A 115,343-nucleotide genomic window follows, 5' to 3' on the forward strand; every position below is an offset into this window, starting at 1 on the left:
ACATTAAATCTTTTCCATCAATCGAGGTGATTATATCTTTAGTTTTTACGTCAACGGTCTTGTTTAGTGATGAATCTGTAACAGAACCTATCATAAACGGAATTCTACGTTCGAATAAATCTCTACTTTTTGCGGAAGTAAATTGACCTAGAAAATCTTCAGGAAGTGAAATGACTTTTTCTTCACCATTACGTCTTATAGTAAAGGTTTCAGCACCAATAATATTAGAGCGCACATCATAATCATTAACCACCTTAAAATCGTTGACCTTTATTATTTTATCTCCAGTTTTAAAACCAATATCTTGAAGTAATTCGTTTTCTATCCAATACCCACCTTTCATGCTTTCCACTGTGGTGGTTTTATCACCATAAATAAAAGCCACAAATACGTAGATTAAATAAGCGAGTATAAAGTTGACGGTAACACCGCCTAGCATAATAATTAAACGCTGCCAAGCTGGTTTTGAACGAAACTCCCAAGGTTGAGGTGGTAAGGCCATTTGCTCTTTATCCATACTCTCATCAATCATTCCAGCAATTTTTACATAACCACCAAGCGGAAGCCACCCAATGCCGTAGACCGTTTCTCCTATTTTCTTTTTAAATAATGAATATTTAATGTCAAAAAAGAGGTAAAACTTTTCAACTCTGGTTTTAAATAATTTTGCTGGTATAAAATGACCTAATTCGTGTAATACGATTAGTAATGAAAGACTCAGTAAAAATTGAGATATTCTTATTACAAACTCCATGTATCGTTAATCATATAAAATTATAGTCGACAAAAGTAGTGTTTTAGCAGCATTTAGAAAACTTTAATCCATTTAATGCTTATTTTTTTAACACCGATTTAGTAATGACTCCGTTCATAGTTTCGAATTGAATAAAGACCAATCCACTAGACCAAGAAGCTGTGTCTATTTTGGAATTCCATGGCAATTGAGTAATTAATTGCCCTAAAGGACTATAAACGCGTATTTCTGAAATGGATAAGGATATAGGTTTTTCAATATGTAACACGTCAGAAGTTGGATTAGGATACAATAATAATGGGTTGTCGATTTCAAAATTTTCGGCGCCCAATAGTATACTATTGTCTCTTGAAATGATATCAGATTCTGGATCAAAAAGTATATCTTGAACAGTAAAATTTACTGTTTCAATAAAGTTTTGTTGATTAGTAGTATTGTCTAATACAATATCTAATGTTTCTCCCATTGTTCCAAGAATACGCAATGGCACAGGTGCTTCAAAGAAAGACACCGAAGCATCACTTTGTAACTGGTTTAGGGTTATAGACACTTGATTTGTATTGGGTTGATTCCAAATGACGTTATAAGTGGGATATCCTTGATTGTAGAGCCAATCGTTAAAAAATTCGGTCAAATCTTCACCAGATGAGGTTTCAACAATAGTAATAAAATCTTCTGTTTTGGCATAATCAAAAGCGTGGGTAGCTGTTCCAAGATAATCTTGTAAAGCTTGAAAAAACATAGGGTCTCCTAGTTTTTTCCGAAGCATATGCAAGACCATTGCGCCTTTATTATAGCTTAATCTACCATTAAAAATCCGACTAACATTGAGCGTATCAGTATCACTTAAATATACCGCACCGTTTGATGCAGAAGTAATAGAGTTATTGCGTTGTTGTTTCCACGTGGTAAATGCAGCATTATCATCTAAGTTTTCAATCACTAAACCAGAGAGATATGTTGCGAAGCCTTCATTAAGCCAGATGTCTTTCCAACTCCCACATGTAATTTTATTTCCAAACCATTGATGTGCCAATTCATGAGCAATGAGGTTACGATTAAAACTGCCCATAAAAGATACGGTAGTATGCTCCATACCACCTCCCCAACCAAACTGTGCATGTCCATATTTTTCACTTGCAAAAGGATATTCTTCAAATAGAGCACTAAATAGATTTATAATATCTACCGTAACAGGTGTGCTACTTTGAGCTGTTTCAAGACTTTCTGGATAGACGTAATTTACAATGTTAAAAGGATTACCATTATTTGGAACGTTATGTGAATACACTTCATAATTAGTTGCGGCAATAGCAATCAAGTAAGCTGGAATAGGATAACGATGTTTAAAATGCGTTGTTTTTTGAACTCCATTAATACTCTGACTTTGCTCAACCCCATTTGAAACTGAAACATAAGCTTCATTTGAAGCATTAAACACAGGGGTTGTCATGTATACATCAATAGAGTCGATTTTATCAATAAGATCTTGTTTGCAAGGCCACCAAGCTTTTGCACCATATGGCTCAGATAAGGTCCAAATAACTGGATCACCATTATGGGTTGTTTGTTCAAAAGAACCAAACCCTGAACTCACTGGATTGCCCGAATAACTCACTGAAAGTGAATCTAAAATACCTGCTGCTTGAGTGCTCGGAAGCGTAATGATTAATTCATCTTCGGTATTATGAGTAAAGGTGAGTGGGTTGCCGTCCTGTAAGACTTGTGATACAGTCATATTTGAAGCTAGGTCAAACGTAATAGTCGTCATGTTGCTTTTTGCCTCAAAATATGAGGTAATCGTACCCGAAATAAAGGCAACACTAGGATCGATATCTAATTCCAATCTGTGATATTTTAAATCATAATTTCCTGTATTCAAATTAGCACGATGCATAATACGTTGTAGTGCCGATTTTGCTTCAGCCTCTCGAATATTGTTGAGCGTTGTATTATAATCTTGTGAAAATGACACTGTAGAAAACAGTCCCAATACTAGGAGTAGTCGTAATTTGATAATGGTCATTTTTTCTTTTTTTTAACAATATAGCTAGATAAAAGTAGTCATTTTGTTGCTATTGTGTCGTATTTTTGCACTCGAAACTTACAATTCTAAAATAGTCAAAGACTTAATTATCAGTTTATGTTGAGATATTTAAAACAACTCAAGATATTTTTCACGGTCTTAGCAATAGTGTCTGGGATTATCATTTTTCTGATTTATTCAGTCTTAGATGTTGAGAAACCATTGCCAATATATCAGCCTAATCGCCTTGATGCGTCTCTAGTGGATAGTACTATTCAGCATAAAAAGAAATATCATACTATTGCCGATTTCAAATTGCTTAATCAAAATGGAGATACCATTACTCAAGAGGATTACAAAGATAAAATCTATGTAGCCGATTTCTTTTTTACCACATGCCAAACCATTTGTCCCATAATGACCGATCAGATGCATCGCATACAAGATGAAATTTTAGAGGATGACGAGGTGTTGTTATTATCGCATTCGGTCACACCTGAAATTGATTCTGTGGCCCAATTAAAACGATATGCTATTGAAAAAGGGGTTAATGATAAGAAGTGGAACCTGGTTACGGGAGATAGAAAACAAATCTATGACCTTGCAAGAAAATCATATTTGGTCGTTAAAGATGACAACACGGAAGACTACGGAATGGTGCATACCGAAAACTTTGCTCTCATAGATAAAAATAAGCAGATTAGAGGGTTATACAATGGGATTAGTCCAACATCAGTCGACTCATTATTACAAGATATAAAACGCTTGAAAAAGGAATATCAATAGTTTTGGTGCAACAATTTTTTTAGGCTGAATATTTCCTTTATTTTTGCTTCTTTAAAATCAATCTAAATAAGCTTGCAAGTCACTTTAGCAGATATAAAACGAGGGCAACAGGGGATCATCATAGATGTATCCTCCATTCATATTCCACTTAAACTCCTAGAAATGGGTTGTTTGCCTGGGAACAAAGTAGAACTTGTACAAATGGCTCCTTTTGCCGACCCTATGTATCTTAACATTAATGGCACCCATCTCGCCATCCGAAAAGAAACAGCCATTCACATTTTAATAGATATTTCTAATGAGTAAACAAATTAACGTTGCGCTTATTGGAAATCCGAATACGGGCAAAACGTCTGTCTTCAATGCATTAACGGGCTTGAATCAAAAAGTAGGTAATTACCCTGGTATTACTGTAGAGAAAAAGGAAGGCATATGTAAACTTCCTAGAGGTGTAAAAGCGCATATCATTGATTTGCCTGGCACCTACAGTTTAAATGCCTCCTCTTTAGACGAGAATGTCGTTATCGAACTTTTATTAAATAAAAAAGATAAAGATTTTCCTGATGTAGCTGTTGTGGTTAGTGATGTAGAAAACTTAAAACGAAATCTATTACTATTTACACAAATAAAAGACTTAGAGATTCCAGCGATATTGGTAATCAATATGTCTGATCGAATGAAATATAAGGGCATTCAGTTAGATATGCCATATTTAGAGCAACAGTTACAAACTAAAATTGCCTTAATCAGCACCAGAAAAAATAATGGTATTGACCAGCTTAAAGAGTTAATAATGAGCTATAAGGAACTATCAGTAACACCTTGTTTAAAAGCCTCTGAAATTGATGCAGATTATTTTGATAAACTGCGTAAGGCATTTCCAAACCAGTTACTTTATAAGCTGTGGTTGGTCATTACTCAAGATGTCAACTTCGGAAAAATTGATCGAAATCAAGTAGATGCAATAGATAGTTTTAAAACCAAAAGCAAAGCAGATCTCAAGCGTTTGCAGCAAAAAGAAACCATTAAACGGTATCAATTTATTAATAATACGCTTAAAAAAGGCCAAACCATTGATTTAAAAAGTGCCAAAGATTTGCGTATACGGTTAGATAGAATTCTAACACATAAGGTTTGGGGTTATTTAATTTTTGGAATTATTTTGTTAACCATTTTTCAAGCCATTTACGTTTGGTCAAGTGTTCCAATGGACTTCATAGACACTACATTTGCTTCCTTAAGTGAATGGGCTAAAAACATCATGCCTGAAGGTGCTTTTACCAATTTAATTGCAGAAGGTATTATTCCAGGGCTTGGTGGCATTGTTATATTCATTCCGCAAATTGCATTTTTGTTTCTATTCATTTCTATTTTGGAAGAAAGTGGTTATATGAGTCGTGTGGTCTTTTTAATGGACCGCATTATGCGTCGTTTTGGGTTGAGTGGCAAAAGTGTAGTGCCCTTAATTTCTGGAACCGCTTGCGCTATTCCCGCAATTATGGCTACTAGAAATATTGAAAGTTGGAAAGAACGCTTAATCACTATTTTAGTAACGCCTTTTACAACCTGTTCTGCGCGATTGCCAGTATATTTAATTATCATTTCGTTAGTCATTCCAGAAGGCTATTTTATCGGGTTGAGTTATCAAGCACTAACCTTAATGTTACTCTATCTCATTGGGTTTGGAACCGCTATTATTTCGGCTTGGATCTTAAACAAAATAATGAAGATAAAAAGCAAGACCTTTTTTGTTGTTGAAATGCCAAACTATAAAGTTCCATTGTTTAAGAATGTGGTCTTAGCCGTTTTAGAGAAAACTAAATCCTTCGTATTTGGAGCAGGTAAAATCATACTAGCTATATCTATTGTGCTTTGGTTCTTGGCATCTTACGGACCTGGAGAAGAGTTTAATAATGCAGAAGAAATTGTAAGAACAGCCTCAGCTTCCGAGAATTTATCTTCGGAAGAATTAAACCAAAAAATCGCATCTCATAAATTGGAACATTCATTTATAGGTATTGCCGGACATGCTATTGAACCGGCAATAAGACCGCTAGGATACGATTGGAAAATAGGAATTGCGATTGTCAGTTCATTTGCCGCTCGTGAAGTTTTTGTTGGAACTTTAGCCACTATTTATAGCGTTGGTAGTGATGAACAAGAGACCATAAAAAATCGAATGGCTGGAGAGGTGAATCCTATTCTTGGCGGACCATTATTTAACTTTGCAAGTGGAATATCCCTATTATTGTTTTATGCGTTTGCCATGCAATGTATGAGCACGTTGGCCATAGTTAAACGTGAAACAAATACATGGAAGTGGCCAATGCTACAGTTGACTATTATGAGCGCTTTTGCGTATATTGTAGCATTAATCGCCTACCAATTTTTAAAATAAATGAACACAGTTATCCAAAACATATTAGTAATTCTAGCGCTAGGAATAGCCGTTTGGTTCCTCTTACAAAAGTTCGGACTGCTTCCAAAAAAGAAGGCAGCACCTTCAAAGACCTGTGGACAAGATGACTGCGGGTGTCACTAAGATTATTTGGGATGAAATACGATTTCTAAATTATAGTCTTTTTCAGGGATTGGATTTCCGTTTTGAGGATATGGCGTTAAGTTTATTCCAAATATTTTAAAATCCTGAGCAACAAATATTAAGTTGTTCTCTTCAGTTACATACCCACTGGCATGAATAACCACTTCTTTGTCGGTCAGAAAAATATCGTTTTTATACACTGAAATGAGAACTTTTGCCTCACCTGCTCTGATGCACATCACATCTTTTGGACATCGAGAATCTGAAATAAGCTTTTCGAAGCTTACCTTATGCGACAGATATTCAACTTTCCCTTGAAATTTAATTATTTTGATGATGCTCAATGAATCTTTAATAAAACTTGATTGAGATGACACTTGATGTATCATTACTAAAAAGAGTAAGAACATAGTATATTTCATGAATGTGCTTTCTTATAAATATGACCGATTTTTTCAAGTGTTATATTTTCCGAATATAAGTATAAACGAATAGATTACTTAGGTATAATTACCATAGCATCAAATTTTTTTTAACTTTGTTAAGATGAGTAAATTATTTGCCATACTATTAACGTCTTTAATTCTTGTGCAAAGTCTGCATATAGATTACGATGATATTGTGCAGTTTGATGAGTTAATTGAGCATGCACAATTTCATAAAGCAGAGTATGGGGATAATTTTTTTGTGTTCATCTCTAAACACTACGGAGAGTTGAAAGCTGATCATAATCAAAAACACCAAGAAGAGGAGCAGGAGCACAAGCAGCTGCCATTTCAGTGTTCTGATCATATGCTACTTATTACGGCATTCGTTATGCAAGATTTATTTTCAGAATTAGAGGTTATAGAAATTATGGAAATAAATACGGCAAATTTTCATTACCATTCGTCGTTTTCATCACTGCATAAGAAAGGATTACTACAACCTCCCAAGCACGCATAATTTATTGAATTATTTAATGTTTTTTGTCAACTTATTTTGAAATGAGTTGTCACACAATTTATCAATGAATTATGTTATCTCATATTATAAAATTTAGCCTAAGGAATAAATTTATTATTCTGTTATTTACTCTATTTGTCATCGGTTTCGGATTGTATTCGCTATCAAAAATTCCTATTGGTGCTGTTCCAGATGTTACCAATAATCAAGTTCAGGTAATTACCACATCACGTAACCTTTCAACACAGGATATGGAACAGTTTATTACCTATCCTGTAGAATTAGAGATGGCGAATCTTCCTGGAGTGGAAGAAATTCGTTCGGTGTCTAAATTTGGATTATCGGTAGTGACTATAGTATTCAATGATGATATTGGGACTTACTTACCACGACAACTTATTGCAGAAAAAATTAAATCGGCTTCAGAGAACATACCAGATGGTTTTGGAACTCCAGAAATGGGGCCAATCACTACGGGTCTTGGAGAAATTTACCAATACATTCTAGATGTAGAACCAGAATATAAAAATGAATATACAGCACAAGATCTGCGTACGATTCAAGATTGGATTGTAAAACGTCAATTATCAGGAATTCCTGGAGTGGTAGAAGTCAATACTTGGGGTGGTTTCTTAAAACAATATGAAGTCGCAATAAATACCCAAAAGCTTAATGCGATGCACATTTCTGCCCATGACGTTTTTAACGCACTTGAGACTAATAATAGTATCACAGGTGGTGGTTACATAGAAAAGGTGAACCAAGCCTATTTTATAAGAGGAGATGGCTTAGTCACTAGCTTGGAAGATATTGAAAATATTGTTGTAAAAAACACTTCGGGTATTCCTATTTATATCAAAGATGTAGCTAAGGTAGGTTTCGGTAATGCACTGCGATTTGGAGCAATCACAGGAAATGGGGAAGGTGAAAAAGTGTTGGGTCAGGTGATGATGCTGAAAGGCGCAAATTCAAAAGAAGTTATTGATGCCGTAAAAGATCGGGTTGCCACAATTTCAAAATCATTGCCTAAAGGGGTTTACATTAATGCCTTTCTAGATCGTAGTGAGTTAATAGGAAGAACAACGTTTACAGTAACTGAAAATCTTGTTTTAGGATGTCTTATAGTGGTCTTTGTTGTGGTATTACTGTTAGGTAATTGGCGTTCGGGTTTAGTGGTGGCATCTGTGATTCCTTTGTGTTTGTTGTTTGCATTGTCCTTGATGTACATCTTTGGAGTGGATGCGAACCTTATGAGTTTAGGCGCAATTGATTTCGGAATAATTATCGATGGTGCTGTTATTATTGTTGAATTTATAGCATTTAGAATCACAGAGAAACAAGGAGAGTTTTCTAAATTGAAGGCCAATGAAATCCAATCTGTTAAAGATGAAATTACTTTCCTTGGTGCTTCAAAAATGATGAATTCAGCTATTTTTGGTCAGCTTATTATTCTTATTGTCTTTATCCCTATTCTTTCATTAAGTGGTGTTGAGGGTAAAATGTTTAAACCGATGGCCCTAACCTTCAGTTTTGCGTTGATTGGAGCCATGATTTTTTGTTTTACTTATGTTCCAGTGGCAGCTTCTTTATTTCTTAAACCATCAAAGGCCTCAAAAAATAATATTTCTATACGTTTAATGCGTTGGCTTAATAGATTGTACGAACCAACAATTCATTGGGCACTACAAAGTAAAAAGTTGGTATTGAGTGTCGCTATCGCACTACTAGCTGTGTCAGCCTATTTGTTTGCAAATATGGGAGGAGAGTTTGTCCCCACTTTAGATGAAGGCGATTTTGTAATCCAACCCGTCCTCAGAACAGGAACTTCCTTGAGTGAAACTGTAGAGATTACCACAAAAATAGAAAGGATCTTATTGGATAACTTCCCAGAAGTAAAACAGGTAGTTACCAGAATAGGTGCAGCAGAAGTACCTACAGACCCGATGTCTATGGAAGAGAGTGATGTTATTATCGTATTGAAGCCGAAAAAAGAGTGGGTTTCGGCTTCTACTAAAGATGAATTAGCAGATAAATTTAAGGAGGCATTGACAATAATACCAGGGATGGAAGTAGAGTTTACTCAACCTATTGAGATGCGTTTTAATGAACTAATTACAGGAGTTAGAGCAGATATTGCAATCAAAATATTTGGAGAAAATCTAGACATACTTTCTAAAAAGGGATCTGAAATAAAAGCGTTGATTCAAAATGTTGAAGGAGCCGCAGATATTTCTGTAGAAAAAATTGATGGTTTACCCCAAATGAGCGTAAAGTATAATCGAGCGAAGGTAGCTCGTTATGGATTAAATATTGAAGACCTCAACAATATGTTGTCTATGGGGTTTGCTGGACGAACCGTGGGTAGCGTTTTTGAAGGGGAAAAGCGTTTCGATTTGGTTGTAAGATTAGATGCGTCCAAACGACGGGATATTAATAATATTAAAAACCTCTATGTGGATCTACCAAATGGAGGTAAGGTTCCTTTGAGCGAATTAGCAGAAATTACTTACCAAAAAGGCGCTGCTAAAATTTCACGAGATGATACAAGAAGACGTATTGTCGTTGGAATTAACGTAAGAAATCGAGATTTAGAATCTGTTGTTGCTGATGTTCAAAACCTTATCGATACTAATGTTAAATTACCTGTTGGGTATACCATTACGTATGGAGGACAATTTGAGAACCTACAAAATGCGAAATCACGCTTATTAATTGCTGTGCCAATTGCTCTCATTCTCATATTTTTAATGCTCTACTTTGCATTTAATTCCATTAAAGACGCCCTTTTAATTTACTCTGCAATTCCGTTAGCTGCAGTAGGAGGGATATTATTTCTTTGGATACGCGACATGCCTTTTAGTATTTCAGCAGGAGTTGGTTTTATTGCACTTTTTGGGATTGCCGTACTCAATGGTATTGTGCTTATTGAACATTTTAAAGAATTAAAACAAGAAGGAATTGAAGACATGGAAACGCTTATTAAACAAGGGACTAAAGATAGATTACGTGCCGTCTTATTAACTGCAGCGGCAGCAGCTCTTGGTTTTCTGCCAATGGCTATCTCGACGAATGCAGGAGCAGAGGTTCAAAGGCCATTGGCTACAGTGGTTATAGGTGGTTTGGTTACGGCTACTTTACTGACTTTGATTGTACTCCCTGTATTGTATTCCTACTTCAATAGTACTAAAAAGAAATCCTTCAAATTTAGGAAAAATACACGTTTTGGCATTATCGTATTGATGAGTTTATATTCGTCAATCTCTTTTAGTCAGGAGAAATCAGTAATACTTGGCGAATTAATAACAATAGCCGTCGACAACAACGCTGGGCTTAAGGCGAATAAATTGAAGGTTAATCAATCTGATGTGTTAATTAATACGGCTTTTGATTTTGATAAAACCGAAGTTTATTATTCTTATGATGAGAATAATTTAGCCTTCAATAATCAACCTATTCGTGTTTTTGGAATACAACAAGATTTTAAATTTCCAACGGTTTATTTTGCTGGTAAAAGGTTGAATTCCGCAAACTATGATCTAGAATTATCAAACTATGCAATAAAAGAAAAAGTATTAAAAAGAAAGGTGACCTCCAATTATTATGAATACTTGCATGCCCTAGAAAAAGAATACATTTATAAACGTTTAGATAGTTTATATCAAAATTTTGCAACAATTGCTAAAAGACGTTTTGAATTAGGAGAAACTAATTATTTGGAGAAAATCACTGCGCAGTCGAAACAAAAACAAATAAATCTCAATTTATCAAAAGCGCAACAAGAGCTTGATGTGGCTTTTACACAATTGATGGCTGTCGTTCAAAGTGAAGATACACTAATCATTGAAAAAGAGCCGCTGACAAAGATTCCTTTAGAATCAATTAGTATAAATAGTAGCCCTGAAATACAATATTTTAAGAATAAAATGTCCCTATTCCAAGCTAAACGTAAGTTTGAGAAACAACAATTATTACCAGACATTAGTCTTAATTATTTCCAAGGGACTAATTCAGGACTCAACACAAATTTGACTGGTTATCAATTTGGATTGAAGATTCCATTACTTTTTAATGCACAGTCCTCTCGCATCAAAGCTTCAAGAATTGCGCAAGATATTGCTGAAGAGGAATCACATAATTTTGAAATTATTTTAAATACTAAATATCAAGAACTACAATCTGAATTAATACAATATGAAGAAGCTTTAGCATATTTTGAAAACGAAGGTGCTTCGCTCGCTGATGAAATTCTAAAAACAGCTAATAGCAGTTTTAAAAATGGAGAAATTGATTTCTACCAATATATTATAAGTGTTGAAAATGCTTATGAAATACAACTCGACCATCTTCAACATCTCAATAGTTACAATCAAACTATTATTAAACTTAATTATTTAACCTTTTAAACTAAACTAATGATACGTACCAAGCATACAGTCTATACAGTCTTTTTATTCATCTTATTTTCAGGCTGCGCAAATACTGATAAAGAAACTCAAAAGATCGGTTCACAAAACAAAGATGATCGTATAAGTATATCTAAAGCCCAATTTGATCAAAATGAAATGGCTTTAGGAATGACAGAAGAAATGGCGTTTCCAATAAGTGTGTCTGTGAATGGGATGATTGATGTTCCTCCTGAAAATAAGGCAGTCGTAAATTCTACAATGGGAGGTTATATAAAAACAACATTACTTTTAGAGGGTGATACCGTTACAAAAGGGCAACCGTTGGTAACACTTGAAAATCCTGAATATATAGCCTTGCAGCAGAAGTATATGGAAGTGAAAGAGCAATTGAATTACTTAAAAGCTGAATATGACCGCCAAAAAACTATGTGGGAAGAAAATATAACCTCCCAAAAGAGTTTTTTAAAAGCAGAAAGCACTTATAAAACGGCAATGGCTCAATACAATGGCCTAAGAAAACAACTAGCAATGCTTAATATATCACCAGCAAATGTTGAAAAGGGCAATATCACTTCTATTATTACATTGTATGCTCCTATAAGTGGGAGTATTACTAAAGTGAATGTCTCTAAAGGGACCTATGTGTCTCCAGCCACATCTGTTATGGAGATTATCGATAATGCACATATTCACTTAGAATTATCTGCTTTTGAAAAGGATATTATGAAGATCAAAAAGGGGCAGAAAATCCTCTTTACTATTCCTGAGGCATCCAAAGAGACCTATGATGCAGAAGTATATTTGGTTGGAACGTCGTTAGATGCCAATAGAACAATAAAAATTCATGGGCATCCAATAGATGAATCTAATAAATTCTTAACAGGAATGTTTGTGAATGCTCATATTATCACCGCTGAAAAAATTACAAGCGTGGTAAACGAATCTGCCCTTGTAGAGGTTGATGGCGAATACTATGTTTTGGTTTTAGATGAACGCAATGAATTCGATTATTACTTTAAAAAAGTGAAAGTCAATATTGGAAATACGATCAACGGATATACAGAGTTAATAGATGACAACGCTCTTTCAATTAAGGACCATCTATTGGTAAAAGGTAGTTTTGGCCTGTTAGGTGAGGAATAAATAATAGTGAATAAGCGTGTCTATTGTTGTACCAAATGAAAATTTTAGCTATTTTTGAAATATATTTAAGTATACTTAAAAAATAATTAAAGTCTCTATAAATGTCAGTAGCTATTGAAAACTTTGTAAAAGCAATTTATAACAACGATAAACATGATATTAAAGACACCAAACCTGGCAATATTGCGAAACAACTTGGTATTTCTAATGCAGCGGCCACTGATATGGCTAAAAAGTTGGCTCTAAAAGAACTGTTGCATTATGAAAAATATCAAAAATTGCAGCTTACCGAAAAAGGGACTAAGATGGCACTCAATGTTGTAAGAAAGCATCGACTTTGGGAAGCTTTTTTATTCAAAATGTTTGATATGTCGTTGCATGATATTCATCGTGAAGCGGAACTTTTAGAACATCAAACCTCAGACTTATTAGCAGAAAAGATAAGTAATTATTTAGGTCATCCAAAGTTTGATCCTCATGGAGACCCTATTCCCAATGCTTACGGTGAAATTACGACTATAGATACCTCAATATCACTTTCCGAAGCAAAAGAAGGAAAAACCTATATCATTGCTCGATTAATGAGTAATGATAAAGAGTTCTTTGATTTCTGTGCACAAAATGGAATTAAATACAGAAATGCATTAAAGGTTTCAAAGCAATTTACCGCAAATAAAATGACTCAAATAACTATTGGAACGAATACAATTGTATTGAATGAAGATTTCACTAAAATCATTTATGTTGATGAAAACTAAAAACCTCAATCTACTGAGTTTCTTTTTTCTCTTCTGCTCAACAGCATTATTTGCCCAGAATGATAATAACCAAGAAACTCCGTCTGAACCATTGGTTACAGATAGGCCTGATGCCACCGAGTCGCCAACAACAATAGTACCCGGTTTTATTCAGGTGGAAACAGGAGGGGCTTATGAGAGCTTTAAGGATAATATTATTAAGTTTGAAACTTATACTTATAACACTACTTTGGTGCGATTAGGACTACTTGATAATCTCGAATTACGTTTGGGATGGAATTTTACTGAAGGCAGAAATTCGATAAATAGCAATCTATGGAGTGATGTCACAAGTGGCTTCAGTCCATTATTGCTCGGGACTAAAATTGCAGTTACTGAAGAAAAAGGATGGCGACCACAAATAGGAGTATTAGGACATGTCTATCTACCGTTTACTGCAGGTGAAGACTATAAGCCAGAAACGACAGGCGTTGATTTTATTTTTGCATTTGCACATACCTTAAGTGAACGATCAAGTCTAGGATATAACCTTGGAGCCAGATGGCAAGATGATTCTCCTGAAGCATCATATATATACTCAATGTCTTACGGATATAGTCTTACAGATACATTGGGAACATATATAGAGATTTACGGAAATGTGCCTGAAAATAGTAAAGCCAATCACCTGTGGGATGCTGGCCTTACCTACTTAATATCTAATAATGTGCAATTAGATGCCACAGTTGGTTCTGGTATTACAGCAGATCAAGATTTATTACTTAGTGCAGGTGTGAGCTTTAGATTACCAACTAAATAAAAACAGAATGAAAACTATAAAACAAATAATATTAGTACTAATCATAACCACTCTTTTTGGCTGTAAAACAGACCAACAAACCAATGGCAAATTAAACGTTGTTACGACCACCACTATGATTAGTGATTTGGTTGAAAATATTGGTGGAGATTATATTAATATCAATGGCTTGATGGGTAGTGGTGTCGATCCACATTTATACAAAGCTAGTGAAGGTGATGTGTCCAAATTAGTAAATGCAGATATCATTTTCTATAATGGTTTGCACCTTGAAGGAAAACTTGTTGAGGTTTTTGAAAAGATGGGAAGTAAAACTAAAACCCAAATAGCCTTAGGTGAAGAACTAGATAAATCTACTTTAATAGGTTCTGATTATTTTGCATCTAACTATGATCCGCACGTATGGTTTGATATCAATTATTACAGACAATTTGCAACTAAGGTAACCAAAGTACTTGCTGAAAAAGATCCTAAAAATAAAGAAGCCTACTATGCTAACGAGAGGGAATACATTGCAAAATTATTTCTATTAGAAAGTGACATTAAGGCGGTTATTGAAACGCTCCCAAAAGAAAAACGCATCTTGGTTACAGCTCACGATGCATTTAATTACTTCGGAAAAGCATATGATTTTGAGGTCTTAGGATTACAAGGATTATCCACAGCCACTGAGGCAGGAGTTCAGGATGTGCAAAAACTCTCAGCCTTTATTATTGAAAGAGACATTAAAGCTATTTTTGTTGAAAGTTCTGTGCCTAAACGAACCATAGAAGCTTTGCAGGCGGCAGTAAAATCAAAAGGCCACAACGTCAGTATTGGTGGTACCTTATATTCAGATGCGCTTGGAACATTAGGAACCGAAGAAGGCACCTATATTGGTATGTTTGAATATAATGTCAATACTATTGTAAACGCGTTAAAATGATGAAAAACAAAATAGCAGTTCAAGTTGACGATTTAACAGTAGCTTATAATTATAAGCCAGTATTATGGGATATTGATCTTGAAATTCCAGAAGGTGTTCTGATGGCCATTGTTGGCCCTAATGGCGCCGGTAAATCCACACTTATTAAATCTATTTTGGGAATTTTAAAACCTATAGCAGGTAGTGTTTCTATCTACGGAAAGTCCTACGAAAAACAACGTTCTTTAGTGGCTTATGTTCCGCAAAAAGGAAGTGTTGATTGGGATTTCCCTACCACAGCTCTTGATGTTGTAACAATGGGTACCTATGGAAGTTTAGGATGGATTAAACGCCCTAGACAAAAACAAAAGAAAGCGGCTTTAGAGGCCTTAGAAAAAGTAGGAATGCTTCCATTTAAACATCGACAAATTAGTCAATTGTCAGGAGGTCAACAACAACGCATCTTTTTGGCTAGAGCACTGGTGCAAGAGGCTGCGATATATTTTATGGATGAGCCATTTCAAGGGGTTGATGCGACTACTGAAATTGCCATTATCAATATTTTAAAAGAACTGCGAAAGGCAGGAAAAACTGTTGTAGTAGTGCATCATGATTTACAAACGGTGCCAGAATACTTTGATTGGGTCACCTTTTTGAATGTCAAAAAAATTGCAACAGGTCCAGTTAAGGATATCTTTAATGATGATAACCTGACGAAAACCTATGGTATTAATTATAAAGTAAGTATTCAGGAATAATGGGTATTCAAGAGTATTTTTCTTTGGTGTTTTCAGATTATACCTTACGCACCATCACACTAGGTACTGCTATTCTAGGAGCTGTAACAGGCATGCTGGGTAGTTTCGCTGTATTGCGAAAACAAAGCCTCCTTGGTGATGCCATCTCTCATGCCGCACTACCAGGCATAGCTATTGCTTTCTTAATTACAGGAGCAAAAGACAGTAATACCTTGCTTGTTGGTGCGCTAGTAAGTGGATTGATTGGTACGTTCTGGATTAGAGGCATTGTTTCTAAAACACACTTAAAATCGGATACCGCATTAGGGTTAATTTTGTCCTTGTTTTTTGGCTTCGGAATGCTCTTGCTTACTTTTATTCAAAAACAACCTAATGCTAATCAGGCTGGATTGGATAAATATTTGTTCGGACAAGCAGCTACGTTAGTAGAACGTGATGTATGGATGATGGCCATTGTAACTGGGATGTGCTTGTTTGTATTACTCTTATTTTGGAAAGAATTTAAAATTCTATTGTTCGATAAAGACTATGCCAAAACCCTTGGGTTTAACACCAAAGCTATTGACGTTTTAATCACTAGTTTTATAGTTTTGGCTATCGTATTAGGACTGCAAACTGTTGGTGTTGTACTTATGAGCGCTATGCTATTAGCGCCTGCAGCTGCGGCAAGACAATGGACCAATAGTTTGGCTAAAATGGTTTTTTTAGCTGCTGTTTTTGGTGCCTTTTCGGGGGTTTTTGGAACAGCAATTAGTGCGAGCCAGAATAATTTATCTACAGGACCAGTAATTGTGATTGTCGCTGCTGTTTTTGTAGTGTTTTCATTTGTCTTTTCACCAAGCCGAGGTTTATTATTTAAACAGATTCGATTTATTAAAAATAGACGCGACCTAGAGTTACATAAAACCTTAGCTTTTATGTATCATATTGCAAAGACTCACGAAAATATTTCACATCCACATGAGATCAAAATTTTGAATAATTTTCAAGGATTCACTAGAGGGACACTTAAAAAACTGGTAGAGAATAACTTCGTCACACTAAAAGGAACGACTTGGAGTTTAACTCAAGAAGGATTTAATTCGGCTTCAAATTTATATAATCAACTAACAAAGAACGATGAGTAACACACAACTTGAAATACAACTTATTGCAAGTATGGTTGCTATAGCTTGTGCCATTCCTGGAACATTTTTAGTACTTCGAAAAATGGCTATGATTAGTGATGCTATTAGCCATTCCATTTTGCCTGGTATTGTTGTTGGATTTTTTATTACTCAAGATTTAAATTCACCACTATTGATTGTATTGGCTGCAATTACTGGAGTCATTACGGTAGTTTTAGTGGAGTATATTCAGAAAACGGGATTAGTAAAAGAAGATACTGCAATAGGCTTGGTGTTTCCTGTGCTCTTTAGTATAGGTGTTATTATGATTGCAAAAAATGCCAATGATGTTCATTTAGATATTGATGCTGTGCTGCTTGGTGAATTAGCATTTGCACCTTTTGATCGTTTGCTTATTTGGGGAGTCGACATTGGTCCGAAATCACTTTGGATTATTGGCAGTATTCTGATGATTACAATCATTTTACTGATTGCCTTTTTTAAGGAATTAAAACTGAGTACTTTCGATAAAGGGCTTGCAGCCTCTTTAGGGTTTTCACCAACATTGATTCATTATGGGCTCATGAGCGTTTCATCTATAACAACAGTTGGAGCATTTGATGCCGTTGGCGCTATTCTTGTTGTTGCCCTTATGATTGCACCTGCCGCTGCCGCTTATTTGTTAACTACAGATTTAAAGAAAATGCTATTGCTTTCCATTCTTTTTGGGGTGTTTAGCGCTATTTCTGGATATTGGCTCGCGCATTGGTTAGATGCCTCCATTGCTGGTTCTATAACTACCATGCTGGGTTTATTGTTTTTAGTGGTGTATTTATTTGCGCCTAGTAAAGGAATTATAGCTGTGATGTATAGAGAGAGACAACAACGTACCGAAGTATCACTGCTTACATTTTTATTACATCTTAAAAACCATGATGACGAAAGTGAACGTCATGTCAATCATTTAAATGAGCATATCAATTGGCAAAAAGTACGTTCAAAAACAGTTCTAGATTTAGCTCTAAAAAACAACATGATTCATATTGATCACGACGTTGTTTCATTAACTCAAAAAGGAGATGAATTTACCTCAAAAGCTATTGATTATATTATAACTAATGAAGATACTCAAATAGAAGACATGAAAGATGATTTCTTCTTATTTAGAGGTTAATCAATTCCTCAGTTTTTATCTCGCACAGTTGACACAAAACAAGCTTTCTGGCCTAATAAGTATTCTGCCTAACGGAATCACTTGTTTGCATTTTAAACAGATACCGAAGTCGTCATCATTAATTTTAGAGAGCACAATTTTTAACGTGTTGAGTTTGCTTTCTGCTTGCCGTAAAGAGGCTTCATTTATAGTTTTATTATTGATGGCATCCATTCTGCTCACGCGACCAATAGCATCATTAGGAGCAATGGGTTTGCTAAGCTCTTTGTAATGTTCTATAGATGTTTCGGTTTTTAATATTTCATCTAGAATCGTAATTTTTATTTGTGCTTTGTCCATAACGTTTAATCGAATTCATGATGTAATTCATCTAAAATAAGCGATTTAAACGAAAGTTTTACTTTTATTAGCGACAACAGCACTCTTAATCTACGACTATGGAAATCATCGAATATATGATTGGTAAAGGCGGAATAATGATTCTAGGCCTTATTGTCGTTGTTATATTTGTCTACAGAAAATATAAAGAAAAACGCTATTTTAAAGACATTGAGAGACGAATAAACAAAAGAGATAAGTAAGGCGATTGCTGATTAAAACCCACGTTCTTTTTGTAATTGTTCATAGGCTTTTTGGACGTGTCTAAACTTCTCTTCAGCACCTTTTTGGTGTTCCTTTCCTAGATGAATGACCTTATCAGGATGGTATTTTTTAGCCATTTTCCGATATGCTTTTTTAACTTCATTATCAGTAGCTTCTTTAGTGATTTCTAAAATTTTATAGGCATTGTCACTGCTATTATAAAACATGGCTTTTATACTTCCGTAGTCTCGAGAGCTGATACCTAAATACCCAGAAATCATATAGATTTGCGAGACTTCGTTATCGGTTACCATGCCATCAGCTTTTGCTATTCCGAAGAGAAAATGTAGCAGTTGAAGTCTAGCGGCATGATCCATCATTTCTTTAATCTGTAAACAAACTTTTCGCGTTGGAATTTGTTGTTTATTGATATTCTTAAACAAACGAAATGCATGGTTTGCGCGCTCTTTTCCGTACATATTTACAAACTGCTGACGCACATAATCCAGTTCACGCTGGTCTTGAATACCATCAGCCTTAATCACTACAGAGGCTAACACTAATAGGCTTACTTCAAAATCACCAGATTGGGTTGTAGGTCGTGTTCGATTGCGAGTTCGTGATCGGGAACTATTTTGTCGCGATGATCTTCGCTGTTGCTTAGAATTACCTTCACCCAGCAGAAATCCTCCTTGTTCTGTAGCGCCATCGATTAAACTCCCAATGGCAAGACCAATGATAGCTCCAATAGGTCCTCCAAACGACCATCCGAGCGCACCACCTATCCATTTTGCAAAACTCATATACTATAGTTTTTATTTATATTCAAATATACTATTTGTTAGTAGAAACACTCTAGACTTTGTTACACAATTGGTATCTTTGCAGTCTAAATAATAATTTTAAAAATAAAAATATATGTATCCAGCAGAATTAGTAAAACCAATGCGTGAAGATTTGACCAACGTAGGTTTTGAGGAATTACAAACAGCAGACGCTGTTGAAGCTGCATTAGCAAAAGAGGGCACAACTTTAGTTGTAGTCAATTCGGTTTGTGGATGTGCTGCTGCCAACGCTCGTCCTGGAGCGAGACAAAGTTTACAAAACGCAAAACGTCCAGATCATATTGCAACTGTATTTGCAGGTGTTGATAAAGAGGCTGTTGATGCTGCCAGAGCACACATGGTACCATTTCCCCCAAGCTCACCTTGCATGGCCTTGTTTAAAAATGGTGAATTGGTTCACATGTTAGAACGTCATCATATTGAAGGTCGTCCCGCTGAATTAATTGCCGAAAACCTTATGGATGCTTATAATGAGCATTGTTAGACACTATAACTCTTAAATAGATGATAGAAGCCACGAATTAGTCGTGGCTTTTTTTGTGTATACAGGACATTGAATTATTTTTGCCACATGAGAAAACTTTTAGCATATCCTTTAACAGTCATTTATTTTATGGTATTTGGTATGACATTGCTGTTTTTTCATCCAATCCAGTGGCTTTGTTTTAATGTATTTGGCTATAAAGTTCATAAACTAAGTGTTGATGCGCTTCAGTTTAGTTTAATGCGGTGTTTAAATGTCTTAGGGACTCGTTTTACGTGGGATAATCAATTCGAAATTCCTAAAAACCAGCCGTTATTGATTGTGTCAAATCATCAAAGCATGTATGATATTTCACCAATTATGTGGTATATGCGCAAGCATCATGTGAAGTTTGTGGCTAAACAAGAATTAGGAAAAGGCATACCGAGTGTGTCTTATAATTTGCGCCATGGTGGTTCAGTTTTGATTGATCGTAAAAACCCAAGACAAGCCTTACCTGCTATGATTACGTTTGGTGAGTATCTCGAAGACACTAAGCGCGCTGGAGTCATTTTTCCTGAAGGAACTAGAAGTAAAGATGGTCATCCTAGGCCATTTAAAACTAGAGGACTAGATATTTTAATCAAAAAAACGCCTTCTGCTTGGATTGTTCCAGTAACGGTAAATAATTCATGGAAAATGTTACGCTATGGCAAATTCCCGTTGGGAATAGGAAATCATATTAAGTTTACCGTTCACAAGCCTATAGAAATTGCTACCTTTACGGATAAGAAGGCGTTAGTTACTACTGTCGAAAATAGTATTATTAACGCTATTCGTGTAAACCATTAAATTACAATAACATGTCGTTGAAAAATATACGATTAGAAGTGATGCAACATCTTGAAAAGGACGTTAATCAACTTATCGAAAAATACCTTATTCCTATTGAAAAGATATGGCAACCAACAGATTTTTTACCGAATTCTGAAAGCGAAAATTTTTACGAAGAGGTAAGAGAAATTCGTGAACTTTCAAAAGAATTACCTTATGATTTTTGGGTTGTTTTAGTTGGAGATATGATTACAGAAGAAGCTTTACCATCTTACGAATCTTGGTTGATGGATGTTGAAGGTGTTGATCAAGTAGAACGTAATGGTTGGTCAAAATGGGTGAGTCATTGGACAGCTGAAGAAAATCGTCATGGCGATGTGCTGAATAAATATCTATATTTATCTGGTCGTGTTAATATGCGAGAAATTGAGAGAACCACACAATATTTAATAGCTGATGGTTTTGATATCGGTACAGATCGAGATCCATATAAAAATTTTGTATATACAAGTTTTCAGGAGTTAGCAACTTACATTTCTCATAATAGAGTTGCAAAAATAGCTAAGGAGAAAGGGAACAAACAACTGGCAAAAATGTGTAAAATTATTTCTGGAGATGAAATGAGACACCATCATGCGTACTCAGAGTTTGTAGAACGTATTTTCGCCGTTGACCCAAACCAAATGATGGTGGCATTTCATTATATGATGAAACGAAAAATTGCGATGCCAGCACATTTCTTGAGAGAATCTGGAGATAAAATGGGGACTGCATTTGAAGAGTTTTCAAATACAGCACAACGCATTGGTGTTTACACATCGGCCGATTACGTAGATATTCTTCAAAAACTAATTGATCGATGGGATATTGGTGGTATGACCAATCTATCCGATGAGGCTGAAAAAGCACGTGACTATTTAATGAAATTGCCTTCAAGAATGATTCGTTTAGCTGATCGTATCACAATCCCAGAAAATTCATTTCAGTTTAAATGGGTAGAGCCGGCAAGGTTGAAATAATTCAAATAAAAAGAGATAAAAAACCTATCAGTTACTGATAGGTTTTTTAATTTTAGCTCATGCATACTTCCGAAGACATCATAGAAAAAACAAAGCAATTTGTTAGAAGTGAACTTGAAAACGCCGAAGGTGGACATGACTGGTTTCACATCGAGAGGGTTTACAATAACGCCTTGCATATGGCCAAAGATGAAAATGTAAATACGTTTATTGTCGCGCTTGGAGCCTTACTGCATGATATTGCTGATAGTAAGTTTCATAAAGGAGATGAAACCATAGGGCCACAAAAAGCTAGGGAGTTTTTATTTGCACTTAATGTGGATTCTGTAGCCATAGAACATGTAGTGAATATTATAGAAAATATATCATTTAAAGGAGGTAATCAAGATCAACAATTTAAATCTCCTGAACTGGATGTCATTCAAGATGCAGATCGCTTGGATGCACTAGGAGCCATTGGGATTGCAAGAACGTTTAATTATGGCGGTTATAAAAACCGGAAAATATTTGATCCATCCATTCCTCCTAATTTGCAGATGACTAAGGAGGAATATGAAGCATCTCAAGCCCCTACTATAAATCACTTTTATGAAAAGCTATTGCTTCTTAAAGATCGCATGAATACCGAATCAGGGAAGCGAATTGCATTAAAGCGTCATCAGTTTATGGAAACCTTTCTTGAGGAGTTTTATAAAGAATGGGATGGAGAGAAATAATAAAAAAGGCTCACCATATGGCAAGCCTTCTTCATATGATAAAAATAACATTTAGTTTGATGCTTGGTAAGTAAATGTCAATGAGTAGATACTTGTAGTTTCTCCATCAAATTCGTCAAAATCAGTCGCTGTAATTGTCCCAGAAGTCGGATAATTATCTGAGTTATAGACGAAGTCGGCAGTGACTTCAGATAATACATTTCCTTCTAAATCTCTATAGATGATTTTCTTGATGTTTTTAGATGGAAATAACATTCTTGCTTGTACAATTTGTGGTGCATCTGGATTTGCACTAAAGTTGAGATCTACATTATCCATAACTTCAATTCCGCCTGCGGCTTGAATTGTATAAAAGTAAGGGTTTGGCTGGTTATCATATTGGATTTCAGCTCTGTATTCTTCAGTGATGTCACTATTGGTATTCCAATCGTATTCACTTTCAAAAAACCTTAGATTTACTGGGTTACCATCATTATTATAATTAATGACTTCGCCTGTGTCAAAAGCATCATATGGCGATTCATATAATTCTTCGATTGCGAAAGTATCGCCACTGCTGGCAACATTTGCTAAATCACCATTATTATAAGCTAATATTCCTGAATCGATACCGTCAGAAATACTGGTTACTCGATTAGCATCATCATAATTTACTGTGATTGTTGTATTATCACTCGCATCTTGAGCAGATACAACCGTAATGCTTGTAATATATCTTGCAACGGCATCTGGATTTCCGTCCAAAAACCCATCAGAAGTGGAGTCATCGCTACAAGATGTGCATAACGTTAAAGCTAAAGTAATTATTGATAAAAATTTAAGTTTCATAAAATTTGAATTTAGGTGTATAATTTAATTTTGCCGAAAACAGTAAAACGGATGATTAATAGACAGAAAATTCTTAATATTTTTTATATCAGTTATTAGCCCCACGATATTTTCTACTTATCAATTTTCTTTTGCAACTTCTAAAGCTGTAATTTTAAATTCAATGGCGGCCATGTCTTGACCATATTCAATAATTTGATCTGCCGTTAAATTCTTGCTAGAATTGACAGCATTGAGGATTAGTTGGCCTTTCTTATGGTAATATTCTAAAGCAATATCTATTTTATTTTTCATTGTTTTATATTAGAATTACCGTACAACTAGTTTTAATTCCCCTCTATATTTAGAGGCGCTTTTGCCAGTAATTTCTTTGAATAATTTATTAAAATGTGAAAAATTATTAAATCCACATTCAAAGGCCACATCGGTGACACTCATTTGACTTTCAGACAGTAATTTTGTTGCGTGAACCACGCGATATTCATTTACAAGTTTAGTAAAAGTCTTGCCAGTAGATTTTTTAAAATATCTACAAAAGGCAGGAACCGTCATACTTGCAACGTGAGCAATTTCATTTAATGAAATGTGATTTTTAAAATTAGTATTAATATGATTATAGATTAAATCAATTTTAAAACTGTCTTGTAAATTGGTTTCAAAAGCAAACCCATCTGCATTTAATAGCTCATAGTCCTTAGCTTCAGCCAAATCAAATAGTATTTCTAAGAGTAATATTATGCGTCTAAAACCTTTAACATCGTCAAGCTTTTGGATTTTTAATCCAACTTTTTGCTTAGTTTCTACCTTAAAAAGAATGCCATTTTTTGCACGTTCAAATAAACCTTTAATGCTCGACATTTCTGGGATATTAAAAAATTGGTCACCAAGAAATTCTGGTTGAAATTGTACCAATACCTCAGAACCTTCTTCAGTGAGTCGATCTGTAAAACCATGGTGAGGTAAATTAGAACCTAATAAAATTAATTGACTGTTATTAAAATAAGATAAGTGATTTCCAATATGACGTTTACCACGGCCTTTATCAACATAAACCAATTCGATTTCTGGATGAAAATGCCAAAACGCTTTATTGTCAGTATATTGGGCCATATGCTTATATACAAACACTGAACTTCCAAACTCTGGTTTTATCTTTTCTAAAGTAGGTTTGTTCTGATTCATGGCCTGCTATGAAAAAACAAAGATATTATATATAATATGAAAAATATATAGAGAATTAGCCTAAAAGTATGCTATTTTAACTTTAATGCTTTTTAAATTCTTTATTAGAGATAATATAGTAAATAAAATGAGCTGAGTTGTGGTTTCCAAATAGGACCTATTGCTAGTTTCAACGGAACTAATTCAGTTCTAAGAAATTAAGAGATTTTTTCAGAGGTAGCATATTTTTCACGAAGTTTGCTAATCATCTCGCTAGTCATTTTTTCAAGATCATAGTTGTGCTCCCAGCTCCAGTCGGCTCTAGCCGAAGAGTCATCAATAGACTTTGGCCAAGAATCAGCAATATGTTGTCTAAAATCTGGTTCATAAGTGATTTCAAAATCGGGAATGTGCTTTTTTATAGCTTTGGAAATTTCTAAAGGTGTAAAACTCATGGCTGCTAAATTATATGATGACCTAATTTTAATTTGATCAGATGGCGCTTGCATAATGTTTACAGTCGCATTGATGGCATCATCCATATACATCATAGGTAGTTCAGTGTGCTGCGCTAAAAAGCACTCATACTTTTTGTGCTTTATAGCGTCGTGATAAATTTCTACGGCATAATCTGTAGTCCCTCCACCTGGTAAGGTTTTCCAACTAATCAATCCGGGATAACGTATGCTTCTCACATCTACACCATATTTTTTATGATAATATTCGCACCAACGCTCACCAACTTGTTTGGTAATACCATAAACTGTAGTAGGTTCCATGGTTGTATGCTGGGGTGTATCGGTTGCTGGTGTAGATGGCCCAAATACCGCGATGCTTGAAGGCCAAAAGACATGTTTTATAAAACCATCTTTAGCAAGATTGAGAACATGAAATAAAGAGTTCATGTTTAAATCCCAGGCTTTCATAGGATACTTTTCTCCTGTCGCACTTAGTATAGCGGCCATTAAATAAATGGTGTCAATATTGTACTTTTCAACACAAGTTCTTACTGAATTATAATCTTGAGCATCGACAATTTCAAAGATGCCCGAATTTACCACATCTAGATTATTATAGCTAATATCGCTGGCAACAACGTTTTCTGTGCCATGAATATCCTTAAGTTTAAAAGTTAATTCAGAGCCAATTTGGCCGCAGGCACCAATAATCAATACTTTAGGCATAGCTATAAGGTGTTATATTGTTACCTCAAAAATAACAAGAATAAAGCCTACAAAAAATTTAAAATCGTAAAATTAACAACTCTTTAATTTTTGTTAATTGCCTATGAGATATTTGTGCTTTCAGTATATTTACCTCAAATTGAATTGTCCACACTTATGCGTATTTATTTGTTGTATTATATCGGTTTAAGTTTGTTCCTATCCAACTGTAAAGACACTGGTGTTTCCGAAGTTGTTGAGGAAACACAAGAACAAATTCAGGCACGTACTATTAGTGAAAGAGATATTGACGATCTGCGCTATTCTGATTTTGGGTTGAGTGCAGATTCAAAAAAAGCAGTCAAGGATTGGCAGAAATTTCAAGAGCTTATTAATCAAACGGAATTCTTAAAAAACGGGGATTTAAGTTTTTTTAATGGTGAGCGTTTATTACTCAATACATTTTTACAAGAAATGAGTGTTGAAATGCCAAAACCGTTGCAAACCAACGAAATAATGGCAAGAATAGTGGCACTAGATACAAAAATGCAAAAACTGAATAGTTTGTTAACATTGGGTAATATTGATAAAGAAGAACAACTGCAAGCAATCAAGGAATACCTCATTACATTATCAAATCTTATTCTTCAAATCAATAAGAAATTTGAATTTGAAAAGAATAATGTTTTAAAGCCGCAATAATTTCCTGTTTCATCAGTTATTTTCTTAATATTTTGTTAATATGTAACAAATTTATCTTTAAAGGGTCTAATAAATAACTAATTTTAGTCAAATTAAATTTCCACAAACATTATGAAAACCAATATTAAAAGTATTTTGGTGGTTTCTGTATTGGGTCTTGTTGCATTTTTAGGATGTAAGGAAGAGTCTAAAGACGAAACTGCTATGATTGAGAAGATTCCTGGAATTAATCTCGAAAACATGGACACAACGGTGAGCCCAAAAGATGATTTTTATAGTTACGTTAATGGTAATTGGGTAAAAGCCACAACCATTCCAGAAGATGAAACGCGCTGGGGCGGCTTTGGTGTTTTACGTAAAGCTACCAGAGCTGATGTATTAGATATTATGAATACATCAAAAGAGCTTGGTAAATATGAAGAAGGCACAGACCAAAAAAAGGCACTTCATATTTTTGAAACAGCTTTAGATACAGTAGCTAGAGATAAAGCTGGTATCAAACCTATCCAACCATTATTAGATGCAATAGATAGTATCAACACTCTTGAAGACATGCAAACTATTTATGCCACAACAATTGGAGTTTCTGCTCCATTTGCAGGAATAGGAGCTAACGCAGATCTTAATAACAGTAGTATGAATGTGGCTTGGGTTTTTCCAGGAGGTACAGGATTACAGCGTGATTATTATTTAGATCAAGATACGAAGTCACAAGAAATTAGAGAACAATACGTTGCTCATGTTTCTAGAATGTTACAATATATTGATTATAGTAAAGAAGATGCTGATGCAGCGGCTGAGAAAATCTTAGCAATGGAAACCCAATTGGTTGAGCCAAGATTAGATAAAGTGGCTATGCGAGACGCTCGTAACTATAACAATCCAACATCTTTAGAAGATTTACAAAACATGTGTCCAGCAATAGACTGGAATAAGTTGATTACAGATATGGGTATCACAAAGGAGATGGAAAAACTTAATGTGATGCAACCGACATATATGTCTGCCATGAGTGACTTTTTAAAGTCAACTTCAATTGAAGATATTAAAATCTTAATGGACTGGAGTACTCTTGATAATGCTGCAGGATATTTAAGTACTGAAATTGAAAAAGCAAATTGGGAGTTTTATGGAAAGACTCTGAATGGAGCAAAAAAGATGCGTCCAGCTGATGAACGTGCACTTGGTACCGTTGATGGGACCGTAGGTGAGGCTATTGGTAAATTATATGTAGATGCAAAATTTCCACCTGAAGCTAAGGAAAAAGCAGAAAAGATGATTGCTAACGTAATTAAAGCTTTCCAAAATAGAATCCAAGATTTAGATTGGATGACAGATTCTACAAAAATAAAAGCTGTTGAAAAGTTAGACAAATTTACAGTGAAAATTGCGTATCCAGATGAATGGGAAGATTATTCAAAAATGATGGTGAAAGAAGGTAATTCTTATGCTGAAAATATGTTAGCTGTAGGACAATGGCAAATGGAGAAAAACTTATCTGAAATAGGTGAGCCAGTTGATAAATCAGAATGGGGAATGCCACCACAAATGGTTAACGCATATTTTAACCCTTTAAACAACGAGATTGTTTTTCCAGCAGCAATTTTACAACCACCTTTTTATAATTATACGGCTGATGAAGCTGTAAATTATGGAGGTATTGGAGCAGTTATTGGTCATGAAATTTCACATGCATTTGATGATTCAGGAGCGCGTTTTGATGGCGACGGAAATTTAAAAAACTGGTGGACAGATACAGATCTTGAAGAGTTTACAAAACGTGGAGATGCTTTAGCAGAACAGTATAGTGCTATTGAGGTTATGGATAGCGTCTATATCAACGGTAAATTTACCTTAGGTGAAAATATTGGAGATCTTGGCGGTGTGCTTGGAGCTTATGACGGATTACAATTATATTTTGCGGAAAATGGAAGACCAGAAAACATTGATGGGTTTACTCCAGAACAGCGCTTCTTCATGTCTTGGGCAACCGTTTGGCGAACCTTAACTAGAGATGATGCATTAAGAACTCAGGTTAAAACAGATCCACATTCGCCAGGAATTCAAAGAGCAATACAACCGTTAAAAAACATTGATGCTTTTTATGAAGCATTTGATATTAAAGATGGGGATAAAATGTGGCTAGCACCTAAAGATCGCGTTAGAATTTGGTAAACAAGCCTAGTTATTATTAAAAAAAAGCGACCATTTGGTCGCTTTTTTTGTTTTGTAAAAAAGGCTATTAGTCTTTATTAGCTCCTGTTTTTCGTGCTTCAAGCGCATCTTTACTAAGTTTTGCCAAATTAAAATTAGCATCCATTGTAATAACTTCATTCAGTAAATTGATAGCTTGGTCTAAATTATCAGTTTGATTCATGTTAAATACCACCAGTGCTTTCATGTAGGTTAGAGCACCTTTTAGAGAGACTTCATAAGGTCTTTGCGATTCATAATAACCACGCTTCATGTCAGGTTTCACATTTGCCAAACCATAATCAACACTGGCTTTTGCTCCTGATAAATCTTGAAGCTGTGTTTTTAAATCTGCTATTTCGTAAGCGATATAAGGATTTGCATTTCTTTTAAATAACTCTTCGTAGAATACAACTGCGCGTTTTGGTTGGTTAACCGCTTTTAGTGCTATTGCTTTAACTTCAGTATTAATGTCTGAGTCATTAGGATTTTGTTCAATACCAATGGTATTTAATGCTTCCACGTTACGACCTTCAGAAACATAAACATACGCTAAGGTATCTAGCCTTGCCTGAGATGGTTGAAGTGCTTGTAAATGTGTCATGGCATTTATAACACCTTGAGCATCACCTTGTACTTGCATTTGTTTATAATAGGTTTCAAAGTGTTTTAAAAGTTCAGATTTTGTTTGAGCCGTTGCTCCAATGGTTGTCATTACCGCTAGAAGTAATATGATTTTTTTCATGATATTGATAATTTACTTGCGCCAAAACTAAAAAAATTAATAAGATTAATTCTTAAAAGTCTGCTAATTATTAGAGTTTTACTTTGAACTTGTAATTCAAAAGGCGTACCAACTTTTCAGAATTAATAATTTTCCCTTCACTTTTCTGCTTAAACTCAAAATGAGGAATGGGTATTTGCAAGCTTTCACACACTGTTGTGTAGTAGTTTTTTCTAGTTGGGTGAGGTGTGGTAGACGCATTAAAAACCGTATTCCAAGTCTGATGCTTAAGTATAGAGACTATGATTCCAATACAATCCTTACGATGAATAAGATTTACTGGTGCATCTGGATTTTTTAAATCTGTTTTACAAGATAAGAATTTGGCGGGATGACGGTCTTCAGCAAAGAGACCACCAAAACGTAAAATGGTTGTTTTGAAGTTTTTGTTCTTCTGAAACAGTGCCTCTACAGCAACGAGCTGCTTTGCATTTATAGACCTTGCTGTAGGACTGGTTTCGTTGATAATTGGAATTGATGTAGCGTCTGCGAAAACTGAAGTTGAACCAATAAATAGTACCTGTTTTATTTCAGAGGATTCAATATGAGTAATGAGATGTTCTATCTTCTGAACATAATTACCCTTTGGATCTTTGCGAAGACCGGGAGGAATATTAAGAATGAGTGTTTTACAATGCGCGAGACAGGACGTAATAGACCCTACAACACCTTCCGAAGTTAATTGAACGATAAATGGCGAAACTCCTTCAGTCTCAAGCATCACAATTTTTGATGCACTCGTTGTGGATCCATTTACATGATACCCATTTTCAATGAGATGTTTAGCCAACGGAAGGCCCAACCAACCGCAGCCTATGACGCAAATATTTTGTTTCAAGTTTCAAGTTTTAAGTGATTTGAAATGTACAAATAATTGCACGAATCTAGGTTTTAGTATAATTGACTATTTTTCAGTAACTTTAAGTTCAACACAAAAATTAAATTGGTTATGGGCATTAAAAGTTTTCAAGGAGCAAGGAAGCTGCAAGGGACAGCAGGCACCACAGTGGCAATTACAGTAAGTGATTTTATGACTCGTGATCTCATCACGTTTAAACCAGAACAATCGGTAGAAGAAGTCATTCAAACTTTAATTAAGTACAAGATTTCTGGAGGACCAGTAGTTAATAATAACAATGAATTGGTTGGTATTATTTCTGAAGGCGATTGCTTAAAACAAATTAGTGAAAGTAGGTATTACAATATGCCAATGGAACAACATACGGTTGAGAATAGAATGGCACGAAATGTTGAAACTATTGATGGTAATATGAATGTGTTTGATGCTGCCAACGTATTCTTAGAGTCTAAAATTCGTCGTTTTCCAATTGTTGAAAATGGTAAATTGGTAGGACAAATTAGTCAGAAAGATATTCTCAAAGCGGCTTTAGAGCTAAAAGGTCAAAACTGGAAATAGCCTTATCGTCTTCTAGTATTTGGCAATACTTCAGGGAGGTCAGTGATGATTAGCTTGGTCTTACCTTCACTTTCTAATTCGGCAATTTTAGAATATGGGTATTCAGGTAAGGGCTCATTGAGCGTCTTCCATTTAACAATGCCCGCTGCAGTGATTTGCTCTCCAATTTCAATAACACCTTCGGTAACCCGTAAACTCTTATTAAAACCAAAATAAGTCTCACTTTTGATATTGAATTGTCGAAGTAAAGCTTCAAATTCTGGTGTTGGGTCATTAAAAGTTCCTGATTTCTGTTTGCGGTCTTTTACAAGATGACAAATATAGTTTTTTGGATTGTTTGATGGTTTCACGATGACAAAGTCATTGTTGGTGTTTATAAAGAACTCTTGAAACTTTTCTTCAGATGTGATGGTTTTCCAATGTGAACTTTTTCCAGTACTTACTAGTTGTTCAATTTTTATTTGATAGAAAACACATTGACGTTTTGAGTAAGGGGCAATTAATGGTTCTTTAACATGCAGTGCTTTACCAGTAACTTTGGACAATTCATTGGTTCGTAAACTAGAAGCAGGCTTCACTGGAATTTTTGAGAGCGTTCTAATAATCACATTTTTACCGTTATAATAATAGGCGAGGAGTGCGATAATTCCGATTGCAAGAATAACGATTGAAATAAGTATTGGAACGTTCATAATGTGGTTAACTTGTTTATATAGGTACTGAAATATATTAAAATGTTACAGCCTTAACTTTCTCGTTTTACTAATGCGTAATAATCACCTTCTAAAGGCAAATAGCCTTGATCGTAAACAAAATAATATATCGTTCCAACTTTCGTGGTATAGATACTTGTAAAATAATTAAAATCGAATCCCTTTTCAATGAGTTTGGCTCTAGATACCTTTTTCTTTTGGTCTGGATTGAGGGTTTCTAAAATACGGTAGTTTTTTCTCAAACGATTATTCGTATTTCTAATGAGGTTTTTACTGTCTTTATTAATCGCATTATTATAGGCGTTGCGACAGGCATCACTGCAGAATTTTTTATCAATTCTACCTACTATTTTATTGCCGCATTCAGGACATTGTTTTTGCATAATCTTGGTTTTTTAGTTCATACCAATTAATTAGTTCTCCTTCATAAGTAAATTGTTCATGGTACTGTAATCCTATGTTTTGTAATATTTTGTTTGAGGCGATATTGCCTATTTCGGCAGCACCACAAATGAGATCTAGTTTCAAATTGTCAAAACCAAAATCTAATACTGCTTGAGCCGATTCTTTGGCATAACCTTTTCCCCAATATTTTGGAATTAATCTATACCCTATGTCATAGAAATCGCGTTTACTTCCCAAAGTCTCTTTATCACCAGTGTTAAATTTTAAACCAGACCAACCAATAAAATTTCCAGATGATTTTTCAATAGCAGCGAAACGGCCAATTCCACGTTCATTATATTGTTCAATAATGAAATTAATGATAGTTTCGGCTTGTGTTTTGGTGGTGATAGGATTCTTGCCAAGATATTGATGAACCTTGGGATTGGAGTCTAACTCAAATATGCCGTCCATATCAGTGGGTAATATATCACGCAAAATAAGATGTTCTGTTTCTAAGTAAAAGGTCATAGGTAAAGATACAAAATATCCGTTTGCAAATGACTACAAACATTTACAAACGATTTTAAATAAGTAACTACCGACTAACATTTGCAAGCTGTCCCATATTTGTAGTGTTGAATCAATGAAGGTTCAATAGCATTAACTGTTTAACATTAAAATTTAAAATTATGAACACACTTAGAAACAAAGTACAGTTGATTGGAAGATTAGGACAAGATCCAGAAATTGTAAACTTCGAAGACGGAAACAAAATGGCAAAATTCTCTTTAGCTACAGATGATAGCTACAAAGACAAAGAGGGAAACAAAGTAGAACGTGCTTACTGGCATAATGTGATTGTGCGTGGCGGACTTGTAAAGGTAGTTGAAGAGTACGTCACTAAGGGCAAAGAAATAGCCATTGAAGGAAAGTTAACCAATCGGTCTTGGGACGACAAGGAGGGTAACAAGCGTTATACGACCGAAATTATTTGTAATGAATTATTAATGCTAGGGAAATAACAATCGGTAATCAATGTATTTTAAAAAGGCTTCCATCATGGAAGCCTTTTTTGTTTTTTAAATCACTTGAGGATTACATACCATTCATCATAACTAATTTCTCTTCAGAAATCAATTTACCTTCATTAGTAGTTCCTTCAATAAATATTTTTAATTCTTCTGAACCCGTATCTTTAAATTTAAGATTCATGATATTAGAACTGTTTATTTCTACATTAGGAATCCAATCAATAACGCCATAATCTTTAAAAAACTTTGTATCATAATACACATATTTCGGTGCGTAAAACTTCTTTTCTGATGTAAAAGTTAATGGAAGGTTTATTCTTTGATTAAATAATTTACGTTTATCATTCTTAAACTTCAAGTTTGGATTTGTATATAAATGTATTGTACCAGCCAAACTGATTGGCCCTCCATTAGGGTATTGTCTTTGAGTTCTGTCAAAAACAATATAATCCATATCACTCATGTCCCAACGATTTAAAATACTAAGATCGAATAAACGTTGTCCATTTAAGAAAATACCTGGAGAGCCTAATGCTCGACTTCTGACAATGGAAACTCGACCACCAATATCTTGAAAAGCAGTATATCCTTGAAAATTTAAATATGTGACTAAATCTATTGTATTATATCGTTTTTCATCATCAAACATATCAATTCTACCCGTAGGAAATCGTTTAGAGATCTTATCTGCTCTTTGTTTTTTCACATAAGCCTCTAATTGCACTTCGTCTAACAGTTCATATTCATCCCACGTTCTGTTAAATAATATATCTGAAGTGTTTGCTTCAAAGGTCGTCTCATCTTCAATAGTTAGTGCGTTTATGAAATTATCCATTTTAGGAACACTTGATGGTGAGAATTGCACATATAGATTTGCTTTTTTGATCTTTTTATCATTAATGACTTCTGTAAATTCGAGATACTCTCTATCTTCAATAAAGAATCCGCTTTCGCTGAAGCTTTGTTCACCATCTTTTAGGATGTAAGACTGTGCATCATGATTTGTCGTTGTATGTAAAACAAATTTGCCTTCGTCTTTAGTTGCATTATTGTTAGCTTTAAATGAGATGCCATTTTCGAAATCGAATAATTGTTGCGGTGGATTGTTGAAAATATCATTCCAAGAATAGCTACTCCAACCTTGAGTGATTAATAATTTATCAAGTTCAAATTTTTTCTTATCCGTTATATCTGTAAAATAGTATTTAGCATTTTCTATGTACCCTTTAACAAATGGTTGCAGCATGGTATAAGACAACATATTGTGATGTGTATTGTATGACTTAGTAGTTGCTGGTAGAATAGATACACTTAAATTTGCTATTTCATTAGGATTTAAACCTTTAAGTGGGATTTGTACAGTAAGAAAATTATCCTCTTTCCGAGTCGTTGCATCACTTGTTTTAAATGTTTCAACACCTTCATAATTAAAGTATAATCGCTCTAATATAGGTTGATTGTTTTCATTGAACAATGTGAAAATATTAATACCAGGATAGAGATCATTCTTGTCAATCGCTTTTGTCAATTTAGTGGCATCTGTAAACGTGATGGCACTTGTCTTTGATTTAAAACCATTATGAATAAATAAAGAATATGCCTTATTCTTCAACATTGGTAGTGTTTTTTTATTCGTATTAAAACTTAATAATACTTTTGATCCCAACTCTTTTAAGATGACATTGATACCTTTTTGTTCACTGAAGTTCAAGTCGAATGTTTGAACATCGTTATTAAATTCTAATTCTACAGTGTATGTGTTTTTAATATCATGTAATAATGGAAATTTACCAATACCCATAGCATTTGTTTGAAAATGAGTAACTATCGTCCCATATTGATCTAGGATATTTCCTGTAACACTAGAAACACCAAATCCGTTTACGTCTTTAATTACAACACCAATACTGTTTTCGGTATTAGCCACAATATGACCACCTTCGGGTAAAAACTGTGCATCAAGTTTTGCAGATATTACCTGAGGATCATTTTGAACGTCATTAGGATTGATGATTTTTATACTTTGTGTGTAGTAATTTTGTTCATCAAAATTTTTCATCCAATTGGTAAAAGTTTTGAATGTGTAATTCCCACTTGCAAGAAGGCTATCGACATAAAATACCCCAGACGTTTTGCCGCCTTTGGCCCATATTAATTGTTCTTTAACTGTATTATTTTTATCATCAGAAAGAACGACATAAACATTAGTTGTTTTTGATGATGGTTTTTTAGTGTTCTTGTCAAAAACGTAAACACTAAAACCGATTGTTTCACCATGCACGTACAGAGATTTGTTAAGATGTGCATATGCAACTTCTCTAGGTAAATTTACATAGTTATCATATGAGGATCTGAGGTCTACATTATTTTGTGCTGAAATAGTGTGCATAACAAATAAGCAAAAAATAAAAACGATTAATTTAGTGGGATTAGTTTTTAACGAGTGATACTTTTTTTTCATAGTAGAGGATGAATTAAAGAGTTAAACTAATTTATTGTGATTATCTTTTCATTTACAAGAAACGTGCCGAAATTTCCTACACCTTCAATAAACAGTTTGAATTGATTGTTTTTTGTATTCTTGACTTTAAGGGTTAAGTTGCCATTATCATCTGCTTTAAGATTTGGAAACCAATCAATGACACCATAGTTTTGAAAAAAAGTACTTTTATAATAGGTATAAGCGGGTGTGTAGAATTTTTTTTGTGTCGCGAAGGCTAAGGGTGGTTTAACTTTTAGACCAGCTTCTGGATTGTTATTATAACGTTCAGTTCTTAATTGTGGATCGGTAACAATCCTAATTACGCCTCCAGCCCCTCGAATACCTTCACCTAAACCTGATTTGTCTATTTGTACATAATCTACAATTGACATGTCTAAATTGAGCAGTATACCATTATCGAAAAGAAGTAGACCATCGAGATAGATAATTGGAGAACTTGATCCTAATGTTGTTCTTCTGGTATTCGTGATAGTTAAGGTTGTTGCATTTTGAAAGACATTAAATCCTTTGGTACTAATGTAGTTGCCAAAAGTGGTATAAGAATCGCGTTGCACATCAGTGAGAAAATCGATTTGTCCTATTGTATTACTCTTTATTTTTTCAATACGCTCTTCATCTCTTTTAGATACTATTAAGACCTCACCGAGTTCTTCAATATCTTTCCATGAACTATCTAAAATAGGTTCCTCTGGATTATAACGAAAAACAGTAGTCTCATTATAATCTAAAGTTGAAAATGAACGATTTAAATTCGGAACTTTTGAGGGCGTAAATTGTGCGTATAGACTTGGTTTTAGAACACGATTCTTTTTTTCTACGGCACCAATAGTAATCATTTCATCTTCGAAAGGTCGGAGGCCTTTAACGTTAAAAGACGATTCGCCATCTGGCACATTCATGGTTATGGTGGAGGAGTTATTTAATGGGTAAATAATAAACTGTTTTGCCTTGGTATTATTGAGGTTTGCCGTAAGACTAATCCCGTTTTCAAAGGCATAATTAGCTTTAGTATCGTAATTAAAAATCGTATTCCAATCATAACTACTCCAACCTTGTGTTAATAATAAATTGTCTAATTCTAATGTCTTTTTTCGATCGACTTTGGTAAAATAATATTTGGCATTTTCGACATAACCGTTAAGGTAGGGTTGAAGATATGTATAGGATATAATATTGTGATGGCCTCGATATGATTTGGTATTTGCAGGTAACACGGAAACACTAAAATTGTGCGGTTTGGTTTTGTCGATACCACTTACTGGAATTGTAATGACTAACGAATCGGTTTCTTGTTTTATAGTTTCCTTTCCGGTAAAAAGACGTTCTATACCATCGTGTTTGAAGAATAAACGTTCTAATACCGGCTTGTTAGTCTCATCAAATAAGGTGATAATGTTGATTCCTGGATACAAATCGGAATAATTAATCAATCTCGCAATTTCAGTTTTATCATTAAAAACCAAATCAATGACTTTTAACTGGCTTCCATTACTAAAGGATAGTTTGAATTTTTTGTTTGATATATCTGATAGTGTGCTCGCGTTTGTTCTAAACACTAGAGCAACTCGCTTACCTAAATCAGTTACGCTCATATTAATTCCCCGATTTTCGGCAGGTTGCAAAACAATAGGTGTAGAGTCTTCAGAATTTAATATCACCGAATACGTCTTTCCAGTTTCTGGAATGATATTGAATTTACTAATTCCAAAATCATTAGTTTTAAAATTTGTGATTTCGCTTCCTGTATTGTCCAATACAATTCCTTCTAAATTGCGAATTCCAAAGCCTTGTTCATTTTTGATAACAACACCCATTGTGTTTTGGGTATTCAAAATTAAATGACCACCTTCAGGTAAAAATTGAGCATCAATACCCGAATCTGACATCTTATTTGGAGCATTGTAGTCATTGGGATTTATGATTTTAATATTTTGAACATAGAAGTTTTGTTCGTCAAAGTTTTTCATCCAATTGGTATACCCCTTAAAGATGTAGTTACCAGATGCAAATGTGCTATCTATATTAAAGAGTCCAGAAGCAACGCCTTCCGTAGCTAATATTAATTTACTTTTTAGCACCTTACCAGTCTCAGTTTCAATTGAGCAATAGACGTTCGAGGTTACCTCAGAAGGTTTCTTAGTATACTTGTCAAAAATGTATATTGAGAACCCTAAACTTTCTCCGTTGAGTAAGGTTGTTTTGTTTAAATGTCCATATGCCGTTTCTCGAGGAAGCTTAGAGTAATTCTTATAGGCTTCAAAAAGATAAGTATCATCCTCTGCTTGTGCCATCACAGTATTTGAAAACAGGAAACAACACCCTAATACTATTAACTTAATTGTGTAGTCTTGATAATCAACAGGTTTAATCATAGTGAAAGTGTAAAGCTTTATAAGCAGATTTAGTTAGTTAGAGTTTATTAGTTTTTCTTCTGAAATAAAAGAACCATCGTTAGCGATACCTTCTATAAATAGCTTGAGTTGCTTATTTTTAGTATCCTTTATTTTGAATTTGATATAGCCGTCTTTATCAACCGTGCAATGACTAAACCAATCAATCACTCCGTAGTTCTCAAAGAAATCAGTACTATAGCTGGAATAGGTAGGTGCATAGAATTTCTTTCTTGCTGAAAATGCTAACGGCACTTTAATTTCTTGACCAGCATCTCGTGTGATGTTGTACTCTCTGGTTCTTAATTCAGAATTCGTAAAGATTTTTATCACACCATTAGCGCCGCGCATCCCCTCACCAAGGCCTTGTTTATCAATAATAACATAATCAAGTGTACTCATGTCTAAATCCATTAAAAACCGATGATCTTCTTGATCGATAAGCAGATTATTCAAATAAATTAATGGACGCATTTGAGAACTATTATCTTGAAACGTTGTTCGTCTGGGTAGTTGTATAATTAATGATCTAGGATCACGTGGGTCTTGAAACACACGAAATCCTTTGGTCGCTATGTAAGAGGCAAAATCCGTTGTGTTTTTGCGTTGTGAGTCTGTGAACACATCAACTCTTCCTTTATTAAATCGTTTAATCTTTTCAAAGCGTTCTTCTTCCTTTTTAGCAGTTAATACAACTTCATCTAATTCTTGAATATTTTTCCAAGATTCATCTAAAATAGGTCGGTCAGAGTTGAATGAATAGCCGGAATTATTACTGTATTTTAAGGAAGCGAAAGCTCCTGAAAGTTGGGGAATTTCAGTAGGTGAAAACTGCACATAAAGGTTAGGCCTTTCAACGCGATCATTTTTATCGACTACACCAATTTTTAATGTTTCACCTTCCATTGGGAGTAACCCTTTGGTAATGAAATTGCGCTGACCATCTTTTAATTCTAATGTAATTGTTGGTGTGTTCTGCTGTGGGTAAATAACAAACTTGTTGCCTTTTGTATTGTTTAAACTGGCATTAATGGTCAGTCCGTCCTCAAATTCAAAGCGTTTTACAGGTGGATTATTAAAAATAGTAGTCCAATCATAACTACTCCAGCCTTGTGTTAGTAGGAGATTATCTAACTCTAATATTTTCTTTTTATTAATAGCTGTGAAGTAGTATTTGGCATTTTCAATTCGACCTTTTACATAAGGTTTCAGAAAGGTATAAGAGACGATATTATGGTGATGATTATAGGATTTAGTCCCTTCAGGTAATACCGAAATGCTCAAATTATGAATCTCTTGGTTATTGATATTTTTTGCAGCAATTGATATCTCTAAAGAGTCTTTTGATGCTATCACATTTACCGCTTGTGTTTTAAGATGGCTAATACCATTGTGTTTAAAATATAAGCGCTCTAACATAGGTTGATTAGTGGCGTCAAATAAGGTGATAATGTTTATTCCAGTGAATAAATCATCGTGACTAATCAATGTGGTTATTTCCGAATTATCTCCGAATTTGATGTCAGTAGCATTGAGTTGATTTCCGTTACTGAATGTAAGTTTAAACGTTTGATTTGCAATAGTTGGTAAGGTTGAGGCGTTGGTTCTGAATACTAATGCTAATTTATTGTCAAGATCTTTAAGACTCATAGCTATTCCTCTTGCTTTACCTGAATCTAAAGTAACAACCGTTTCTTCCTCATCATCAAATTCTACCTTGTAAATACGACGACTCTTAGGTGTGAATTCAAATTTAGCGATACCAAAAGCATTAGTAATAAAATTAGTGAGCTCTAAGTCATAACCATCTGTTAATGTGCCTCTTAAATTGGGCACACCAAAACCGTAATCATCTTTTACAACTACACCAACCGTGTTTTTAATATCTAAGACTAAGTGACCACCTTCAGGCAAAAACTGAGCTTCAATATCAAAATAATCCTCTTCCTCTTCATTATTATTGTTGTCTTCCGGATTAATTACTTTTATGTGTTGTACATAAAAGTTCTGCTCTTCAAAGTTTTTCATCCAGTTAGTAAAAGCCTTAAAAATGTAGTTGCCGGAAGCGAATACACTATCAATTTCTATACTTCCTGAAGCGACACCATTAGTCGCTAGTATCAGTTTCTTTTTTAGAATCTTGCCAGCACTATTCTCTATGGTACAATAGACATTTCGCGTCACAATGGAAGATCGTTTGGTATATTTGTCGAATAAATACACCGTAAACCCGAGACTTTCACCATTAATTAGAGTAGATTTATTTAAATGACCATAAGCCGTCTCTCTCGGAAGTTTTCCATAGTCTTGGTACGTGTTAAAAAGATAAGCATCATCATTGATTTGCGCGCTTCCGAAGAACGCACACATCCCGAGCGTTATGCATAAGAATGACTGTAAGGATATGAAAGAGGAGTGGGAAGTTTTCATAGCATAAAGCGTTGATTCAATGAGGTAAAGTTAGCGCAAAACGTCATATTTTCTTACATATAAACTATTAATTTCTAGTTAAAATTTGATTTTATTGACAGATTAGTAACGACCTTATTTTAAAACTGAATATTCTGTAAAAAGAACTAACAAATTATCTAAATTACTAAAGCTTTACTACTTTTATCTAAATGATTTTGAACATGTCTACACCAACAAAACTTACAAGATTCAAGCAAAACGTAATGTCGAAATACCAGATTTATAATAGTATTTTTATGACCTTACCCTTTGACACTATAACTAAAACAGTTGTATTACTTCCTTTATTCCATGAAACTTGTAAAAAAGGATTTGAGTCTGGAGACGATCCTACAACTATTGTGGAGACCTTCTTTAAAAAATATCAAGGGAGAAGAAATAAAGAAAGTCAAATTAATCTGCTGTTTCGTTTTATTCAATACATAGAACGACAAGTCGTATTATTTGATGCCGTTGAAGATGCTGCATTTTCTGTAGTACATAATATGGAGGGTATTGGTACGCTTCGAAGTTTAAAAGAAAATGCAGAAGCTGAGAATAAGAAGCAGCTCTTGCAAGATTATCTCGAAGCGTTTAAAGTTCGGATAGTTTTGACGGCGCACCCAACTCAATTTTATCCTGGAACGGTATTGGGAATAATTACAGACTTAGCTGAAGCTATTAAATCTGATAATCTAATTGAGATTAATAGTCTGTTAGCCCAATTAGGAAAAACACCATTTTTCAAGGATAAAAAACCGACTCCTTATGATGAAGCAGTGAACCTTATTTGGTATTTAAAAAATGTATTTTACCATTCGTTTGGGTCAATTTATGACTATGTTCAAGATAATATTTTTGAGGGAAAAGAAATAGAGAATTCTATCATTAATATAGGGTTTTGGCCAGGTGGAGATCGTGATGGCAACCCATTTGTAACACCTCAAATCACACTAGATGTTGCTAAAAAATTAAAGGAATCAATCATTAAAAACTATATAAAAGATGTTAAGTACTTAAGAAGGCGTTTAACGTTTAAAGGAATCAGAGAACGTGTTATTGATCTTAATCATAAGTTACACAATACCTTATTGCATCGCAATGATAACTTCCAAGTCACGCTTGATGAATTTAGAAATGAGCTTAAAGAGATAAGAGATCAATTAATTACCGAACATCAGTCTTTGTTTGTTGAAAAGTTAACCACATTAATCAACCGGACCACTCTTTTCGGCTATCATTTTGCGAGCTTAGACATTCGTCAAGATAGTCGTGTTCACGATAGTATGTTTACAGCTTTGGTTACTGAACTTATTGACAGTGATAGTGAGCTATTCCCTAAAAATTATTTTGAACTCCCTTTAGACCAACAATTGAAACTGCTTTCTGAAGTTAAGGGATCTGTTAGAGACATAACATTTAAGGATGAGTTAGCTATAAATATTAGTGAAACTATCAAAGCAATGAAAACCATTCAAGAAGAAAATGGAGAGATTGCCTGTAACCGTTATATCATTAGTAATAATCAAACAACTTTAAACGTATTACAATTATTTGCCATGTTAAAAATTGTGGCGTTTCACGAATCTTTGACGGCTGATATCGTGCCATTATTTGAAACCGTAACCGATTTAGAAGCATCGCCAAAAGTGATGGAAGAGCTATATACTAATCCAAACTATAGAGCTCATTTAGAAGAACGGGATAACAAACAAACCATTATGTTAGGTTTTAGTGATGGTACCAAAGATGGTGGATATTTAATGGCTAATTGGGCAATTTTTAAGGCCAAGGAAGCCTTAACCGAATTGTCGCGCCGCTATGGTATTGGTGTTATTTTCTTTGATGGTAGAGGAGGACCACCTGCAAGAGGCGGAGGAAAGACGCATCAGTTTTATGCATCACTTGGGCCAACAATTGAAGACAAAGAAATTCAGTTGACCATTCAGGGACAAACTATAAGTTCTAATTTCGGAACCGTAGATTCGTCACAATATAATATGGAACAACTCATTAGTTCTGGGATTTCTAACCGGCTAAATGACAAAAATATAGCCATGTTACCTGATGATAAGTCTGTAATGGATAATTTGGCTAATATTAGTTACCAAACTTATGTTGATTTTAAAAATCACCCCATGTTCTTGCCTTATTTGGAGCGCATGAGTACTTTAAAATACTATGCAAAAACAAATATTGGGAGTCGGCCATCTAAACGAGGCAAATCAAGTAAACTTGTTTTTGAAGATTTAAGAGCGATTCCTTTTGTGGGAAGCTGGAGTCAGTTAAAACAAAATGTTCCTGGATTTTTTGGTGTTGGAACCGCGCTAAAGCATTATGAGGATAAAGACGAATTTGACAAGGTTAAAACATTATATCACAATTCAAGTTTCTTTAAAACTTTGGTAGAAAACAGTATGATGTCCTTATCTAAATCCTTTTTTGACCTTACGAAATATATGGCCGAAGATGAAGAGTTTGGTGCTTTTTGGACGGTTATTTATAAGGAATACGAAACTTCTAAACGATTATTACTAAAGCTCACTGGATATGGGGAATTGATGGAAAATGAACCTGTTGGTAAAGCATCAATTAATGTTAGAGAGTCTATCGTGTTACCTTTATTAACCATTCAGCAGTATGCATTAAAAAAGATTCAGGAATTAGAAAAGGCTGAGGTCAGAGATTTGAAACAAATTGAAATCTATGAGAAGATTGTGATGCGTTCTCTTTTCGGAAATATTAATGCAAGTCGAAATTCGGCCTAATCATTTGAGGATATTAAAAGAAAATCTCTTGTGCTAATCGGAAGGTGTTAGCATGAGCTTCAACAATAGTTTTAATGTCTGGAGAGTACCCACCTCCCATACTGCACATCACTGGTATTCCATAAGATTTGCAGGTGTCGAGTACAAACTTATCCCGGGATTTACAGCCTTCTAAAGTCATGCCGAGTTTCCCTAGTTTGTCTGTTTCAATTACGTCAACACCGCATAGGTAGTAGATAAAATCGGGTTGTTCTTGTTCAATCAATTTGGGTAGTGCATTTTGTAGAAGATTTAGGTAAGTCTCGTCATTAGTGTTATTCTCTAAGGCGATATCTAGATCACTTATTTCCTTTTTAAATGGATAGTTCCCTTTCCCATGCATTGAAAAGGTGAAGACTGTTGGGTCATTTTGAAATATTTCAGCAGTGCCATTTCCTTGGTGTACGTCCAAATCTACAATAAGAATTTTTTCTGCTAGTTTTTGCTTCTGAAGATAGCGTGCTCCAATAGCTTGATCGTTTAAAAGACAAAAGGCTTCACCGCGATTGGTATACGCATGATGCGTCCCTCCCGCAATATTCATAGCTATACCATTTGACAGCGCAAATTCACTGGCCTTTATCGTTCCATCGGCAATAATGACTTCACGTGTTACTAAAATATCACTTAATGGGAATCCAATTTTTCTTGCCGCTCTTCTATCTAAAGTTAGCTGCTTAAGATCTTGATAGTAAGCTTTGTCATGAACACGCAGAATATGATCTTCTTTAGGAATGTTAGGTTCAAAAAAATGTGCTTCTGTGCACGTGCCTTCATAACGCAATTGCTCTGGAAGCAATTCATATTTTAGCATTGGAAAGCGATGCCTTTCTGGTAATGGATGTTTATAAATAGGATGAAAAGCTATTTTGAGCATATTAACTTATCTGCAACCCACTATTAACCGTTGTATCCGGATTAACAAACACCAATTTGCCTTCAGGAGTTTCAGTCATTAAGATCATGCCCTCGCTTTCAACACCTCGTAATGCTCTAGGTGCTAAATTTACTAAAACAGTCACTTGTTTGCCAATTACTTCTTCGGGAGTAAAACTTTCCGCAATACCAGAAACAATGGTTCTGGTATCAATACCGGTATCTACTTTTAGCATGAGAAGTTTTTTTGTTTTGGGCATTTTTTCAGCTTCCAGAATCGTACCTACTCTCATGTCTAGTTTCGTAAAATCTTCGAACACAATGATGTCTTTTTGTGGTTCAATTTCTTTATTAGCAGCTTCATTCACTTTTTTACTCGCTTCTAGTTTATCGAGTTGTTCTTGAATAGTTTTGTCTTCGATTTTTGAAAACAATAATTCGCCTTTCCCAATTTGATGTTCAGATGGAATAAGAATGTCTTTAGTTGAAATATCACTCCAAGAATTATCATCAGTGTTTAGAATACTTTTTAATTTCGTTGAAGTAAATGGCAAAAATGGCTCACACAAGGTCGCTAAAGCACTTGCTATTTGAAGTGCAACAAACATTATGGTCTTGGTGCGAGTGCCATCTGTTTTAACTAATTTCCACGGTTCTTCATCAGCTAAATATTTATTTCCAAGACGGGCTAAATTCATCAACTCTTGACTCGCTTCTCTAAAACGGTAGCGTTCAAGAGAACTTTCAATAACCGATGGATACGCTTTTATAGTCGCTAAAGTTTTATTATCCACTTCTGAAAATTCTGAAGCTTCTGGCACAATACCATCATAATATTTATTGGTAAGCACAACAACGCGGTTTATAAAATTTCCGAAGATAGCCACTAACTCATTGTTATTTCTTGCTTGAAAATCTTTCCAGGTAAAATCATTATCCTTGCTCTCTGGCGCATTAGCCGTTAAAGCATAGCGCAACACATCTTGCTGATTAGGGAAATCTTCTAAGTAGTCGGGTAGCCAAACAGCCCAATTTTTAGAGGTAGATAGTTTCTTGCCTTCCAAATTTAAAAATTCATTTGCCGGAACATTATCTGGTAAAATATATGAGCCTTCAGCTTTTAACATTGCTGGAAACATGATACAGTGAAATACAATATTGTCTTTGCCTATAAAGTGCACTAATTTAGTGTCTTTATCTTTCCAATAGGGTTCCCAGTCTTTACCTTCGCGTTTTGCCCATTCTTTGGTTGAAGAAATATACCCAATAGGTGCATCAAACCACACGTAAAGCACTTTCCCTTCGCCTCCTGGAACAGGAACTGGAATTCCCCAATCCAAATCACGTGTTACAGCTCTTGGCCTTAACCCATCATCAATCCAAGATTTTACTTGTCCGTAAACATTAGGCTTCCAATCTTTTTTGTGGCCTTTTAAGATCCATTCTTTTAAAAAGTCCTCATGTTTATTTAAGGGTAGAAACCAGTGTTTGGTTTCTTTTAAGGTTGGCACATTTCCAGTAATTGCCGATTTTGGATTTATGAGATCGGTTGCATTCAAGCTGGAGCCACAATTTTCACATTGATCGCCATAAGCTTCTTCGTTTCCACATTTCGGACAAGTACCAGTGACAAAGCGATCGGCTAAAAATTGATTTGCTTCTGCGTCATACAATTGCTCTGTGACTTCCTCAACAAATTCGTGCTTATCATAAAGGGTTTTAAAAAACTCTGAAGCGGTATCATGATGAATTTTTGCTGAAGTACGAGAATAATTATCGAATGTAATTCCGAAGTCTACAAATGATTTTTTAATAATCGCATGATATTTGTCTACGATATCTTGAGGTGAGACACCTTCTTTTTTTGCTTTAATTGTGATTGGCACACCATGTTCATCGCTTCCACAAATAAAAGCCACATCATTTCCGGTTAATCGTTTGTAGCGGGCATATATATCTGCGGGGACATAAACACCAGCGAGATGTCCGATATGTATGGGACCGTTAGTGTATGGTAATGCTGCCGTAATGGTATATCGTTTAGACATCTTGAATTCGTTTTAACAAGCCACAAAAGTACGCAATTTGCAAGGGATTTAGAAACGAGCATTTATAAATTTTAAGCTTCATTTTTATTAGGAAATGTTTAATATTTTTAGTGACAGAACCCAGTGGTTGTTGACGTTCTTAATTTTATAATTAATTTATGCGTTGATAATTATTAAATTTAAACATGTGAAAAAAAATGTACATTTACATTATGTCTAAAATCCGTATTTTTTTTCTCTTAAGCATCCTGTTTTTTTCCTTCGGAAAGTTACAAGCTCAAAATAAATCTGTTCAACAAAACCAAACTGCTTTGATACAACCACAATACTTAAAGGCTGGAGATACAGTTGCAATTGTCGCTCCTTCAGGAATTTTAAAAAACAGAAATGAAGAAATTGGACGAGCTCTTGCTTTATTGGATAGTTTGGGATTAAATGCCGTTGTTGGAAAACATGTGTTTAAGCAAGAAGATCATTTTGCAGGAACCGATGATGAACGTTGTGAAGATTTTCAAAAGGCTTTAGATGATCCAACTATAAGCGCAATTTGGTGCGCTAGAGGGGGTTATGGCACGGTTAGAATTCTAGATAAATTAGATTACACTAAGTTTAAAGAACACCCAAAATGGATTATTGGATATAGTGATATTACGGCATTACACAATCAAGTTCACAATGAAGGGTATCAATCAATTCATGCGCTGATGTGTGTGAGTTTAACAGAAGATTTAAATGATATTAAAGAGACTATAGATACATTTAGGTCTACAATTTTTGGCAATCCCGTGAGCTATACTTTAAAGGGCTCATCATACAACAAAGAAGGCGAAGCCATAGGGCCTTTAGTTGGAGGAAATCTTACGATGCTTCACACCATGCTTGGTTCTAAGACTAGTATTGATACTTCTGGTAAAATTTTATTTATTGAAGAGATAGGAGAATACAAGTATCATATAGATCGCATGTTACAAAGTTTAAAGCGTGCTGGTTATTTTGATAATTGTAAAGGCTTAATTGTAGGCGATATGAGTAAGCTTAGAAAGAATACCACACTTTGGGGCACTTCAGTTGAGCAACTGATTATAGATGCCTTGGCTGATTATGATTTTCCAATTGCCTTTCATATGCCAGCGGGACATGAAAAAGATAATCGTGCTATGATTTTTGGAATGACCATAAAGCTTGAAGTAAAAAAAGATAAAGCGATTTTGAATTATTAGTAGAAGCCAATTCTTATGGCAAGCCACAACGACTTAGGGAAATATGGAGAACAGTTAGCTGTTGATTTTTTGTTAAATAAAGGATATGCACTACTTGCGACTAACTATGTTTACCAAAAAGCAGAAATTGATATCATTGCATTATTTGAGGGGACTCTAGCCGTTGTTGAGGTTAAAACACGTTCATCTTTAGATTTTGGAAATCCTCAGGATTTTTTAAAACCGAAACAAATCCAGCGCATAATTAAAGCTGTAAATGAATTTGTATTATCAAATGATCTTGATGTGGAGGTCAGGTTTGATATTATTGCTATTGTAAAGAAAGGCAGTAAATATGATATCGAGCATTTAGAAAATGCCTTTTATCACTTCTAAAAAAAGATGTTGATGCAAGCTAAAAGTAGAACATAATAACAGGCATTAATAATTTTATCTTTCTGACTAAGGGATAAATATCGTTTCAATTCATTTCTAAATACTTTAGACGATAAACTCACAGATAGAATTATAATTGCAGAAAAGATAAACCAGTACAAAGAATCAGGATAACTTAAAAAATGGCCAGTAGCAATAAATGCAGCTATTAATAAACCTGAAACCACAAATTTTATTTTCTCTAGTTTTTTGAGATTATTGCGTCTAGCGCACTCAAAGAATTTATAGAGTAAAATCGCAATAAGACTAATACCTATTATAAAAGTATAACTCATTTAGAGGATAAAAATTTTAGATAATAAAAATATGATTTTTTTTTAATGATTAAAACTATTTTAAGGATTAGTTTTGAACAATATGATTAAACCCATGCAATGCGAAAAGTATAACATGTTATGAGCTTAATGATAAAAGTTCATTTCATCTAAATATTCCCAAACGTGTTCGGGTAACATTGGTCGCACATTTTTTCCTTCTTTTATCGCATTTCTGATAAACGTAGATGATAATTCCATAATTGGAGCATCAACTTTGTGGATATTGATGTGGTCGTCAAATTTTGATTCTAATTGTCCTTCAGAAATTCTCGGATACACATAGATATTGTGATTCGCTAAAATCAATTTAAAGTTTTTCCATTTGTGAAAACTCTTTAAATTATCTTCTCCCATAATCAGTGAAAACTCATGTTGAGGATATTTTTCTTGCAGATAAACTAGCGTATTAATAGTATAATTGGGTTGGGGCAAACTAAATTCAATATCACTAGGCTCCAGTTTATTATAATCCTTGGTAGCACGATATACCATTTCATAGCGTTGACGATCATCTAGAAGCGAGCTTTTCTTTTTAAAGGGACTATGAGGCGTGACTACAAACCAAAGTTTATCCAAATCACTATATTCTACCATGTGATTGGCAATCGTAAGGTGACCAATGTGAATTGGATTAAATGTTCCAAAATAGAGTCCAATTTTCATGACTTCTCATTAATAAAGTTAGACACTAGGGCATACGCATCATCAAGTGCTCTATCTAAATCTTTATTGAGTACAATTTCATCAAACAAAGGTGCTGTTGCCAATTCGGCAGGAGCTTTGGCTACGCGCATACTAATCTTTTCAGCACTTTCTTCACCACGTTGTTTAAGTCTAATAATTAACTCATTCAAATCTGGAGGTTTTACAAATATAGCGAGCGTTTCATCAGGAAATTTCTTCTTAATACGAAGTCCGCCAGATACATCTATATCAAAAATTACGTTTTTACCTTTGGCCCAAATACGCTCAATTTCAGTTTTAAGTGTGCCATAAAAGTTATCTCTATAGACTTCTTCCCATTCTAAAAACTCGTCATTTTTTATCTTGTTTTTAAATGTTTTTAAATCTAAGAAATAATAATCTTTCCCATCAGTTTCCTGGCCTCTTTTTTCTCGAGAAGTTGCTGAAATAGAGAACTCTAAATTGAGTTCTTTTTGATTTAATAAGTGTCTAACTATGGTTGTTTTTCCAGATCCAGAGGGTGCTGAAAATACAATTAATTTACCTGTTTTTTGAGTGCTATTATTTTTCAAAAATGTGATTTATAACGTTGTTTTTAAAGAACATTCAATAATTGTTCCTTAATTTTTTCAAGTTCATCTTTCATTTGTACGACTAATTTCTGCATAGGTGCATAATTAGATTTGGATCCAATAGTATTAATTTCACGACCCATTTCCTGAGCAATAAACCCAAGCTTTTTTCCATTTGAATCATCAGATTTTAAAGCCTTTTGAAAGTAATCTAAATGGTTTTTTAGGCGAACTTTTTCTTCTGTGATATCAAATTTTTCAATATAATAAACGAGTTCTTGCTCAAATCGGTTTTCATCTACTTTCTCTTTGATTTCTGAGATCCCTTTGTTTAAGCGTTCTCTAACACCTTCAATCCGTTCCGGATCCATGGCAATAACCTCTTCTAAGAGGGTAGAAATATTTTGTACTCGCGTGAGAAATTCTGTTTCAAGACTTTTTCCTTCATCGCGTCGGTATTCGTGTATTTTTTCTAAACTCTTATCTATTTCAGTTGCAATTAGTTTCCATTCATCTTCATCAATGTCATCCCGTTCAGTAGTTATTGCATCGGGAAGTCTAATAGCCATCTTTAACAGCTCTGTATCATCACCATCAACAACATCTTTTAATTGCTTCATGTACTGTTTTACAACCGTCTTATTAATCTGTGAAGAGGTTGCTTCTCCAGTAATTTCCATATATAAAGAAAAATCAACCTTACCTCTCACTAATTTGGAAGCAATAAGCTTTCTTATTGCTAATTCCTTTTCACGATACATTGACGGCATACGTGTATTTAAATCGAGATTTTTACTGTTAAGTGATTTTACTTCGATTGATATTTTCTTGGTTGGGAGTTGTATTACAGATTTCCCATAACCTGTCATTGATTGGATCATGTACAAATTTTAAAAGTTGAACAAAGGTAACGAAAATCATAAAGTTATGAATGATCCTAAAACATTATAAAAAACGATAACTTTGCAGATCTTAAAACTGTCCTGATGTATAAAAAAGATTTTGAAATTAGATGGAGTGATGTTGATGCTAATAGCCATTTAGCCAATTCAGCATATGTTAACTTTATGAGTCATACGCGTGTTGGGTTTTTAAATACACACGGATTTTCTATGAAAGAGCTCATTAATCATGGTATAGGTCCTGTAGTCTTTTCTGAGCAGATCTATTATTTTAAAGAATCTTTTCTTGGCCAAACCTTGACAGTAACACTTGCCGTTTCGGGATTAAGTGAAGATGGGATGTTTTTTAAGTTTGAACATAATTTTTATAATCAAAAAGGACAACATGTTGCGACTTGTGATATACTTGGAGCGTGGATTAATTTAAAAACGAGACAACTTATTAGTCTACCCGAAAACCTTTTGAGTTTAATAGCACAGTTTCCGAGATCAGAAAATTTCAAAACATTAACGAAAGAGGATACCAGAAAATCTGGTAAAAAGCCTATAAATCTAAGTTGATAGTTTTGGCTTTTTGGTAACTAAATACACCCCTGAAAAAATCAGTAGCATAGCAACTATCTTAACTGGACTAACCACATCAACTCCCATAACAATAGCAAAAACCCCAGCAATTACAGGCTGTAAATAAATAAATACGCCTACTGTTGATGCTTTAAGTGATCTTAAGGCCAATGGGTTTAAGATGTAAGTTCCAAATGTTGCACCGATGACTACAAATAGCACCGAGAACCAGATGTAAGGTGTGAAAGTATCCCATTGAATTTCTGTAGTCTCATGATATCCAAAAGGTAAGACAAGAAGTAGCCCAAATAAAAATAGCCATTTAATAAAAGTGAATGGATGGTATTTTGCGGTTAATTTTTTAATGATAATGATGTAGATACTATAAGAAATAGCATTAATGAATATTAAAGTATTTCCAAGTGGCACATTGTCTCCAATACGTGTTGACTTTCCAAGTATTGTCAATAAAATTCCACCACAAAACCCTAAAACAACCCCAAGAATCTTTAATCTAGTGATTTTTTCTGACAAGAAAAATGAAGATAAAATGAGAATAATAATTGGTGTGATTGTTACGATTACAGAGGCGTGGATGGGAGAAGTTAATTCTAAGCCTTTTAGAAATAGTAGCATATTAATTGCTACACCGAATACTGCTCCTAAGAAAAAGGTGAAATAATCTTTAAGTTCAATTTTTTCTTGTTTAAAAAACAATCCAAAAATCCAAAATAATAGTGTTGCTCCTCCAACCCTTAATAGCACCAAGGAAAATGGTTTCACAAAACTTTCATTAATAACGATTTTGGCGAAGGTATAGTTTAAGCCATAGAGTAACTGCACTAAAAAGAGGGCAATAATGGCAAATTTCTGTTTATTCATGTAAATGGATAAAAGCTTTTGCAGCTTCTACAGTTTTAGAACTATTTCCAATAAAAATATGATTGTTATATACTAGAACAGGTCGTTTTAAGAAGGTATAATGCTTGAGAATATAGGCCTTAAAGTCGGCTTCCGAAAGTTGTTTGTCCTTTAAACCTTCACTTTTGTATAGCTGCGCACGTTTGCTGAATAATGCTTCGTATGATCCTGAGAGTGATTTTAATTCATCTAACTGTATTTCATTTATTGGATTAGATTTTATTTCCTGAAGGACCACTGAACTGGGTAAATTGAGCTCATTAATAATCCTTGTGCACGTATTACACGTTTTAAGATAGAAAATTCTATTCATTTGGTGTGGGTTGATTTGCAAAGTAAATAGAAATTAAGGTAAATTTGGCTACTTTTAGATAAATTTTAGGAGCTTATGGACTATTATGGAATAGCATCTATTTTAATCGTGTTTTCAGCACTTTTTGGATATATAAATGTAAAGTATTTAAAATTACCCATAACAATTGGCTTAATGCTCATCACCATTGTATTTACAATTATTGTGGTTGTTATAGGTCAGTTTGATGATACGTTGTTGTTGCGTGAAAAAGAATTGATAACTCAAATAGATTTTAAAACAGTGCTTTTAGACATTATGCTCAGTTTTTTGCTATTTGCAGGAGCTTTACATACTAATTTTAATCAACTCAAAACACAACGTGGGCCAGTGTTAGTTTTTGCCACACTGGGCGTATTAGTGTCTACGTTTTTGATTGGTATTTTTATGTTTTATATGTTCTCTCTTTTTGGTTATCATATTAGTTTTATTTATTGTTTATTATTCGGAGCATTGATCTCTCCTACAGATCCTATCGCTGTGCTCGGAATTTTAAAGAAAGCAAATGCGCCAAAAAAATTAGAAGCTAAAATTGTTGGCGAATCCTTATTCAATGATGGTGTAGGAGTCGTTGTATTTTTAACTATATTTTCAATTGCTGAATCTCCGAATGCAGCCATAGAGGTTTCTCAAATATTGGAGTTATTTGGTATAGAAGTTCTTGGTGGAATTGGCCTAGGTCTGGTTTTAGGATATACAACATACAAACTTTTGAAATCCATAGATAATTACGAAGTTGAGGTTATTATCACTATTGCAACCGTTATGGGTGGAAGCCTATTAGCACATAAATTGCATATGTCAGCGCCTTTAGCTATGGTAACAGCTGGACTTATGGTTGGTCACGATACCGTCAGGAATTCGGCAATGTCTGAAATTACAGAAGCTTATGTAGATAAATTTTGGGAGCTCATTGATGTCTTGCTCAATACGGTCTTGTTTGTGATGATAGGTATGGAAATGCTGGTAATCAATTTTGAACGTAATTTTATAATCGCTGGTCTTATAGCAATTCCACTCGTATTGTTTAGTCGATACGCCTCACTATGGTTTCCTATTAAGTTTTTTGCAAAAAAGTTAGAATTCGTCCCCAATACAAACCTAATTATGACTTGGGGCGGATTGCGCGGTGGAATTTCAATAGCATTAGCCTTAAGTCTCACACAAGAGATGCATCGTGAATTGTTTTTGGTTATTACTTATGTCATTGTTGTATTTTCAATTATTGGTCAAGGATTGACGGTGGAATCAATTATTAAACGGCTAACAAACAAATTAGATTAGTACTTCAATAAATAAGAAGTCACCTCTTCAAATGGAATATTAAACTCAATAATACCTTGAGCATAAGAGGCAATTTCATAAGGATTATATAAAATAATTAAGCCTTCATCACTATAACCAATAGTTTCTGGTAGTTGAAAGTTTTCTCCAAAGAATACATCTTCCATGGAGTCACCATCAGAACTTGTATCTAACGCTTTGTTCAGTTTGCTTTCGACCAGCTTTGAAAAACCCTCTATATTAGAAATAAGATCTAAATTTGTCAATAGCGCTCCTGTTTCGGCATTAAAATTCAGAAATTTGACTAAGGTATTACCATGTGCCCCTCCTGTATCTAAATACGAATTTACTACTATGCATATCAAATCAGGAGAACGATACGTAACTTCGCTATCAATAAAAGCTTCCCATTTTTGAGATGCTTCCGGAAAATCAGTTTTAAAGTCTACAAATGCTTTATCAAATTGCTCAGCTGCTTCCTTAACATTCGTGATTTTAATGGAGTCGTTACTTAAATCAAGCTGATTTGCAATGTAATTCTCTAGGGTCTTATTGATGAGTTTACTCGCTTCGGAGGTGCTTATTGCATTTGGATAGTTGATAGAAATCTCTGCCTCTTCAGACGATTCAATGTTAGCTTCCGAAAACGCAATAGGAATATCTTCTTTGCATGAAAAAAGGAATAAGATACAGATGAAAAGCAGTGCAGTATTTTTCAAAAGTTAAGCGATTTTATTAAACATTGAATAAAGGTATTACATAGATTTGAATACAACGAATTAAACCATAAATTTGTTGTTTACTGCAAATGCTTGAAATGAATGCAGTTGATTTACAACTTAAACATTTCAAAAAACAAAGATATTATTCAGATGAAATTTAATACTAAAACAATTCACGGTGGTCAGGAATTTGATACAGCTTATGGCAGTGTAATGCCTCCAATTTATCAAACTTCAACATATGCTCAATCGACTCCAGGTGGACATAAAGGTTACGAATATTCAAGAACTCATAATCCTACTCGTCATGCCCTAGAAAATGCTTTTGCAAGTATTGAAAATGGGAATCACGGCTTGGCATTTGGCTCAGGATTAGCGGCAATTGATGCAGTTATCAAACTATTGCAGCCAGGTGATGAAGTGATTTCTACTAACGATTTATATGGTGGTACTTACAGATTATTCACCAAAATATTTGAAGGATTTGGAATCAAATTTCACTTTGTAGGAATGGAAAATACTTCAAGTATTGAAAATTACATCAACGAAAACACCAAATTGATATGGGTAGAAACTCCTACAAATCCCATGATGAATATTATTGATATTAAAGCCACTGTTACTATTGCAAAAAAATACAACTTGCTTGTGGCAGTTGATAATACCTTTGCAACACCATACTTGCAAAGACCTCTGGATTTAGGGGCCGATATAGTGATGCACTCTGCAACCAAATATTTAGGCGGTCATAGCGACTTGGTAATGGGGGCTCTAGTTGTAAAAGACAAAGATTTAGCAGAACGACTTTACTTTATTCAAAATGCTAGTGGTGCAATTTGTGGTCCTCAAGACAGTTTTTTGGCGCTAAGAGGGATTAAAACATTGCATATTAGAATGCAACGTCACTGTGAAAATGGAAGAGTGGTAGCCAATTTTTTAGTTAATCATCCAAAAATTGAAAATGTATATTGGCCAGGCTTTGAAAGTCATCCAAATCATGATATTGCAAAATCACAAATGAATGATTTTGGAGGTATGGTGTCGTTTACTACTAAAGGAAATAACTATGAGGAGGCCATTAAAATTTTAGAGCATTTAAATGTATTTACTTTAGCCGAATCTCTTGGAGGTGTAGAGTCTTTAGCAGGTCACCCAGCAAGTATGACTCATGCCAGTATCCCAAAGGAAGAACGAGAAAAAATAGGAGTTGTTGATTCTTTAATTAGATTAAGTGTTGGGATAGAAGATGTAGAAGATCTAATCGCCGACTTAAAACAGGCCATAGGATAGTTTACACTGTTCTTAGTCTAAATAATAAATATAACCAAAATTAAGCCATACTAGCCAATCATTGGCTTTATTCGATTTCAGATTATGATCTAAGCCGTCAATTTCATTATTAAAAAAATATTGCCACCTTAAATCCACCATCAAATCTGATAGTACTGTTAATTTATAACGTGTTCCAACACTTCCAACAACCGACCATGTGGTCCCATTTTCGGTAATAAGAAAAGGATCTACATTCGTGTTAGGATTTGCAGCGTTAACCCATGGTTGATAAAAATTATTCATATTATCAATATTACCATCTCCAAAAGTGGTTTCCACCTGCGGATTGAAGGCTGTGAAATGCACTCCCAAACTCACAAATGGAGCAAACGAGTAACTAAACGCTTGAAATGCACGAATGCTTTTTGGAAAAAATTCAAGTTGCATCCCAACATCCCAGTTTTCAGCTACACCAGAATGACGACGCAAGCGCTCGGCATTAACACTAGTTCTTGAAGCATCTACCCACTTACCAAAATGATTTAATTTTGTTTTATTCCAAGAAATTTCACTTCTAAGTTTAAAATGATCATTAAAAAAGGTATCTGTAGAATAACAGTTACAATCTGCACGATAAGCAAAGTTAATATAATGCACGATTCCAATACCAATTCCGGTATTACCCGCATTAGTTTCAAAATCTTTTCGAACACCAAAATCTGATTGAAACGCTACCGGACCAGCAATAACTCCAATTTCATGAGAAAAACCAAGCTGAGAATACCCCTCGTTTATACCTAGTATAAAAACGAACAGATAAGTTAATTGTTTAAAATTAAGCGTCATAGGTTTTATTTTGCTGAGGGCATGTTTGTTAACAAATATATAAAAACTGGTTCAACTACCAAATAAAACTGATGAGAGGACCACTTTCAAATGATATGGCTTTTTTTGGAACATCAGCTCTAACTGTCGGCTATTGAGAATATCAAAAAAAATATACAATCATTTTAAAGATAATGTATCTTTGTGTTACAAAAATCAACTTAGATTGTTAATACTGTAATAAATGAAAGATAAAATTGAAGCTTTTTTAAATCTTGTAAAAGACAAAAACAGTCATGAAACTGAATTTTTACAAGCCGTACATGAGGTTGCAGAAACCGTAATCCCTTTTATTGAGGACAACCCTAAATATCAAGGGAAGATGCTTTTAGAGCGCATGGTAGAGCCAGAGCGCACTATAATTTTTAGAGTGCCTTGGATTGATGATCAAGGGAATACTCAAGTTAATAGAGGGTTTAGAGTGGAGTTTAACTCGGCTATTGGACCTTACAAAGGTGGTTTGCGTTTTCATCCATCTGTTAATTTAAGTATTCTTAAGTTTTTAGGATTTGAACAGGTATTTAAAAATTCTTTAACAACACTACCTATGGGTGGTGGAAAAGGAGGCTCAGATTTTAATCCTAAAGGAAAAAGTGATAATGAAGTGATGCATTTTTGTCAGTCATTTATGTCAGAACTATATAGACATATAGGGCCAAATACGGATGTTCCTGCAGGAGATATTGGAGTAGGAGGACGAGAAATAGGATATTTATTCGGACAATACAAGCGATTACAAAATGAATTTACCGGTGTACTTACTGGAAAAGGAATTTCTTATGGAGGTTCTCTTATTAGACCCGAAGCTACTGGTTATGGTTGTGTGTATTTTGCTAAAAATATGCTTGCTACAAAAGGGAACTCGTTTAATGGAAAGACAATTGCAATCTCTGGTTCTGGTAATGTTGCTCAGTTTGCATGTGAAAAGGCTACCCAATTAGGAGGTAAGGTGGTAACAATGTCTGATTCTTCAGGTTATATTCATGATGCCGATGGTATTGACGAAGAGAAATTGGCCTTTATTATGGAACTAAAAAATGTAAAACGAGGAAGAATTCACGAGTATACAGAAAAGTATAATTCAGCTACTTTTCATAAAGGAGAAAGACCTTGGTCTGTCAAATGTGACATCGCTTTACCATGTGCTACCCAAAACGAATTAAATGGAGATGAAGCCAAAATATTAATTGATAATGGCGTTATTGCTGTTGCAGAAGGAGCCAATATGCCAACAACACCAGAGGCTATTGAAGCATTACAAAATGCTAAAGTATTGTTCTCACCAGGGAAAGCTTCTAATGCTGGTGGTGTTGCAACTTCTGGATTAGAAATGAGTCAGAATTCATTGCGATTGAACTGGACTAGAGAAGAAGTGGATGAGCGCTTACGAAAAATTATGGATGATATTCATGAGTCTTGTGTAGAATATGGTACTCGAGAAGATGGCTATGTGGATTATGTTAAAGGTGCTAATGTTGCAGGATTTGTGAAAATAGCAGACGCTATGCTCGCGCAAGGTGTTGTGTAACAGGCCATCAATGAATAAAAAAAAGCTTTCAGTATGTCACTGAAAGCTTTTTTTATTGCTATGAACTATATGATTTACCGTAAAATGTCGTTAGATATAAATATATTTGAAAAAAATAATTGGTATGTTTAAAAGAATGGTATTTATCCTTTTAGCTTTTATCTCTTTTGAGGCTGTCTCACAAGATTTTTCTGCGCTTTGGAAAGGTTATTTTTCATATTTTGAGATTAAAGATGTCGCACGAGGAAATGATAAAATTTTTGCAGCTTCTGAAAATGCTATTTTTAGTTACGATATTTTTACCAATGAAATAGAAACCATTTCTACAATTAATGGGTTGTCAGGTGAGACTATTACTACAATAAGGTATAGCGAAGATTTTGATATGCTGATTGTTGGATATGAAACGGGTTTGATCGAACTTGTTTTTGAATCAGATTCTGAAATATTATCTGTAGTTGATATTTTGGAAAAAGAATCTATTTCTCCATTACTAAAGCGAATTAATCATTTTAACGAAAGCGAAGGGCTGCTTTATATTTCTACTGATTACGGTATTTCAGTTTACGACTTAAGCCAATTACAATTTGGTGACACTTACTTTATAGGTAATGGCGGAAGCCAAATTATAGTTAAACAAACTGCAGTTTTCAATGGCTCTATTTATGCTGCATGTGGTTCTCAAAATGGATTGAAAACGGCCTCTTTAGATAACCCTAATTTAATTGATTACCAGCAGTGGTCATCTATAGCTCCTGGGAATTTTGAAGCTGTACAAAAAGTTGGTGAAAATCTATATACCGTTCGTCTTAATAGTGTGTTATACGAAATCGTAAATACGAGTATAATTGCACTCATTACATATCCCTCATTACCAGTAGATGTGAGATCAGTACAAGATAATTTAATAATTACTCTAACTAATGATGTTTTTGTATATGATCAAAACTTAGTTGAGTTACAAAGTGCCTCCACTAATGACACTTTTGATACAGATTTCACTTCAGCAACTATTGCAGAAAATGATTTATATATTGGTACTGAAAGTACAGGTGTACTCAAAACAATAACAAATTCTCCAGGTGAATATGATGTTATTTTACCCGAAGGTCCCTCAAGTAATAATGCCTTCAAAATTTTTGCAGGTAATAATGAACTTTGGTTAACTTATGGTGATTATAGCGTGTCTTATAATCCTAATCCGCAGAGAAGCAGAGGGATTAGTATACTGCGAGAAGAAGAATGGAATAATGTGCCTTATGCGAATTTATTGACAGCAAAAAACCTTAATGATATAGTCATTAACCCTTTTAATCCAACTCAAGTATTTATTAGTTCGTTTCAAAGTGGCCTTTTAGAATTGAATAATGATGAAGCCACTATTCTTTATAATCAAGATAATAGCGGTTTAGAATCTTTAATCAACCCAAACAATCCAAATACGGTGAGTATTCGTCAGTCTGCATCTCAGTTTGACCGAAATGGTTTATTATGGACGGTAACGTCTAAGGTAGATCGCGCCTTAAAATCATATAACCCATCTACAGGGGAATGGCAAGGTTATAGTTTTTCAGATATTATTGCTGATCCTCTTTTTGGTGAAAGAGGTTTTGGAGATTTAGCTTTGGGCAATGGTGGGATGAAATGGATCACAGCCTATAATGCTGGATTAATTGGAATTAATACGGATACAGGTCAGATAAATAATGTGTTTTCCGAGAGCCAAAATATGCCTTCACCTCAAGGACGTGCAGTAGCCGTAGATTCTAGAAATCAACTCTGGATTGGAACTGCCAAAGGCTTGAGAGTGTTATTCAACACCTCTGGGTTTGTCGATGACCCTGACCCAAGCGTTAATGAAATTGTTATTTTAGAAAATGGTATTCCGACAGAATTATTGTCAAACCAATTTATTACAGATATCAAAGTAGATGGTTCTGATAATAAGTGGGTTGGGACGTTAGACTCTGGAATTTTCTATTTCTCACCAGATGGTCAGGAAACCATATTTCAATTTACAACAGACAACTCACCGCTGCCATCAAACTCTGTTAATGATATTTCAATAGATCCGCAGTCTGGAACCGTCTATATTGCTACAACGAGAGGCTTAGTGTCTTTTTCTTCTGGAGGTACAAAACCTAAAGATACACTGGAAGAAGCTTATGTATATCCAAACCCTGTAAGACCAGAGTACAATATTTTAGGGTTTGATGATTTGAACAACATTAACAATGGAATTAAAGTTTCAGGATTAACCGAAAATGTGAACGTAAAGATTACTGACATTGAAGGCAATCTTGTTGCAGAAGCACAGTCAAGAGTTAATCAAAGATCCTCAAGGGCGAATTATAATTTTGCTATTGATGGAGGTACAGGAATTTGGAATGGTAAAAACCTCAGAGGGAATATAGTGGCTTCTGGCGTCTATTTATTATTAATATCGGATCTCGATTCTTTTGAGACTAAAGTATTAAAATTACTTATTGTTAGATAATCTACCTTTTCATGCTAATTAAGACTAAAGCTATTGTACTCTCTAAAATTAAATATAGAGATAATGATCTCATTGTAAAGTGTTTTACTTCCAATAGAGGGGCTGTTAGTTATTTGCTTAGGGGAGTTTTAAAAAACAGAAAAGGGAGTTCAAAAGTAGCCTATTTTCAGTTGTTGTCACAACTTGAAATTGAAGAGAATTATCGAGAAAATCAAACTCTACAAACCATAAAAGATGTAAGGTTAGACTACCGTTATTCTACTTTACACACCAATATTTTAAAGAGTTCAATTGTTATGTTTTTGGCTGAGGTTTTGAGCTCTGTTTTGAGAGAAGAAGAAGCAAACCAACAATTATACAATTATCTCGAAACTACGTTACGATGGTTAGATGTTAAAGATGACTTTTCAAATTTTCATTTACTTTTTTTACTAAACCTGACAAGGCATTTAGGGTTTTATCCAGACACTACAGCTATAGAATCACTGTATTTTAATTTAAATAATGGCGCATTTCAATCAAAAAAGGAAGATATTTATAGTGTCTCTGGCGAAAATTTAATAACCTTAAAAAAGCTATTAGGCATAAATTTTGATGACTTAGAATATGTGAAACTAAGCGCAAAGCAAAGACAATCATTTCTAGCAATGTTATTGTTATATTTTGAATTACATTTGGGCAGTTTTAAGAAACCAAAATCTCTACAAATATTCAATCAGGTTTTTAATTAGTAGTTATGAAATTTACCTTTTCGATTTTATGTTTACTATCATTTTTTATATCTAGTTCTCAGACAGTGAGGGTGTTGGATCAGCAATCAAAAGCACCAATTCCGGGAGTGACTATTTTCAATTTTAAAAAGAACAAGTCTGTTATCACTAATATTGATGGTGAAGCATCTTTAGATCAGTTTACGGCGAATGAAATTCTATATTTTCAAAACATATTATATACAAATACCTCGCAAAAAAAATCAGAAATTGAAAGGAATGGCTTTATCGTGTATCTTATTCCTAGTGTAGAAGATTTAGATCAAGTTGTAATTTCAGCATCTAAGTTTGAACAAAGTAAAAGAGATATTCCACAAACTATAGTTAATATTAGTGCGAGAGATATTAAGTTTGAAAATCCACAAACGAGTGCTGATCTTTTAGAAAGTACAGGTAATGTATTTGTTCAAAAAAGTCAATTGGGTGGTGGTAGTCCAATGATTAGAGGTTTTTCTACCAACAGATTACTTATTACGGTTGACGGAGTTAGAATGAATAATGCCATTTTTAGAGGAGGGAATCTTCAAAATGTTATTTCTATAGATCCTTTCAATATTCAAAATACTGAAATCACACTTGGTGCAGGTTCGGTGGTTTATGGGAGTGATGCCATAGGTGGCGTTATGAGTTTTTATACGCACAAACCCCAATTGTCTTATAAGGATTCTTTGTATTTCAATGCCAATACCGCAGTGCGATATGCAACAGCAAATCAAGAGAAAACAGGACATATAGATTTTAATTTCGGATTAAAAAAATGGGCATTCTTGAGTAGTGTGAGCTACACTGATTTTGACGATTTAAGAATGGGGAAACACGGTCCAGAAGAATATCTAAGACCTGAGTATGTCGAAACAATCAACGGCGTTGATGTTATTGTTCAAAATGAAAATCCTCGTATACAAGTGCCAACAGCATTTGATCAAATCAACGTTTTGCAGAAAGTGAGATACGAACCTAAAGAGGACCTAAGTTTTGACTTAGGATTATACTACAGCACAACATCTTCTTACTCTAGATATGATAGATTAACGAGATATCGTGATGAAAATTTAAGGTCCGCCGAATGGAGTTATGGACCACAAAGTTGGTTCATGGGAAATATGCAGATTACTAAATTAAGCAGTAGCTCTAATTTATATGATAAGATACAGGCTACAGCAGCCTATCAAAATTTTCAAGAGAGTCGAATAGATAGAGATTTTCAGTCTGAAGAACGAAGAGAACGAGAAGAAGCTGTAGATGCGTATTCCTTAAATATTGATTTTGAGAAAGGACTCTCAACTAAAAGCACCATTTTTTATGGTTTGGAGTATGTGTATAACAATGTGATGTCTAATGGGTCAAAAACCAATATCATATCTAATGAAACTTCAAACACAGTGTCACGATATCCAAATGGTTCTAATTGGCAGTCAATTGCAGCATATACGAGTATTAAATATAAACCAAACCCGAAATTTGTATTTCAATCTGGACTGCGTTACAATCATGTTTTAGCCAATGCCGATTTTAATGAAAACAACCAGTTCTTAAATTTACCTATTAATAGCTCAAAAATAAATGCGGGCGCTTTAACAGGTACAGCAGGTATTAGTTGGATGCCTTCTCATATGATTCAATGGAAATTAAATGCTTCAACTGCATTTAGAGCCCCAAATATTGATGATATAGGAAAAGTGTTTGATTCTGAACCCGGATCGGTCGTGGTTCCCAATGAGAACTTGAAACCTGAGTATGCCTATGGAGGTGAATTAGGACTCAGGCTCAACTTTGATGATGTGTTAATTTTAGATATGTCTGCCTATTATACGTTTTTAGATAACGCTTTAATACGAAGTGATTTTAGCTTAAATGGAGAAACTCAAATCGAATATGACGGAGAGTTAAGTAATGTGCAAGCCATCCAAAATGCATCGAAAGAATGGATTTACGGATTTGAAACAGGGGTCCGTATCAATATTTCAAAGCAATTTAACCTGACGACACAGTATAATGTTTTAGGCGGCACCGAAGAAGATAATGGTATAGAAGTTCCGGTACGTCATTTAGCTCCAAATTTTGGAAATACGCACTTTGTATGGCAAAATGATAAATTCAAAATTGATGCTTTTGCAGAGTATAATAGCGAACTTTCATTTAATCAACTAGCACCTTCCGAAATAGCTAAAGATTATATCTATGCTTTAGATGCTAATGGTAACCCTTACTCACCATCATGGTATACGCTTAATTTAAGAACACAATATCAATTAACGGAAGATGCAACTATCATTGCCGCTCTTGAGAATATTACAGATCAGCGCTATCAAACCTATTCATCTGGAATAGCTGCTGCTGGCAGAAATTTAATCGTATCACTAAGATATAGTCTTTAAAAAATAAAAAAGGTTTCAATATTAAACTGAAACCTTTTTAATGACTTAAGCAATCAATTATTTTAATTTCTTTTAACTGCCTTTTTGGTTAGTATTTGTCCATTAGACAAGGTTACTTTAGCAATATATGCAGCCTGACTTAAGCGCGATAAATTATAAATCTCTTGGTTGTTATTTCCTTTAAGTTTGTAGATGGTTCTACCAACAACATCAATGATTTCAACTTGCTTAATTACGGCACTTTGTCCTGCGGAAAATTTAACATCACCATCACCTAGTTCTAAAATAATTAGATCGTTAGGAGTCATTTCATTTTCAGTAAGTGATAATGTTTCTGGTTGGAAAAGAATTTCAAAACGTGTATTGACCTCACCAGGATCTGAAGTAAAGGAGTAATCAGAGCTACTTAAATCGTGCACGATACCTAATATGTTATCTCTTAAATAAACTGTATTTGAAGTCATAAATTCACCCTCAACGCTTGCTAGAGAAATGGTATATAACGTTGGGTCATCAATAGCAGTATAAAACCCTAACGGAATGATTTCGTCAATGGATAGATCAGATGGAGCTTTCCCTTGGATAGCATATTTCTTATTCGTTGAATTATCGAGTAATGAGTAAAGTAATGCATTTGCATCAGCAGATAAATTTTTATAAGCATCATAGTACATGCCATCATCATCATTGGTTGCCCCATCAACGTAACCAATTAAAATTTGATTAAAGATGCCATTATCTGATGTAAGATTTAGACGTACATTATTGAGTTGAGAATCTTGAGATGTTCTAAAAAACTGAGAATTATTTCCGTTAACTCTCATGCTGTTATTGAAAACAATATCTGTAGTTCTTATTGTTCCAGAAACAACCGTAGAGCTTACAGCATTTGTCATGGACACAAAAAATCCTTGTCCTGATGGAATAAAACGATCTGGAACAACACCATCACCTCCAGCGGTTTGACCAGTTCCGTTGATTATTGCATAATCACTCTGGGTATAATTTAGGGCTTCATTTCCATTTGTGTTTCCATCTGCAGGCGTATTATGTGACCAAAAGAAGATTGCTCCACTTGTAGCGCCAACAGTTTGATCAATACTCGCATTTGCCGCAAGAAATGCATCTGCATCAATAGCAGATGGGTATGGATTTCCGATAAAATTCCAATTGTTATCATTGGTCTCGGCATCATTTCGATAAATGGGTACATTGATCACACCATTATTGAATGGTCCTTGGAAGATGTATATGTATCTCGCTGGTGCGAAGAAGATAGCTGGATCATGAGTTGATGCATAACCAACTCCTGCCTCCATTACAGTAGCATCACCTACAGGTGTCCAGTCATCACCGTTGTCATCAATATCATCTTGGCCTGCTACCGCAGTATTATCATTATTAGTTTCTTGGGTTGCATCCAGAAAGTTTTGTGCATTAAAACTGAAACGTCTTGTGTCTAATGCATCTTGAAGACCATCTCCGATAATTTCTCCTACTACAGGAGAACCCCAATATGTATATTCTTTATCTGAGTTTAAAAACCCAGTTTCTTTTTCCACTGATATTCTGGTCTTGTCGGTTAATACAGTGCCTTCAACAATTCCTGAATCATTTATTTGAACAAAAGAACCATAAGGGTTAATTACAATGTTTCCATTAACGGTAACATTATTAATTACAGAAACAAAGTCATTAGCGTGTATGGTTAATATTGCACCTGCATTAACTATCAGCTGACAGGCTTCAAAACTAATTTCACCATTAATAATTTGGTCCGTATCATAGGGCCCATCAATCACTGCCACTCGACTTGAACTAGGTGGTAAAGACCAATTAAATCCATCCCAAACGGCAAATTCTACTACTAATCTAACAGCATTTGAAGCTGTGAAACAGCTTGCCGTATTCTCTCTAACTTCACAATAATATTGATATCCGTTTAAGTTAACGGCATCTAAAAGATTTAAGGAAGTAGAAGTCGCTCCAGAATAGGTTGAACCATTAGTAACTGGAGTCCAACCAGAATCACCAGGAGCATTAAAATACCATTGATAAGCTAAGGGATTTCCACCAGCAAATCCTTCTGAAGCAGCAATACTAATAGAAACCGTTGTATCACAACTTATGGCTGGTAAATTCGGTTGTGTATTTATAATAGGTGGTGTTCCGGTTGAAAAGTCATATGTCCCAATATTAGAATAATCATTATCCGCACAAGCAGTCCAATCAACGTATGACCAATCTGCGATATTAAATGTCGTATTAGGCAAGCTTCCTGCGCTGTTATTGCGGGTAAAAGCAACACCTTCAGAACCTATATTTAAGGGATCAGCCCATGTATTAGACAAATATTCTCCCCATGAATCTATATGATTTGCTCCCTCGTACAAGCGAATATGATCATCGCCATTAACAACAAAATTAATACCACCAAAACCTATTTGGTCAGCTAAAGATCCATCAGCACCTGAAATTCCTGTACAATTTGAACCTGTATTAACCGCAAAAACAAAAGTATTGGACGTGGCTAGATTTACATTACTTAGGTTTACGGAACCACCGTTTTCGGTCACATTACCGTTATTAAAGAATTGAATACTATAACTCGCTAGATTGATAGTAGCTCCTGTCCCATTATAAATTTCGATATATGTCAAACCTCCTGTATTGGAGTCGGTTACTTCTGAAATAAATAAGTCGGTTGGAGTAGTGCCACTAGACCCTTCACACCCAGAGATCTGGGATTCAACTACTGTAAAAGATGTTGTTCCTGGGCAACCAAGATCATCTAATATCTCTAAATTTCCTGTACTTGCTCCTGCTGGTACAATCACTTCCATTACAGTAGCTGAAATGTTAGTTACGGTTGCGACTAAACCATTGAAGGATGCCGTTGCAGTTGAAAGATTTGCGCCAGTTACGGTAACAACTGTTCCTGCTGGACCTGAACTTGGTTCTGCAATAATCGCAGTTGCAACGCAAAGACCATTACCAGTTACTGTAAATGTATATGGATCTTCATCACTATCATTACTTCTGATTTCGATAACAGCGGTACGTGGACCAATTGTAGTAGGACTAAATCCTATATCGAAGAGGCTAAAATCTAAAGCTGCTATGGGTGACGTAGGTAAAGCAGATATTGAGAAATCACCAATATCACCACTTATTACTGATACGCTAGATATTGTTAAATTAGTTGTTCCACCAAAATTTTCGATTCTAAATGTATTGGTGCTATTTCCACCAACGCTTACATCTCCAAAATCTGTTCCATCAAAAATATTAGGAACTGTATCTCCATCTGAAATATCAGGGAAATTGGTAGTAGTACCTTCGACATTAATTTCTGGACCTATTGGTGTACATGGAGAAATCAATGCGTTTACACCTGGGGAACCGCCATTAATTACTTCTTGCCAGTTGGCACTAGTCACTGCATTATCAAGTGAAGTATCTATAATATGTAGTGATTCAATATTTCCACCATCAGCAGAATCATATGTTACATTATCAATAATTGTACTCCCGTCTGAAGCTACAAGTGATATAGTGTCTGATGTATTATTAAGAGTTCCAGTTCCTGCACCATTGGTGTAGTCTGGTGTAAAAGGACAATCGGGATTAAAATTAGGATTGCCGATATCCTCTCCTAAAGCAATAGTAATGCAATCACCATCGGCTAGGACTATACCACTATTCGGAAATGTAAATTCTGTGGTTCCACCAACTTCAATAGTGCAACCGTTTAAAGCTTGTGGACTACCAGAAACATTACAAATCTCAATCCACTCATCATCTGTACCAATTGAATTGTACATGATTTCGGTAATCACCACATCAGCAAGTGGAGGAGCATCAACAATTAGTATTTGAGAATCATTACTCCAGTATGGACCTAAAGTTCCTCCATAGGTAAATGCACAACCATTGAGGCCATGACGACTTGCATAATAATAAGTCCCAGGTGCTAATCCAGAGCCTATATCCGCTATATGTACATCATTGGCGCCAATATCAAAACTATATGTTGCAGGTAACCAAGTCCAACCTGCACTGGTGCTTGGGTCATTGTTTGTAGTACTATAACCAATCCATGCCTGGATGCCAGTGGCTTCGCCCGGAAGATTTGTTACACCAGGTTCTACAGCTTGTGTACTCACAACAAATGGATCACCTTGTGTTATGGTCTCTGGAGAGGTTGTTGGTAAATATATATTTTCAAAATCTACAGCGTCTGTACAAGACAAATTCACTGACCCATTAACAGTAATATCATTACCTGTGCCTTCAAAACCACCTGTACCACCAGTTGCTTCTGCCCAACCATATATTCTATAAGTTACAGCAGAGGTGTTGCCTGTTTGTCCTACTGTAAAGGTGAATGATTGTACAGATGTGTCATCTGCAATAACTTTTTCTGTGTCAATATCAGTAATGTAACCATCTAGAGAGCTTCTAAGTAAAATACCTCTTGGACCTGTTGCAGAGCGTTCGAAGTTAACAACTATATCAGTAACATTAAATTGATATGATACGTTAGGAGTAATTGTAAATTCCATGTAATTATTACCTGCTATGGCAGTGGCAATGTTCGTATCCGCCCAATTAGTTGCATTAAATCTATTTGCGTTAATTGCAGCGTTTAGACCAGCACCTCTTGTTATAGTTGAGTTACTTAGATTTGGATTATTGAAATTTGACGCAGCAGACACTTCATTTCCTGCCAAACCATTAAAATCAAAAGTGATGATTTGCCCAGAACTAGACAAAACGGAGCATAGCAATGCTATTAAGATAAGGGAGTAATTCTTTTTCATAGGGATGAATTAATTTTTTATGCCTCTAAGCTAGCATGCAAATTTAATCAAAAATACTTATTAATGAGCTTGTTAAGCCTCCTGTTTTATTAAGAAAATGTTATATTTTTGTCCAATGCATCCACGAAAAACATTTACAATCGATGAAGCGCAAAAACGTCTTGAACGCTATTGCGCTTATCAGGAACGTTGCCATAAAGAGGTGACTCAAAAATTATATGAGATGCATATGATTCCTGAAGCACAAGATCAAATTATCGTCTACTTATTGCAACACAATTTTTTAAATGAAGAACGTTTTTCAAAAGCATTTGTAAGGGGGAAATTTAGAATTAAAAAATGGGGAAAACAACGCTTGCAATTAGAATTAAAACGAAAAAATATTAATAAAACACTTATATCTATTGCCTTAAAGGAAATTGATGATGAAGCATATTACAATACATTTGAGTTGCTAGCTAAAAAAAAATTAGATGGTATGCGTGAGACAAATCTTCAAAAAAAACGAAAAAAACTCGCTGATTATTTATTGTATCGTGGCTGGGAAAGTCACCTTGTCTATGATAAAATAAGAGAACTAATTCCATAAAAAAAAGCCCTAAAATATATATTTAGGGCTTTTTTACTATGTGTTTTTAGTTTACTATAAATTAAAAGTAGCACCAATGTTTATGGCAAATTGATTGTGTATATAGTACCCAATATCAAATTTGTCATTACTGTATTTTGCTAAAGGAAATGTACCTTCAGTAAAGATACCAAAGCCATCCGAAAAGAAATAACGCGCTCCTAAATGACCTCCAAAGTTTTTTAAGCTCAAGCTTAAACCAGGATAAAAATCAAAGTTTTCATCAATATTCAAGACATTTCCTAAGTTAGCGTTAAACCTTGCTTTAATATCAAATCGATCACCAAAATCAGCATCTAAACGGTCATCTATCCCCAAGGCGTACGAGGATGAAATACCTACTGAAATATTTTCACCTAATCCATAATCATACGTTACGGTGATTCCTGTAGCTTCGTCTTGTAAGTTCGCTCCAACTTGAAATTTTTGGTCACCTTTTCCTTTATAAGCCTGTGCATTTAATAAAGATACAGAGACTAAAGCGATAAGTATTAATAGTTTTTTCATCATTAATTGTTCTAAAATTTGAGATGGCAAATATATTACAACTTTTTAATTCAAAACACTTTTTAGCTAAATCTCTTATGAGTTCTTCTAATAGCTTGTTCGTTTTTCCAATCTATCCATTGTTGACCTTTTATTCTTCTCATGGCGTTATCAAAATGTCTCATGATTAAAACATTATAAATTGCTCTTCCTAAGTTCTTTGGGCGTCTTGCAATGGCACGAAGGCTCATTGAGAATCCAGGAGTAAGGTATTTCATATAATGCCAATATCCTTCGGGCATATAAAGCACTTCACCATGGCTTAGCTCACATTGCCAGCCTCTGGCGTCTTTTAATGCAGGCCATTTATGGAAGTCTGGATTTGAGAAATCTATATCTTCTCTAGTGATAAGAGAGTGTGGAATTTTATAAAGATGATCATTCTGATTTTGGTCAAACAAAATGCACCTTTTTTTTCCTTCGAAATGAAAATGAAAGATATTGGCCAAATCAATATCATAGTGCATAAAGGTATGTGAATCTGTTCCTCCAAAAAACAACATTGGCAGGCTCTTCATAAGTTTTAATCCAAAATCAGGATATGAATAATCGTTTTGTAGTTGCGGAATTTCCTTTAGAATATTCCATAAGAAAATGCGATATTTTGTTGGTTCATTTTTCAGTAAATCGACATATTCACTCATTTTCATTTTTGCATGTGGCTCATTGAATCCATCGTTATAATCTACAGGTCTATCATCATACAGTGGTACAGTTTTCTCTCCTGCCACATCTTTCATATAATCTAAACTCCATTTTTTATACGCCGGCCAGTCCTCAATAAAACCCTCTATAACCACTGGCTTTTGGGGTCTAAAGTAGTTCGCAATAAACTCCTCTTTGGAGATGTTTATTTCACGAGGAATATCATGTAAATTCAAAGAAGACATCTAAAAAAATTAAAGTTAAAGTTATGAAAACGCAAGGAATAGCAAATAATTATTGGTTGTATTTTTAGTTGAAACATATTATTAAGGCATGGTAAAAACGTTGGTTGACACTCATGTTGTTTTATTATTCAGATTTAATCGTCTTTATTGATCTTGTATTTATTTAAATTGGCTAAAATTAATACATACGGAATTCCAATAATTATCGCTGTCCAAAAGGCATATATCTCAATTTTGGGATTGTCAATTGACTTAGCCAATCCATATCCAAGCAACATAATTATTGCCATACCGAACATGCCATTTCTAAACACTGTAGCTATACCTTCAATATCATATTTTTCTTGCTCTTCTTTTGACATGGTATTATAGCCAGCAATGAGGTAGTACATTTTGGCATATTTGATAAGTATACCGAGAATGATAAAGATAATAGAGACTGTAATTAGCATCATATTTAATAGTAATTAACTATTCGATCAATTCATTGGTCTTTCATAAAACGTTCAAAAAGCGCATAAAATTTTTCTGGTTCTTCTAAGTACGGATTATGGGCACTTTGTTCAAACATTTCAAATTGTGCTTGAGGCATAAATCGCTTATATTGCACTGCAAATTCTGGTGTGGAGACACCATCGTAGCGACCAGCGATTACGAGAGTTTTAGCTTTTACATCTTTTAATTGTTGTCTGTAATCTTGATTGATCATACTTCCTGACACATCAAAATCACCGTCTGGCCCAATAATGGCTGTATAAACATCTCCTGCCATACCTCTAAATTGTGTCTTCGGAACTTTAGATTTTAGTTTGGTATTGTGATAATAGATGTATTTTGTTGGGAAGTTACCATATACCGTTTTAAGAGGCTCTTGACTGGATAGATACCCCAAAGAGCGCAACGAATCTACGGCCTTCCATTTTTCAGGAAAATGGGTTTTGGCATAATGATTATAACTGTCACAATTGGCTTGCCACATCGCTCCTGAGTGAAATCCGTTAATCAAGACCATCTTGTCGACGTTGTCTTTATATGTAATCGCATAAGCCTGTGCCGGAACAGTTCCGTAGGAGTGCCCAACAAGAGATATTTTATCAAAATTTAAAATTAATCTTAGTTTTTCAATCAGTTCGACATCATTCTTTACGCTGTACTCTGAATTGTCTTTAGCGTTATCACTTTTGCCGCGACCTAACCAATCGAAAAAGACAACAGTGTTGGTCTTGTGATAGTGGCCAAAAGCACCTTGCATGTAGTCATGTGAATTTCCTGGGCCTCCAGGCAGAAAGAAAATAGGATCACCTTCTCCGAGTATTTCTACATTGATTTGGTACCCATCAATGGTATAAAATTTAGATTCGAATTTTTCAAAAATCTCCGGATCCGTTTGCGCGAAAATAATAGTGCTTGATGTCAGTATGAGGATGAGTAAGACTTTAAAAATCGATGTCATAATTATGGTTTTGTGTAAAGATAATTAGAATGAGACAAACAAAAAAAATCCGCTATTGAGCGGATTTTTAATATGAATCTTATTCTTCTTCAGTTTTCGTGGGAAGTGATTTTGGGTCCTCTGGTTCTTGTCTAGACTTGCCTTTAAGGTACTCTGGTAAATCCATTCCAGCCATATTAAACATATCTTGTAATGGTGGTACTGATTTATACATACCCGATAGGAAATTAGCAGTAGATGATTTGCCATCCTCACCATTTCCACCATTTTCCCAAACGGTTACTTTATCAATTTTAATATTCTTTATTGCTTCTGCTTGAGTTTTGACCAGTTCTGGTAATTTATCTGCAATTAACAATAAAACGGCATCTCTACTGCTGTTACCAGCTGCTTTGACGATTTCCTGTAAACCAGCGGCTTGTTTTGTTAAAACTTCAAATTGACCTTGCGCTTCTGCTTGAGCTTTAAATAGTATCGCATCGGCTTCACCTTTTGCTCGTCTTCTAATGCGTTCGGCTTCGGCTTCGGCATCTATCTCAACTTTGCGTTTATCAATTTCCGCAGGGATAATAATATCAGCCATTTGAGAGGAGCGTTCGCGTTCGGCTCTAGCTATCTCTGCATCTTTCTCAGCTGCATAGGATTCTTCTAAAGCTTTTGCGCCCTGTACTTTTTCCGAAGCAATTGCCACACGTTCAGCTTCTGCTTCACGTTGACGACGCAGTGAATCTGAATTGGCTACTGCAATTTTTGCTGTGTTCTCACCCTCAACAGCTTGTGCATTGGCAGCTGCAACTTGTGTTCTTTCATCCTGAACTGCGTTAGCTTCTCCAATAGAACCATCTCTGGTTTTCTCTGCAACCGATTTACGAGCAGCATTGATAGCGTGAGCCGCAGCCTCTTTACCAAGTGCTTCGATATAGCCAGACTCATCAACGATATCTGTAATGTTTACGTTAATTAATTTAAGACCTACTTTCTTTAATTCAGTTTCTACACTCTGTGAGATATTGGTTAAGAATTTATCACGGTCATTATTAATTTCTTCAATATCCATTGAAGCCACAACTAAACGTAGTTGGCCAAAAATAATTTCTTGTGCTAGTTCTTGAATTTCATTTTGCCCTAGACCTAATAAACGTTCTGCTGCGTTTTGCATGATACCTGGCTCTGTGGAAATACCAATGGTAAAACGTGATGGTACATTAACACGAATGTTTTGTTTAGACAATGCATTCACGAGATTAACTTCAATGGAAATTGGGGTTAAATCTAAGAACTCATAATCTTGTATAACTGGAATAATAAAGGCTGCTCCACCATGAATACACTTCGCCGATTGACCACCGCCTACTTTTCCATAAACGACTAAAATCCGGTCGGAAGGACATCGTTTATAGCGCTTAATCAATATAATTAATGTTAATACAATGAATAAGGCTACAAATATGAGTAGCATAGGGCCGCCGAAGCCCTCTAAATTAAAGCTTTCTTGAATGCTCAGTAATTTCATAAGTTTTTTGTTTTAATGGTTCAATAGGTTTTTTTGTTTGGTCAACGATGAGTAGACCGTTAGAAGTTACATCGACAACCTTTATTATGGTTCCTGATTTTAATTCTGTTAGGGAATCGGTTAGGGCATCTAATTCACGCACTGCACCTTGCACTCTTACACTCACTTTTCCCATTTTGGTGCGATCTGCGCCAATAGGAAGATATACTTCGCCTATAGCACCAATCGCATTGCGATAATTAAGCGTTCCACTATCAGAGAGTTTTGTGATAAAATAAAACAGTGCCGCCATGATTAACATCATTAGTAATCCACACACAATAGAAGTAATGATGGTTAGAGGTGTCGAGAGTCCTGCATCTATGCAAGCAATTCCACTCCAGCCAAAAATGGTAAAGAATCCTACAAGATTTTTAAATGATATAAATTGAAATCCTGTCCCGATATCTGCGTCCATATCTGTATCGAAATCGCCAATATCATCTACGTCTCCACCAATAAACGCTGTGGTCATAACAATCGTAAAAATTAGAGAGCCAATAAGTGCAATTAGCCAGTATACTTTGGATAAAAATTCTAAGTTTGAAAACCATTCTAGCATAACTTTAAGGATTAAAATGAATTAATAAATATACGATGATTATAAAGTTTTAGCAACCTAATTTTGAAAGTAAAAACAGCATCAGTTTACCCGCCAAAAAGCTACTTAATTTTTATAAGTGCAGTGCTTTAATAATTCCGAAAAGGAATGCTTTGAAGATGTGATGGTTTTGAGAAGTGTTGTTTTATGAAAAGTTAATTTGTAACACTTTGCATATAGCTTACTTTCTATTATATGTAGACATTGTTAGACAATTGTTACAAAAAATTCTTTTTATTTTAGTTAAAACTGTATCGCATACCAAATAATACATTACTTGGCGGCATAGGCACAAATCCAGTTTCAATGTATTCTGCATTAAAAATGTTACTAGCGGTAATATTAAACTCCATTTGTTTTAAGCGCATAACTATTGATGCGTCCCAAACATTATAGGTTTGTCCTGTGGTACGTTCGACATATTTATACACCATATTTTGACGAACATTTTTAAATAACTGTGTGCTAAACCGCGCATTAAATTGATGCTTTAAGGTATTTAAAGCGTATCGTGATAGGTCTTCATTTTGATCTAAAATATTGTCGTCTAAAAAAGCATAGCCAAAAGCTAAGGTTTGTGTAAAACCTCTGATTATAAAGTTATAAGAGGCGTCAAATTCAAGACCTTTAGTATTAACTTCAGTGATATTGGTTGCGGTAAATATGCCTTGGGAAACATTAGGTCTGATATAATCAATAAGGTTGGTGGCATCTCTATTAAAAAAAGCAACCGACGCAGAAAATTTAGATGTAAAATATTTTAACCCTACTTCTTGTGCAAAGGCTTCTTCTGGTTCTAAATCAGGGTTTCCAGCGGTTGCAGGATCGCTGTAGAACAAATCGGTATAAGTTGGTATTCTGTAAGTATAACCCATATTTCCATAGGCTCTTAGGTTGTTCGAAATTTGAAATCCAACATCTAGTCCAGGGAAGGCATGAAATTTAAAGTCTGAGAAATAGGTGAGCGCAATACCTGGTGTAATGTCTAGTTTGTTATTGGCCAATTTGAATTGATGTTCGACAAATATATTAGTCATAAATCGGTTTCGCATTCCTAGGTTGTTACTTCTTAAATAGATTTTAGACATATCTACACCAAATCCAGTTACACCTGCTTTGGATGTGTAAGATGCATTCGCCTCCACGCCAATTTTATCTGAAATATGAAAATTTCTGAAAAAACCAGGATCATCGCGTCTCAGTAAAAACATGTCCTGATTGCGCTTCCAATATATGCGAGGTTGTATTTTTAATTTAGCCGATTTAAATGTCGTGGTGAACGCTACTAAGCTGTTTTGAGTTTCCTCGTATTCATTAAATGTAGGATTAGTAGTATAGAAGTTTTCAGCACCAAAATTACGCTCAAAGTAGGTGGCAATTAGTTCTATTGGCTGCTTGTTTTTATTAAAGATACTTTTGAGAAAGTAATTTGAATTGTCATAATCTGAGTTATTGCGATACCCTTCAGAGGTTACTTTTCCAGCATGTACAATATGAGATGAATTCTGTAATTCGCCACCAAGGGTTACTGATGCATTTAACTGTCCGAATGAACCTGTTTCTAAATTTGCTGAAACCGTATCATTTGAGTTGTTTTTGGTGACAATATTTATGGCTCCTGTGAAAGCATTTTGTCCAAATATACGAGCTGCAGGGCCTTTGATGATCTCAATTCGTTCAATAACGTCCAAAGGAAGTGCTGCATTCATAGTATGATGTCCCGTTTGAGCATCATCCATTTTTATACCATCAATAAGGAGTAAGGTCTGATCAAAGCCTCCACCTCTAATGTACAAATCGGCCTGACTTCCTCCAGTACCGCGTCTGCGGATATCTACACCGGCAACTTGTTGTAATAAGTCTGCAATATTTACAGCTGCACTGTTTTTAATGTCAGCAGAAGTGATTACAGTGATGGTTCTAGAATTTTCCTTGAAAGGAATGTCGATTCGTGTTGATGAAATTGTGATTGAATCTAAGTTTTGGGACGGAATATCTTGCGCAAAACAATGAACGGTAAATAGAATAGAAATTAGGGTTAAAATAAATCGTATATGTAGGTGCATTAGTGCTAAAATTTTGAGCAAAGTTAGTATTATTTTATTCCTAAAAAAGGTTTTGTTTTAAAATAATGACGTGTAAAATTATTGTTTTACGATAATTTTTATACATTTGTTATTGTTAAACGATAATCAAATAACTTAATCATGAAAGACAATACGAATATTTTAACAATCATAACTTGGGTTGTTTTGCTGTCTGCCATTTCAGTATTGCTCAATGATTTACGTGAGTTTGATTTTAATCGATTTGAAGAGTTTCAAAATTGGGCAAAAACCGCTGATAAGAATGAATCTTGGTTTGCATCAAAAAATGTAATCCAATGGAATTATTATGCTATTAGTGCCGGTTTGTTCTTTTGGCGAGGGTATCTCATTTATGGCTTTTCTTATTTTTTATCAATCCTAAAGGAAATTGAAAACGGACATTACTTTAGCGATAACAATATCAAATACTTTAAAAAAATTGGAAATATTTTTATTCAGTACACCATAAGTGTATTGATTTTACGGTTTATTTTGGCCTTGATTGGAGAGTCAACCTTTAACTTTTTTAATGAGCTCAAGGCAGAATTCACCTTTTTAATTCCGGCAGGTTTGGCCTTTTATATTCTTGCTGAAATTTTTAAACGCGGAAAACAAGCTGAAGAGGATAATGAATTAACGATATAACTATGAGAAAAATAAAATTTCTAAATGCTTTTGTTAAAGTGTTGATTGTGATATATATATGTCACTTTGTAGCCAATTTCTATCTCACTTTTTTCACTGATTTTATCAAGTCCTATGAAGATCTGTATAAAGGTTTTATTTTTGGATATTATACCCAATTTGTAAGCATAGTATTTTCTATACTAACATTTCTAGGTTTATTACTCATTAAGATTGGTTTGGGTAGTATTATTAAAGATGGACTCTTTAATTTTAAAAGTGCTACTAAATTTAAAACTGCTGGTAAGTTGTTCCTCGTTTCAGGTTTTTTAAGTCTGGTTTTTAGCGTGGTATTGTTTTATTGTTCTCAAGAATTAGCCTTAATAGGCGAAATAGGACAAGATTTTCTTTTAATGGTCATAGGGTTTAGCTTATATATTATAGCGGATGTTTTACAAAATGGGAGCCTCCTAAAACAAGAAAATGAATTAACAATCTAATCATGCCAATAGTAATTAATTTAGATGTCATGTTGACAAAGCGAGGAATGAAGAGCAATGAACTTGCAGAAATTGTTGGCATTACCACAGCAAACCTTTCCATTTTAAAAACAGGAAAAGCCAAAGCAATGCGATTTTCTACTTTGGCAGCTATTTGTAAAGCTTTAGATTGTCAGCCAGCTGATATATTGGAATATATAGAAGAGTAGTTACTGCCGTCTATTAGCTAATAGAGGAGGAGGTTCTCCTGTAAACGGATTCCATCTACTAATCGTTTTAGCTTCCATGCCTGCCGCGTTTATGACAGCTCTATCTCCATAACGCTCACGCATTTTGTCTATGGCTTCGCTGAGGTGTAGTAGTTTCTCATCGTCCTCAAACAAATGAATTTGATGCCCGCCTTCTACCAAATGACTAAATTTTACGCCAACTAATCGCACTAGAAGTCGGCGATTATAGAGCTTTTTAAACAAATCTAAGACTACAGTAATGATACTGTGGTCCATAGAGCTGTAAGGAATCCGTTGTTGTTGTGTATAAGTTTGAAAATCGGAATAGCGAATTTTAAAGGTCACGCAAGCGGTTAGTTTATTACCACGTCGTAATTGATAAGCTAAGTTTTCTGCCATAGCAATCACAATGCCTTTTAGTTTAGAGATGTCGGTTGTATCTTTGTTAAAGGTGCGTTCTGTAGAAATTGATTTTCGTTCGTGGTATTGTACTACGGGACTGTTGTCGATCCCATTTGCTTTTTGCCAAATAGAAAGGCCGTTTTTCCCTAAGACCTTATGCATTAATTCCATAGGCATTTCCTGTACGGTTTTAATTTGTTTGACACCCAGATCACATAAAGCTTTGTAGGTGACATTACCAACCATTGGAATTTTTTTCACTGAAAGTGGTGCAAGAAAAGGTTTTTCGGTTCCTGAAAGAATACGTATTTCATTATTCGGTTTGGCTTCTCCTGTGGCTATTTTTGAAACGGTTTTATTCAGGGATAATCCAAATGAAATGGGCAATCCTGTTTCTTTAATGATACGTTGGCGCAACTCTGAAGCCAGTTTGTGACAGCCAAAAAATTTATCCATTCCTGTAAGATCAATATAAAATTCATCAACAGAAGTCTTTTCGTATAAAGGGACACTGTCTTTAATAACGTCTGTTACATCTTGTGAAAATTTTGTGTAAACACCTGTATTTCCTCTAAGGATAATAGCTTCTGGGCACAGTTGTTTGGCCATACGCATTGGCATCGCAGAATGTATACCAAATTGTCGAGCCTCATAACTGCAGGATGCCACCACGCCACGATCACTCGTGCCACCAATAAGCACAGGTTTACCGTTAAGTTTACTATCAAGTAAGCGTTCACAGGATACGAAAAACGTATCTAAATCCATGTGTACTATAGAACGGTTGTAGCTCATTAATCTTTAAACTTTATTGTTATATGATGTGTGGTAGTACTACCTAATGCGTGGGTTGCTTTGTGATCTTCAAAGCTTTTTTTATTCTGAAATGTGGTGTTTTTAGAGTTTATGGCATAACGAGGGTCTTCAATAATCGTTGCTCGCTCCATACGCGACACTTCAATGGTGATACAATCAAATTCTACCATGACTTTTCCTGTAATGCTATAGATTCCATTACCTCGAAACGGATATTTGGCAGCCACAGGTGGAAAATGAACCGTATCAATAAAATTACCATCGTAATCTAAAAAGGTTCCAAAGAACATGTTTTTTCGGTTTGCTGTTTTGGTGTTTTTTACCGCGACCAAATAGCCTTCAATAACGATGGTTTTATGCTGAAAACCGATTAGCTGTTTTGCACGCATAGGGTTTGAAGATGGGATTTTTAGCAAATGAAATGGATTACATAACGGAAAGCCCAATAATTCAATTTCATCAAAGGCATTTTCTAAATCTGTACTAGATAATTTTGGTGTTTTATAGCTAATGCGTTCTGTTTTAAACAAGGTCATGATATGCTCTTCAAGCACTGTTTTACTTATTTTTAGATGTGCCTGCCAAAGCAATTCACGCTTATTGATGTTGGTAAATCTAAAGGCATTTATTTTAATTAAAATGGCGATTTGTTCTACGGAAATCGGTACGCGTTCAATAAAATCGTCCAGACTTTTAAATCGGCCATTTTTAGCACGCTCTGTAACCACCTGTTTCATGAGTTTCGATTCGAAGGATTGTAAGAACATAAACCCTAAGAAAATGGTTTTTCCTTTAATGATAGCTTGTGTATAGCTGGTGTTAACGCAAGGCGATTCAATGATACCTCCATGCATTCTGGCTTCATGAACATAGAGTTCGGTTCTATAAAATCCACCAAAATTATTGATGCAAGCAGTCATGTACTCTAATGGGAAATAGGCTTTTAAAAACAAACTTTGATAACTTTCTACCGCATAGGATGCCGAATGACCTTTAGCAAAAGCATAACCAGCAAAGCTTTCTATTTGCCTCCAGATTTCTTTGGTGAGTGCTTCCGATTTCCCAGCATGTTTACAATTATCAAAAAAACGTTGTTTAACTTTTAAAAATTCATCTCGAGAGCGAAATTTCCCAGACATACCTCGACGTAACATATCGGCTTCGCCTAAATCGAGTCCACCAAAATGATGAGCCACTTTAATCACATCCTCTTGGTAGACCATCACACCATAAGTTTCGGGCATGATTTTTAACAGGACAGGATGTGCCTCTTTGCGTTTCTCTGGAAAGCGATATCTCAAGATGTATTCACGCATCATACCACTTTGGGAAACTCCTGGGCGAATAACCGAACTTGCTGCAACCAATCCTAAATAATTATCCACTTGTAATTTTTTAAGAAGCATGCGCATGGCAGGAGATTCTACATAAAAGCAACCAATGGCTTTTGCATTTCTAAGCAGGTCTTTAATGCGTTCATCTTTTTTAAAACGCTTGATGTCATGAATATCAACAGGTGGTTTTTTCGGGTGATTATAACGCACAATTTCAACAGCTTCTTTAATCTTTCCCAGTCCACGCTGACTCAAAACATCAAACTTATACAAGCCAATATCTTCTGCAACGACCATATCAAACTGTGTGGTAGCAAATCCTTTTGGCGGCATAAAGGTGGCGCCATAGTGATGAATGGGTTTTTCTGAGATTAAAATACCTCCTGCGTGGATTCCTAAATAGTTTGGAAACCCTTCAATATAAGTACTGTATTTAATGACCAATTGGGAGAGTTTGTCGAGTTGATGGATTTGGTATTTTCTTCTGGTGAGCACATCCATTTCAGATTTTGGCAAGCCGAAAACTTTTCCTAATTCTCTAACCGAAGCTCTAAATTTAAAGGTATTATAAACGGTAATGAGTGCGGTATGCTTAAAGGTCTTAAAGATGAATTCGGTAATATCATCACGATCTCTCCATGAAAAATCAATATCAAAATCTGGTGGATTTTGACGGAATAGATTAATGAAACGCTCAAAATACAGGTCTAATTCTACAGGATCGACATCTGTAATTCGCAACAAATAAGCAACAATGCTATTAGCGCCACTACCACGACCAACATAAAAATAATTTTTGCTACGTGCGTATTTTAGAATTTTCCAATTGATTAAAAAATAGGAAACGAAGTTTTTTTCTTCTATAATCTTTAATTCCTTTTCAATACGTTCAAAAACACGAACACCCGGTTTTTTATAACGGTAATGTAAACCTTGATATGTGAGTTTTTTAAGTAGCCGAAAATCTAAGGGTTCGTTATTGGTATATGATTTTTGATTATTAGGTGTTTGTTGCGAGAAATCAAAGTCGATAGAACAATTGTCTAATAGCTGTTGTGTATTTTGAATGAGTTCTGGGAATTCTTGATAGGTGTTACAGAGTTGGTCATATGGTAGCATCATATCATTGATGTCACCTTCTTCAGATTTGGACAGTTTACTTAATAAGGTATTATTATCAATGGCTCGCAATAGGCGATGGGTATTAAATCCCTTTTTATTTTGAAAGGAAACGGTTTTTAAAATTACTAGTTTGTGTTGTAAGCGATTCCATCGTGAAAACTTGAGTGTATTGAGGTCTTTTGGTTTGATTCCTAAGAACTCGTTTGTTTTTAAATCATATGTTTTATCTTTTTGATATGGATAAATCACGTAACAATCTTGAATTTCTCTATCTGGTTGTTCAGGAATTAGCAAGTCATGATTGTGTAAAAACTCAGATAAATAGCTATTGATATTTTTAAATCCGTGGTTGTTTTTTGCCACTAAAATGAACTGTTGCTTTGCGCCATTTCTAAAATCGACGCCAAGAATAGGTTTGATCTTATAGTTTTTAGACATGCGTACAAAATCTAAACAAGCAGAAGTATTGTTAATGTCGGTTAGAGCCAAAGTGTTCAAACCATTCGCAGAGGCAATGGCTAGTAGTTGTTTTGGCGCAATTGTGCCATAACGTAAGCTATAATATGTGTGACAATTAAGGTGCATAATCAGGATTAACAAAATTAACTACTATATGTAGTTATTGTTGCTTACATTTGTAGTAAGTACTGTTAAAATTAAAATACAACGATGAAAAACATACAAGCTAATATTAGACACTTACGTCTGCTCAAGAAACTTTCACAAGAACGATTTGCAGATGAGTTGGGTTGGTCGCGTTCTATGGTAGGATCCTATGAAGAAGGGCGGTCAGAGCCACCCATTGAACGTTTGATTGATTTGTCGAACTATTTTAATATCCCGATAGATATTTTAGTTAAAAATGATTTGAGACGTGCTAAGGACACCTCCTTTATACAAATAGGAACTAAGCGTGTATTGTTTCCAGTAACGGTAAATGAGGATAATGAAGATTTGATTGAAATCATTCCTGCTAAGGCATCTGCGGGTTATTTAGAAGGCTATGATGATCCAGAATATATTGAGCAGTTACAAAAAATCAAACTCCCTTTTTTACCAACGGGAACTCATCGTGCATTTCCAATAAAAGGGGATTCGATGTTACCTGTAAAAGATGGGTCGTTTATTGTGGCAAAGTTTGTAGAAGCTATTGGCGATGTAAAAAGTGGGCGAACCTATATTGTTTTGACTAAAGATGATGGTTTGGTGTATAAGCGTGTGTATTTACCAGAAGGAGATGAAGAGAATGTATTATTAAGTTCAGATAATAAGGCTTATCAACCTTATTTGGTATCTAAAGAAAACATCTTAGAGCTTTGGGAGTTTACTTGTTGTATCAATACACAGGAATATGATGAAAAAGAGTTGAAACTCAGTAGTATTATGACAATGTTTCAGGAGTTAAAAGTGGAGTTAGAGGCTGTAAGAAAATTCTAAATAATTGAAAATCAAATAAATAATATTTAAAAAGTTAAGAGTATGTTAAAATAATTTAGTACATTAGAGGTGATACTAACCAACTCACTCAACTAATATGGCAACGAAAAACAAAAAATTTCAGTTTTTAAGGGCTTTAGATGTCACTACATTTTTCTTATTAATACTCTTTGTAGCTTTTTTTGTTAAAACAATTATGGCTGTTGTAAATGGGTTCCAATCGGAAGTATATACTAATGTTGTAGCTGGATTAAGTAGTCTGTAACAGAGTGCTTAAATCAGGATTAAAAATAAAAAAACGCCAAACTAAATGTTTGGCGTTTTTTTATATAAGATAAGGTCTTGTTTTAGTCAGCTAATACAATGACTTTATTGTCTTTCATTTCAATTGTTCCAGAAGTAATTGGCAACCAAAACCCTTTATCGGTTTTGTTGAATAAAGCTTCAACCTCTTCTTCTAGAGAAATGTTACCGTTAATTTTAACGTTACCTTCTTTTAGTAAAGAGATGATAGGTGCGTGATTGTTTAACATTTCAAATTCACCCATAACACCTGGAACAGTAACGCTAGTTACTTCTCCGCTAAATAAGGTAGCTTCTGGTGATACAATTTCTAAATGCATGGTTCTATAATTTTAGATTAAGCTTCTGCAAGCATTTTCTCTCCAGCCTCAACAGCTTCTTCAATAGTTCCTTTAAGGTTAAAGGCCGCTTCTGGCAAGTGATCTAATTCACCATCCATAATCATGTTAAATCCTTTGATAGTTTCTTTAATATCAACTAATACACCTTTAAGACCTGTAAATTGCTCAGCTACGTGGAATGGTTGAGATAAGAAACGTTGTACACGTCTTGCTCTACCTACAGCCATTTTATCTTCTTCAGATAATTCTTCCATACCTAAGATGGCAATAATATCTTGTAATTCTTTATAACGTTGTAATAACTCTTTTACTCTCTGTGCGCAATCATAATGTTCTGCACCTAAGATGTCAGCCGTTAAAATTCTTGATGTAGAATCTAATGGATCTACCGCAGGATAGATACCTAGCTCAGCAATCTTACGAGATAATACTGTTGTTGCATCTAAGTGAGCAAAGGTTGTTGCAGGCGCAGGATCGGTTAAATCATCTGCGGGTACGTAAACCGCTTGTACAGATGTAATAGATCCTTTTTTAGTAGAAGTAATACGTTCTTGCATCGCACCCATTTCGGTTGCTAACGTAGGTTGGTAACCTACCGCAGAAGGCATACGACCTAATAATGCAGATACCTCAGATCCAGCTTGTGTAAAACGGAATATGTTATCTACGAAGAAAAGTACGTCTTTTCCTTGTCCGTCACCAGCTCCATCTCTAAAATATTCTGCTATGGTTAATCCTGAAAGTGCCACACGTGCACGTGCTCCAGGAGGCTCATTCATTTGTCCGAAAACGAAAGTTGCTTTAGAATCTTTCATGGCAGCTTTATCCACTTTAGATAAATCCCATCCACCGTCTTCCATAGAATGCATAAAGTCATCACCATATTTGATAATACCTGATTCTAACATTTCACGAAGTAAATCGTTACCCTCACGAGTACGTTCACCTACACCAGCAAATACTGAAAGTCCACCGTGTCCTTTTGCAATGTTGTTAATCAACTCTTGGATCAATACTGTTTTACCAACACCAGCACCACCAAATAATCCAATTTTACCACCTTTTGCATAAGGCTCAATCAAATCGATGACTTTAATACCAGTAAATAAAACTTCTGTAGACGTTGACAAATCTTCAAATTTTGGTGCTTGTCTGTGAATAGGTAAACCGCTATCACCAGCTTTTGGTAAATCTCCAATACCATCAATGGCATCTCCAATAACGTTGAAAAGACGTCCGTAGATATCTTCACCAACAGGCATTTGTATAGGAGCACCCGTTGCAGTTACTTCTGTACCTCTACTCAAACCATCCGATGAATCCATCGCGATTGTACGTACCGTATCTTCACCAATGTGAGATTGTACTTCAAGGACTAGAATAGAACCATCAGCTTTTTTAATTTCTAATGAATCATAGATTTTTGGAAGTTCAGCACCTGTTTCGAATGCAACATCGATAACTGGACCTACTATTTGTGCAACTTTACCTGTAACTTTTGACATTACTTATGTGTTTAATGTTTAGATATTTCTATTGAAAAAACATTCGTTTTTCGCGCTGCAAAGATATATTTTTTAATTTAAAACTAATGCAAATTTTATTGCTTTTTTGCGCATAAAAAAACACCTTCATTCGAGCTTTCGAAAAGAAGGTGTTTTTAAAGTATATTTTAATTTCTTTTATTGCAAAGAAGACGAGAAGTTAGTCGGCAAATTACCAGCATTAGGAGTTGATCCCGAAGCAATAAAATTTGACCCAAAGGCTTCATCAATTGCAACTAAAAACTCTCTAGCCATTAATCCATAACCTCTGGACGTTAAATGAATTCCGTCTAAGCTTACTAATCCTCCAAAAACTAGATCTGTAGTCATTATATAATCATCATAAGCATAACCAGATATAGAAGCTTGTTCTAGCACAGCTCTTAAATCGACCAAAGCTACATTAGGATTGGCATCTGTTATAGCTAAAATTGTCCCGTTATAAGAAGCTGTTGCTGTTGCGATTAGTGTTTGCTCTTGTGGTGTCAATACCCATTTGTCTTCTAAAGGTAATGTTATGCCTTCAACTGCAAATTGACCTGCCACTTCAGGTGGTAATAATGCAGCTAATGCTGTTGCAACATCTTCGTTTACTTTACCAATAATAGAACTACTTGGTAACACTAATAAATCATTTTCGGTAGCTTGTCTTGCTTGTCCGTAAGCACCTCCTAAAAATCCAGCAACCTGCGGAGCCGCTTGAGGTGGTAAGCCAAACTGTCCAATAAACGCTGCAAACGCAGGATCTGGCCCTAAAGCTGCTGCTATCGTGCCAGATAGATCTAGTAAGTCTTCATCTTTAATTACGACGGGATTAGTTTCCGTCGTTGAAAATGTAATTATACGAGAAGGATCTGCAACAGCAAATATTTGGTTTAATGCACCGTATATTTGGTTTAATGTCGGTATTTGAGCTACAAGGTCTGGTCCATTATCTGGATCATTTGGATCTAATGGATTGTGAGGTACCGTTGTAAAGTGAGATAAACTTGTAATATCTGGCACAGTGGTTACTACGCCTTTAGCTCCATTTTGTGTCAAAGCAGCCACCATAGTACTAAATGATTGGGCAAAAACATTTGGATCTGTTATATCATTACTATTATAAGTCGATGGATTTGTATTACCTGTTCGGTCTACACCTGTACCACCTGATACAGCGTAGGCTAAAACATCATTACCACCACCAATTTCGGAAAGTGTAAAAAATGTGGGATTTTGAGCCAATGCATCTTCTAACATAGATGCTGTAGGGGAACTCGCCATACGACCAAAGTAAGGATTAAAAGCTCCGTAACCATTTAGAGGTCCATGAAAACTTTTTGCTCCTGGAACACCAATATTATTAAAGATTCCTCCTAGGTTATTAAGTGCTTCTGTGGTAGGCAACTCTGGTGTGAAATCCAACTCATCAGGCACCACACCTAGTGGATATGGTCCAGAATCAAAATCATCGCTTGGGTCAGGATCGTTATAAAAATATAGTCTAGGTCCAAAACTACCATCTTGCATTGGACTCCCTCCAAACAAGAAACCTCCAATATTATCATTCATTAATGGTTGTGTGAAATCTCCACCTCCTACTTTGGCAAATTGTTTAGCCAATAAATTAGGAAACGAATTCTCTTGCGTAGCAATGAATAATGCGTTGTCTGAAAATCCTGCTGTAAAAGAAGCTCCAACGGCTACATAATTTGAAAAATCGGCAGAGCCAGCAGTTAGTTCTGGAAGAACAACTTCTGGTGCAGTCATATCGAAATCTTCTTCATCGTTGCAAGCTGTGAAACCAATAAGTACAGCTGAAAGTAAAATATATTTTATAGTTTTCATTATTGTTTTTTTATAGGTTATTGATTGTCCAAGACACATAGTACATAGACCCTATGAATCCTGTTCCAAAAGCTGTAAAATATTCTTTACCAGTTAAGTTGGTCGCACCAGCTTTGAATGACGACTTTAAACTTGGAACTCTCAGGTTAATTTGTGCATCAAGAACATGAAATTCTGGAACCACACCGTTTCCAAATGTAGCTTCCCAGAAATAATCATCACTAAATCGATAGGCAACATTAAAACCGAAGTTTTTAAATAAATCAGTATTACCAAATGACGCCTTAAATTTATGTTCTGGAGTGTTGAAGTTGGTCATGAAATCAGGATTTGCCTCTTGATCAAAATCTTGCTTAGTAAATGTATAACTACCTCCTAAATCAAAATCTTTGAATACCTTAGTTGATAGTCCAATAGAAGCACCGTAAGAATTTACATCTGCAGAAGAGTTTGTATAACCGCTATATGCCTGGAAGTCACCATTTGATATGGCTGCAACTGATAAGGATCCGTCACCTACGGTTCCATAATAAGGAGCAATTACCACTTCTTGAGAAATAAAATCTTTGTAATTATTATAATAGGCACTAAAATCTACAATTACCCTACTAAATTTACCACGATATCCAACTTCCACCGATGTTACTTGCTCGGGTTTAATTAATTCAGGATTTGCTATTTCTAAAACTGCAGGGTTTCCTGTTGCACTTAATGCATTAACAGAATTTAGAGTATAAGAGTTGTTATATGCTGCGGCACCTGTTTGGGTAATGACACCCGGTTGCCCCAGTGCTTGTCCACCACCACTAACTTCAAAGGTTCTGGTCCATCTGTCTAAGTTGTCTGGCGCAGAACCAACTAAAATAGCTCTACCTGCATCTAGACCAATAAATAAATCTTGTGTTGTAGGATTTCTAAACCCAGTTTGTACTGAGGCTCTAATATTATGATTATCATTGACTGTAAGTCCGGCAGATAGTCTTGGCGAGAAGAACCCATCAAAAAATTCTGATTTGTCATAACGGAGCGACCCTGTTAATTTTAAATCCATCATTTCATTAAGCTCTAATTCTTTTTGAATTTGAGTATAAATACCAAATTCTGAGTAGTTAATAGGACCATCATTATCCGTATAAATAGTTCCACCTGAATTTAAGCTGTATTGTCTAAAAGAACCACCAACTTGGATATCTGCAAAATCTACAAGATGGCTAAAGTTATAATTAGCATCGGCATGATAATATTTTGAAGCATCTTGAAATTTGGAACCTGATGATAAATCAGGATTTTCAATACTTCTATTGAAGGCTTCTTTAAATTCAGCAGTTCCTGGTTCAAAACGACCAGTTTCTGCTATTGCTCGTCCAGTGGCATGAGCTTCTTCGTTCGTAGCACCATTAAGTGTTGCTGTAACATACCCACCAACATACTCACCAAACCACGTATTGTCGTCTTTCCATGCTCTGTTAATGTTAATACCAGTAAATACCATGTCATAGGAATCTCCTGCTTTATCAGCAACTACATAACCTCTTAAGAAGAAATTATCATTTCTAACTTCTAGCTTATGTTGCTGTTGGAAGAAACCATTAATGTTATATCTGTTTGTGCCTTGATATATTGTTGATCCAGTACCTACCTTACCAACATAAGATAATTCTAAATTATTCCCTTCAATTGGTCGGTAGTATAGGCCCCAATCGGCTTTAATGCTTTCAGCATTATAATTCGTTAAATCACGTTCGTTGTAACCTGTTCTACTTACGTTAACAGAAGGGACTAAGGCATTTGCTCCACCGGGTAAAATCCCTAAACCCTCTAGGGTAACAGCTACGCTATTTATATCTGTAGACACTTCATCACCATAAACATTGATACCGTTATAATTTAGGTTAGTAGTTCTTGAACCACCAATTATATCACTATCAACTTCACTAGTTGCTGCCCAATCAGTTCCTTTTAAATATCCAAAATTCACTTTAGCGGCAAATTTATCACTAAACTTATGTGCTAAACGTATTCCTAAATCGGTATATTCATTATCACCAGCCGCCTCTTGAGAGGTAATTCCTCTTTTAATGTAGCCACTGATTCCCTGATGATCAAAAGGGTTTTTACTTCTCATAAATAAAATACCATTAAAGGCATTTGCTCCATAAAGTGCTGAAGAAGCACCAGGAAGAAGCTCAACACTTAATACATCTGTTTCAGTCATACCAACAAGATTTCCAATTGGAAAGTTTAAGGCAGGAGTAGAGTTATCCATACCATCCACGAGTTGCATAAATCGGGTATTGGCGAATGTGGCAAATCCTCTCGTGTTAATGGATTTAAACGTTAAACTATTGGTGTTAACATCCACACCTTTTAGGTTTTCTAGACCACCATAAAAATCGGCTGAAGCCGTATTCTTTATTTCTTTAAGTCCGAATCGTTCTATCGTTACAGGAGATTCAAAAATACGCTCTGGTGTTCTCGAAGCCGAAATAACAACTTCATCTAAGGAAGTACCTTCCACCATTGTAATATCTATAGTTTGAGGGTTAGTGGTTACTTCTTTTGTGACAGTGTTAAAGCCAACACTACTTACCTGAATGGTAAAAGGGGGTTCTTGATTGACTAGTAACGTGAAGTTTCCGTCGAAATCTGTAATTGTTCCTGAGGTCGTTCCTACAACAATAATATTAGCTCCAGGAAGGGGGATACCATTATTGTCTGTAACTTTTCCTTTCACTGTAGTTTGTGCAAAAGTAAATGCAAAACTAAACAGCATCATAATCTTGAAAATTGTCTTCATTTTAGGGATTTAGTTATATTATGTGAAGCAATATAAATAATTTAATTATACTGAATTAAAAAAAACCTAAAAATTATGCGTGCATAATAGACAATTAACAGAAAAGCAGCCAATTAAATTAAGATTGCGAAAAAAATAAAGCCGAAAACAAGAATTTAATATTTTCGCATTTTCAAATATATGTTGTACAACAATTATTCTACGGTAACAGCTTTTGCTAAATTACGTGGTTGATCTACATTTTTACCTAACATCAGTGCGATGTGATAGGAAAGTAATTGTAAAGGTATAGTTGTTAAAAGTGGCGTGAGCGATTCTATAGTCTCTGGAACTTCGATAACGTGGTCTGCAAGTTCTTTAACTTGTTTATCACCTTCGGTAACAATTCCAATGATTTTTCCTTTACGGGATTTTATTTCCTGAATATTACTTACAACTTTTGCATAGTGTCCTTTTTTGGTAGCAATAACAACAATTGGCATGTTTTCATCTATCAAAGCAATAGGTCCATGTTTCATTTCCGCAGCTGGATAGCCTTCAGCATGGATGTAAGAAATCTCTTTTAATTTTAAAGCTCCTTCAAGGGCTACAGGGAAATTATAACCTCGTCCTAAGTATAAAAAGTTATGCACATCTTTATAAATAGCAGCTATGGTTTTTACATAGGCGTCAGATTCTAAAGCTTTTTTAACTTTATCAGGAATTAATTCTAATTCTATTAAGTGGCGTCTGAAGTCTGAACTAGAAATCGTGCCCCTAGCTCTAGATAAACGCAAGGCTATAAGTGTTAACACCGTAATTTGTGTTGTAAATGCTTTAGTGGAAGCAACACCAATTTCAGGGCCGGCGTGCGTATAGGCTCCAGCATGTGCTTCTCTAGCGATTGAAGACCCAACCACATTACACACACCAAAAACGAAAGCCCCTTTAGATTTAGCTAACTTAATAGCAGCGAGGGTGTCGGCAGTTTCTCCGGATTGAGAAATTGCTATAACGACATCATTTTCGTAAATGATTGGATTTCTATATCTAAACTCGGAAGCATATTCTACTTCAACAGGAATTCGGGCTAAATCTTCAAAAATATATTCTGCGACTAAGCCAGCATGCCAAGAAGTTCCACAAGCTACAATGATAATTCTATTAGCATTGAGGAATTTTTTCATATTGTCTTCAACACCAGCCATTTTAATAATGGCTTCATTGGTAAGCAGTCTGCCTCGAAATGTATCCAGAATTGCACTTGGTTGTTCATAAATTTCTTTGAGCATAAAGTGGTCATACCCGCCTTTTTCAATTTGCTCTAAATTTAATTGTAATTCTTGTACATAAGGATCGACAAGAGAATCATCTTTGATTTTTCTAATTTTCACCCCTTTGTCACGACGAATAATTGCCATTTCTTCATCTTCCAGATAAATAGCGTTTTTGGTGTATTCAATAAAAGGAGAAGCATCACTTGCAATAAAGAATTCGTCATCTCCGATTCCTATGGCTAGCGGACTACCAAGTCTTGCTACTACAATTTCATTTGGTTTATTTCTATCAAATACTGCAATTGCGTATGCTCCAATGACTTGGTTTAATGCAATTTGAACTGCTTTACCAAGTTTTAAATTTTCGTTTTTTTTGACGTCTTCGATTAAATTGACCAAGACTTCAGTATCCGTATCTGACTTAAATGTATAACCTCTTTTTATCAGCTCTTTTTTAAGCGACTCATAATTTTCAATGATTCCATTATGAATAATGACTAAATCTCCAGAATTTGAATAGTGCGGGTGTGAATTGATATCATTTGGCACACCATGAGTTGCCCAACGTGTATGACCTATGCCGAGAGTGCCATTTGTAGTGATTTCTGATTCTAGCTTTGATTCGAGATCAGCAACTTTACCTTTTGTTTTAGAAAGCTTAATGTCTGTGCCGTCGTAAAGGGCGATTCCTGCACTGTCATAGCCTCTATATTCCAGTCGTTTTAAACCTTTAAGAATGATAGGGTAAGCTTCTCGATGTCCTATATAACCAACAATTCCGCACATAATGATTTAGTTATCTGGTTCGGTAAAAAATATTTCCAAATATAACTTTTTTTCTTCGTTGGAAGTGTTGTTACCGTATAAGACAGTTCCTCTAGGGGTGATTATCGAGCTTAGAGGCACGGTTTCTTCCGTATCAGCTCCATTTAACAAATCGAATTGATTAGCATTTCCTTCAATATTAATATTTCCAGAAACGGCTAAACCTAGTTTTACATTCGTAGAATCTCTGAGTAGAATGTTATTGATATGCTCGGTAATTCGTAATTTGTATTTTATGCCATTACCGGTTGGTTCATTGTTTTCTCGTTGTAACCTACCAAGATGTATAAGTCGAGATATTCGAGGATCTGAACTACTTGAGGTATCAAAGAAATAATCGGCTAATGGAATATTATTGTTCATATCATAGAGGAAGATACGATTAGGTTCTTCACCATCAATTTCATCTTGATTGACGTAGAATATAAGGTTGGCTTCATTTACCAACTTCTTACCTTTGATGAAATTTCCATTTTCATCGGTTTCAACGAACTCTTTTTTAAAGGTTTCAAAAGGATTATCTGTGGTATTGTCATCATCAAAATTATCTCCATTAAATAATTTAATCTCGGCAACAGACCCTTGTCCACCTTTAAGATAAAGACTTTCATCTCCTGTAATTTCATTTCCGTCAGAAATGCTAAAGTCATTGGAAATAAAGTTAGCTCTATTCCCTGTGAAGTTAAGTGTTACAGTAGTTTGTAGGCGTTCGGCACCTTCAGTAAATGGATCTCTAGTGTAAAAAATTGTAATACTAGCAGCTGTTGATGCCATGTTTAAAAGCAGCATCCTTCCTTCTGGAGAAGTATTAGATTCGGCCTTAAAGTATAACCCTCTAAAATAATTATTAAAGTTATTGACATTACTTAATTCTGTAGAACCAGACATGTCAATTATCTTTTCTTGCCAGTATTGGATATCGTCGGCCGTGTTGAATGCTACTCTTAAAGCAGGAGGTATTCGAGATACTTCTTCGTCATCTTCAGTCAATACAATTTGTGATGGATCGGGTGCGAAGTTAAGCTGTTCGAACAGCAATGTACCTTCAAGTTGCGATTGGCTAACGATATCTGATCCCGTAGAACCATTTGCATAATAGCGCTGAGGTTCATCAATCTCGGTAGCATTAGGATCAAAGTCTCTTAAAAAATAATTACTTTCATAAATGGATAGATTAAATGATTCATCTCCAAAAATGGAATCTAGTTCATAAAGAGTTTCGCCTTCTTCTGTAACGCCTATAGCTCTACTAAAATAAGGGATATTTAAAACTACAGAATCAATTTCAGCATCACCTCCAAAATCAGGATTTAAGAGCGTAGGTCTAAGTTGCGTTACAAAACCTGCCGTGCTTCTGCCAAAATTAGGTTCAACGTATGAACCGAGGTAATTTATGGGTAGATTATTCGTTTGTACGGGATCTAAAGCTTTAGTATATGCTAAGACATCAAAGTCTCTAGAAGTTGTATTAAAGTGAGTGGCATTATCATTGTTGATAATGTCAGAATCAATATTCGCAAAATCTTTATCACAAGCGATAAAAGAGCTCACGATAAATGTAAGTACTGCCAAATTTCTAAAGGCAATTTGTCTTTTTTTCATATATATATCTACTATTCTAGTACTTTGGTATTGTAAAATTCAGTGTAATGGTCGGCAAAATCTTCTATTGGGAAATAGCCTAAAACTGGCTTATCTAAAGCATTTAAATAGTCGTCAAGTTCTTTAGATAAATCATTTGATCCTTTGATCAGCGCATCCGAATGATCTATAGCAATCTTCATAAGATTGTTATAGGTAGGGTTTTCAAGAGATTTAATCTTGCTTTCATCTACATTATCAAATTTTACTTTGTTCATCATGTTTTTATCTAACGTTCCTTCAAAGTTTTGATTGTATACTGAAGTCACAATTTTACTTTCGGTAAATAACGGTTCGTTTTTATAAAACTCTTTCAAGTATAGTGGAAGTAAGGATGCAAGCCATCCATTCACATGAATAATATCAGGAGACCAATTTAGTTTTTTAACAGTTTCTATAACCCCTTTTGCGAAGAAAATGGCGCGTTCGTCATTGTCAGGAAATAAATTTCCTTCCTCATCTGTTAAGGTTGCTTTTCTTTTGAAGTATTCTTCATTGTCAATAAAATACACTTGTATTCTTTCTTTTGGAATAGAGGCTACTTTTATAATAAGAGGCATATCCAAGTCATTTATCACTAAATTAATCCCAGATAACCTAATGACTTCGTGGAGTTGGTGTCGTCTTTCATTGATGTTCCCATAACGTGGCATAAATATTCGTATTTGTCCACCTTGTTTGTTTACCATTTTTGGAGCTTCAAATGACATTGAAGAAATCTCTGTTTCTGGTAAATATGGTACAACCTCAGAAGACACATACAATATTCTCTTATCTTTCATAAATCTATCGTTTTTGTAATTAAAAAATAAAAACATGCAAAATTACAAAAATTTATGCAGATTGCCAGTAAAATATTAAGTTTGCAGGCTGTTAAACTTTTGTTAGGCATGAAGATTTTTAAAAATAAATCAGACTTAAGTGCATACGTGGATGTATTAAAGTCTAAAAACAAATCCTTGGGTTTTGTGCCTACTATGGGTGCACTGCATGATGGGCATGCATCGTTAATAAAACAAGGGTTAAAAACTAATGATTTTGTTGCCGTTAGTGTTTTTGTAAATCCGACACAGTTTGACAATAAAGAAGATCTTTTAAAATATCCAAGAACCTTAGAAAGCGATGTTGAGTTGCTCAAAGATATTTCCGAAGACCGTATTATAGTTTATGCGCCATCAGTTAAGGACATCTATGGTTCAGATGTGATGTCTACATCATTTAGTTATGATGGCTTAGAACACGAAATGGAAGGTAGATTTAGAGATGGTCATTTTGATGGTGTTGGCACCATTGTCAAACGTCTTTTTGAAATTATTAAACCTAATAAGGCTTATTTTGGGGAAAAGGATTTTCAGCAGTTAATGATTATTAAAAAACTAGTTCAAAAATACCATATTCCAGTGCAGGTGGTTGGTTGTAAAATTCATAGAGGAACTGATGGTTTAGCTATGAGTTCGCGAAATTTACGCTTAAAACCTGCATACAAAAATGCGGCACCTTTTATATACAAAATCTTGAAAGCTGCCAAAGTAATGTTTGGCACAAAAAGTGCTAATAAAGTGACAGAATGGGTTCAGAATCAATTCGAGAAACATGATTTATTAGAATTAGAATATTTCATTATTGCCGATGCTGATACCTTAAAGACTGTTAAACGAAAATCAAATAAAAAATCATATCGAGCATTTATTGCCGTATATGCAGACGATATTAGACTTATAGATAATATCGCACTAAATTAATTATCTTTGCCTCATGCAAATTCAAGTTGTAAAATCTAAGATTCACAGAGTAAAAGTGACAGGAGCAGACCTCAATTATATTGGTAGTATTACTATCGATGAGGACCTAATGGAAGCTGCAAACATTATACAAGGCGAAAAAGTTCAAATTGTTAACAATGACAATGGTGAACGCTTAGAAACCTATTGTATTCCAGGACCCAGAAATAGTGGAGAAATCACATTAAATGGTGCAGCCGCTAGAAAAGTTGCTGTTGGTGACACACTTATTTTGATAACTTATGCGTTTATGAATATCGAAGACGCAAAAGTGTTTAAGCCTTCATTGGTGTTTCCAGATGAGGCTACTAACCTGTTAAAATAAACTTTTGAATACAAAAACAACTAAACTCCTAAAAATAATTCTTCCTTTATTGTTGGGAGTTATTTTAGTCTGGTATTCATTATCGAAAATTTCTATTGAAGAGCTCATAGGTTATTTTAAGAACGCTAATTATACTTACATAGGTCTCGGACTTGTATTCGGGCTACTCAGTCATTTATCACGCGCTTATCGTTGGAAATATATGATAGAACCGTTGGGGTATTCACTCAGGTTACCGAATAGTATAATGGCCGTGTTTGCTACTTATTTAGTTAATTACACAATCCCAAGAGCAGGTGAAATTACAAGAGCTACAATTCTTACAAATTATGAGGGTGTGCCTTTTGAAAAGGGATTTGGTACTATTGTAGCCGAACGCATTGCAGACATGCTCGTGATGCTAGGAATCATTGGCATCACATTATGTTTAGAATTTGAATTCATCTATCAGTTTTTTGTTGAACGTTTTGACCCTTATAAATTGATAATAGGAGGGATCTTACTTTTAGTCGTTTTGAGTTTAGGGTTTCTGTTTATCAAAAAGAGTCATTCCAAAATAGCAGTCAAATTGCGCTCTTTTGTTAATGGCTTGATAGAAGGTCTTCTCATTATTTTTAAAATGAAGCATAAATGGGCCTACATTTTTCATACCCTCTTTATATGGTTTATGTATGTTATGATGTTTTATGTAACATCCTTGGCAGTTCCTGAAACTTCAAACCTCCCAATTGCGGCAATTTTGATCGGATTTATTTCAGCAAGTTTTAGTATTGCAGCTACCAATGGAGGAATAGGCTCATATCCTCTGGCAGTATATGCTGCTTTTTCAATTTTCGCAATAGCAAAAGAACCGAGTATCGCTTTTGGCTGGATCATGTGGTCATCACAAACTCTTATGATTATTGTACTGGGAGGATTATCCTTAATTTATTTACCTATTTACAATAGAATTAAATAATTTTTTACCTTGCTTGCAATAAACCTAGCATGCTATGAATAAAATTATATTAGTTCTCATTTGTTGTCTTTTTTCAAAATTAGCGATATCTCAAGTTATTTATGAAACCATTGAGTCTTCCAAGCTTGGAGATTCTAGAGAAATTAAGATTCAGTTACCAAGAAATTATAATCCAGATGGTGACATCCTATATCCGTTGATTGTGGTATTAGATGGTGATTATTTGTTCGAACCCGTAATAGGAAATACAGATTATCATTCCTATTGGGGAGATATGCCAAAGTCTATAGTAGTAGGGATTAATCAAGCTTCAACGAGAGAGGCAGATTTATACTATAGTGAGACTACCTTTTTTCCTGAGGAAGATAGTGCCCGTTTTTTTGAATTTATTGGAATGGAACTTATTCCGCATATAAATAACAACTATTTAACGTCGGATTTTAGAATTGCGGTTGGTCATGATCAAAGCGCAAACTTTATAAATTATTACTTATTTAAAGACAAACCACTATTTAGAGGGTATGTTGCTTTCAGTCCAGACTTATCACCTGAAATGGCAAGTCGTTTGCAAGAAAAATTATCTTCGACTGATGAAGACACATTTTATTATTTGGCTACTGCAGATAATGATGTTAACTCTCTTAGGCAAGATATTATGGCATTTAATGGGTTGTTAGGTGCTATAGATAACCCTAAGTTGCACTATAGATTTGATGATTTTACAGATGCTGATCATTATTCGCTGGTAGGTTTAGGGATACCCAAAGCAATTAATGAGATATTCGGATTGTTCAAACCCATCAATAAAAAAGAATATAAAGAAAAAATGCTCACTTTCGAAGAAGGACCCTTTGCATATCTCGTAAAGAAATATCAAGATATTGAATTCTTTTATGGGTTCGAAAAAAAGATTGTAGAAAATGATATTAGAGCAGTTGCAGCAGCAGCAAAGAAACTAGATGATATTGAATCCTTAAAGAATCTGTCTAAGCTTGTTAAAAAAGAATACCCTAACTCTATGATTAGTGCTTATTATTCCGGAATGTACTTTGAAATTGAAGGCAATATGAAACGCGCTTTATTGCAATACCAATCTGGGTTGTTACTAGAAGAATCGGAGTTTATAACAAAAGATATGATTCTAGACAAAATATACGATATTCAAGATCAAAATTAACTATTTCATGCATTTCATCGAATAAATTGGTAGTTTAGCTAAATTTGGATATATTTACTGTCCCAATAAGATGAACCTACTTAAGATGAAAAACAGCCTACTATTAATCATCTCCATGTTGCTTTGTGCTCAAATTTCTGCTCAAGTAACTTATGAGAAATTTGAATCACGGAAACTCAATTCTACCAGGCAATTAAAAATAAAGCTTCCTGATAATTACGATCCCGAATCTGAATTAAAACATCCAGTTATCATTGTTTTTGATGGCGAATATTTGTTTGAACCCGTTGGTGGTCAGGTGAGTTTTCAGACTTATTTTGATGAAATGCCAGAGTCAATTATCGTTGGTGTAATACATGGTAAGGAACGCTTTTATGATAGTTATTTTGATGAGGTTTCTGGATTGCCAGTAGAGTCCGGTCAACGCTTTTATAATTTTATAGCACAAGAATTAATACCTTATTTAGATGCTAATTATAACACGAGCAAGTTTAAAGTGGCTGTAGGTCACAATGTAATGGGCAATTTTATTAATGCGTTTCTATTTCATGAGACGCCTGTTTTTCAAGCTTATATCAATTTGAGTCCAGATTTTAAAGGAGCCATGAGTCAGAATGTTGTCACAAGGCTAGAGTGGTTGGACAAGGATATTTTCTATTATATGGCAACCTCAGATAAAGATATTAAACCTATTAGACAGACCATTAGAACTACAAATACATCTATTAACGCCATTGACAATCAACACTTGACATATTATTATGACGAATTAAAAGGAGATTCTCATTATCAGTTGGTTACGGGAGCTTTATCTAAAGCCATGGACAGAATATTTGAATTGTATAAACCACTTGATGAGAAAGAATTGAAAGAGAAGGTGTTACCATACGAAGGAACTCTTGATGATTATATTGTTGATAGATACGAACGTATTGATGAGCTTTTTGGAATTTTCAAACCGATCTCAGAAAAAGAACTCGAACAGTTAATTACTGTCGCTGAAAAGCGTGAAGACTTAGAATCGGTTTATAAAATCGGAAAGTTAGCCGATAAACTCAATCCAAATTCTTCCTTTGGCACCTATTATATGGCGCTTTATGCTGAAAAATTAGGAAAGACTAAAAGAGCCGTAAAACTTTATGAATCTGCGCTTGGCCTAGAAGATATGGCACATATAGATAGAGAATTTATCATGTCTCATTTAGATGGATTAAAAGTCGCTGAAGAGGATACAGAAACAGAAATAAAAGAAGATGAAGATGAAAACGAAGAAAACTAAAATAAGTATCTATTCAACCGACTATTTTTTTGAGTGGTTGTTTCGTAAAATAAAACGTATTTTATTTTCGATTTCCCACTCCAAATTAGCCACAATAAAAATATTGTCTTTGATAGGCTGGTTTAAAGATATCAACTAAAAATATCTTAATTTAGCGATGCTAAAAATGTGTCATGGCTAAATTAAAAACAACTTTCTTTTGTCAAAATTGCGGATCGCAATATGCTAAATGGCAAGGACAATGCACGTCTTGTAAAGAATGGAATACGATTACCGAAGAAGTCATTCAGAAGCCTGAAAAAAGCGACTGGAAAACTCCCTCTAACGCTTCTAAAAGAGTGTCCAAACCTCTTAAAATAAATGAGATTGACACCTCTCAAGAAGCACGCCTTAACACATTAGATGCTGAATTTAACCGCGTGCTTGGTGGTGGTTTGGTTCCTGGTTCTTTAACATTATTAGGCGGTGAACCAGGAATTGGTAAAAGCACGCTTTTACTCCAAATATCTTTAAAATTACCTTATAAAACCTTGTACGTCTCAGGAGAGGAAAGTCAGAAGCAAATAAAAATGCGTGCCGAACGTATCAATTCAAGTTCGAATCATTGTTATATTCTTACTGAAACGAAAACTCAAAATATCTTTAAACAGATTGATAGTTTGGCTCCAGACATTGTGGTTATCGATTCCATTCAGACCTTACACAGTGATTATCTAGAATCGTCTGCAGGTAGCATATCTCAAATTAAAGAATGTACGACAGAACTTATAAAGTTTGCTAAAGAAACTTCAACTCCTGTAGTTTTAATTGGCCATATTACGAAAGATGGAAATATTGCCGGCCCAAAGATCTTAGAACATATGGTAGATACAGTACTTCAATTTGAAGGTGATCGAAACCATGTTTTTAGAATTCTTAGAGCAAATAAAAATAGATTTGGCTCTACTAATGAATTGGGGATTTATGAAATGCAAGGCTCAGGATTGAGAGAAGTAACTAATCCTTCGGAAATATTAATCTCTCAAAAAGATGAAGAACTTTCTGGGAATGCTATCGCGGCAACCTTGGAAGGCATGAGGCCTTTAATGATTGAAGTACAGGCGTTGGTCAGCACAGCAGTTTATGGAACACCACAGCGAAGTGCAACAGGGTTTAACGCGAAGCGATTAAATATGCTTTTAGCAGTTTTAGAAAAACGTGCCGGATTTAGACTTGGTGCTAAAGATGTGTTTTTAAACATTACTGGCGGAATTACTGTTGACGATCCAGCTATTGATTTGGCAGTAGTTGCAGCTATTTTGTCATCAAATGAAGACGCAGCACTACCAAAAGATATGTGTTTTGCTGCTGAAGTAGGCCTATCTGGCGAAATTAGACCTGTTCAGCGTGTAGAACAACGAATCTTAGAAGCTGAAAAACTTGGTTTTTCCACAATTATTGTTTCAAAATATAATAAAATAGGCTTACAGAATACAGCCATAAATATTCAATTGATTTCTAAAATTGAAGATTTGGTGGGTATTATTGTCTGATTTTGTTGCATACTTATGCATATCACCCTTTTTTAAAGAAATTCGCAGAAATTATATGTCATTATTAGAAGAAATCAAGACCACCACTTGTATTAAGTTTTGATATTTGAATCGATGGTATACTATTACGACGACTATTGTACTGGCCTTGATTGATTGAAAACTATAACTAGAATTTGTAGGAATTCTTGTCAATTACTTAGATCAACAGCAAATCATTCGGTAATACACCAATTTTAATACAACCACTGCAACATTTTTGACAAAATTCCTTAATTTCGCGACTCGACTAGAATAATGATATCATGAGCGCTAAATTTCCTGAATATAAAGGACTTGACTTACCAAAAGTTGCAGAAGAGATTCTCGGTTTTTGGCAAGAAAACGACATCTTTGACAAAAGTATCACTACCAGAGAAGGTCATGAGCCTTTTGTCTTTTTTGAAGGACCACCTTCAGCCAACGGACTACCTGGCGTTCACCATGTTTTAGCACGTGCTATTAAAGATATTTTTCCGCGTTATAAAACCATGAAAGGCTATCAGGTCAAGCGCAAAGCTGGATGGGATACACATGGTTTACCTATTGAATTAGGTGTTGAGAAAGAATTAGGGATAACCAAAGAAGATATTGGCAAAACCATATCTGTTGAAGATTACAATGCTGCGTGCCGTAAGGCAGTTATGCGATATACTGATGTTTGGAATGACTTGACACAAAAGATGGGATATTGGGTAAATATGGATGATCCATACATTACCTACGATCCTAAATACATGGAAAGTGTGTGGTGGTTGCTGAAAGAAATTTACAGTAAAAACTTATTATATAAAGGGTATACTATTCAGCCGTATTCACCAAAAGCGGGAACAGGATTAAGTTCACACGAGTTGAATCAACCCGGAACGTATCAAGACGTAACAGATACAACAGTTGTCGCACAGTTTAAAGCAAATGAAGAATCCTTGCCAGGCTTTCTTCAGGATGAAGGTGATATCTTTTTCTTGGCTTGGACAACAACACCTTGGACCTTACCAAGTAATACCGCTTTAACAGTTGGTCCTAAGATTGAATATGTGTTAGTTGAGACTTATAACCAATATACATTCCAACCAATGAATGTGATATTAGCTAAGAAATTAGTGAATTATCAATTCTCTGGAAAATTTGATCGTGTTGAAGACAAATCAGAATTATTAGCCTATAAATCTGGGGATAAAAAAATCCCGTATTACGTTGTCAAGGAATTTGTAGGAGCGGATTTAGTAGGAATTACATATGAGCAACTATTGCCATATGTCTTGCCATATGAGAATTCACAAAATGCCTTTAGAGTGATTTCTGGTGATTTTGTTACCACCGAAGACGGCACAGGAATCGTACATACAGCGCCAACTTTTGGAGCTGATGATGCGTTAGTAGCAAAACAAGCTACACCTGAAATCCCACCTTTATTAGTGAAAGATGAAAATGATAATCTTGTGCCTCTTGTAGATTTACAAGGTCGTTTTAGGCCTGAGGTAGGTGAGTTTGGAGGAAAATATGTAAAGAATGAATATTATACAGAAAGTGAAGCGCCAGAGCGTTCAGTTGATGTAGAAATTGCAATCAAATTAAAAGAAGAGAATAAAGCCTTTAAGGTTGAAAAATATAAGCATAGTTATCCTAATTGCTGGCGAACAGATAAGCCAATTTTATATTATCCCTTGGATTCATGGTTTATAAAGGTGACAGACGTAAAAGACCGCATGGTCGCCTTAAATAACACCATTAACTGGAAACCAAAATCAACAGGAACTGGTCGTTTTGGCAACTGGTTAGCAAATGCGAATGACTGGAATTTATCGCGTTCTCGGTATTGGGGAATTCCATTACCAATCTGGAGAAGTGAGGATGGTAAAGAAGAAATATGTATTGGTTCTGTAGCAGAATTAAAGTCAGAAATGGCGAAAGCGGTTCAAGCAGGTGTGCTATCAAAAGATATATTTGAAGATTTTGAAGTTGGAAACTTTTCCGAAGAGAATTATTCAAAAATAGATTTGCATAAAAATATCGTTGATGAGATTGTTTTGGTTTCTGATAGTGGTCAACCTATGAAACGTGAAAGCGATTTAATTGATGTATGGTTTGATTCTGGTTCTATGCCATATGCACAATGGCATTACCCATTTGAGAATAAAGAGTTAATTGATGAAGGAAAATCCTTTCCAGCAGATTTTATTGCTGAAGGCGTGGATCAAACTCGAGGTTGGTTTTATACCATGCATGCTATTGGTACTATGGTCTTTGATTCTGTAGCCTATAAGAACGTAGTGTCTAATGGATTGGTATTAGATAAGAACGGACAAAAAATGTCTAAGCGTTTAGGAAATGCTGTAGATCCGTTTGAAACCTTATCCAACTATGGCGCTGATGCTACGCGTTGGTATATGATAATGAATGCTAATCCGTGGGATAATTTAAAATTTGATAGCGAAGGTATAGAAGAGGTGAAACGCAAGTTCTTCGGAACATTATACAACACCTACTCGTTCTTTACCTTATATTCAAATTTAGATCAATTCACTTATCATGAAGCCGATATTCCACTAGCGGAACGCCCTGAAATAGATCGCTGGATCTTATCTGAATTACACACTCTGATTCAGAAGGTGGATGAGTATTATGCAGATTACGAGCCAACAAAAGCGGCCAGAGCAATTTCCGATTTTACTCAAGATTATTTGAGTAATTGGTATGTAAGATTGAGCAGAAGACGCTTCTGGAAAGGCGATTACCAATCGGATAAAATTTCAGCTTACCAAACCTTGTACACCTGTATGGTGACTCTAGCTAAGCTAGGTGCACCAATAGCACCTTTCTTTATGGATCGTTTGTATACAGATTTAAATGGGGTGACTCAAAAAGAAGCATTTGAAAGTGTGCATTTAGCAAAGTTCCCAAGTTATGATGCGAGTTTTGTCGATAAAAGCTTAGAACGAAAAATGGAAAGTGCGCAAACAATTTCTTCATTGGTATTGTCGTTAAGAGCTAAAGAGAAGATAAAAGTGCGTCAACCATTGCAAAAGATTATGATTCCTATTGATTCAAAGCAACAAAAGGATGAAATCTTAGCGGTTTCAGAGTTGATAAAAACGGAAGTCAATGTCAAAGCTGTTGAGGTTTTAGAAGATGCCTCAGATATTTTGGTTAAACAAATTAAACCAAATTTTAAAGTCTTAGGGCCACGTTTTGGACCTGATATGAAAGCTGTAGCTCAAGTAGTTAACGGTTTTACTGCTCAAGACATTAAAAAAATCGAGCAAAACGGTGTTTTAGAGGTTGAAGTTAATGGAAAAATCATTATTTTAGAACAATCTGATGTTGAGATTACCTCAAAAGATATTGAGGGTTGGCTCGTTGCGAGCTCTGGGCCATTAACGGTAGCTCTTGATGTAACATTAACGGATGAATTAATAAAAGAAGGCATTGCAAGAGAATTAGTAAATAGAATTCAAAACCTTAGAAAGGATTCAGGATTTGAACTTACAGATAGGATTGCAGTACAGTTCAAAAAAGACGAACAAATTATTAACGCAATAAACACAAATTTAGAGTACATAAAGACTGAAACTTTAACAGATGAGTTAGAGATTTTAGAAGAGTTAAATAGTGGTATAGATATTGCTTTTGATGATGTAAATACCAAATTGTTTATTAAAAAAATATAAAATTATGGCAGGAGATAATACTGTAAGATATTCAGACAAAGACTTAAATGAATTCAAAGCACTTATTCATCAGAAAATAGAGAAAGCACAACATGATTTGGAATTGATTAAAAGTGCTTATATGAACGATCATAATAATGGTACTGATGATACTTCACCAACATTCAAAGCGTTTGATGAGGGTAGTGCTGTTATGAGTAAAGAGTCTAATTCTCAATTAGCGATTAGACAAGAAAAATTCATTCGAGACCTTAAAAACGCCTTAATAAGAATTGAGAATAAGACTTATGGCGTTTGTCGTGTCACAGGAAAACTTATCAATAAAAAACGCTTAGAGTTAGTTCCTCATGCAACATTGAGTATTGAAGCTAAGAATATGCAAAAATAAACATGGATACTACATTAAAAAAACGTCTCAAGTAGACGTTTTTTTATAGCGAATAATTCCATTTCTGAATAAGCGTATGCCACACTAACTCTATGTTTATCTCGTCTAAATATTGTTCATGTCTTTAAAGAAAGCTACAATCATTATTATTCTAATTTTACTTGTTGATCAAATAAGTAAATTTTACATCAAAACTCATTTTGCGCTCAACGATAAAGTTGAAATTTTTTCTTGGTTCCAAATCGTTTTTGTAGAAAATGAAGGGATGGCTTGGGGCACAAAATTAAGTGATTTTATTTCATTCATTTCTGATAGGACAGCAAAAGTATGCTTGACTATTTTTCGAATATTAGCCGTAATTGGTATTACTTTCTGGTTAAAGAACGCTATCTCGAGTAAAAGCTCTAGAACGCTCATATTCGCAATTGCTCTTATTTTTGCGGGTGCTTTAGGGAATATTATTGACTCTGTGTGCTATGGGATTATATTTGACTCAAGTGCTGGTCAAGTGGCAATTTTCTTGCCAGAACAAGGCTACGACACCTTTTTTCATGGTAAGGTTGTTGATATGTTACATTTTCCCTTGTGGAGTGGTGTATTGCCCAACTGGATTCCTGTTTATGGAGGCACTTATTTTACCTTTTTTGAGCCTGTTTTTAATATTGCAGATATGGCCATTAGCACTGGAATAGGAATTTTAATTTTCTTCAATAAGCGTGCTTTTCAGACGTCCTGAGAACAACTAAATCATTAAATGAAAACGACATATGAAATCTAAATTTATTCTTCTTTTTATATTGGGTTTTGCTCTAAATAGCAATGCACAAGATCAATTTGGAATCAATTTTGAAAACTATAATAATGAGGTTTGTCAAAAGTTTAGTCAGACTTTTTTTAACCGAACAAAAGAGACCAAATTCGCCATAAAACGAAACAATGCAAGTTTGTTTTTTGAAACCAATGACGTGGCTTGGCTTAATAAGCTTTTTTCGAAATCTAAAGATGGTATTGCTGTTGATATTGTTGCTAAAGACCGTTATGATTGCAGTGCAGAAGAACTTGAACCTAGGCAAATTAAAGGTAGATTACTTGCACCTGTATATACTAAACGACTTAAAAGCGGACTTAAGCAAACAAAAGAAAACACCTATCGTGCACTAGTAGGACGCATTCCTGACGATCTTTTAAATAAAGACCTTGAATTCAATATACTGTTTTTAAGCGATAATAATTTATGTCAGTATTATGTGATTTATGATTTAGAGTCTTATCCTTGGGACTTGCTTGATATGGGAATGTATTTAGATTCCATAACCTATAACTCAAAAGAAATCAAAACAGCATCAAATGATGCTTATGTATTAAAAAATAAGACACTTAAATTTACAATTCCATTTGAAAAAAATAAATCAGAGTACTCGCAAGAAGATATTAAACCGCTGTATGATTCATTGCGTTTAACTGATTTCAATATCAAATCAATAAATATAAAAGCCTATTCGTCAGTAGAAGGGAGTTTAGAGCGCAATGTAAAGCTTCAGCAACAAAGAGCACAGAGTATTGTTGAGGTTCTTCAATCATTTCAAAAACCATCCATTACAAATGAGATCTCCTCATCAGAAAATTGGGTAGAGTTTTTAAATGACATTGAGAATACGGCATATGCAAATTTCAAGACATTAACCAAATCCCAAATTAAAGCAAAGTTAGTAGGAGCACTTTCGTCTGAAATGGAGCCTATCTTAAGGCAGCATAGAAAAGCATTAGTGACTTTAGAACTTGAAAAGAAAGATAAATATAAGGACTTAAATGGAACCGAACTTTTAAATAAATTTAAGGCGGCAATAGATTTAGATGAATTGGACGAAGCGCTGATTATTCAAAATTCATTATTTGATAAACTTAAAAACAAAGAGGTTTCTCCAGAATTGTTAAATAAAATGGAAGTTCCTAATCAATTAAAGTATGTGGCGTTTTTAAATAAAAACTCTGCCTATAAATATTTATTAAGGGCACCGCAAATTATGATAGTCTACAATGAATTGTTAGCTCTTGAAAAATTAGCACCAAAAGATAAACGGGTGAAATATAATCTAGCGGTAACCAAACTCAAATTATGGCGCTATAAAGCATTAGAGGTTGATGAAAAGAAGTTTAAAAATGAAATTAGGGCGCTGAAAAATTATCAAATCCCTACTGACTTAGTAACCAGAATATTAGTAAACTATAACATCACAATTGCCGAAAAATTAATGCGTAAACGCGATTATGCTAATAAAGATAAAGCTGTGAAATTTATTGAATCGAACTACAAGAACTTTCAACTATCAGATTATGATTATTTAAGTCTGGCTCAGTTTTTTAGTTATTACGCAAATACAGAATTATCAGTTAAGTTGTTATCAAATAAAGCCAAGAGTATTGATACAGATGAAAATCTTTTGTTTTACTATTTAAACTTAACAATTATTAATCCAGAGTTGACAAAAACTTCAGATTACCGAACCATTATGCTTAATGCATTAAACATGAATAAGGCCCGCTATTGCAAACTTTTTAACCCATTTGGAGAAGGGGGTGTCACTTTTCAGTTGTTAGAAGATGCCTACTTGAAAGAAACCTACTGTGAAAATTGTAACAATTAATTTAAAAGAAATATATGTTGTGGGGCGTTACACAGTAATCTAACTTCACATCGTTTTCGAATATATCATCTATGATGTCGGTACTTTCAAAAAAGGAGAGTCCAATTTTTAACGTTTGTGGCTTACAGTCATTTAGAAAGGTATCATAAAACCCTTTTCCATAGCCCACGCGATTGCCAGAATCATCAAAAGCTAACAAAGGAACAAAAACAACTTCAATTTGCTCAGTTTGTATGGGTATGCCGTCAAGGGGTTCTGGAATGTTCCACTTGTTTTTTTTAAGTGTTGTACCGTCTGTCAACAAGTAATGAGACATTGTTCTAAGAGTAAAGTCACTCTTTGAAATGACAATGTGTTTATCTTTTCCTGAGAGAATATTTAAAATATAATCGGTATTTATTTCTTTATGTTCAGTAATTGACAAAAAAAGATGGTAAAAATTATAGCTCCAAATAGGCATTTGTATTAACTGGTTAGCAATTTGCAAACTCAGTTCTTCTAGTTGTACTTCAGACAATTGATTTCGAAGTGTTTTATATGTTTTTCGAAGTTCTGCTTTAGTCATCAATTAATGCTGTTGAAATATGGAAAATGGCATCACCTTGATAAATAATTGGAGATTCGTTAATGTTAAAAATATAGCCATCATTTGGTGCTTTTACAAAGTGGTTAAAGCTTCCATATGGGTCCGTTATATTTCCAACGACATCACCTTTATTTACATATGCATTAATCTTTACTGTGGGTTTAAACATCCCGGAATAATTGGCACGAATCCATTTGCTGTCTGAAACGAAGATGCAAGATTTTTTTGGCTGAGACACTTTAAACTTACTATTAAGCATGCCTAAATGGTGAAGCACACGTTTTGCTCCATTCACACCTGTATTAGTAATTGTTGTATCAATATTGAATGATTTTCCCCCTTCAAATAGTAATACTGGAATGCCGAGTTTGTTGCAGGTGCTTCTAAACGATTTACTAAGATTTTTTGAATAGAGTACAAAAGGCGCTCCAAAAACTGTAGCTAGTTCTTTCAGGCTTTTTTCACCTTTTACTATTCTCACTTGGGCGGCATTAAATCGATCAGCACCTCCAGTATGAAAGTCCATTACAAAATCGGCATGAGGTAAAATTTCATTAACTAGTTTAAATGCTACACGACTGGCTAACGACCCACCTTTTGTTCCTGGGAATACGCGATTTAAATCACGACCATCTGGAAATTCTCGATCCATATGAATAAATCCAAATACATTAATAATTGGGACACAAATGATGGTTCCTTTTTTAGGTTTATTGATGCCTTTAGAGATAATTTGTCTTACAATTTCAACACCATTTACTTCATCACCATGAATTCCTGCAGTAATTAAAACTGTTGGGCCTGGTTTTTTTGAACGCTCTATAATCACTGGAACATCAATCCGGTTTTGAGTATGTAGTTTGGCAACATTGAAACTGACAGTTGCACTTTTCCCTGAGGCTACTTTTTCACCTAAAATGTCTAAAACGTCTTTCTCACTCATTTAATTTCTATTGCGTTCTATAAATGTAATTATGACTCGAGCAATATTTTTTCCAGTGGCACCTTCAATACCCTCTAAACCTGGAGTGGAGTTTACTTCTAATAATAAAGGCCCTCTTGCAGACTGTAGCATGTCAACACCACAGACAGGTAATTTTAGCACTCTTGATGCATTCATGGCTAGTTTGAGTTCGTCAGTGTTTAGTTTGATAATATTTGCGCTCCCTCCACGATGTAAATTAGATCTAAATTCACCTTCTTTTCCTTGGCGTTTCATAGCACCAACAACTTGTCCATCAACAACAAGTGCTCTAATATCTGCGCCTTTTGCTTCTTTAATGTATTCTTGAACAATCACTCTGGCTTGCAAACCATTAAATGCTTCCAATACGGATTCCGCAGCATTTTTACTCTCGGCTAAAACAACGCCCAAGCCTTGTGTGCCTTCAAGAAGTTTTATAATTACAGGAGTTCCTCCAACATGTGCTATGACCTCTTCGACATCACGAGAGTAGTTTGTAAATACAGTTTTTGGCATCCCAATTCCTGCTTTGCTCAAGCGTTGTAAACTGCGTAGTTTATCTCTTGAACGTTGAATAGCATCTGAAGTTACTATGGTAAATACACCCATTTCTTCAAACTGTCGAACCACAGCGCACCCGTAAAATGTGACAGACGCACCAATACGAGGAATTATAGCATCAACATAATCGAGATATCGATCTTTATAATAGATTGTGGGCTTTTCTTTTTCAATAATTATGTCGCATTTAAGCGGATCAATTACTTCCATTTTATGACCTCTACTTTCTCCCTCTTTAATTAATCGTTGAGTAGAATACAGATGTGGATTTCTAGATAAAATAACTATGTTCATTAATTGTGTTATTATATGATACGTTTTCCAAATTTACATCTACTAAAAATTTCTTGCTTAAAAATTGTCGTCCAATTAATACTGGAAATTTCATATCATCTCTCGTGCTTAAAGTTAAGTTAATCTTGTATGTTTTACCAAAGAATATGACTTCAGTTTTAATTTTATAACGATTTTCTTTAAATCCGTTGCTGCTTTTTACATCTGTAAGCGTATAGTTTTCAAAGACAATATTCTCACTTTTAAAATTTGGGTGCCCTTTGCTCTCAAAGGTGCAAATAAGTAGATGGTCTTGTTCAATAATTTTTGAGCAATGAATAGCAGAGGTATAAGCACCTGTATCTATTTTGACATCAACATCGTTTAAATTTAATTTTGGAAAGTCGATTTTATCAACACGCCCAATAATTTTTTTAGTCATTTATTATATTTAAAAAGTGGCGCAAGGTAATCAATAGAACCATTTAAAAAATTAAAATTCTATATAATTTTTAACACTAATAAAACGGGTATTAAATCCTAAATATTAACTTTGAATTAATGGAAAACCCTTCTTTAGATATTCAACTAAAAACCTTGCCTCATCAGCCTGGAGTCTACCAATATTTTGATTCCGAAGGGAAATTGATTTACGTTGGAAAAGCTAAGGATATCAAAAAGAGGGTCAGTTCGTATTTTACTAAAACTCACCATAACGGAAAAACTAGAGTATTAGTAAAAAAAATTGCCAGCATTAAGCATATTGTCGTTGAGACTGAAAATGATGCGCTCTTACTAGAAAACAATCTCATAAAGAAATATCAGCCGCGCTATAACGTGATGCTTAAAGATGACAAATCCTATCCATGGATTTGTATTAAGAACGAACGTTTCCCAAGGGTGTTTCCTACACGCCGTTTTTATAAAGATGGTTCTGAGTATTTTGGCCCTTATACTAGTATGAAAACCGTTCATACCTTATTAGACCTTATCAAAGGTTTATATAATTTAAGAACTTGTAATTATAATCTTTCTGAAGAAAAAATAACTGCCGGAAAATATAAGGTCTGTCTGGAGTATCATTTAGGAAATTGTAAAGGTCCTTGTGAAGATCTTCAGTCTGAAGATGCCTATAATCAGAGTATTGTTGCGATTCGTGAAATCATTAAAGGGAATTTTAAAGACTCACTCACCAAGTTTAAAAAACAAATGAAGGAGTTGGCTGATGAGATGCAATTTGAAGAGGCACACCGCATTAAAGAGAAAATTGAGGTATTGGAGAATTATCAAGTGAAGTCTACAATTGTTAATCCTAAGATTAGTAATGTTGATGTGTTTAGTATTGTTAGTGATGAAAGTTATGCATATGTGAACTTCTTACAATTGTCTTATGGAAGTATTATTAGATCTCATACTCTAGAGATTAAAAAGAAGTTGGATGAAACAGACAAACAATTATTAGAATTATCAATCACTGAAATTAGACAACGATTCAATTCTAATTCAAAAGAATTATATGTACCATTTAAAGTTGAGGTAGGGGATGGTATTAAACTTAGTGTTCCAAAACTTGGTGACAAAAAGAAGATATTAGATTTATCGATTCGCAATGCGAAATACTATCGCATGGAACGTTTTAAGCAAGTTAAAATTGTAGATCCTGATCGTCATGCTAATCGCATTATGGCACAGATGAAAAGTGACTTGCGTTTAACAGAAGAACCACGCCATATAGAGTGTTTTGATAACTCCAATATCCAAGGTACACATCCTGTAGCTGCCTGTGTCGTGTTTAAGAATGGAAAGCCAAGTAAAAAAGAATACAGGCATTTCAATATTAAAACAGTAGTAGGACCAGACGATTTTGCATCAATGGAAGAGGTGGTTTATCGCCGTTACAAGCGGTTATTGGATGAAGATCAGCCCTTGCCACAATTGATTATTATTGATGGAGGTAAAGGACAATTATCCTCTGCATTAAAAAGTTTAGACGTATTAGATTTGCGCAATAAAATCGCCATTATCGGAATTGCGAAGCGTTTGGAAGAATTATTTTACCCAGACGATCCAATTCCGCTATATTTAGACAAGAAAAGTGAAACCCTCAAAATCATTCAGCAACTTAGAAATGAAGCCCATCGTTTTGGGATTGAACATCATAGAAATAGAAGAAGTAAAACTGCCCTTACAACGGAGCTAGATACAATTCCTGGTATTGGAGAACAAACCGTAATTGCATTAATGAAGCAATTTAAATCGGTTAAACGAATTTCAGAAGCTAAAAAACAGGATTTAGAAAAAGTTGTAGGCGTGTCTCGAGCTCAAAAAATAATTGAATATTACAGTAAAAAGTGAAAAGATTAGTCCTTATCATATTAGTTTTTGTATCCGTTTTGTCCATAAAAGCACAAACGATTGATCACACTCTTGAACCAAAAGTAGGTTTAGTATTGAGTGGTGGAGGGGCTAAGGGATTTGCACATATTGGCGTACTTAAAGTGATTGATAGTTTAGGTATTAGAATAGATCACATTGCGGGAACAAGTATGGGAGCTATAGTGGGTTCTTTATATGCCTCAGGATACTCCGGAAAACAATTAGATTCTATTTTTAAAAGTCTAGATTTTGAAAAAGTTATCAATGATAATTTACCGCGTTCTTCAAAAACATTCTATGAGCGCGACAATACAGAAAAATACGCTATAGCTCTACCGTTTAATAAGTTTAAACTTAAATTACCTTCAGCCTTGTCAAGAGGTCAAAACGTATTTCATCTATTATCTAAATTAACGCTTCATGTGAGTGATGTGATTGATTTTAAAGATTTGCCTATTCCGTTTTTTTGTGTTGCAACGAATATTGAAACAGGTCAGGCTGTCGTTTTAGATTCTGGAAATTTGCCTTTAAGTATTACGGCGAGCGGCGCATTTCCGTCATTATTTCAACCGGTGAATATTAATAATCAATTGTTGATTGATGGAGGGGTCGTTAATAATTACCCCATTGATGAATTGAGAGCAAAAGGTATGGATATTATTATAGGTGTTGATGTGCAAGATGATTTAGCCACCCGTGAAGACATGACTTCCGCTCCAGATGTTTTGCTTCAAATCAATAATTTTAGAACCATAAATGATATGAAGGTAAAGTCTAAAAAGACTGATATTTATATCAAACCAGATATCACAGATTTTACAGTAGTATCGTTTAGCGAAGGACGTAAAATTATTGAGAATGGACAACGAGCTGCCAGAGAGAAATTAAAGCAGTTGGAGCAGTTGCCCAAGTATAAAAATCATAAAACAGCACTTGAATTTAAACTTAGTGATAACGACAGTATTGTTATTAATACTATTGGTATTAATGGAAATGAGCGCTATACAAGATCATATATTTTGGGAAAACTTAAGCTTAAAGGAAACGAGAAAGTCAGTTTTAAAGATTTTGAAAGAGGGGTTAATAATTTGATTGCCACCAATAATTTTGATTGGTTCCGCTATAATTTTAATAAATCAGTTGATAAAGAAGGGTATGATTTTGTAACTAAAATAAAGGAAAACGAAACCACAACATTTCTTAAATTAGGCTTACATTATGATGATTTATACAAAAGTGCAGCACTAGTCAATCTGACTCAGAAACGCCTATTATTTGATAATGATGTGGCCTCTATAGATTTAATTTTTGGCGATAATGTTCGTTATAATTTTGAATACTTCATTGACAAAGGCTTTTATTGGAGTATTGGTTTAAAATCACGATACAATCAGTTTGATAGAAATATTAATGCCGAATTGTTACTGGAAGAAACCCAAATAGCGTCCACTGGAATTAATAAACTGGATGTCCAATTACGAGATCAAACCAATCAATTCTATTTGCAGACCTTATTTAGAAAAGACTTCTCTCTAAGTATTGGCACAGAGCATAAACGATTAAATATCAAGTCGGAAACCATAACCATTAATGATGAAACCGATGAATTTGTTTTTGAAAACACCGATTATTTTAGTGTCTTCGGAACATTAACGTTAGACATGTATGATGATAAACACTATCCGTCTAGAGGTGTTTATTTTAATGGAGATTTCCATACGTATTTGTTTGCTTCAAATTTTAATTCAGGTTTTGACCGATTTTCTATTGCCAAAGCTGCAATAGGTTATGCTTTTAGTATTTCAGATAAAATGAGTTTTAACCTTCAAACTAGTGGTGGGTTTAAAATTGGAGATACCTCTACCAATACACTTGATTTTGCATTAGGTGGCTATGGAAATAGTTTTATCAATAATTTTATACCATTTTTAGGATATGATTTTATTACACTTACGGGAGACAGTTTTGTGAAAGCTTATGCTAGTGCAGATTATGAGATTTTCAATAAACATCACATCACCTTAGAAGCCAATTGGGCCAATGTGGATAATGAGATTTTTGAAACAGGAGAGTGGTTTACACTTCCAGATTATCGAGGGTATGGTTTTGGTTATGGGATTGAAACCTTTTTAGGACCTTTGCAAGCCAAGTTCAGTTACTCCCCTGAGTTGCGAAAGAGCATCTGGTATTTTAATATTGGATTTTGGTTTTAGTATAAGATATTTTTTCCGATATTTGAGTCATGTCAAATCTATACTTCAAAGATTTACTTAGTTACCTTCATTTTCTTATCAAGAGAAATCCTGAATAAGCAAGCATTTTTTGTATCTTTAAAACACACTTAAGCTATACGTATTTTCGTATGCACGTATCAACTTTTTAAACTTTAAAAAAAATGCCTTTTTATCATAAATTAGGAAAAATTCCATCGAAACGACATGTACAATTTCGAAAAGAAGATGGAAGTTTATATGCCGAACAATTATTTGGTACTATAGGTTTTGACGGGATGTCAACCAATAGTTACCACGAGCAACGACCAACACAGGTCAAAGCCATCAAAAAGCAATATAGTGTTGCACCTAAAATTGCAAAGGCCAACCATATGCAATCGTATCGTTTTCGTGGTTTTCAAGTGAAACCCGAAAATGATTATCTAGAAAGCCGCAAAGCCGTCCTTACCAATAGCGATTGTACCATTATTTTGGCGGCTCCGAAACAATCCACAACAGAATATTTCTATAAGAATTCAGACGCTGATGAGTTGATTTTTGTTCATAAAGGAACAGGGAAACTTAGGACCCATCTTGGGAATCTCGATTTTAAATACGGAGACTACCTTGTGGTGCCAAGAGGAATCATATATAAAATGGATTTCGATACTGAAGATAATAGATTGTTTATTGTAGAGTCGCGCCGACCAATATACACACCAAAGCGCTATCGCAATTGGTTCGGGCAACTATTAGAGCACTCTCCTTTTTGTGAGCGCGATTTGCGCCAACCTCAAGAATTAGAGACGCACAACGAGTCTGGTGAATTCCTAATGAAGGTAAAAAAGCAAGATGATATGTTTGAAATGATTTATGCTTCCCATCCTTTTGATGTGGTAGGATATGATGGTTATAACTATCCCTATGCCTTTTCAATACATGATTTTGAACCCATAACAGGTAGAATTCATCAACCGCCTCCAGTACATCAAACTTTTGAAACGGATGCTTTTGTGATTTGCAGTTTTGTGCCCCGATTATATGATTATCATCCAGAAAGTATACCAGCACCATACAACCATAGCAATATAGATAGTGATGAGGTGCTGTATTATGTAGATGGCGATTTTATGAGTCGAAATGATATTGATGCGGGTCATATTAGCTTGCATCCAGCAGGTATTCCTCATGGACCACACCCTGGAGCGACCGAACGCAGTATTGGAAAAGTCAAAACTGATGAGCTAGCAGTTATGGTCGATACATTTAAACCTCTTCAAATTACAGAAGAAGCTTTAAAAATAGCAGACGAAGATTATTATAAATCTTGGTTAGAATAGTAACAAAATAAATATATAAATCAATTGTTTTGATTGACTTCCTTCGGAAGACTAAATAATAAATATTATGGCAAAAGAAGTAAAAAGTGTCAATTACGGGTTGGAAAAAATCTTTGAAGATGCTCAAGATTTTTTACCACTTCTAGGAACAGACTATGTCGAGTTTTATGTTGGTAACGCTAAGCAATCGGCACATTTCTATAAAACAGCCTTTGGCTTTCAATCGTATGCTTACAAAGGTCTAGAAACAGGTTCAAAAGATGCTGTGAGCTATGTGCTAAAACAAGATAAAATTAGACTAGTATTAACAACACCATTAAATAGCAAATCGCCAAT

99 protein-coding genes (2 of these 99 only partly in view) are annotated in these 115,343 nt (G+C 34.8%); 52 read left to right on the top strand and 47 right to left on the bottom strand.

Going from position 1 to position 115,343, the window contains the following annotated elements; translation table 11 throughout:
• A protein-coding gene (gene rseP / locus BLT57_RS03100) for an RIP metalloprotease RseP (RefSeq protein ID WP_091422131.1) crosses the window boundary here: on the bottom strand, positions 1-754 show its 5' portion. Its footprint begins 572 nt before the window's first position; 754 of the gene's 1,326 nt are visible here — the first part of the coding sequence; the start codon lies at positions 752-754; its stop codon lies off the left edge, out of view.
• Positions 755-833: 79 nt separating this feature from the next.
• Positions 834-2,780 (bottom strand): M1 family aminopeptidase, encoded by a 1,947-nt coding sequence (locus tag BLT57_RS03105; RefSeq protein WP_091422134.1) that lies wholly within the window; start codon positions 2,778-2,780, stop codon positions 834-836.
• A 117-nt stretch (positions 2,781-2,897) separates the two neighbouring features.
• Between BLT57_RS03105 and BLT57_RS03110 the strand changes: the two genes are divergently transcribed.
• From BLT57_RS03110 to BLT57_RS03125, 4 genes are all read left to right on the top strand, one after another.
• On the top strand, positions 2,898-3,566 hold the full coding sequence (locus BLT57_RS03110; protein ID WP_091422136.1) for an SCO family protein: 669 nt from the start codon (positions 2,898-2,900) through the stop codon (positions 3,564-3,566).
• 72 nt (positions 3,567-3,638) lie between these two features.
• The gene (locus BLT57_RS03115) at positions 3,639-3,872 is read left to right on the top strand and encodes a FeoA family protein (protein WP_091422139.1); all 234 of its coding nucleotides are present in this window, start codon (positions 3,639-3,641) and stop codon (positions 3,870-3,872) included.
• On the top strand, positions 3,865-5,964 hold the full coding sequence (gene feoB / locus BLT57_RS03120; protein WP_091422143.1) for a ferrous iron transport protein B: 2,100 nt from the start codon (positions 3,865-3,867) through the stop codon (positions 5,962-5,964). The genes BLT57_RS03115 and feoB overlap by 8 nt, the downstream gene beginning before the upstream one ends.
• On the top strand, positions 5,965-6,108 hold the full coding sequence (locus BLT57_RS03125; RefSeq protein WP_091422148.1) for a FeoB-associated Cys-rich membrane protein: 144 nt from the start codon (positions 5,965-5,967) through the stop codon (positions 6,106-6,108).
• 2 nt (positions 6,109-6,110) lie between these two features.
• Here the strand turns inward: BLT57_RS03125 and BLT57_RS03130 are convergent, their stop codons facing one another.
• A complete protein-coding gene (locus tag BLT57_RS03130) occupies positions 6,111-6,530 on the bottom strand; it encodes a hypothetical protein (RefSeq protein WP_157717105.1) in 420 nt (139 codons plus the stop codon).
• Positions 6,531-6,654: 124 nt separating this feature from the next.
• On the opposite strand from BLT57_RS03130, the gene BLT57_RS03135 reads away from it, so the two are divergent.
• From BLT57_RS03135 to BLT57_RS03175, 9 genes are all read left to right on the top strand, one after another.
• Complete coding sequence (locus BLT57_RS03135; protein ID WP_091422153.1) at positions 6,655-7,053, top strand: hypothetical protein; 399 nt, start codon at positions 6,655-6,657, stop codon at positions 7,051-7,053.
• Between the two features lie 71 nt (positions 7,054-7,124).
• Positions 7,125-11,456 carry a CusA/CzcA family heavy metal efflux RND transporter gene (locus tag BLT57_RS03140; protein WP_091422156.1) on the top strand — a complete coding sequence of 1,444 codons (4,332 nt, stop codon included), beginning with the start codon at positions 7,125-7,127 and terminating at the stop codon, positions 11,454-11,456.
• A 9-nt stretch (positions 11,457-11,465) separates the two neighbouring features.
• Positions 11,466-12,602, top strand: coding sequence for an efflux RND transporter periplasmic adaptor subunit (locus tag BLT57_RS03145; protein WP_091422157.1), 1,137 nt, complete (start codon positions 11,466-11,468; stop codon positions 12,600-12,602).
• 101 nt (positions 12,603-12,703) lie between these two features.
• Entirely contained in the window at positions 12,704-13,360 is a 657-nt protein-coding gene (locus BLT57_RS03150; protein WP_091422160.1) for a metal-dependent transcriptional regulator, read from the top strand.
• Positions 13,350-14,159 (top strand): transporter, encoded by an 810-nt coding sequence (locus BLT57_RS03155; protein ID WP_091422162.1) that lies wholly within the window; start codon positions 13,350-13,352, stop codon positions 14,157-14,159. Before BLT57_RS03150 ends, BLT57_RS03155 begins: the two co-directional genes overlap by 11 nt.
• Positions 14,160-14,166: 7 nt before the next feature.
• Positions 14,167-15,084 carry a metal ABC transporter solute-binding protein, Zn/Mn family gene (locus BLT57_RS03160; RefSeq protein ID WP_091422164.1) on the top strand — a complete coding sequence of 306 codons (918 nt, stop codon included), beginning with the start codon at positions 14,167-14,169 and terminating at the stop codon, positions 15,082-15,084.
• Positions 15,084-15,821 (top strand): metal ABC transporter ATP-binding protein, encoded by a 738-nt coding sequence (locus BLT57_RS03165; protein WP_091426639.1) that lies wholly within the window; start codon positions 15,084-15,086, stop codon positions 15,819-15,821. The genes BLT57_RS03160 and BLT57_RS03165 overlap by 1 nt, the downstream gene beginning before the upstream one ends.
• Entirely contained in the window at positions 15,821-16,948 is a 1,128-nt protein-coding gene (locus tag BLT57_RS03170; RefSeq protein ID WP_091422167.1) for a metal ABC transporter permease, read from the top strand. The genes BLT57_RS03165 and BLT57_RS03170 overlap by 1 nt, the downstream gene beginning before the upstream one ends.
• Entirely contained in the window at positions 16,941-18,101 is a 1,161-nt protein-coding gene (locus BLT57_RS03175) for a metal ABC transporter permease (protein ID WP_091422168.1), read from the top strand. The genes BLT57_RS03170 and BLT57_RS03175 overlap by 8 nt, the downstream gene beginning before the upstream one ends.
• Before the next feature lie 15 nt (positions 18,102-18,116).
• Here BLT57_RS03175 and BLT57_RS03180 read toward each other — a convergent pair whose 3' ends face one another.
• The gene (locus tag BLT57_RS03180) at positions 18,117-18,440 is read right to left on the bottom strand and encodes a TraR/DksA C4-type zinc finger protein (RefSeq protein ID WP_091422171.1); all 324 of its coding nucleotides are present in this window, start codon (positions 18,438-18,440) and stop codon (positions 18,117-18,119) included.
• A gap of 98 nt (positions 18,441-18,538) precedes the next feature.
• Between BLT57_RS03180 and BLT57_RS14020 the strand changes: the two genes are divergently transcribed.
• The gene (locus BLT57_RS14020; protein ID WP_157717106.1) at positions 18,539-18,682 is read left to right on the top strand and encodes a hypothetical protein; all 144 of its coding nucleotides are present in this window, start codon (positions 18,539-18,541) and stop codon (positions 18,680-18,682) included.
• A 12-nt stretch (positions 18,683-18,694) separates the two neighbouring features.
• Here the strand turns inward: BLT57_RS14020 and BLT57_RS03185 are convergent, their stop codons facing one another.
• The gene (locus BLT57_RS03185) at positions 18,695-19,486 is read right to left on the bottom strand and encodes a TerB family tellurite resistance protein (protein WP_091422174.1); all 792 of its coding nucleotides are present in this window, start codon (positions 19,484-19,486) and stop codon (positions 18,695-18,697) included.
• A 115-nt stretch (positions 19,487-19,601) separates the two neighbouring features.
• Here BLT57_RS03185 and BLT57_RS03190 point away from each other — a divergent pair, with 115 nt between their 5' ends.
• From BLT57_RS03190 to BLT57_RS03205, 4 genes are all read left to right on the top strand, one after another.
• The gene (locus BLT57_RS03190; protein WP_091422177.1) at positions 19,602-20,012 is read left to right on the top strand and encodes a BrxA/BrxB family bacilliredoxin; all 411 of its coding nucleotides are present in this window, start codon (positions 19,602-19,604) and stop codon (positions 20,010-20,012) included.
• Between the two features lie 87 nt (positions 20,013-20,099).
• Positions 20,100-20,843 (top strand): 1-acyl-sn-glycerol-3-phosphate acyltransferase, encoded by a 744-nt coding sequence (locus tag BLT57_RS03195; RefSeq protein WP_091422179.1) that lies wholly within the window; start codon positions 20,100-20,102, stop codon positions 20,841-20,843.
• Positions 20,844-20,854: 11 nt separating this feature from the next.
• Positions 20,855-21,844, top strand: a complete 990-nt coding sequence (locus tag BLT57_RS03200) for an acyl-ACP desaturase (RefSeq protein WP_091422183.1) — start codon at positions 20,855-20,857, stop codon at positions 21,842-21,844.
• A gap of 59 nt (positions 21,845-21,903) precedes the next feature.
• Positions 21,904-22,560 (top strand): HD domain-containing protein, encoded by a 657-nt coding sequence (locus BLT57_RS03205; protein ID WP_091422186.1) that lies wholly within the window; start codon positions 21,904-21,906, stop codon positions 22,558-22,560.
• 51 nt (positions 22,561-22,611) lie between these two features.
• Here the strand turns inward: BLT57_RS03205 and BLT57_RS03210 are convergent, their stop codons facing one another.
• The 4 genes from BLT57_RS03210 to BLT57_RS03220 all read right to left on the bottom strand — a co-directional run bounded on the left by BLT57_RS03210 (position 22,612) and on the right by BLT57_RS03220 (position 25,733).
• Entirely contained in the window at positions 22,612-23,388 is a 777-nt protein-coding gene (locus BLT57_RS03210; protein ID WP_091422189.1) for a hypothetical protein, read from the bottom strand.
• Between the two features lie 120 nt (positions 23,389-23,508).
• Complete coding sequence (locus BLT57_RS14110; protein WP_172827424.1) at positions 23,509-23,682, bottom strand: hypothetical protein; 174 nt, start codon at positions 23,680-23,682, stop codon at positions 23,509-23,511.
• 15 nt (positions 23,683-23,697) lie between these two features.
• Positions 23,698-24,570 carry an AraC family transcriptional regulator gene (locus BLT57_RS03215; RefSeq protein ID WP_091422191.1) on the bottom strand — a complete coding sequence of 291 codons (873 nt, stop codon included), beginning with the start codon at positions 24,568-24,570 and terminating at the stop codon, positions 23,698-23,700.
• Between the two features lie 197 nt (positions 24,571-24,767).
• Entirely contained in the window at positions 24,768-25,733 is a 966-nt protein-coding gene (locus BLT57_RS03220; protein WP_091422194.1) for an NAD-dependent epimerase/dehydratase family protein, read from the bottom strand.
• Positions 25,734-25,889: 156 nt separating this feature from the next.
• On the opposite strand from BLT57_RS03220, the gene BLT57_RS03225 reads away from it, so the two are divergent.
• Positions 25,890-26,414, top strand: a complete 525-nt coding sequence (locus BLT57_RS03225) for a hypothetical protein (protein ID WP_157717107.1) — start codon at positions 25,890-25,892, stop codon at positions 26,412-26,414.
• 111 nt (positions 26,415-26,525) lie between these two features.
• Positions 26,526-28,589 carry a M13 family metallopeptidase gene (locus BLT57_RS03230; RefSeq protein ID WP_091422200.1) on the top strand — a complete coding sequence of 688 codons (2,064 nt, stop codon included), beginning with the start codon at positions 26,526-26,528 and terminating at the stop codon, positions 28,587-28,589.
• Positions 28,590-28,656: 67 nt separating this feature from the next.
• On the opposite strand, the gene BLT57_RS03235 is transcribed toward BLT57_RS03230, so the two are convergent.
• Both BLT57_RS03235 and BLT57_RS03240 read right to left on the bottom strand, forming a co-directional pair.
• Positions 28,657-29,352, bottom strand: coding sequence for a M48 family metallopeptidase (locus BLT57_RS03235; RefSeq protein WP_091422202.1), 696 nt, complete (start codon positions 29,350-29,352; stop codon positions 28,657-28,659).
• A 70-nt stretch (positions 29,353-29,422) separates the two neighbouring features.
• A complete protein-coding gene (locus tag BLT57_RS03240; protein WP_091422204.1) occupies positions 29,423-30,229 on the bottom strand; it encodes an NAD(P)-binding domain-containing protein in 807 nt (268 codons plus the stop codon).
• Positions 30,230-30,340: 111 nt separating this feature from the next.
• On the opposite strand from BLT57_RS03240, the gene BLT57_RS03245 reads away from it, so the two are divergent.
• Positions 30,341-30,808 carry a CBS domain-containing protein gene (locus BLT57_RS03245; RefSeq protein WP_091422207.1) on the top strand — a complete coding sequence of 156 codons (468 nt, stop codon included), beginning with the start codon at positions 30,341-30,343 and terminating at the stop codon, positions 30,806-30,808.
• A gap of 2 nt (positions 30,809-30,810) precedes the next feature.
• Here the strand turns inward: BLT57_RS03245 and BLT57_RS03250 are convergent, their stop codons facing one another.
• The 3 genes from BLT57_RS03250 to BLT57_RS03260 are packed head-to-tail and all read right to left on the bottom strand — an operon-like array spanning position 30,811 to position 32,436.
• Positions 30,811-31,500 carry a hypothetical protein gene (locus tag BLT57_RS03250; protein WP_091422208.1) on the bottom strand — a complete coding sequence of 230 codons (690 nt, stop codon included), beginning with the start codon at positions 31,498-31,500 and terminating at the stop codon, positions 30,811-30,813.
• A 53-nt stretch (positions 31,501-31,553) separates the two neighbouring features.
• Positions 31,554-31,904 (bottom strand): hypothetical protein, encoded by a 351-nt coding sequence (locus BLT57_RS03255; RefSeq protein ID WP_091422211.1) that lies wholly within the window; start codon positions 31,902-31,904, stop codon positions 31,554-31,556.
• Complete coding sequence (locus BLT57_RS03260) at positions 31,885-32,436, bottom strand: GNAT family N-acetyltransferase (protein ID WP_091422213.1); 552 nt, start codon at positions 32,434-32,436, stop codon at positions 31,885-31,887. Before BLT57_RS03260 ends, BLT57_RS03255 begins: the two co-directional genes overlap by 20 nt.
• A 161-nt stretch (positions 32,437-32,597) precedes the next feature.
• On the opposite strand from BLT57_RS03260, the gene BLT57_RS03265 reads away from it, so the two are divergent.
• Positions 32,598-32,930 carry a single-stranded DNA-binding protein gene (locus tag BLT57_RS03265; protein WP_091422216.1) on the top strand — a complete coding sequence of 111 codons (333 nt, stop codon included), beginning with the start codon at positions 32,598-32,600 and terminating at the stop codon, positions 32,928-32,930.
• 73 nt (positions 32,931-33,003) lie between these two features.
• Here the strand turns inward: BLT57_RS03265 and BLT57_RS03270 are convergent, their stop codons facing one another.
• The 3 genes from BLT57_RS03270 to BLT57_RS03280 all read right to left on the bottom strand — a co-directional run bounded on the left by BLT57_RS03270 (position 33,004) and on the right by BLT57_RS03280 (position 40,262).
• Positions 33,004-35,328 carry a hypothetical protein gene (locus BLT57_RS03270; RefSeq protein ID WP_091422219.1) on the bottom strand — a complete coding sequence of 775 codons (2,325 nt, stop codon included), beginning with the start codon at positions 35,326-35,328 and terminating at the stop codon, positions 33,004-33,006.
• A gap of 98 nt (positions 35,329-35,426) precedes the next feature.
• A complete protein-coding gene (locus tag BLT57_RS03275; RefSeq protein ID WP_091422224.1) occupies positions 35,427-37,814 on the bottom strand; it encodes a hypothetical protein in 2,388 nt (795 codons plus the stop codon).
• A gap of 33 nt (positions 37,815-37,847) precedes the next feature.
• Positions 37,848-40,262 carry a hypothetical protein gene (locus BLT57_RS03280; protein WP_157717109.1) on the bottom strand — a complete coding sequence of 805 codons (2,415 nt, stop codon included), beginning with the start codon at positions 40,260-40,262 and terminating at the stop codon, positions 37,848-37,850.
• 203 nt (positions 40,263-40,465) lie between these two features.
• On the opposite strand from BLT57_RS03280, the gene BLT57_RS03285 reads away from it, so the two are divergent.
• On the top strand, positions 40,466-43,051 hold the full coding sequence (locus BLT57_RS03285; protein ID WP_091422230.1) for a phosphoenolpyruvate carboxylase: 2,586 nt from the start codon (positions 40,466-40,468) through the stop codon (positions 43,049-43,051).
• Between the two features lie 13 nt (positions 43,052-43,064).
• On the opposite strand, the gene BLT57_RS03290 is transcribed toward BLT57_RS03285, so the two are convergent.
• Positions 43,065-43,967 carry a histone deacetylase gene (locus tag BLT57_RS03290; protein ID WP_091422234.1) on the bottom strand — a complete coding sequence of 301 codons (903 nt, stop codon included), beginning with the start codon at positions 43,965-43,967 and terminating at the stop codon, positions 43,065-43,067.
• A 1-nt stretch (position 43,968) separates the two neighbouring features.
• Complete coding sequence (metG, locus tag BLT57_RS03295; RefSeq protein WP_091422239.1) at positions 43,969-46,014, bottom strand: methionine--tRNA ligase; 2,046 nt, start codon at positions 46,012-46,014, stop codon at positions 43,969-43,971.
• 212 nt (positions 46,015-46,226) lie between these two features.
• Here metG and BLT57_RS03300 point away from each other — a divergent pair, with 212 nt between their 5' ends.
• Together BLT57_RS03300 and BLT57_RS03305 are read left to right on the top strand one after the other, a co-directional pair.
• A complete protein-coding gene (locus BLT57_RS03300) occupies positions 46,227-47,234 on the top strand; it encodes an LD-carboxypeptidase (RefSeq protein WP_091422244.1) in 1,008 nt (335 codons plus the stop codon).
• Positions 47,235-47,249: 15 nt separating this feature from the next.
• Complete coding sequence (locus BLT57_RS03305; RefSeq protein WP_091422248.1) at positions 47,250-47,609, top strand: YraN family protein; 360 nt, start codon at positions 47,250-47,252, stop codon at positions 47,607-47,609.
• Between the two features lie 461 nt (positions 47,610-48,070).
• On the opposite strand, the gene nadD is transcribed toward BLT57_RS03305, so the two are convergent.
• Genes nadD through BLT57_RS03325 form a run of 3 tightly spaced genes read right to left on the bottom strand, consistent with a single transcriptional unit; the run spans position 48,071 to position 50,123 of the window.
• Complete coding sequence (gene nadD, locus BLT57_RS03315; protein ID WP_091422256.1) at positions 48,071-48,649, bottom strand: nicotinate (nicotinamide) nucleotide adenylyltransferase; 579 nt, start codon at positions 48,647-48,649, stop codon at positions 48,071-48,073.
• Positions 48,646-49,242 (bottom strand): guanylate kinase, encoded by a 597-nt coding sequence (gene gmk, locus BLT57_RS03320; RefSeq protein WP_091422258.1) that lies wholly within the window; start codon positions 49,240-49,242, stop codon positions 48,646-48,648. The genes nadD and gmk overlap by 4 nt, the downstream gene beginning before the upstream one ends.
• 23 nt (positions 49,243-49,265) lie before the next feature.
• The gene (locus tag BLT57_RS03325) at positions 49,266-50,123 is read right to left on the bottom strand and encodes a YicC/YloC family endoribonuclease (protein WP_091422260.1); all 858 of its coding nucleotides are present in this window, start codon (positions 50,121-50,123) and stop codon (positions 49,266-49,268) included.
• A 105-nt stretch (positions 50,124-50,228) separates the two neighbouring features.
• Between BLT57_RS03325 and BLT57_RS03330 the strand changes: the two genes are divergently transcribed.
• Positions 50,229-50,705 carry a thioesterase family protein gene (locus tag BLT57_RS03330; protein WP_091422262.1) on the top strand — a complete coding sequence of 159 codons (477 nt, stop codon included), beginning with the start codon at positions 50,229-50,231 and terminating at the stop codon, positions 50,703-50,705.
• Here BLT57_RS03330 and BLT57_RS03335 read toward each other — a convergent pair.
• Positions 50,697-51,590, bottom strand: a complete 894-nt coding sequence (locus BLT57_RS03335; RefSeq protein ID WP_091422265.1) for a DMT family transporter — start codon at positions 51,588-51,590, stop codon at positions 50,697-50,699. The genes BLT57_RS03330 and BLT57_RS03335 overlap by 9 nt on opposite strands.
• A complete protein-coding gene (locus BLT57_RS03340; RefSeq protein WP_091422272.1) occupies positions 51,583-51,942 on the bottom strand; it encodes an arsenate reductase family protein in 360 nt (119 codons plus the stop codon). Before BLT57_RS03340 ends, BLT57_RS03335 begins: the two co-directional genes overlap by 8 nt.
• A gap of 75 nt (positions 51,943-52,017) precedes the next feature.
• Between BLT57_RS03340 and BLT57_RS03345 the strand changes: the two genes are divergently transcribed.
• Complete coding sequence (locus BLT57_RS03345) at positions 52,018-53,265, top strand: sodium:proton antiporter (RefSeq protein ID WP_091422275.1); 1,248 nt, start codon at positions 52,018-52,020, stop codon at positions 53,263-53,265.
• Here the strand turns inward: BLT57_RS03345 and BLT57_RS03350 are convergent.
• Positions 53,262-53,984, bottom strand: a complete 723-nt coding sequence (locus tag BLT57_RS03350) for a DUF3298 and DUF4163 domain-containing protein (RefSeq protein WP_091422277.1) — start codon at positions 53,982-53,984, stop codon at positions 53,262-53,264. The two genes, BLT57_RS03345 and BLT57_RS03350, sit on opposite strands and share 4 nt — an antisense overlap.
• Positions 53,985-54,086: 102 nt before the next feature.
• Between BLT57_RS03350 and BLT57_RS03355 the strand changes: the two genes are divergently transcribed.
• Positions 54,087-55,277, top strand: coding sequence for a cystathionine gamma-synthase (locus BLT57_RS03355; RefSeq protein ID WP_091422279.1), 1,191 nt, complete (start codon positions 54,087-54,089; stop codon positions 55,275-55,277).
• Positions 55,278-55,289: 12 nt separating this feature from the next.
• Here the strand turns inward: BLT57_RS03355 and BLT57_RS03360 are convergent, their stop codons facing one another.
• Entirely contained in the window at positions 55,290-56,105 is an 816-nt protein-coding gene (locus tag BLT57_RS03360; protein ID WP_091422281.1) for a glutamate dehydrogenase, read from the bottom strand.
• Positions 56,106-56,328: 223 nt separating this feature from the next.
• Between BLT57_RS03360 and gdhA the strand changes: the two genes are divergently transcribed.
• The 4 genes from gdhA (at position 56,329) to BLT57_RS03380 (ending at position 63,317) form a co-directional block, all read left to right on the top strand.
• Positions 56,329-57,672, top strand: coding sequence for an NADP-specific glutamate dehydrogenase (gdhA, locus tag BLT57_RS03365; protein WP_091422284.1), 1,344 nt, complete (start codon positions 56,329-56,331; stop codon positions 57,670-57,672).
• Positions 57,673-57,796: 124 nt separating this feature from the next.
• Entirely contained in the window at positions 57,797-60,169 is a 2,373-nt protein-coding gene (locus tag BLT57_RS03370) for an ABC transporter substrate-binding protein (RefSeq protein WP_172827425.1), read from the top strand.
• Between the two features lie 11 nt (positions 60,170-60,180).
• Complete coding sequence (gene recO, locus BLT57_RS03375) at positions 60,181-60,900, top strand: DNA repair protein RecO (RefSeq protein WP_091422289.1); 720 nt, start codon at positions 60,181-60,183, stop codon at positions 60,898-60,900.
• A gap of 5 nt (positions 60,901-60,905) precedes the next feature.
• Positions 60,906-63,317: a TonB-dependent receptor domain-containing protein gene (locus tag BLT57_RS03380; protein WP_091422290.1), complete on the top strand. Its 2,412-nt coding sequence runs from the start codon at positions 60,906-60,908 to the stop codon at positions 63,315-63,317.
• A gap of 62 nt (positions 63,318-63,379) precedes the next feature.
• Here BLT57_RS03380 and BLT57_RS03385 read toward each other — a convergent pair whose 3' ends face one another.
• The gene (locus BLT57_RS03385; protein ID WP_091422292.1) at positions 63,380-68,140 is read right to left on the bottom strand and encodes a lamin tail domain-containing protein; all 4,761 of its coding nucleotides are present in this window, start codon (positions 68,138-68,140) and stop codon (positions 63,380-63,382) included.
• 115 nt (positions 68,141-68,255) lie between these two features.
• Between BLT57_RS03385 and BLT57_RS03390 the strand changes: the two genes are divergently transcribed.
• Positions 68,256-68,729 (top strand): regulatory protein RecX, encoded by a 474-nt coding sequence (locus BLT57_RS03390; RefSeq protein ID WP_091422294.1) that lies wholly within the window; start codon positions 68,256-68,258, stop codon positions 68,727-68,729.
• A 54-nt stretch (positions 68,730-68,783) separates the two neighbouring features.
• Here the strand turns inward: BLT57_RS03390 and BLT57_RS03395 are convergent, their stop codons facing one another.
• The 7 genes from BLT57_RS03395 to BLT57_RS03425 form a co-directional block, all read right to left on the bottom strand.
• On the bottom strand, positions 68,784-69,275 hold the full coding sequence (locus tag BLT57_RS03395; RefSeq protein ID WP_091426640.1) for a DUF6646 family protein: 492 nt from the start codon (positions 69,273-69,275) through the stop codon (positions 68,784-68,786).
• A gap of 62 nt (positions 69,276-69,337) precedes the next feature.
• Positions 69,338-70,204 (bottom strand): cupin-like domain-containing protein, encoded by an 867-nt coding sequence (locus tag BLT57_RS03400; RefSeq protein WP_091422295.1) that lies wholly within the window; start codon positions 70,202-70,204, stop codon positions 69,338-69,340.
• A gap of 134 nt (positions 70,205-70,338) precedes the next feature.
• Complete coding sequence (locus tag BLT57_RS03405) at positions 70,339-70,659, bottom strand: DUF3784 domain-containing protein (protein ID WP_231928761.1); 321 nt, start codon at positions 70,657-70,659, stop codon at positions 70,339-70,341.
• 29 nt (positions 70,660-70,688) lie between these two features.
• Complete coding sequence (locus BLT57_RS03410; RefSeq protein WP_091422298.1) at positions 70,689-71,657, bottom strand: alpha/beta fold hydrolase; 969 nt, start codon at positions 71,655-71,657, stop codon at positions 70,689-70,691.
• Positions 71,658-71,736: 79 nt separating this feature from the next.
• Entirely contained in the window at positions 71,737-73,170 is a 1,434-nt protein-coding gene (locus tag BLT57_RS03415) for a flotillin family protein (protein ID WP_091422300.1), read from the bottom strand.
• Positions 73,139-73,771, bottom strand: a complete 633-nt coding sequence (locus BLT57_RS03420) for a hypothetical protein (protein WP_091422303.1) — start codon at positions 73,769-73,771, stop codon at positions 73,139-73,141. Before BLT57_RS03420 ends, BLT57_RS03415 begins: the two co-directional genes overlap by 32 nt.
• A gap of 278 nt (positions 73,772-74,049) precedes the next feature.
• Positions 74,050-75,876, bottom strand: coding sequence for a TonB-dependent siderophore receptor (locus BLT57_RS03425; protein ID WP_091422304.1), 1,827 nt, complete (start codon positions 75,874-75,876; stop codon positions 74,050-74,052).
• A gap of 141 nt (positions 75,877-76,017) precedes the next feature.
• On the opposite strand from BLT57_RS03425, the gene BLT57_RS03430 reads away from it, so the two are divergent.
• The 3 genes from BLT57_RS03430 to BLT57_RS03440 are packed head-to-tail and all read left to right on the top strand — an operon-like array spanning position 76,018 to position 77,230.
• The gene (locus BLT57_RS03430; RefSeq protein ID WP_091422307.1) at positions 76,018-76,542 is read left to right on the top strand and encodes a DUF2975 domain-containing protein; all 525 of its coding nucleotides are present in this window, start codon (positions 76,018-76,020) and stop codon (positions 76,540-76,542) included.
• A 2-nt stretch (positions 76,543-76,544) separates the two neighbouring features.
• Positions 76,545-77,021: a DUF2975 domain-containing protein gene (locus BLT57_RS03435; protein ID WP_091422310.1), complete on the top strand. Its 477-nt coding sequence runs from the start codon at positions 76,545-76,547 to the stop codon at positions 77,019-77,021.
• A gap of 2 nt (positions 77,022-77,023) precedes the next feature.
• Positions 77,024-77,230, top strand: coding sequence for a helix-turn-helix transcriptional regulator (locus BLT57_RS03440; RefSeq protein ID WP_091422312.1), 207 nt, complete (start codon positions 77,024-77,026; stop codon positions 77,228-77,230).
• Here BLT57_RS03440 and dinB read toward each other — a convergent pair whose 3' ends face one another.
• Complete coding sequence (gene dinB / locus BLT57_RS03445) at positions 77,231-78,448, bottom strand: DNA polymerase IV (protein ID WP_091422313.1); 1,218 nt, start codon at positions 78,446-78,448, stop codon at positions 77,231-77,233. It abuts the gene before it with no gap.
• Positions 78,448-81,510: a DNA polymerase III subunit alpha gene (locus tag BLT57_RS03450; RefSeq protein WP_091422316.1), complete on the bottom strand. Its 3,063-nt coding sequence runs from the start codon at positions 81,508-81,510 to the stop codon at positions 78,448-78,450. The genes dinB and BLT57_RS03450 overlap by 1 nt, the downstream gene beginning before the upstream one ends.
• A gap of 84 nt (positions 81,511-81,594) precedes the next feature.
• Here BLT57_RS03450 and BLT57_RS03455 point away from each other — a divergent pair, with 84 nt between their 5' ends.
• Both BLT57_RS03455 and BLT57_RS14025 read left to right on the top strand, forming a co-directional pair.
• Positions 81,595-82,362, top strand: a complete 768-nt coding sequence (locus BLT57_RS03455; RefSeq protein ID WP_091422318.1) for a LexA family transcriptional regulator — start codon at positions 81,595-81,597, stop codon at positions 82,360-82,362.
• Positions 82,363-82,459: 97 nt separating this feature from the next.
• A complete protein-coding gene (locus tag BLT57_RS14025) occupies positions 82,460-82,627 on the top strand; it encodes a hypothetical protein (RefSeq protein ID WP_157717110.1) in 168 nt (55 codons plus the stop codon).
• 82 nt (positions 82,628-82,709) lie between these two features.
• Here BLT57_RS14025 and BLT57_RS03460 read toward each other — a convergent pair whose 3' ends face one another.
• The 7 genes from BLT57_RS03460 to BLT57_RS03490 form a co-directional block, all read right to left on the bottom strand.
• Entirely contained in the window at positions 82,710-82,985 is a 276-nt protein-coding gene (locus tag BLT57_RS03460) for a F0F1 ATP synthase subunit epsilon (RefSeq protein WP_091422320.1), read from the bottom strand.
• Between the two features lie 17 nt (positions 82,986-83,002).
• The gene (gene atpD, locus BLT57_RS03465) at positions 83,003-84,511 is read right to left on the bottom strand and encodes a F0F1 ATP synthase subunit beta (RefSeq protein ID WP_091422322.1); all 1,509 of its coding nucleotides are present in this window, start codon (positions 84,509-84,511) and stop codon (positions 83,003-83,005) included.
• A 177-nt stretch (positions 84,512-84,688) separates the two neighbouring features.
• Positions 84,689-86,380 carry a G-D-S-L family lipolytic protein gene (locus BLT57_RS03470; protein ID WP_091426644.1) on the bottom strand — a complete coding sequence of 564 codons (1,692 nt, stop codon included), beginning with the start codon at positions 86,378-86,380 and terminating at the stop codon, positions 84,689-84,691.
• A 10-nt stretch (positions 86,381-86,390) separates the two neighbouring features.
• Positions 86,391-89,177, bottom strand: coding sequence for a TonB-dependent receptor domain-containing protein (locus BLT57_RS03475; RefSeq protein WP_091422325.1), 2,787 nt, complete (start codon positions 89,175-89,177; stop codon positions 86,391-86,393).
• 194 nt (positions 89,178-89,371) lie between these two features.
• Positions 89,372-91,219 carry a glutamine--fructose-6-phosphate transaminase (isomerizing) gene (gene glmS / locus BLT57_RS03480; protein ID WP_091422328.1) on the bottom strand — a complete coding sequence of 616 codons (1,848 nt, stop codon included), beginning with the start codon at positions 91,217-91,219 and terminating at the stop codon, positions 89,372-89,374.
• Positions 91,220-91,225: 6 nt separating this feature from the next.
• Entirely contained in the window at positions 91,226-92,860 is a 1,635-nt protein-coding gene (locus BLT57_RS03485) for a DUF4270 domain-containing protein (RefSeq protein WP_091422331.1), read from the bottom strand.
• An 11-nt stretch (positions 92,861-92,871) separates the two neighbouring features.
• Positions 92,872-93,681, bottom strand: coding sequence for a glycogen/starch synthase (locus tag BLT57_RS03490; RefSeq protein ID WP_091426646.1), 810 nt, complete (start codon positions 93,679-93,681; stop codon positions 92,872-92,874).
• Positions 93,682-93,789: 108 nt separating this feature from the next.
• On the opposite strand from BLT57_RS03490, the gene panC reads away from it, so the two are divergent.
• The 10 genes from panC to BLT57_RS03540 all read left to right on the top strand — a co-directional run bounded on the left by panC (position 93,790) and on the right by BLT57_RS03540 (position 106,694).
• The gene (gene panC / locus BLT57_RS03495) at positions 93,790-94,641 is read left to right on the top strand and encodes a pantoate--beta-alanine ligase (RefSeq protein ID WP_091426648.1); all 852 of its coding nucleotides are present in this window, start codon (positions 93,790-93,792) and stop codon (positions 94,639-94,641) included.
• Between the two features lie 13 nt (positions 94,642-94,654).
• Positions 94,655-95,005, top strand: coding sequence for an aspartate 1-decarboxylase (panD, locus tag BLT57_RS03500; RefSeq protein ID WP_091422334.1), 351 nt, complete (start codon positions 94,655-94,657; stop codon positions 95,003-95,005).
• A gap of 4 nt (positions 95,006-95,009) precedes the next feature.
• Positions 95,010-95,963 (top strand): lysylphosphatidylglycerol synthase transmembrane domain-containing protein, encoded by a 954-nt coding sequence (locus BLT57_RS03505; RefSeq protein ID WP_091422336.1) that lies wholly within the window; start codon positions 95,010-95,012, stop codon positions 95,961-95,963.
• Positions 95,964-95,997: 34 nt separating this feature from the next.
• Positions 95,998-97,140 (top strand): alpha/beta hydrolase, encoded by a 1,143-nt coding sequence (locus tag BLT57_RS03510; protein WP_091422342.1) that lies wholly within the window; start codon positions 95,998-96,000, stop codon positions 97,138-97,140.
• Between the two features lie 85 nt (positions 97,141-97,225).
• On the top strand, positions 97,226-98,419 hold the full coding sequence (locus BLT57_RS03515) for an alpha/beta hydrolase (RefSeq protein WP_157717112.1): 1,194 nt from the start codon (positions 97,226-97,228) through the stop codon (positions 98,417-98,419).
• Positions 98,420-98,592: 173 nt separating this feature from the next.
• Positions 98,593-99,951, top strand: coding sequence for a DNA repair protein RadA (radA, locus tag BLT57_RS03520; protein WP_091422350.1), 1,359 nt, complete (start codon positions 98,593-98,595; stop codon positions 99,949-99,951).
• 305 nt (positions 99,952-100,256) lie between these two features.
• A complete protein-coding gene (gene ileS, locus BLT57_RS03525) occupies positions 100,257-103,661 on the top strand; it encodes an isoleucine--tRNA ligase (RefSeq protein WP_091422353.1) in 3,405 nt (1,134 codons plus the stop codon).
• A gap of 4 nt (positions 103,662-103,665) precedes the next feature.
• Positions 103,666-104,049: a TraR/DksA C4-type zinc finger protein gene (locus BLT57_RS03530; RefSeq protein ID WP_091422356.1), complete on the top strand. Its 384-nt coding sequence runs from the start codon at positions 103,666-103,668 to the stop codon at positions 104,047-104,049.
• A 118-nt stretch (positions 104,050-104,167) separates the two neighbouring features.
• A complete protein-coding gene (locus BLT57_RS03535; RefSeq protein WP_091422359.1) occupies positions 104,168-104,785 on the top strand; it encodes a lipoprotein signal peptidase in 618 nt (205 codons plus the stop codon).
• 31 nt (positions 104,786-104,816) lie between these two features.
• Positions 104,817-106,694, top strand: a complete 1,878-nt coding sequence (locus BLT57_RS03540; protein ID WP_091422362.1) for a hypothetical protein — start codon at positions 104,817-104,819, stop codon at positions 106,692-106,694.
• A gap of 1 nt (position 106,695) precedes the next feature.
• On the opposite strand, the gene BLT57_RS03545 is transcribed toward BLT57_RS03540, so the two are convergent.
• Genes BLT57_RS03545 through BLT57_RS03560 form a run of 4 tightly spaced genes read right to left on the bottom strand, consistent with a single transcriptional unit; the run spans position 106,696 to position 109,520 of the window.
• A complete protein-coding gene (locus BLT57_RS03545; protein WP_091422364.1) occupies positions 106,696-107,259 on the bottom strand; it encodes a 5-formyltetrahydrofolate cyclo-ligase in 564 nt (187 codons plus the stop codon).
• On the bottom strand, positions 107,252-108,223 hold the full coding sequence (locus BLT57_RS03550) for a succinylglutamate desuccinylase/aspartoacylase family protein (RefSeq protein ID WP_091422366.1): 972 nt from the start codon (positions 108,221-108,223) through the stop codon (positions 107,252-107,254). The genes BLT57_RS03545 and BLT57_RS03550 overlap by 8 nt, the downstream gene beginning before the upstream one ends.
• Positions 108,224-109,099, bottom strand: a complete 876-nt coding sequence (gene rimK, locus BLT57_RS03555) for a 30S ribosomal protein S6--L-glutamate ligase (protein WP_091422370.1) — start codon at positions 109,097-109,099, stop codon at positions 108,224-108,226.
• A complete protein-coding gene (locus BLT57_RS03560) occupies positions 109,077-109,520 on the bottom strand; it encodes a RimK/LysX family protein (protein ID WP_091422374.1) in 444 nt (147 codons plus the stop codon). The genes rimK and BLT57_RS03560 overlap by 23 nt, the downstream gene beginning before the upstream one ends.
• Before the next feature lie 119 nt (positions 109,521-109,639).
• Between BLT57_RS03560 and uvrC the strand changes: the two genes are divergently transcribed.
• The 4 genes from uvrC to hppD all read left to right on the top strand — a co-directional run.
• Positions 109,640-111,433 carry an excinuclease ABC subunit UvrC gene (uvrC, locus tag BLT57_RS03565; protein WP_091422377.1) on the top strand — a complete coding sequence of 598 codons (1,794 nt, stop codon included), beginning with the start codon at positions 109,640-109,642 and terminating at the stop codon, positions 111,431-111,433.
• Entirely contained in the window at positions 111,430-113,667 is a 2,238-nt protein-coding gene (locus BLT57_RS03570) for a patatin-like phospholipase family protein (RefSeq protein WP_231928762.1), read from the top strand. Before uvrC ends, BLT57_RS03570 begins: the two co-directional genes overlap by 4 nt.
• A gap of 182 nt (positions 113,668-113,849) precedes the next feature.
• Complete coding sequence (locus BLT57_RS03575; protein WP_091422382.1) at positions 113,850-115,007, top strand: homogentisate 1,2-dioxygenase; 1,158 nt, start codon at positions 113,850-113,852, stop codon at positions 115,005-115,007.
• 67 nt (positions 115,008-115,074) lie between these two features.
• On the top strand, positions 115,075-115,343 hold the 5' end (the start) of the coding sequence (hppD, locus tag BLT57_RS03580; protein WP_091422385.1) for a 4-hydroxyphenylpyruvate dioxygenase. 892 nt of this gene lie beyond the right edge of the window; 269 of the gene's 1,161 nt are visible here — the first part of the coding sequence; it begins with the start codon at positions 115,075-115,077; its stop codon lies beyond the right edge, outside the window.

Origin of the sequence: Formosa sp. Hel1_31_208, assembly GCF_900104785.1 — a bacterium.
Lineage (GTDB): Bacteria > Bacteroidota > Bacteroidia > Flavobacteriales > Flavobacteriaceae > Psychroserpens.

Bases quoted from the DNA above. Each gene is read 5' to 3' on its own strand.
- BLT57_RS03325 (WP_091422260.1), bottom strand. From the start codon at position 50,123: ATGATCCAATCAATGACAGGTTATGGGAAATCTGTAATACAACTCCCA.
- BLT57_RS03155 (WP_091422162.1), top strand. From the start codon at position 13,350: ATGAAAACTAAAAACCTCAATCTACTGAGTTTCTTTTTTCTCTTCTGC.
- BLT57_RS03140 (WP_091422156.1), top strand. From the start codon at position 7,125: ATGTTATCTCATATTATAAAATTTAGCCTAAGGAATAAATTTATTATT.
- atpD (WP_091422322.1), bottom strand. From the start codon at position 84,511: ATGTCAAAAGTTACAGGTAAAGTTGCACAAATAGTAGGTCCAGTTATC.
- BLT57_RS03410 (WP_091422298.1), bottom strand. From the start codon at position 71,657: ATGACATCGATTTTTAAAGTCTTACTCATCCTCATACTGACATCAAGC.
- gdhA (WP_091422284.1), top strand. From the start codon at position 56,329: ATGAAAGATAAAATTGAAGCTTTTTTAAATCTTGTAAAAGACAAAAAC.
- BLT57_RS03105 (WP_091422134.1), bottom strand. From the start codon at position 2,780: ATGACCATTATCAAATTACGACTACTCCTAGTATTGGGACTGTTTTCT.
- BLT57_RS03470 (WP_091426644.1), bottom strand. From the start codon at position 86,380: ATGAAAACTATAAAATATATTTTACTTTCAGCTGTACTTATTGGTTTC.
- BLT57_RS03540 (WP_091422362.1), top strand. From the start codon at position 104,817: ATGAAATCTAAATTTATTCTTCTTTTTATATTGGGTTTTGCTCTAAAT.
- BLT57_RS03415 (WP_091422300.1), bottom strand. From the start codon at position 73,170: ATGAAATTACTGAGCATTCAAGAAAGCTTTAATTTAGAGGGCTTCGGC.
- BLT57_RS03360 (WP_091422281.1), bottom strand. From the start codon at position 56,105: ATGACGCTTAATTTTAAACAATTAACTTATCTGTTCGTTTTTATACTA.
- BLT57_RS03135 (WP_091422153.1), top strand. From the start codon at position 6,655: ATGAGTAAATTATTTGCCATACTATTAACGTCTTTAATTCTTGTGCAA.
- BLT57_RS14025 (WP_157717110.1), top strand. From the start codon at position 82,460: ATGGCAACGAAAAACAAAAAATTTCAGTTTTTAAGGGCTTTAGATGTC.
- BLT57_RS03370 (WP_172827425.1), top strand. From the start codon at position 57,797: ATGTTTAAAAGAATGGTATTTATCCTTTTAGCTTTTATCTCTTTTGAG.
- BLT57_RS03210 (WP_091422189.1), bottom strand. From the start codon at position 23,388: ATGAAACTTAAATTTTTATCAATAATTACTTTAGCTTTAACGTTATGC.
- BLT57_RS03395 (WP_091426640.1), bottom strand. From the start codon at position 69,275: ATGAAAAAACTATTAATACTTATCGCTTTAGTCTCTGTATCTTTATTA.
- BLT57_RS03515 (WP_157717112.1), top strand. From the start codon at position 97,226: ATGAAAAACAGCCTACTATTAATCATCTCCATGTTGCTTTGTGCTCAA.
- BLT57_RS03245 (WP_091422207.1), top strand. From the start codon at position 30,341: ATGGGCATTAAAAGTTTTCAAGGAGCAAGGAAGCTGCAAGGGACAGCA.
- BLT57_RS03550 (WP_091422366.1), bottom strand. From the start codon at position 108,223: ATGAGTGAGAAAGACGTTTTAGACATTTTAGGTGAAAAAGTAGCCTCA.
- BLT57_RS03265 (WP_091422216.1), top strand. From the start codon at position 32,598: ATGAACACACTTAGAAACAAAGTACAGTTGATTGGAAGATTAGGACAA.
- BLT57_RS03485 (WP_091422331.1), bottom strand. From the start codon at position 92,860: ATGAAAAAAAGACAAATTGCCTTTAGAAATTTGGCAGTACTTACATTT.
- BLT57_RS03235 (WP_091422202.1), bottom strand. From the start codon at position 29,352: ATGAAAAAAATCATATTACTTCTAGCGGTAATGACAACCATTGGAGCA.
- BLT57_RS03335 (WP_091422265.1), bottom strand. From the start codon at position 51,590: ATGAATAAACAGAAATTTGCCATTATTGCCCTCTTTTTAGTGCAGTTA.
- BLT57_RS03190 (WP_091422177.1), top strand. From the start codon at position 19,602: ATGTATCCAGCAGAATTAGTAAAACCAATGCGTGAAGATTTGACCAAC.
- BLT57_RS03330 (WP_091422262.1), top strand. From the start codon at position 50,229: ATGTATAAAAAAGATTTTGAAATTAGATGGAGTGATGTTGATGCTAAT.
- BLT57_RS03280 (WP_157717109.1), bottom strand. From the start codon at position 40,262: ATGAAAACTTCCCACTCCTCTTTCATATCCTTACAGTCATTCTTATGC.
- BLT57_RS03305 (WP_091422248.1), top strand. From the start codon at position 47,250: ATGGCAAGCCACAACGACTTAGGGAAATATGGAGAACAGTTAGCTGTT.
- BLT57_RS03345 (WP_091422275.1), top strand. From the start codon at position 52,018: ATGGACTATTATGGAATAGCATCTATTTTAATCGTGTTTTCAGCACTT.
- BLT57_RS03275 (WP_091422224.1), bottom strand. From the start codon at position 37,814: ATGATTAAACCTGTTGATTATCAAGACTACACAATTAAGTTAATAGTA.
- BLT57_RS03355 (WP_091422279.1), top strand. From the start codon at position 54,087: ATGCAGTTGATTTACAACTTAAACATTTCAAAAAACAAAGATATTATT.
- BLT57_RS03390 (WP_091422294.1), top strand. From the start codon at position 68,256: ATGCATCCACGAAAAACATTTACAATCGATGAAGCGCAAAAACGTCTT.
- BLT57_RS03250 (WP_091422208.1), bottom strand. From the start codon at position 31,500: ATGAACGTTCCAATACTTATTTCAATCGTTATTCTTGCAATCGGAATT.
- BLT57_RS03535 (WP_091422359.1), top strand. From the start codon at position 104,168: ATGTCTTTAAAGAAAGCTACAATCATTATTATTCTAATTTTACTTGTT.
- dinB (WP_091422313.1), bottom strand. From the start codon at position 78,448: ATGAGCTACAACCGTTCTATAGTACACATGGATTTAGATACGTTTTTC.
- BLT57_RS03180 (WP_091422171.1), bottom strand. From the start codon at position 18,440: ATGGACAAAGCACAAATAAAAATTACGATTCTAGATGAAATATTAAAA.
- BLT57_RS03510 (WP_091422342.1), top strand. From the start codon at position 95,998: ATGAATAAAATTATATTAGTTCTCATTTGTTGTCTTTTTTCAAAATTA.
- BLT57_RS03130 (WP_157717105.1), bottom strand. From the start codon at position 6,530: ATGAAATATACTATGTTCTTACTCTTTTTAGTAATGATACATCAAGTG.
- BLT57_RS03545 (WP_091422364.1), bottom strand. From the start codon at position 107,259: ATGACTAAAGCAGAACTTCGAAAAACATATAAAACACTTCGAAATCAA.
- BLT57_RS03385 (WP_091422292.1), bottom strand. From the start codon at position 68,140: ATGAAAAAGAATTACTCCCTTATCTTAATAGCATTGCTATGCTCCGTT.
- BLT57_RS03530 (WP_091422356.1), top strand. From the start codon at position 103,666: ATGGCAGGAGATAATACTGTAAGATATTCAGACAAAGACTTAAATGAA.
- BLT57_RS03430 (WP_091422307.1), top strand. From the start codon at position 76,018: ATGAAAGACAATACGAATATTTTAACAATCATAACTTGGGTTGTTTTG.
- radA (WP_091422350.1), top strand. From the start codon at position 98,593: ATGGCTAAATTAAAAACAACTTTCTTTTGTCAAAATTGCGGATCGCAA.
- BLT57_RS03145 (WP_091422157.1), top strand. From the start codon at position 11,466: ATGATACGTACCAAGCATACAGTCTATACAGTCTTTTTATTCATCTTA.
- BLT57_RS03290 (WP_091422234.1), bottom strand. From the start codon at position 43,967: ATGCTCAAAATAGCTTTTCATCCTATTTATAAACATCCATTACCAGAA.
- BLT57_RS03220 (WP_091422194.1), bottom strand. From the start codon at position 25,733: ATGCCTAAAGTATTGATTATTGGTGCCTGCGGCCAAATTGGCTCTGAA.
- BLT57_RS03225 (WP_157717107.1), top strand. From the start codon at position 25,890: ATGCGTATTTATTTGTTGTATTATATCGGTTTAAGTTTGTTCCTATCC.
- BLT57_RS03170 (WP_091422167.1), top strand. From the start codon at position 15,821: ATGGGTATTCAAGAGTATTTTTCTTTGGTGTTTTCAGATTATACCTTA.
- BLT57_RS03215 (WP_091422191.1), bottom strand. From the start codon at position 24,570: ATGAATCAGAACAAACCTACTTTAGAAAAGATAAAACCAGAGTTTGGA.
- BLT57_RS03490 (WP_091426646.1), bottom strand. From the start codon at position 93,681: ATGAAAGATAAGAGAATATTGTATGTGTCTTCTGAGGTTGTACCATAT.
- panD (WP_091422334.1), top strand. From the start codon at position 94,655: ATGCAAATTCAAGTTGTAAAATCTAAGATTCACAGAGTAAAAGTGACA.
- panC (WP_091426648.1), top strand. From the start codon at position 93,790: ATGAAGATTTTTAAAAATAAATCAGACTTAAGTGCATACGTGGATGTA.
- ileS (WP_091422353.1), top strand. From the start codon at position 100,257: ATGAGCGCTAAATTTCCTGAATATAAAGGACTTGACTTACCAAAAGTT.
- BLT57_RS03185 (WP_091422174.1), bottom strand. From the start codon at position 19,486: ATGAGTTTTGCAAAATGGATAGGTGGTGCGCTCGGATGGTCGTTTGGA.
- BLT57_RS14020 (WP_157717106.1), top strand. From the start codon at position 18,539: ATGGAAATCATCGAATATATGATTGGTAAAGGCGGAATAATGATTCTA.
- BLT57_RS03205 (WP_091422186.1), top strand. From the start codon at position 21,904: ATGCATACTTCCGAAGACATCATAGAAAAAACAAAGCAATTTGTTAGA.
- BLT57_RS03405 (WP_231928761.1), bottom strand. From the start codon at position 70,659: ATGATGCTAATTACAGTCTCTATTATCTTTATCATTCTCGGTATACTT.
- BLT57_RS03200 (WP_091422183.1), top strand. From the start codon at position 20,855: ATGTCGTTGAAAAATATACGATTAGAAGTGATGCAACATCTTGAAAAG.
- BLT57_RS03300 (WP_091422244.1), top strand. From the start codon at position 46,227: ATGTCTAAAATCCGTATTTTTTTTCTCTTAAGCATCCTGTTTTTTTCC.
- BLT57_RS03110 (WP_091422136.1), top strand. From the start codon at position 2,898: ATGTTGAGATATTTAAAACAACTCAAGATATTTTTCACGGTCTTAGCA.
- BLT57_RS03125 (WP_091422148.1), top strand. From the start codon at position 5,965: ATGAACACAGTTATCCAAAACATATTAGTAATTCTAGCGCTAGGAATA.
- glmS (WP_091422328.1), bottom strand. From the start codon at position 91,219: ATGTGCGGAATTGTTGGTTATATAGGACATCGAGAAGCTTACCCTATC.
- BLT57_RS03450 (WP_091422316.1), bottom strand. From the start codon at position 81,510: ATGCACCTTAATTGTCACACATATTATAGCTTACGTTATGGCACAATT.
- BLT57_RS03380 (WP_091422290.1), top strand. From the start codon at position 60,906: ATGAAATTTACCTTTTCGATTTTATGTTTACTATCATTTTTTATATCT.
- BLT57_RS03175 (WP_091422168.1), top strand. From the start codon at position 16,941: ATGAGTAACACACAACTTGAAATACAACTTATTGCAAGTATGGTTGCT.
- BLT57_RS03400 (WP_091422295.1), bottom strand. From the start codon at position 70,204: ATGTCTTCTTTGAATTTACATGATATTCCTCGTGAAATAAACATCTCC.
- BLT57_RS03460 (WP_091422320.1), bottom strand. From the start codon at position 82,985: ATGCATTTAGAAATTGTATCACCAGAAGCTACCTTATTTAGCGGAGAA.
- BLT57_RS03270 (WP_091422219.1), bottom strand. From the start codon at position 35,328: ATGCACACTATTTCAGCACAAAATAATGTAGACCTCAGATCCTCATAT.
- BLT57_RS03195 (WP_091422179.1), top strand. From the start codon at position 20,100: ATGAGAAAACTTTTAGCATATCCTTTAACAGTCATTTATTTTATGGTA.
- BLT57_RS14110 (WP_172827424.1), bottom strand. From the start codon at position 23,682: ATGAAAAATAAAATAGATATTGCTTTAGAATATTACCATAAGAAAGGC.
- recO (WP_091422289.1), top strand. From the start codon at position 60,181: ATGCTAATTAAGACTAAAGCTATTGTACTCTCTAAAATTAAATATAGA.
- BLT57_RS03455 (WP_091422318.1), top strand. From the start codon at position 81,595: ATGAAAAACATACAAGCTAATATTAGACACTTACGTCTGCTCAAGAAA.
- nadD (WP_091422256.1), bottom strand. From the start codon at position 48,649: ATGAAAATTGGACTCTATTTTGGAACATTTAATCCAATTCACATTGGT.
- BLT57_RS03440 (WP_091422312.1), top strand. From the start codon at position 77,024: ATGCCAATAGTAATTAATTTAGATGTCATGTTGACAAAGCGAGGAATG.
- BLT57_RS03575 (WP_091422382.1), top strand. From the start codon at position 113,850: ATGCCTTTTTATCATAAATTAGGAAAAATTCCATCGAAACGACATGTA.
- BLT57_RS03285 (WP_091422230.1), top strand. From the start codon at position 40,466: ATGTCTACACCAACAAAACTTACAAGATTCAAGCAAAACGTAATGTCG.
- BLT57_RS03560 (WP_091422374.1), bottom strand. From the start codon at position 109,520: ATGACTAAAAAAATTATTGGGCGTGTTGATAAAATCGACTTTCCAAAA.
- BLT57_RS03230 (WP_091422200.1), top strand. From the start codon at position 26,526: ATGAAAACCAATATTAAAAGTATTTTGGTGGTTTCTGTATTGGGTCTT.
- BLT57_RS03425 (WP_091422304.1), bottom strand. From the start codon at position 75,876: ATGCACCTACATATACGATTTATTTTAACCCTAATTTCTATTCTATTT.
- feoB (WP_091422143.1), top strand. From the start codon at position 3,865: ATGAGTAAACAAATTAACGTTGCGCTTATTGGAAATCCGAATACGGGC.
- BLT57_RS03420 (WP_091422303.1), bottom strand. From the start codon at position 73,771: ATGCTAGAATGGTTTTCAAACTTAGAATTTTTATCCAAAGTATACTGG.
- BLT57_RS03160 (WP_091422164.1), top strand. From the start codon at position 14,167: ATGAAAACTATAAAACAAATAATATTAGTACTAATCATAACCACTCTT.
- BLT57_RS03255 (WP_091422211.1), bottom strand. From the start codon at position 31,904: ATGCAAAAACAATGTCCTGAATGCGGCAATAAAATAGTAGGTAGAATT.
- metG (WP_091422239.1), bottom strand. From the start codon at position 46,014: ATGTCTAAACGATATACCATTACGGCAGCATTACCATACACTAACGGT.
- BLT57_RS03340 (WP_091422272.1), bottom strand. From the start codon at position 51,942: ATGAATAGAATTTTCTATCTTAAAACGTGTAATACGTGCACAAGGATT.
- rimK (WP_091422370.1), bottom strand. From the start codon at position 109,099: ATGAACATAGTTATTTTATCTAGAAATCCACATCTGTATTCTACTCAA.
- BLT57_RS03475 (WP_091422325.1), bottom strand. From the start codon at position 89,177: ATGAAGACAATTTTCAAGATTATGATGCTGTTTAGTTTTGCATTTACT.
- BLT57_RS03260 (WP_091422213.1), bottom strand. From the start codon at position 32,436: ATGACCTTTTACTTAGAAACAGAACATCTTATTTTGCGTGATATATTA.
- uvrC (WP_091422377.1), top strand. From the start codon at position 109,640: ATGGAAAACCCTTCTTTAGATATTCAACTAAAAACCTTGCCTCATCAG.
- BLT57_RS03165 (WP_091426639.1), top strand. From the start codon at position 15,084: ATGAAAAACAAAATAGCAGTTCAAGTTGACGATTTAACAGTAGCTTAT.
- BLT57_RS03435 (WP_091422310.1), top strand. From the start codon at position 76,545: ATGAGAAAAATAAAATTTCTAAATGCTTTTGTTAAAGTGTTGATTGTG.
- BLT57_RS03150 (WP_091422160.1), top strand. From the start codon at position 12,704: ATGTCAGTAGCTATTGAAAACTTTGTAAAAGCAATTTATAACAACGAT.